This is a genomic window from Pseudomonas sp. GW821-FHT09D08 (genome assembly GCF_059416305.1).
The window spans coordinates 1-115,343 of sequence record NZ_JBWKOX010000001.1 but is presented as its reverse complement, the minus strand read 5'-3'; the positions used below and the strand labels follow the sequence as shown (position 1 = coordinate 115,343).

General features: G+C 59.3%; 77 protein-coding genes and 6 pseudogenes (1 of these 83 running past the window's edge). 47 read left to right on the top strand and 36 right to left on the bottom strand.

Annotation, left to right across the window (positions count from 1 at the left end; genetic code table 11):
* The 3 genes from AC07OP_RS00415 to AC07OP_RS00405 form a co-directional block, all read right to left on the bottom strand.
* A protein-coding gene (locus AC07OP_RS00415) for an iron ABC transporter substrate-binding protein (protein ID WP_495101460.1) crosses the window boundary here: on the bottom strand, window positions 1-688 show its 5' portion. Its footprint begins 329 nt before the window's first position; only the first 688 of its 1,017 coding nucleotides appear in the window; its start codon is at window positions 686-688; the stop codon falls past the left edge of the window.
* 208 nt (window positions 689-896) lie between these two features.
* On the bottom strand, window positions 897-2,522 hold the full coding sequence (locus tag AC07OP_RS00410) for a methyl-accepting chemotaxis protein (RefSeq protein ID WP_027606652.1): 1,626 nt from the start codon (window positions 2,520-2,522) through the stop codon (window positions 897-899).
* A 327-nt stretch (window positions 2,523-2,849) separates the two neighbouring features.
* Window positions 2,850-3,890 carry a zinc-dependent alcohol dehydrogenase family protein gene (locus AC07OP_RS00405; RefSeq protein WP_495101459.1) on the bottom strand — a complete coding sequence of 347 codons (1,041 nt, stop codon included), beginning with the start codon at window positions 3,888-3,890 and terminating at the stop codon, window positions 2,850-2,852.
* 143 nt (window positions 3,891-4,033) lie between these two features.
* Here AC07OP_RS00405 and AC07OP_RS00400 point away from each other — a divergent pair, with 143 nt between their 5' ends.
* The 4 genes from AC07OP_RS00400 (at window position 4,034) to AC07OP_RS00385 (ending at window position 6,787) form a co-directional block, all read left to right on the top strand.
* The gene (locus AC07OP_RS00400; protein ID WP_065941773.1) at window positions 4,034-4,516 is read left to right on the top strand and encodes an Lrp/AsnC family transcriptional regulator; all 483 of its coding nucleotides are present in this window, start codon (window positions 4,034-4,036) and stop codon (window positions 4,514-4,516) included.
* A 139-nt stretch (window positions 4,517-4,655) separates the two neighbouring features.
* Window positions 4,656-5,195 (top strand): kinase inhibitor, encoded by a 540-nt coding sequence (locus AC07OP_RS00395; protein WP_141157676.1) that lies wholly within the window; start codon window positions 4,656-4,658, stop codon window positions 5,193-5,195.
* A 5-nt stretch (window positions 5,196-5,200) separates the two neighbouring features.
* Window positions 5,201-6,019 (top strand): helix-turn-helix transcriptional regulator, encoded by an 819-nt coding sequence (locus tag AC07OP_RS00390; protein WP_495101458.1) that lies wholly within the window; start codon window positions 5,201-5,203, stop codon window positions 6,017-6,019.
* 135 nt (window positions 6,020-6,154) lie between these two features.
* Entirely contained in the window at window positions 6,155-6,787 is a 633-nt protein-coding gene (locus AC07OP_RS00385; protein ID WP_495101457.1) for a hypothetical protein, read from the top strand.
* A gap of 152 nt (window positions 6,788-6,939) precedes the next feature.
* Here the strand turns inward: AC07OP_RS00385 and AC07OP_RS00380 are convergent, their stop codons facing one another.
* Window positions 6,940-7,878 carry a LysR family transcriptional regulator gene (locus tag AC07OP_RS00380; protein ID WP_495101456.1) on the bottom strand — a complete coding sequence of 313 codons (939 nt, stop codon included), beginning with the start codon at window positions 7,876-7,878 and terminating at the stop codon, window positions 6,940-6,942.
* 216 nt (window positions 7,879-8,094) lie between these two features.
* On the opposite strand from AC07OP_RS00380, the gene AC07OP_RS00375 reads away from it, so the two are divergent.
* The 3 genes from AC07OP_RS00375 to AC07OP_RS00365 are packed head-to-tail and all read left to right on the top strand — an operon-like array spanning window position 8,095 to window position 9,295.
* Window positions 8,095-8,940 carry an SDR family NAD(P)-dependent oxidoreductase gene (locus AC07OP_RS00375; RefSeq protein ID WP_495101455.1) on the top strand — a complete coding sequence of 282 codons (846 nt, stop codon included), beginning with the start codon at window positions 8,095-8,097 and terminating at the stop codon, window positions 8,938-8,940.
* 2 nt (window positions 8,941-8,942) lie between these two features.
* Complete coding sequence (locus AC07OP_RS00370) at window positions 8,943-9,134, top strand: SMP-30/gluconolactonase/LRE family protein (RefSeq protein WP_227451458.1); 192 nt, start codon at window positions 8,943-8,945, stop codon at window positions 9,132-9,134.
* Window positions 9,113-9,295, top strand: a complete 183-nt coding sequence (locus tag AC07OP_RS00365; protein WP_495109901.1) for a hypothetical protein — start codon at window positions 9,113-9,115, stop codon at window positions 9,293-9,295. Before AC07OP_RS00370 ends, AC07OP_RS00365 begins: the two co-directional genes overlap by 22 nt.
* A gap of 91 nt (window positions 9,296-9,386) precedes the next feature.
* Here the strand turns inward: AC07OP_RS00365 and AC07OP_RS00360 are convergent, their stop codons facing one another.
* Window positions 9,387-10,172: a helix-turn-helix transcriptional regulator gene (locus AC07OP_RS00360; protein ID WP_065941434.1), complete on the bottom strand. Its 786-nt coding sequence runs from the start codon at window positions 10,170-10,172 to the stop codon at window positions 9,387-9,389.
* 200 nt (window positions 10,173-10,372) lie between these two features.
* On the opposite strand from AC07OP_RS00360, the gene AC07OP_RS00355 reads away from it, so the two are divergent.
* The 8 genes from AC07OP_RS00355 (at window position 10,373) to AC07OP_RS00320 (ending at window position 21,038) form a co-directional block, all read left to right on the top strand.
* Window positions 10,373-11,737, top strand: a complete 1,365-nt coding sequence (locus AC07OP_RS00355) for an APC family permease (RefSeq protein WP_115487372.1) — start codon at window positions 10,373-10,375, stop codon at window positions 11,735-11,737.
* Window positions 11,738-11,746: 9 nt separating this feature from the next.
* Window positions 11,747-12,850 (top strand): DmpA family aminopeptidase, encoded by a 1,104-nt coding sequence (locus AC07OP_RS00350; RefSeq protein WP_495101453.1) that lies wholly within the window; start codon window positions 11,747-11,749, stop codon window positions 12,848-12,850.
* Window positions 12,851-13,216: 366 nt separating this feature from the next.
* Window positions 13,217-14,650, top strand: a complete 1,434-nt coding sequence (locus tag AC07OP_RS00345) for a serralysin family metalloprotease (RefSeq protein WP_115487370.1) — start codon at window positions 13,217-13,219, stop codon at window positions 14,648-14,650.
* A 49-nt stretch (window positions 14,651-14,699) separates the two neighbouring features.
* On the top strand, window positions 14,700-15,068 hold the full coding sequence (locus tag AC07OP_RS00340; RefSeq protein ID WP_027605779.1) for an AprI/Inh family metalloprotease inhibitor: 369 nt from the start codon (window positions 14,700-14,702) through the stop codon (window positions 15,066-15,068).
* 103 nt (window positions 15,069-15,171) lie between these two features.
* Window positions 15,172-16,923: a type I secretion system permease/ATPase gene (locus AC07OP_RS00335; protein WP_495101452.1), complete on the top strand. Its 1,752-nt coding sequence runs from the start codon at window positions 15,172-15,174 to the stop codon at window positions 16,921-16,923.
* The gene (locus AC07OP_RS00330) at window positions 16,920-18,233 is read left to right on the top strand and encodes an HlyD family type I secretion periplasmic adaptor subunit (protein ID WP_495101451.1); all 1,314 of its coding nucleotides are present in this window, start codon (window positions 16,920-16,922) and stop codon (window positions 18,231-18,233) included. Before AC07OP_RS00335 ends, AC07OP_RS00330 begins: the two co-directional genes overlap by 4 nt.
* 2 nt (window positions 18,234-18,235) lie before the next feature.
* Complete coding sequence (locus tag AC07OP_RS00325; protein ID WP_495101450.1) at window positions 18,236-19,573, top strand: TolC family outer membrane protein; 1,338 nt, start codon at window positions 18,236-18,238, stop codon at window positions 19,571-19,573.
* A gap of 40 nt (window positions 19,574-19,613) precedes the next feature.
* Window positions 19,614-21,038: a polyurethane esterase gene (locus AC07OP_RS00320; protein ID WP_495101449.1), complete on the top strand. Its 1,425-nt coding sequence runs from the start codon at window positions 19,614-19,616 to the stop codon at window positions 21,036-21,038.
* Between the two features lie 57 nt (window positions 21,039-21,095).
* Here the strand turns inward: AC07OP_RS00320 and AC07OP_RS00315 are convergent, their stop codons facing one another.
* Complete coding sequence (locus tag AC07OP_RS00315; RefSeq protein ID WP_065941443.1) at window positions 21,096-21,320, bottom strand: YgdI/YgdR family lipoprotein; 225 nt, start codon at window positions 21,318-21,320, stop codon at window positions 21,096-21,098.
* A 186-nt stretch (window positions 21,321-21,506) separates the two neighbouring features.
* On the opposite strand from AC07OP_RS00315, the gene AC07OP_RS00310 reads away from it, so the two are divergent.
* From AC07OP_RS00310 to AC07OP_RS00300, 3 genes are all read left to right on the top strand, one after another.
* A complete protein-coding gene (locus AC07OP_RS00310; protein ID WP_495101448.1) occupies window positions 21,507-23,156 on the top strand; it encodes a VRR-NUC domain-containing protein in 1,650 nt (549 codons plus the stop codon).
* A complete protein-coding gene (locus AC07OP_RS00305; RefSeq protein WP_495101447.1) occupies window positions 23,153-25,405 on the top strand; it encodes an ATP-dependent DNA helicase in 2,253 nt (750 codons plus the stop codon). Before AC07OP_RS00310 ends, AC07OP_RS00305 begins: the two co-directional genes overlap by 4 nt.
* 81 nt (window positions 25,406-25,486) lie before the next feature.
* Window positions 25,487-26,428: an alpha/beta fold hydrolase gene (locus AC07OP_RS00300; protein WP_495101446.1), complete on the top strand. Its 942-nt coding sequence runs from the start codon at window positions 25,487-25,489 to the stop codon at window positions 26,426-26,428.
* Between the two features lie 4 nt (window positions 26,429-26,432).
* On the opposite strand, the gene AC07OP_RS00295 is transcribed toward AC07OP_RS00300, so the two are convergent.
* The 3 genes from AC07OP_RS00295 to AC07OP_RS00285 form a co-directional block, all read right to left on the bottom strand.
* A complete protein-coding gene (locus AC07OP_RS00295) occupies window positions 26,433-27,383 on the bottom strand; it encodes an alpha-E domain-containing protein (RefSeq protein WP_065941447.1) in 951 nt (316 codons plus the stop codon).
* Window positions 27,384-27,385: 2 nt separating this feature from the next.
* A complete protein-coding gene (locus AC07OP_RS00290) occupies window positions 27,386-28,795 on the bottom strand; it encodes a circularly permuted type 2 ATP-grasp protein (RefSeq protein WP_065941448.1) in 1,410 nt (469 codons plus the stop codon).
* 367 nt (window positions 28,796-29,162) lie between these two features.
* A complete protein-coding gene (locus tag AC07OP_RS00285; protein WP_495101445.1) occupies window positions 29,163-33,761 on the bottom strand; it encodes a hypothetical protein in 4,599 nt (1,532 codons plus the stop codon).
* Window positions 33,762-33,981: 220 nt separating this feature from the next.
* On the opposite strand from AC07OP_RS00285, the gene AC07OP_RS00280 reads away from it, so the two are divergent.
* From AC07OP_RS00280 to AC07OP_RS00260, 5 genes are all read left to right on the top strand, one after another.
* The gene (locus AC07OP_RS00280) at window positions 33,982-34,527 is read left to right on the top strand and encodes a hypothetical protein (protein WP_027605795.1); all 546 of its coding nucleotides are present in this window, start codon (window positions 33,982-33,984) and stop codon (window positions 34,525-34,527) included.
* 113 nt (window positions 34,528-34,640) lie between these two features.
* Entirely contained in the window at window positions 34,641-35,324 is a 684-nt protein-coding gene (locus tag AC07OP_RS00275) for a dermonecrotic toxin domain-containing protein (protein WP_495101444.1), read from the top strand.
* 27 nt (window positions 35,325-35,351) lie between these two features.
* A complete protein-coding gene (locus tag AC07OP_RS00270; RefSeq protein ID WP_495101443.1) occupies window positions 35,352-36,701 on the top strand; it encodes a hypothetical protein in 1,350 nt (449 codons plus the stop codon).
* Window positions 36,702-36,849: 148 nt separating this feature from the next.
* Window positions 36,850-37,062 (top strand): hypothetical protein, encoded by a 213-nt coding sequence (locus tag AC07OP_RS00265; RefSeq protein ID WP_115487360.1) that lies wholly within the window; start codon window positions 36,850-36,852, stop codon window positions 37,060-37,062.
* An 11-nt stretch (window positions 37,063-37,073) separates the two neighbouring features.
* Window positions 37,074-37,208: a hypothetical protein gene (locus tag AC07OP_RS00260; protein ID WP_264674955.1), complete on the top strand. Its 135-nt coding sequence runs from the start codon at window positions 37,074-37,076 to the stop codon at window positions 37,206-37,208.
* On the opposite strand, the gene AC07OP_RS00255 is transcribed toward AC07OP_RS00260, so the two are convergent.
* From AC07OP_RS00255 to AC07OP_RS00235, 5 genes are all read right to left on the bottom strand, one after another.
* Window positions 37,199-38,551, bottom strand: a complete 1,353-nt coding sequence (locus AC07OP_RS00255) for a cation:proton antiporter (RefSeq protein ID WP_495101442.1) — start codon at window positions 38,549-38,551, stop codon at window positions 37,199-37,201. The genes AC07OP_RS00260 and AC07OP_RS00255 overlap by 10 nt on opposite strands.
* An 84-nt stretch (window positions 38,552-38,635) precedes the next feature.
* Window positions 38,636-39,880: an EAL domain-containing response regulator gene (locus AC07OP_RS00250; protein WP_495101441.1), complete on the bottom strand. Its 1,245-nt coding sequence runs from the start codon at window positions 39,878-39,880 to the stop codon at window positions 38,636-38,638.
* Window positions 39,881-39,889: 9 nt separating this feature from the next.
* Entirely contained in the window at window positions 39,890-40,276 is a 387-nt protein-coding gene (locus AC07OP_RS00245; protein ID WP_065941451.1) for a response regulator, read from the bottom strand.
* Window positions 40,261-41,610, bottom strand: a complete 1,350-nt coding sequence (locus AC07OP_RS00240) for a sensor histidine kinase (RefSeq protein WP_495101551.1) — start codon at window positions 41,608-41,610, stop codon at window positions 40,261-40,263. Before AC07OP_RS00240 ends, AC07OP_RS00245 begins: the two co-directional genes overlap by 16 nt.
* Window positions 41,611-41,813: 203 nt before the next feature.
* On the bottom strand, window positions 41,814-42,377 hold the full coding sequence (locus AC07OP_RS00235; RefSeq protein ID WP_495101440.1) for a GNAT family N-acetyltransferase: 564 nt from the start codon (window positions 42,375-42,377) through the stop codon (window positions 41,814-41,816).
* A 218-nt stretch (window positions 42,378-42,595) separates the two neighbouring features.
* On the opposite strand from AC07OP_RS00235, the gene AC07OP_RS00230 reads away from it, so the two are divergent.
* The 6 genes and pseudogenes from AC07OP_RS00230 (at window position 42,596) to xylB (ending at window position 49,840) form a co-directional block, all read left to right on the top strand.
* Complete coding sequence (locus tag AC07OP_RS00230; protein WP_495101439.1) at window positions 42,596-43,669, top strand: NAD(P)-dependent alcohol dehydrogenase; 1,074 nt, start codon at window positions 42,596-42,598, stop codon at window positions 43,667-43,669.
* Window positions 43,670-43,879: 210 nt separating this feature from the next.
* A pseudogene (locus tag AC07OP_RS00225) lies at window positions 43,880-45,412 on the top strand (sugar ABC transporter ATP-binding protein).
* Window positions 45,405-46,382, top strand: a complete 978-nt coding sequence (locus AC07OP_RS00220; RefSeq protein ID WP_027605811.1) for an ABC transporter permease subunit — start codon at window positions 45,405-45,407, stop codon at window positions 46,380-46,382. Before AC07OP_RS00225 ends, AC07OP_RS00220 begins: the two are co-directional and overlap by 8 nt.
* A 34-nt stretch (window positions 46,383-46,416) precedes the next feature.
* A complete protein-coding gene (locus AC07OP_RS00215; protein WP_115487353.1) occupies window positions 46,417-47,349 on the top strand; it encodes an ABC transporter substrate-binding protein in 933 nt (310 codons plus the stop codon).
* A 21-nt stretch (window positions 47,350-47,370) separates the two neighbouring features.
* Window positions 47,371-48,363, top strand: coding sequence for a LacI family DNA-binding transcriptional regulator (locus AC07OP_RS00210; RefSeq protein ID WP_495101437.1), 993 nt, complete (start codon window positions 47,371-47,373; stop codon window positions 48,361-48,363).
* 16 nt (window positions 48,364-48,379) lie between these two features.
* The gene (gene xylB, locus AC07OP_RS00205) at window positions 48,380-49,840 is read left to right on the top strand and encodes a xylulokinase (protein WP_495101436.1); all 1,461 of its coding nucleotides are present in this window, start codon (window positions 48,380-48,382) and stop codon (window positions 49,838-49,840) included.
* Window positions 49,841-50,179: 339 nt separating this feature from the next.
* Here the strand turns inward: xylB and AC07OP_RS00200 are convergent, their stop codons facing one another.
* A complete protein-coding gene (locus AC07OP_RS00200) occupies window positions 50,180-50,623 on the bottom strand; it encodes an Lrp/AsnC family transcriptional regulator (RefSeq protein WP_027605815.1) in 444 nt (147 codons plus the stop codon).
* Between the two features lie 109 nt (window positions 50,624-50,732).
* Here AC07OP_RS00200 and AC07OP_RS00195 point away from each other — a divergent pair, with 109 nt between their 5' ends.
* Window positions 50,733-51,635 carry a DMT family transporter gene (locus AC07OP_RS00195; RefSeq protein WP_495101435.1) on the top strand — a complete coding sequence of 301 codons (903 nt, stop codon included), beginning with the start codon at window positions 50,733-50,735 and terminating at the stop codon, window positions 51,633-51,635.
* Here AC07OP_RS00195 and AC07OP_RS00190 read toward each other — a convergent pair.
* From AC07OP_RS00190 to fabF, 3 genes are all read right to left on the bottom strand, one after another.
* Window positions 51,613-53,592, bottom strand: a complete 1,980-nt coding sequence (locus AC07OP_RS00190) for a peptidase U32 family protein (RefSeq protein WP_027605817.1) — start codon at window positions 53,590-53,592, stop codon at window positions 51,613-51,615. The genes AC07OP_RS00195 and AC07OP_RS00190 overlap by 23 nt on opposite strands.
* Before the next feature lie 70 nt (window positions 53,593-53,662).
* Complete coding sequence (locus AC07OP_RS00185; RefSeq protein ID WP_065941458.1) at window positions 53,663-54,043, bottom strand: RidA family protein; 381 nt, start codon at window positions 54,041-54,043, stop codon at window positions 53,663-53,665.
* A 72-nt stretch (window positions 54,044-54,115) separates the two neighbouring features.
* On the bottom strand, window positions 54,116-55,384 hold the full coding sequence (gene fabF / locus AC07OP_RS00180; protein ID WP_495101434.1) for a beta-ketoacyl-ACP synthase II: 1,269 nt from the start codon (window positions 55,382-55,384) through the stop codon (window positions 54,116-54,118).
* A 107-nt stretch (window positions 55,385-55,491) separates the two neighbouring features.
* Here fabF and AC07OP_RS00175 point away from each other — a divergent pair, with 107 nt between their 5' ends.
* The 3 genes and pseudogenes from AC07OP_RS00175 (at window position 55,492) to AC07OP_RS00165 (ending at window position 57,460) form a co-directional block, all read left to right on the top strand.
* Window positions 55,492-55,980 (top strand): winged helix-turn-helix transcriptional regulator, encoded by a 489-nt coding sequence (locus AC07OP_RS00175; RefSeq protein ID WP_065927563.1) that lies wholly within the window; start codon window positions 55,492-55,494, stop codon window positions 55,978-55,980.
* Between the two features lie 124 nt (window positions 55,981-56,104).
* Window positions 56,105-56,872: pseudogene (locus tag AC07OP_RS00170) on the top strand (PAS domain-containing protein); the annotation flags it as partial.
* Window positions 56,873-56,875: 3 nt separating this feature from the next.
* Window positions 56,876-57,460, top strand: coding sequence for a methyl-accepting chemotaxis protein (locus AC07OP_RS00165; protein ID WP_495101550.1), 585 nt, complete (start codon window positions 56,876-56,878; stop codon window positions 57,458-57,460).
* Window positions 57,461-57,498: 38 nt separating this feature from the next.
* On the opposite strand, the gene AC07OP_RS00160 is transcribed toward AC07OP_RS00165, so the two are convergent.
* The 5 genes from AC07OP_RS00160 to AC07OP_RS00140 form a co-directional block, all read right to left on the bottom strand.
* Window positions 57,499-58,623, bottom strand: coding sequence for a hypothetical protein (locus tag AC07OP_RS00160; protein WP_495101433.1), 1,125 nt, complete (start codon window positions 58,621-58,623; stop codon window positions 57,499-57,501).
* Complete coding sequence (locus AC07OP_RS00155) at window positions 58,616-60,472, bottom strand: AAA family ATPase (protein ID WP_495101432.1); 1,857 nt, start codon at window positions 60,470-60,472, stop codon at window positions 58,616-58,618. The genes AC07OP_RS00160 and AC07OP_RS00155 overlap by 8 nt, the downstream gene beginning before the upstream one ends.
* Window positions 60,473-62,101 carry a restriction endonuclease subunit S gene (locus AC07OP_RS00150; protein WP_495101431.1) on the bottom strand — a complete coding sequence of 543 codons (1,629 nt, stop codon included), beginning with the start codon at window positions 62,099-62,101 and terminating at the stop codon, window positions 60,473-60,475.
* Window positions 62,098-63,840, bottom strand: a complete 1,743-nt coding sequence (locus AC07OP_RS00145) for an HsdM family class I SAM-dependent methyltransferase (RefSeq protein WP_495101430.1) — start codon at window positions 63,838-63,840, stop codon at window positions 62,098-62,100. The genes AC07OP_RS00150 and AC07OP_RS00145 overlap by 4 nt, the downstream gene beginning before the upstream one ends.
* A 170-nt stretch (window positions 63,841-64,010) precedes the next feature.
* The gene (locus AC07OP_RS00140) at window positions 64,011-64,880 is read right to left on the bottom strand and encodes an isocitrate lyase/PEP mutase family protein (RefSeq protein WP_495101429.1); all 870 of its coding nucleotides are present in this window, start codon (window positions 64,878-64,880) and stop codon (window positions 64,011-64,013) included.
* Window positions 64,881-65,181: 301 nt separating this feature from the next.
* On the opposite strand from AC07OP_RS00140, the gene AC07OP_RS00135 reads away from it, so the two are divergent.
* Both AC07OP_RS00135 and AC07OP_RS00130 read left to right on the top strand, forming a co-directional pair.
* The gene (locus tag AC07OP_RS00135; protein WP_253490110.1) at window positions 65,182-66,138 is read left to right on the top strand and encodes an ABC transporter substrate-binding protein; all 957 of its coding nucleotides are present in this window, start codon (window positions 65,182-65,184) and stop codon (window positions 66,136-66,138) included.
* A gap of 23 nt (window positions 66,139-66,161) precedes the next feature.
* Window positions 66,162-67,532, top strand: coding sequence for an LLM class flavin-dependent oxidoreductase (locus tag AC07OP_RS00130; protein WP_495101428.1), 1,371 nt, complete (start codon window positions 66,162-66,164; stop codon window positions 67,530-67,532).
* On the opposite strand, the gene AC07OP_RS00125 is transcribed toward AC07OP_RS00130, so the two are convergent.
* From AC07OP_RS00125 to AC07OP_RS00100, 6 genes and pseudogenes are all read right to left on the bottom strand, one after another.
* A complete protein-coding gene (locus tag AC07OP_RS00125; protein WP_371914529.1) occupies window positions 67,522-68,277 on the bottom strand; it encodes a methyl-accepting chemotaxis protein in 756 nt (251 codons plus the stop codon). The genes AC07OP_RS00130 and AC07OP_RS00125 overlap by 11 nt on opposite strands.
* Before the next feature lie 102 nt (window positions 68,278-68,379).
* Window positions 68,380-69,168: pseudogene (locus AC07OP_RS00120) on the bottom strand (cache domain-containing protein); the annotation flags it as partial.
* A gap of 83 nt (window positions 69,169-69,251) precedes the next feature.
* On the bottom strand, window positions 69,252-70,496 hold the full coding sequence (locus AC07OP_RS00115; protein WP_495101549.1) for an OprD family porin: 1,245 nt from the start codon (window positions 70,494-70,496) through the stop codon (window positions 69,252-69,254).
* A gap of 100 nt (window positions 70,497-70,596) precedes the next feature.
* On the bottom strand, window positions 70,597-71,901 hold the full coding sequence (locus tag AC07OP_RS00110; RefSeq protein WP_027605832.1) for a CitMHS family transporter: 1,305 nt from the start codon (window positions 71,899-71,901) through the stop codon (window positions 70,597-70,599).
* Between the two features lie 136 nt (window positions 71,902-72,037).
* Window positions 72,038-73,351: a dicarboxylate/amino acid:cation symporter gene (locus tag AC07OP_RS00105; RefSeq protein ID WP_495101427.1), complete on the bottom strand. Its 1,314-nt coding sequence runs from the start codon at window positions 73,349-73,351 to the stop codon at window positions 72,038-72,040.
* A 44-nt stretch (window positions 73,352-73,395) separates the two neighbouring features.
* The gene (locus tag AC07OP_RS00100; RefSeq protein WP_065941473.1) at window positions 73,396-74,478 is read right to left on the bottom strand and encodes a 4-oxalomesaconate tautomerase; all 1,083 of its coding nucleotides are present in this window, start codon (window positions 74,476-74,478) and stop codon (window positions 73,396-73,398) included.
* A 165-nt stretch (window positions 74,479-74,643) separates the two neighbouring features.
* Here AC07OP_RS00100 and AC07OP_RS00095 point away from each other — a divergent pair, with 165 nt between their 5' ends.
* A complete protein-coding gene (locus AC07OP_RS00095; RefSeq protein ID WP_027605835.1) occupies window positions 74,644-75,534 on the top strand; it encodes a LysR family transcriptional regulator in 891 nt (296 codons plus the stop codon).
* Between the two features lie 21 nt (window positions 75,535-75,555).
* On the opposite strand, the gene AC07OP_RS00090 is transcribed toward AC07OP_RS00095, so the two are convergent.
* Entirely contained in the window at window positions 75,556-76,461 is a 906-nt protein-coding gene (locus tag AC07OP_RS00090; RefSeq protein ID WP_115487339.1) for a LysR family transcriptional regulator, read from the bottom strand.
* A 97-nt stretch (window positions 76,462-76,558) separates the two neighbouring features.
* Between AC07OP_RS00090 and AC07OP_RS00085 the strand changes: the two genes are divergently transcribed.
* The 4 genes from AC07OP_RS00085 to AC07OP_RS00070 all read left to right on the top strand — a co-directional run bounded on the left by AC07OP_RS00085 (window position 76,559) and on the right by AC07OP_RS00070 (window position 81,236).
* Entirely contained in the window at window positions 76,559-77,347 is a 789-nt protein-coding gene (locus AC07OP_RS00085) for an SDR family NAD(P)-dependent oxidoreductase (protein WP_495101426.1), read from the top strand.
* Between the two features lie 211 nt (window positions 77,348-77,558).
* The gene (locus AC07OP_RS00080; protein ID WP_495101425.1) at window positions 77,559-78,959 is read left to right on the top strand and encodes an aspartate aminotransferase family protein; all 1,401 of its coding nucleotides are present in this window, start codon (window positions 77,559-77,561) and stop codon (window positions 78,957-78,959) included.
* A 56-nt stretch (window positions 78,960-79,015) separates the two neighbouring features.
* A complete protein-coding gene (locus AC07OP_RS00075; RefSeq protein ID WP_495101424.1) occupies window positions 79,016-80,383 on the top strand; it encodes a glutamine synthetase family protein in 1,368 nt (455 codons plus the stop codon).
* A gap of 175 nt (window positions 80,384-80,558) precedes the next feature.
* Entirely contained in the window at window positions 80,559-81,236 is a 678-nt protein-coding gene (locus tag AC07OP_RS00070) for a dTMP kinase (protein WP_495101423.1), read from the top strand.
* Here the strand turns inward: AC07OP_RS00070 and AC07OP_RS00065 are convergent.
* A complete protein-coding gene (locus AC07OP_RS00065) occupies window positions 81,189-82,970 on the bottom strand; it encodes a sensor domain-containing phosphodiesterase (RefSeq protein WP_027605841.1) in 1,782 nt (593 codons plus the stop codon). The two genes, AC07OP_RS00070 and AC07OP_RS00065, sit on opposite strands and share 48 nt — an antisense overlap.
* A 94-nt stretch (window positions 82,971-83,064) precedes the next feature.
* Between AC07OP_RS00065 and AC07OP_RS00060 the strand changes: the two are divergent.
* A pseudogene (locus AC07OP_RS00060) lies at window positions 83,065-83,250 on the top strand (hypothetical protein); the annotation flags it as partial.
* Here AC07OP_RS00060 and AC07OP_RS00055 read toward each other — a convergent pair.
* Window positions 83,250-83,795 (bottom strand): annotated as a pseudogene (locus tag AC07OP_RS00055) (nucleotide-binding protein); the annotation flags it as partial. The pseudogenes AC07OP_RS00060 and AC07OP_RS00055 sit on opposite strands and share 1 nt — an antisense overlap.
* Before the next feature lie 706 nt (window positions 83,796-84,501).
* On the opposite strand from AC07OP_RS00055, the gene AC07OP_RS00050 reads away from it, so the two are divergent.
* From AC07OP_RS00050 to AC07OP_RS00035, 4 genes and pseudogenes are all read left to right on the top strand, one after another.
* Window positions 84,502-103,317, top strand: a complete 18,816-nt coding sequence (locus AC07OP_RS00050; RefSeq protein ID WP_495101422.1) for a leukotoxin LktA family filamentous adhesin — start codon at window positions 84,502-84,504, stop codon at window positions 103,315-103,317.
* A gap of 2 nt (window positions 103,318-103,319) precedes the next feature.
* Window positions 103,320-104,975: a ShlB/FhaC/HecB family hemolysin secretion/activation protein gene (locus AC07OP_RS00045; RefSeq protein ID WP_495101421.1), complete on the top strand. Its 1,656-nt coding sequence runs from the start codon at window positions 103,320-103,322 to the stop codon at window positions 104,973-104,975.
* Window positions 104,976-104,997: 22 nt separating this feature from the next.
* Window positions 104,998-105,723: a SapC family protein gene (locus AC07OP_RS00040; protein WP_495101420.1), complete on the top strand. Its 726-nt coding sequence runs from the start codon at window positions 104,998-105,000 to the stop codon at window positions 105,721-105,723.
* A gap of 1,062 nt (window positions 105,724-106,785) precedes the next feature.
* A pseudogene (locus tag AC07OP_RS00035) lies at window positions 106,786-106,986 on the top strand (NUDIX domain-containing protein); the annotation flags it as partial.
* A 148-nt stretch (window positions 106,987-107,134) separates the two neighbouring features.
* On the opposite strand, the gene AC07OP_RS00030 reads toward AC07OP_RS00035, so the two are convergent.
* From AC07OP_RS00030 to AC07OP_RS00015, 4 genes are read right to left on the bottom strand one after another with little or no spacing between them, the layout of a single operon-like run.
* Window positions 107,135-107,566 carry a Mov34/MPN/PAD-1 family protein gene (locus tag AC07OP_RS00030; protein ID WP_495101419.1) on the bottom strand — a complete coding sequence of 144 codons (432 nt, stop codon included), beginning with the start codon at window positions 107,564-107,566 and terminating at the stop codon, window positions 107,135-107,137.
* A 26-nt stretch (window positions 107,567-107,592) separates the two neighbouring features.
* Window positions 107,593-109,311, bottom strand: coding sequence for a ThiF family adenylyltransferase (locus AC07OP_RS00025; RefSeq protein WP_495101418.1), 1,719 nt, complete (start codon window positions 109,309-109,311; stop codon window positions 107,593-107,595).
* A 1-nt stretch (window position 109,312) separates the two neighbouring features.
* The gene (locus AC07OP_RS00020; protein ID WP_495101417.1) at window positions 109,313-110,503 is read right to left on the bottom strand and encodes a CBASS cGAMP synthase; all 1,191 of its coding nucleotides are present in this window, start codon (window positions 110,501-110,503) and stop codon (window positions 109,313-109,315) included.
* Complete coding sequence (locus AC07OP_RS00015) at window positions 110,497-111,507, bottom strand: CBASS cGAMP-activated phospholipase (protein ID WP_495101416.1); 1,011 nt, start codon at window positions 111,505-111,507, stop codon at window positions 110,497-110,499. The genes AC07OP_RS00020 and AC07OP_RS00015 overlap by 7 nt, the downstream gene beginning before the upstream one ends.
* 250 nt (window positions 111,508-111,757) lie before the next feature.
* Here AC07OP_RS00015 and AC07OP_RS00010 point away from each other — a divergent pair, with 250 nt between their 5' ends.
* On the top strand, window positions 111,758-112,459 hold the full coding sequence (locus tag AC07OP_RS00010) for a response regulator transcription factor (protein WP_495101415.1): 702 nt from the start codon (window positions 111,758-111,760) through the stop codon (window positions 112,457-112,459).
* Window positions 112,447-114,561, top strand: coding sequence for a sensor histidine kinase (locus AC07OP_RS00005; RefSeq protein ID WP_495101414.1), 2,115 nt, complete (start codon window positions 112,447-112,449; stop codon window positions 114,559-114,561). The genes AC07OP_RS00010 and AC07OP_RS00005 overlap by 13 nt, the downstream gene beginning before the upstream one ends.
* Window positions 114,562-115,343: the final 782 nt, after the last annotated feature.

Here is a 115,343-nt window from a genome sequence, read left to right as displayed (position 1 = left end):
GATCGACGAAGCTGTAGTAGTGGTAGATCACGCCACTGTCGACCTGGCCGGCATTGACGGCCTTGAGTACCGCACTGTTGCCGCGGTAAATGCTCGCGTTGGCTTTCATTGCCTTGAGCCAGTCGAGGGTGGCGGCCTCGCCCTTGAGTTCGAGCACGGCAGCGACGATCGCCTGGAAGTCGGCCCCGGCCGGGGAGGCGGCCCAGCGGCCTTTCCAGTGGGGAGAGGCAAGGTCCATCAGGGATTTGGGCAGGTCGGCTTCCTTGAGCGCGCCCGGGTTATACACAAACACCGTCGAGCGCGCAGCGATACCCACCCATTTGCCGTGGGCCGGACGATAGGCTGCACCGACCTGTTCCAGGGTGGTCGGCGCCACGGGGGCAAACAGCCCGGCGTTATCGACCAGCACCATCGCCGGTGAGTTTTCGGTGAGGAACACATCGGCCGGGGAGGCAGCACCTTCCTGCACAATCTGGTTGCCCATCTCGGTGTCATCGCCATTGCGGATGGTCACCGGAATCCCGGTTTCCTGGGTAAACCCTTCGACCCACGCCTTGGTCAGGCTCTCGTGCTGGGCGTTGTACACCACTATGCCAACGCTGTCGCTCGCGGCATAGACGTGCCCGGCGGCGAGCAGCGCGCCGACCAGCAGGGCTTTTTCAAGGAACGACGGAAAACCGATAGTCATGAGAGGGCAAGCTCCTGATGGTGAGGGTGTGCTTGAGGAATATAGCTGGAGATTCCTGACCAATAGGAATCATTTGCATGCTGAGGCGCGGCGAATGTAGAGCCGGGAATGAAAAAAAAACGTGAAAAAAAGGTGAGTTTTACCGAGCGCGCCCCACGGTGTTTGCAGGCATGTGTCATTCACCCGAAATGGCGCGCTACGGCAATTACTAAGTTCTGAAGCGAAGCACCAGGTCGTTCAGGTTTACAGCCAACCGTGACAGCTCATTACTTGCCGTCAGCGTCTGGCGAGTGCCTTCGCTGCTTTGAACGGCAAGGTCGCGGATGCTTATCAGGCTGCGATCCACATCACGCGCTACGTGAGCCTGTTCCTCGGAGGCGGTTGCGATCTGGATATTGCGATCGTTGATTTCGAGTACGGAATCTATGATCTGGCGCAGCGACTGGCCGGCTTGCTCCGCCGTATCTCGCGTGCTGTAGACCTCAGACGTGCTCATCTGCATCGATTCGACGGCGGCTGAGGAGCCTGTTTGAATCGTCGAGATCATCTGTTCAATTTCCTGGGTAGAGGTTTGGGTGCGGTGCGCCAGTGCCCTGACTTCGTCGGCGACCACTGCAAAACCGCGGCCTTGTTCTCCTGCGCGGGCTGCTTCAATTGCAGCGTTCAACGCCAGCAGATTGGTTTGCTCGGCAATCGCCCGGATAACGCCGAGTACCTTGCTGATGTCTTGCGCCTGGCCTGCTAGCGCTTTTACCTGCTCCGAGGAAACTTCGACTAACCCCGTCAGGCCGCGCATGGCCGTGAGCGTTTCAGTGACCCTTTTATTGCCAAGATCGGCTGCCAGGCTGGACTGCATTGCGGCTTCCGAGGTGGAGTTGGCATTGCGGGCAACCTCTTCGACAGCAGCGCTCATCTCGGTGACGGCCGTGGCAGCCTGCTCTATCTCGCTGTTCTGCTGTTGCAAGGTGCGATCAGCACTTTCCGTGATCGAAATCATTTCGACGGCAGCGCTGCTGAGTTGAGCTGAGGCGCCTGATATTTCCAGTATCGTGCTCCGGAGGTTCTTCTGCATGATATTGAGCGCATGCATCAAGCGGGATGCTTCATCCGAACCGGTGACTTCCAGGTCATGGGTAAGGTCGCCGGCCGCGATATCTTCCGCCAGTTTCAGGGACGAACTGATGGGGTTCACAATACTGTTGGTGAACAACGTGGCCAGCAGGGTAGTGAGCGCAAAAGCCACCACCAGCACAGCTATCAGTACCCTGACGCTATGGGTATAAACCTCTGCTGCATCCTGCCCCGACAAAACCGCCTGGCGTGCATTTTGCTCACGTAGAAGTGTGAGCTGCTCTTGATAGGCACTGGCCCGCTGTGCCTGCTCGGTGTTGGCGAACGTGATCGCTTGTTCATGGTCAGGCTGATCGAGGGCGAGTACTTTTTTCAGGCCCTCAATGTAGGCATCCATTGTTTGGCTGGCCTTCTCAAACTGCAGTTGATCCTGTTCGCCGGAGATCAGGTTGTCACGATAAAACGCGCTCTTCGCTTCAAGCGTTCGCATGGCCTCTTCGACCTTTGACAGCGACGCATCATGCACGTCTTTGGAGGTACTCGAGAGCATGCGGATACTCTCAAGGCGCGCATGCAGAAGGGCGATCTGAATATCGTCAATCACCTGGATGCTCGGCAGGGAGTTTTGCTCGATGTTCTGCTCCGCCGTGCGCAAATGACCGATTTGTAAATAGGAGAAGCCTGCCAAACTGATCAGCAAGAGGGTGATCAGACCGAAGCAGACGAACGCTCTGCGCGCGATATTCAAGGATCTTAGTTTCATATAGGCCTCCGAAGGCCGAGGTGTCAGGGGAGGGGGCAGCCCCTGCGTCAGTTTTTGTTGATCACGAACAAGGGCTGCCTTTGCAGGCGGCACATTGGCGCTGACTGTCATCCTGGCGGCGATGCGTACAGTGAGGAATTCAAAAAAATGAATCGAGGTGATAGTTGCGATAAATTATTGCGCGCTAATCATTAGTCTATTAAATATTTCCGTGGGCGCCTGATCCTTTGTCAAAGCGGCCGGACATTCGTGCGAAGGAAACAAGGGCCTGCATGAGGTTAATCAGGCAAACCCTTGATAGGTGGATGTTCAGGGTGGCGCCATGCGTCAAAACTCGGTTATGACGGTTACCCCTGCCGTCTCGAAGCGGTCCATGTTCGTCAGCGCGTCGATGGACTGTTCCAGGCTGATGGTTTTGCCCACGAGTTTTTCAGGCGCCAGCTTGCCTGAGGTGATCATCTCGATCATGGCGCCATAGCGATGCGCCTGCATGCCGTGGCTACCGTATATCTCTAGTTCATGGGCGATAACCTTGCCCATGGGGATGGCCGGCGTGGCGTGATCAGCGAGCATCAGCCCGACCTGGACGTGCTTGCCGCGACGGCGCAGGTTGTTGATGGAGTTGAAACAGGTGGTTGGGTGGCCCAAGGCGTCCAGCGAGACGTGGGCACCGCCCTGGGTGATTTCCAGCACGGCTTCGGTGACGTCCGCGACGCACTGGGCATTGATGGTGGCGACAGCGCCGAGGGCGCGCGCCAGATCGAGTTTTTCCTGGGAAATATCGATGGCGATCACGTTCGCGCCAATGGCCTGGGCGATCATCACCGCAGACAGGCCTACACCTCCGCAGCCGTGAACCGCGACCCACTGACCGGCGCTGACGTTGCCTTGGTCGACGACTGCACGGAACGAGGTGGCGAAGCGACAACCCAGGCTTGCGGCGGTTGCGAAGTCCATGCTCTCGGGCAGCGCGACCAGGTTCAGATCGGCCTGGTGGATGCCGACGTACTCGGCAAAAGAGCCCCAATGAGTGAAGCCCGGCTGGAATTGCGTGTGGCACACCTGCTGATTGCCGCTGTTGCACTGCGCACAGGCACCACAGCCACCCACGAACGGCACGGTCACCCGGTCGCCGACCTTCCACCGCGTGATGTCGTTGCCCACCTCGGCCACGATGCCGGCCAGCTCATGACCCGGTACATGGGGCAGTTCAATGTCGGGGTCATGACCTTTCCAGCCATGCCAGTCGCTGCGGCACACCCCGGTGCCAAGCACCTGGATCACCACGCCATGGCGTTCCGGGGATGGGTCTGCCACGTTCATCAGGCGCGGCGGCTTGGAAAAGGCTTCGTAGACGACTGCTTTCATTCAAATTACCTCGGCTTGGAGGGGCGATTCAGGCATTGCCATTATGAATGAGCGCCTTGAAATTACCCTTCAAGTTGCCATTGACCGAACGCAAGAACTGAAATTAGCCTTCATTTTTAAGTATGAATTTGAGGGGTTATTTCATGATTGAACAACTCGATAAAGCGGACATTGCAATATCGGAGCGTTTGCAGCGGGACGGCAAGCTGTCGAATGTGAAGCTGGCCGAGCAGCTGTCCCTCAGCGAAGCGTCCTGTTGGCGAAAGCAAAGACGGCTGGAAGAATGCGGGGTTATCGAGGGATACCAGGCCATTCTCAATCGAAAGAAACTCGGGCTGGGCCTGAAGGCGTTTGTCCAGATCTCCTGCACGGATCACAGCGAAGAAGCCACGGCAACGTTTGAAAAGATTATCCAGGCGGCCCCGCAGGTATTGAGTTGCCATAACACAACGGGGGAGGCGGACTTTCTCCTTGAGGTGGTTGCACGGGACCTGGACAGCTATAGCCGCTTTGTCGAAACAGTGCTGAGGAAGCTCCCGGGGGTTTCCAGTATTCGCTCGAACCTTTCCCTGCGCGAAATGAAGACCACCCATCGACTGCCCGTCAGCGAGCTCTTGAGCATCTGAAGGCGGTCGGGCACGTGGAGAACCATCGATCATCCGGACAATCGAGCATTTCGGCACTGTTATCGAGCATTTCGGCACAGTCTCCCGGTTTTGTTCAACCTAGACTCGAGCTTCACTTTCAGACTCAGCTGGAGCCGCGATGAACATCAGATCAATCCTGCCTGCACTCTCCATGGCCGTCACACTCAGTGGCTACGCTGCGGATTTCTCACTGACCAGCCGGGATATTGCTGACAACCGCCCGCTGACCCGTCGCGAAGTGTTCCAGGGCTTCGGTTGCGACGGTGGCAACACCTCTCCTGAGCTTTCGTGGACAAACGCCCCGGCAGGGACCAAAAGCTACGCGATCACCGTTTACGATCCCGATGCCCCCACCGGCAGCGGTTGGTGGCATTGGACGGTGGTCAACCTGCCAGCCTCCACCCATAGTTTGCCACGCGGCGTGGGGGCGAACCTGCCTGCGGGTGCAGTACAAGGGCGAACCGATTATGGCCAGCCGGGGTTCGGTGGCGCTTGCCCTCCTGTCGGCGATAAACCCCATCGCTATCAATTCACCGTGTGGGCCTTGAAAGTCGATAAGCTACCGCTCGACAACCAGGCCAGCGGAGCCTTGGTCGGTTATATGCTCAACGCCAACGTCCTGGCCAAAGCGACCATTACTTCCACTTACGGACGTTAAGAACCATGCGCCCTTGTGACGGCATACAGCACCGGGAAAATATTATCGATGCCTGTGTCATACGGGCGCGACATACCCTTACCTTGCCCAGGGTGCCGGTGTTCGTGACCACCTTGTGTCGAGTGCGGCAGGGGGAAAAACTGTTGCAATGGGATGACCGGGAAATGCGCGCAGGGCCTCGGCATCTGATTCTGATGCCGGCCGGGCGCGAGCTGGGTATCTCAAACTTCCCCGGCCCTCAGGGTCACTACATCGCCGATGCGGTGACCTTTCCCGTCTCGACATTGCGTCACTTCAGCAGCCGATATAGCCAGCAGATCAAGAGTGGTCGCGGGGCACTGAAGAGCGATCTGTGCGTTCCCCTGGACAGGCACACCACCCAGGCATGGGAGCAGTTGCTGGTCGCCATCCATGCAAACGCCCCGCAGGCGCTCTGCACACATTATGGGGAAGCGGTGCTGCTGAGCCTATGCCTTGGCGGCCAGGTCGGACCTTTGCTGATGGGGCGCAACGATCCCTTGTGCGAGCGGGTGCAGCACCTGGTAATGGCCAACCCGGAGCGAGACTGGACGGTTGCGAGCATCGCACAGCACATGAACCTGGGGGAGTCGACCTTGCGTCGCCAACTGGCGAACGAGGGGAATAGTTTCAGGAACATTCTGGAGGGCGTTCGACTGTCGACAGCATTGCAACGGCTGCAGACAACGTCTCGCCCGATCGGCGAAATTGCCGGCGCCTGCGGCTACGCCTCGGCCTCACGTTTTGCCGTGCGTTTTCGCTCACACTATGGCCTGTCACCCCGTGAATTGCGGGCCGCGATTTGAACCGTTGCGGGAGGGCGTCCCCCCCCGTCTGCCGGCCGGCAGTGTGAGCCAGATGTTGACGTCTATCGGTGGGTAGCGGACCAGACTGTCTGGTGATAGTGCTACTGTCTACGCAGTCCCCCCGGAGCCTGCTGGATGCCCCATCAAACTTCAGTTCACCCCATCGCAACGCCTCCCGCCGCGCCAGGCCCTGAAAAACCGCGCGCTCACCCACCTATGTGGCATGGCAATCCGGACTTACCCACCTTCGGCAGCACTGGGGCGGCCATATTGGGTTTCTGTTTTGTGCTGCTTATGTTCCTGCCGGTCATAGGGGTGACGGTGCTGATCCTTTTCGGTCTCGAAGCGATGCAAGGCGCATCGTCCAGCGATGGGGCGAGTCCCACCACGTCGCCTCTCATCCTGGCTATGCTTGGTGTTGTTGTGCTCATGGGGCTGGTTTTCGCGTGGATGTTCTCTGCGTCCAGAGTGCTGGCCTTCACCTTTGACGAAAACCGACAACTGCTGACTCTCACCGTCACCCGTCGCGGCCGTAAACCCGCCGAAGTGCAGGTGCCCTTCAGCGATATCATTTGTATCAGCCCTTACCTGCTCGCCAGTTATGACCGCCATGGCCATTTCAGCGTCGTGTGTCAGGGGCCGAGAGGCAAGGAATTCGAATATCGATTGGCTGAGGGGACTTCTCTGGAAGACATGGAATTTCATGCTGCATGGCTGCGCGTAATAATAGGCGAACGGATGCATGAACCAATGAATCTGGACAAATGAAGCACGTTCGTTCAGGCAACGGCTTAGGCGTTTCAGTGCATGGCTTCGGGGCTTGGGTGGATTTTCTGTAGCGGTTGCCGGGCCCTCAAGCGCAATAACCTGGAAACTGCCTCGTCCCTTGCCGCGTGGCTCAAGGATTACCAGTTGGCGCTCTAACTGACCTGGGCGGCCAGCATTCCCTCGACCCGGGGAGCGGCGTTGAAGTCGAGCATGGACATGAAGCTGTCCATCAACGGTGATTCGTTGTGGGTGTTCCAGCTCATGTACAGGCCGATGGCCGGGTTGGGGGAGGCGGTCACGGGGCAGATCCGGCGGAACAGGACCTTGTCGCGCATGATTGAGTTGGCAATCGACTCAGGCACCAGGGCAACGCCGAAACTGCAGGCCACCAAGCCGATCAAGGTATGGATCTGCGCGGCCTCCTGCACGACCTTGGGGTAAAAACCGGCGGCGTCACACAAGGCGATCAGCTGGCTGTGATAGCCGGTGCCCAGGGCTTCGGGGGTGAATACGAAGTCTTCCCCGGCGAAATCCCTCAAGTCGATCGGACCTTCCTTCGCCTTCGGGTGATGGGCGGGCAGCGCCATCACGATCTCTTCGTCCAGCAACAGGCGGGACTCGACGTTTTCCGCCGAGATCGGCAACTTGCGCATGAAGGCAATATCCGCCTCTCCCGACAGAATGGCCTTGGCCTGGCTGGAAGAGGGCATCTCCTTGATGATCAACTGGACTTTGGGGTAGGTCTCGCGGAACTGGCGCAGGGTACCGAGCAGTGACTCGTAGTAGGCGATCGACACCGCAGTCACCGTAAGTTTGCCGGCAATGCCCTCGGAGACCTGGCGTGCATGTTCGATGCCCAGCTCCAACGCCTTCAACGTGCTGTACGCGGCGCTCTGGAATGCACCGCCGGCCGGGGTCAGCTTGACCCCGCGTTTATTGCGCGTGAACAGACTGAACCCCAGTTTGTCTTCCAGCCGATTGATGGCTTGGCTCAACGGAGGCTGGGCCATGTGCAGGCGAATGGCAGCCTTATGGAAATGCAGCTCTTCAGCCACGGCGATGAATTGGCGCAGCAGGCGGGTTTCGATCATTTCTTCTGTTCCTTCATTTGAACTGATCTGTGGACTGGGTGCGGCAAGGGTACCGGTAAACAGGCACTCGACTAAGGAATAAACATTGGCCTGAAGGGACCATTCGGGTTGAACATCAACTTGATATGAACCAGGTATCAACTTGCGCCGCCGTTAGTATTAAACAGCGTGAATATACATTGTTAAGGTGAGGTGGCACTCAAGAGGAAACAGCCAATGAACTTTACAGGAAAGACGGCCGTTGTAACGGGCGCTGGCCGAGGGCTCGGTTTTAGTTATGCGCAGGCGCTAGCCACGTTGGGCGCCAATGTCGTGATCAGTGATATCGGCGCAGACAAGCTGGGCGCCGGGGGCGATGGCTCCATCGCCATGGAGGCTGCGCAAACCCTCAGGGACAAAGGTTTCAACGTGGTGGGGCATCATGGCGACTTGTCCAGCGAACAGGGTTGCGAGCAATTGGTGGCAACGGCCATCGAGGCGTTTGGCCAACTCGATATCTTGATTCACAACGCCGGTTGGGTCGGTTATCAAGCGATTGAAGAGGCCGATGCAACCTTCATCGGCCGCGCGGTGGATATCAATATCTATACCCCCGTGTGGTTATGCAAACATGCCTGGAAACACCTCAAGCAGTCTGCTGCCGCACGGGTCGTGCTGACGTCATCCGACCGCGCGATGTACCAGCAATATGCCCAACCGGGCCTGGTGGCGTATGCCGCCGGCAAGATGGCACAACTGGGCATCATGAATGCGCTGAGCATGGAAGGCTCGGAAGCCGGCATCCTCGTCAATGCGGTATCCCCGGTGGCCAAGACTCGCATGTGGGGCGTGACGGGCGAACCGGAGAACCTCAAGCCTGAATGGGTGACGCCTGGCGTGGTGTTCCTGGCGTCGCAGCAGTGCCAGGACTCCGGTTATGTCCTGCGTGCAAGCAATGGCCAGTTTACGGCGACGCGGTTTGTCGAAAACCCAGGTGTCGACTACCCCGTCGATCTGGCCCGAGTAAAGGCCACCAGTGCCGAACAAGTTGCCCGGCTTTGGGACCAAATCAAGGAGTGTTGAATATGCCTGCTCAGGAAGAGCTCCAACTGTTTTCAGCGTGCCAGGCCGACCTGGGTGAAAGCCCGGTCTGGGATGAAACCCATCAGTGCCTGCTGTTTGTCGACATCAGTGGCGGCCAGATCAATGCCCTGGACCAACAGGGTCACCTGACGCGGCTGTATGAGTCGCCTGCGTGCATTGGCGCCTGGCATTGACTGAAAAGGACAACCTGATTTTCACCCAGAATGCTGGCGTTGCCATCCTCGACCGCACCAGCCTGCGGGTCATCCAGAACTCGAAGCTGGCCATTACGCTGTCGTCCTATCGCTTCAATGACGGTGCATGCGACCTCAGGGCCGCTTCATCACCGGCTTGATGCATGAAGGTCACAGCCGCAATACGGGCAAGCTCTATCGCTACGACGCCGGCCTGAACGCCTCGGTGATACTGGACGGCGTCAGCCTGTGTCAGGGGTTTTCCAGGTCATGCCCCAACGACTGGATAAACAACGAAAACAGTTCCGGCTGTGACGAGATGTCCAGCTTCGCGTACAGATGCCGGCGGTGCACTTTCACTGTGTCCGGCGAGATATGCAGGCGTTCGGCCATGGCCTTGGACGAGAACCCGCGCAGTACCAGGCGGGCGATTTCCAGTTCGCGGTCCGAAAGTACACCGCAGCCGAATTGGCTCAGCGCATCCCGGATCTGGCTGTCCATGGCCGGCACACGCCGGGTGCTTTGTTGCCAGTGCTGCTGCATCAACGGCAGCACCCAGGCCGACAGGGTGGTCATCAGCCCGGTTTCCTCAACGCTGAATCGCCGCTGCATGCCCAGTGACAGCGACAGCGTCCCCGCGCCCGGCAATTGCAGGATCAACTGCACCTCGTCTTCCAGCACATTGTCGTGAAAGTAACTGAGAAAATACTCGCTCTGGCGAAAATGGTCCGGCGCCACTTCCTCAAGGCGATACACACCGCTGGCATAACCCTCGCGACAGGCCTGGAAGAACGGATCGAGCAAATACAGGCCATTGAGGTACACCAGCATCGACGCCGGCTTGCTGCTCGGCTGGGCGTCGTATTCTTCCAGGGCCTGGGGCGGGCCCTCCACGGGGTAGAAGATCGCCAGCGCGTTATCGAAGGGCACGCACTGGTGCAGCAACAGCACCAGCTGTTTCCAGAAACGCTCGGTGCCGATGTGCGCAACGGTGCGGCCAAGGCCGGCGTGCATGCCGACTTCACGAAACAGGCTCATGTAGCAGGCTCCCGCCAACAAAAGATCGCCCCAAGGGTTCGGCTTTTGCCGGGTGCCGTCAAGGGGAGTACGCCAATAGGGGAATTGGCTGGCACTAGCCCAACCGTTAACGTCGGCAGCATCCAGCGGGAAACATATCCCGCCACGTTCAGACCTTTCGTTTCTGCCTCACACCAAGAACAACGACAGAGGATAACGATATGAGCACTTCCCCCACGCCCGATGGCGTGCTGAAACCCACCCTGAGCGTCTTCGATGTGGTGGCCATCACCGTTTCAGCGGTGACCCCCGCCAGTTCCGTCTTCGTGATCGCGCCTTTTGCCATCCAGCAGGCCGGCAGCGGCGTGTTCCTGGCGTTCGTGATGGCAGGGCTGCTGGCGCTGATGTTCGCGTTTTGCTACGCCGAACTGGGCCGCGCCCATAACAGCGCCGGTGGCGAGTATGTGTATGCCAAGCGCGTGTTCGGTGGCATGGCCGGCTACGCGACGTTCCTGACCGTGCTGGTGATGCTGTTGTTTATTCCGCCGGTATTGGCCACCGGTGCCGCAACCTATCTCAACAATGCCCTGGGTACCACCTTCGACGCGCAAACCGTGGCCCTGGTGATCGTGGTGTGCAGCTACGCCCTGGGCATCCTCAATATCAAGCTCAACGCCTGGATCACCGGGACCTGCCTGCTGCTGGAAGTCGCGGCGTTGCTGGTGATCGTGTGCATCGGCTTCGGTAACCCGGTGCAGCCCGCCAGCGTGCTGTTTCAACCCCAGATCGTCGAAAACGGTGTATTGCACCTGGCGCCCTGGACCCTGGTGATTGGCGCGGTAGGCATTGGCCTGTTTTCCTACAACGGTTACGGCCCTGCCGTATTGCTGGCCGAAGACATGAAATGCGGGGGCAAGGGCGTGCACAAGGCGGTGCTGTGGTCCCTGGGCCTGGTGGTGGTGATCGAGTTGGTGCCGATCACGGCGCTGTTGATCGGCGCGCCGTCACTGAGTGCGATGATCAGCAGCCCGGACCCCATCGGCTACTTGCTCACCAGCCATGGCAACGAAACCCTGTCGCGCCTGGTCAGCGCGGGCATCTTCCTGTCGGTGTTCAACGCCATCGTCGCCATCGTTATCCAGATCGGCCGCGTGGTGTTCAGCAGCGGGCGCGATGCATTGTGGACGCCTACCATCAACAAGCTGTTCACCCGCATTCATCCGCGCTGGGATTCGCCCTGGCTGGCCACGCTGTTCCTGGCGATCCCGTCGGCGTTGCTGAGCTTCAGCTCCAACCTGGCCGACCTCACCTCGTTCAGCGTATTGCTGATCATATTGGTGTACCTGGTGGTGGCGTTGAGCGCGCTGATGAGCCGCGTGCTGCTGCGCGACCGCGAGCATCCCTATCGCATGCCGCTGTGGCCGTTGCCGGCGCTGCTGGCTGTGCTGGGCGCGGGTTACTTGCTGGTGACCTTGATCTACGCGGCGTCAGTACGCGACATCATGATCATCATCGGCTTGCTGGCCCTGTCGGTGATTCTGTATTGCATCAGCGGCCGGTCGAGTCCGGCCTTTCAGAAATTGTAAGGAGTGGTTATGCGTGCACGTCAATTGGGCATCACGTTGGGGCTGGGCACACCCGGTGAGTTCAATGCCATCACCGATGTTCCCGGGGTTCGGGTCGGTCACAGTACGCTCAAGACCCGTGTCGACGGTAAACAGGTGCGTACCGGTGTCAGCGTGGTCCAGCCCCGCGCCGGGGAGGCGCGGTTGCAGCCGTGCTTTGCCGGGTATCACGTGCTGAATGGCAATGGCGACGCCACCGGCCTGGAATGGATCAGCGAGGCGGGCCTGTTGACCACGCCGCTGGCCATCACCAACACCCACAGCATCGGCATCGTGCGCGACACGTTGATTGCCCTGGAGCGCGAGCGCCTGGCGGATCCGGCGGTGTACTGGTGCATGCCGGTGGTGATGGAAACCTACGACGGCCTGCTCAACGACATCTGGGGCCAGCACGTCACCCCCGAGCATGTGCGCCAGGCGCTGGAGAGCGCCGAACGCGGCCCCGTGCAAGAAGGCGCCGTGGGCGGTGGGACGGGGATGATCTGCCATGAATTCAAGGGCGGTATCGGCAGCGCTTCGCGGCGCTTGCCGGCAGAGCAGGGCGGCTGGACCGTCGGCGTGCTGGTGCAGGCCAACCATGGCAAGCGCCAGGAGCTGCGGGTCGACGGTTATCCGGTGGGCCGCTGCTTGATGGACATCCCGTCCCCCTTCGCCGAACGAGGCACGCCGGGCATGGGCTCGATCGTGGTGATCATCGCCACGGATGCGCCCCTGCTGCCGCACCAATGCCAGCGCCTGGCACAACGCGCGTCTATCGGCATCGCGCGCACCGGCGGCGGCACCGAGGACTCCAGCGGCGACCTGTTCCTGGCCTTCGCCACCGGCAACCAGGATCTGCCGCCAGCAGACTACGCGCGCAAGGGCCTGCCGTTGAGCAGCACCTTACAGATGGTGAATAACGATCATATTTCCCCGCTGTTCAGCGCTGCGGCGGAAGCGGTAGAAGAAGCGATCATCAACGCGATCCTGGCGGGCGAAGACATGGTGACCGACGACGGCGTACAGGTGCCGGGTTTGAAAAGCGAGACCTTGTTACAGGCATTGCACGACACGGGTTGGCGCGTGTCCCGGTAATAGGGGACAACGCCGATATATAAATATAAATAGTGGCTGTTTAATGTTGCCAATGACACCGTGACAATATTATGGATCCAATTATCAAGTGTGCCGCTCAACTTGAGCGGCATTAACGCTATTTAATATTTAAATAAGTGCCCGGTGTGTTTTGTCAGACAAAAGCAACGCCACCCAATAAATACGGAGCCAAACTTGTTGGCGCTATTGTGGGTGCGTTTTTCAGGCTGGAAAAGATGTAGACGAAAGATTTCAAGTTGTGTCAGTTTCGTGACGCCTTCAAAAGAGGCGAGTGATAGGACGATCTCGCCCGCGAGATTCCTATCGATCAAAGACTGATGAACTTGCAAACAAGGAAGTACGTTTATGTCAAAAGTTAAAGACAAGGCTATCGTGTCGGCGGCGCAAGCCAGCACCGCTTACTCGCAAATCGATAGCTTCAGCCATCTGTATGACCGTGGTGGCAACCTCACGGTCAATGGCAAACCCTCCTATTCCGTTGACCAGGCAGCCACCCAGCTGCTGCGCGACGGCGCCGCGTACCGGGACTTTGACGGCAACGGCAAGATCGACCTGACCTACACCTTCCTGACCTCGGCGTCCTCGAGCACCATGAACAAACATGGCATCTCGGGCTTCAGCCAGTTCAACGCCCAGCAGAAAGCACAGGCCGCCCTGGCCATGCAATCCTGGTCGGACGTGGCCAACGTCACCTTCACCGAGAAAGCCAGCGGCGGTGACGGCCACATGACATTCGGCAACTACAGCAGCGGCCAGGACGGCGCGGCAGCCTTCGCCTACCTGCCCGGCACCGGTGCAGGCTACGACGGCACCTCGTGGTACCTGACCAACAACAGCTACACGCCGAACAAGACCCCGGACCTGAACAACTACGGCCGGCAGACCCTGACCCACGAAATCGGGCACACCCTGGGCCTGGCTCACCCTGGCGACTACAACGCCGGCGAAGGCGCCCCGACCTACAACGACGCGACCTATGGACAGGACACGCGTGGTTACAGCCTCATGAGTTACTGGAGCGAGAGCAACACCAACCAGAACTTCAGTAAAGGCGGGGTCGAAGCCTACGCCTCCGGCCCGCTGATCGACGACATCGCCGCGATCCAGAAGCTCTACGGTGCCAACTACAACACCCGTGCCGGCGACACCACCTACGGGTTCAACTCCAACACCGGGCGTGATTTCCTCAGCGCCACGTCCAACGCCGACAAGCTGGTGTTCTCGGTCTGGGACGGTGGCGGCAATGACACTCTGGACTTCTCCGGCTTCACCCAGAACCAGAAGATCAACCTCAATGAGGCCTCGTTCTCCGACGTTGGCGGCCTGGTGGGCAACGTCTCCATCGCCAAGGGCGTGACCGTCGAGAACGCCTTCGGCGGTGCGGGCAACGACCTGATCATCGGCAACAACGCGGCCAACGTGATCAAGGGTGGGGCCGGCAACGACCTCATCTACGGGGGCGGCGGCGCGGACCAACTGTGGGGTGGCGCAGGCAACGACACGTTTGTGTTCGGCGCCAGTTCCGACTCCAAGCCAGGGGCGGCGGACAAGATCTTTGACTTCACCTCGGGCTCCGACAAGATCGACCTCAGCGGCATCACCAAAGGGGCCGGCCTGACCTTCGTCAATGCCTTCACCGGGCATGCCGGCGATGCGGTATTGACCTACGCGGCAGGTACCAACCTGGGCACCCTGGCGGTCGACTTCTCCGGGCACGGCGTGGCGGATTTCCTCGTCACCACCGTCGGCCAGGCAGCGGTCAGCGACATCGTGGCATGATGCACGGGCGCGGCGCGCAAGCGCCGCGCCTCCAGGCTGGAGTGTACAGATGCAGCGTTTTTACAATGTGATCGCCTGCGTGTTGCAGGTGATGTTCGTGTCGGCAGGAGCCCACGCAATGGCGAGCAGTCTTGTTTTACCCACCAGCGCCCAACTGGCCGGGCATTGGCAGTTGCACCAGCAGGATCAGGTGTGTGCACTGGACCTGCTCGAGCAGGCCAATGCCCTGGGCGGCGATGTGGCCTGTGTGGCGCAGTGGCTGGGGGACAAGCCCCTGACCTGGTCGCCCACACCCGACGGTATCTGGCTGTTCAATGCCGAAGGCAGCGGGATCACCCATCTGAATCGTCAGAAGGACGGTGAGTACCAGGCTCGGACGAAGTCCGGCACCGTGGTTGAATTAAAACGAGTGCCTTAGTTGTTGTTATAAGCCTATAACTCGATTTCATTAGTTGAGCGACCTCTATCGCGGAGGGCGGCAAACTTATGCGCGTAATTTGATTCAAGGAAGATCAGAACCTATGGCCAGGCCCCATGCGGTGGCGCCTTTATTCAAGGCGCTGGGTGAATACAAGAGCATCTTGATCAGCGTCGGTTGTTTTACCGCTTTGATTAACCTGTTGATGCTGGTGCCGTCGATCTACATGCTGCAAGTGTATGACCGTGTGCTCTCCTCGCAGAATGAAACCACCCTGGTGATGTTGACCCTGATGGTGGTGGGCTTCTTTGCCTTTATTGGCCTGCTCGAGGTCATCCGCAGTTTTATCGTGATCCGCATCGGCAGCCAGTTGGAGCGGCGTTTCAACTTGCGCGTATACAAGGCCGCGTTCGAACGCAACCTGCAACGCGGCCAGGGGCATGCCGGGCAATCCTTGGGGGATTTGACCCATATCCGCCAATTCATCACCGGCCCGGCGCTGTTCGCGTTCTTCGATGCGCCGTGGTTTCCCATCTACCTGTTTGTGATTTTCCTCTTCAATGTGTGGCTCGGGGTGTTGGCCACCGCCGGCGCAGTGCTGTTGATCGGCCTTGCGTGCCTCAACGAATACCTGACCAAGAAACCCTTGGGCGAGGCCAGTGGCTTCTCCCAGCAGTCGACGCAGCTGGCCACCAGCCATTTGCACAACGCCGAAACCATCCAGGCCATGGGCATGCTCGGGGCGTTGCGCCACCGCTGGTTTGCTGTGCATTCGCAGTTCCTGGGTTTGCAGAACAGAGCCAGTGATACCGGGTCGGTGATCACCTCGTTGAGCAAATCCCTGCGCCTGTGCCTGCAATCCCTGGTGCTGGGCCTGGGCGCGCTGTTGGTGATCAAGGGCGACATGACCGCCGGGATGATGATCGCGGGCTCGATCCTGATGGGCCGTGTACTCAGCCCCATCGACCAGTTGATTGCGGTCTGGAAGCAATGGAGTTCGGCCAAGCTGGCCTATCAGCGGCTGGACGAACTGCTGCGCGAGTTTCCGCCGGAAGTGGAGCAGATGAAATTGCCCGCACCCAAGGGCCATGTCAGCTTCGAACAGGTCAGCGCGGGGCCGCCCGGGCGGCGCATGCCCACCCTGCATCAGGTCAGCTTCAGCCTTGGCGCCGGCGAAGTGCTCGGCGTGCTTGGCGCCTCCGGCTCCGGCAAATCCACCCTGGCCCGCGTGCTGGTGGGCGTGTGGCCGACCCTGGCCGGCACCGTGCGCCTGGACGGTGCGGATATTCACCGCTGGGACCGCGACGACCTCGGCCCGCACATCGGCTACCTGCCCCAGGACATCGAACTGTTCAGCGGCAGCATCGCCGACAACATCGCACGTTTTCGCGAGGCCGACCCCGAGCGGGTAGTGAAGGCTGCGCAGCAAGCCGGCGTGCATGACTTGATCCTGCGCCTGCCCCACGGTTATGACACGGTCCTCGGCGATAACGGCGGTGGTCTGTCCGGCGGCCAGAAACAACGCGTAGCCCTGGCACGTGCGCTGTACGGTGGGCCGCGCTTGATCGTCCTGGATGAGCCCAATTCCAACCTCGACACCGTCGGCGAAGCCGCGCTGGCCAGCGCCATTGTGCAGATGAAGGCCCAGGGCAGCAGTGTGGTGCTGGTGACCCATCGTTCTTCGGCCTTGGCCCAGGCCGATAAATTGCTGGTGCTCAACGAAGGGCGTTTGCAGGCATTCGGGCCAAGCCAGGACGTGCTGCGGGCGTTGTCGGGCCAGCATGAGGCACCGAAGGATAAACCCGGTGTGAGTTTCAGCCGTCAGTATCAAGCCGGAAGGAATCCAGGCGCATGAGCAGTATCACTGTTGAATCACGTTTCAAAGAGCGCGACGCCCGGTTCTTTGCGCGCATGGGCTGGCTGCTGACCCTGGTCGGTGCCGGTGGCTTTTTCCTCTGGGCCAGCCTGGCGCCCCTGGACCAGGGCATCCCGGTGCAGGGCACGGTGGTGGTGTCGGGCAAACGCAAGGCGGTGCAAACCTTCAGCCCCGGCGTGGTCAGTCGGATCCTGGTCAAGGAGGGTGAACTGGTGAAGCAAGGCCAGCCGCTGTTCCGTCTCGACCAGACCCAGCACCAGGCCGACGTGCAGTCCCTGCAAGCCCAGTACCGCATGGCCTGGGCCAGCGTCGCGCGGTGGCAGAGCGAGCGCGACAATCAATCCGCTATCACCTTTCCCGCCGAGCTGAGCAGCAACCCCGACCCGGCACTGGCGTTGGTCCTGGAAGGCCAGCGCCAATTGTTCAGCAGCCGTCGCGAAGCCTTTGCCCGTGAACAGGCGGGCATCCGCGCGAATATCGACGGCGCCACCGCGCAGCTCAACGGCATGCGCCGCGCCCGCAGCGACCTGACCGCCCAGGCCCAGTCCCTGCGCGACCAACTGAGCAACCTGCAACCCCTGGCCGACAACGGCTATATCCCGCGCAACCGGCTGATGGAGTACCAACGCCAGCTGTCCCAGGTGCAACAGGACCTGGCGCAGAACACCGGAGAGAGCGGCAGGGTGGAGCAGGGCATCCTTGAATCGCGCCTGAAATTGCAGCAGCACAGCGAGGAATACCAGAAGGATGTGCGCAGCCAGTTGGCCGACGCGCAATTGCGCAGCCTGACCCTGGAGCAGCAACTCACCTCGGCCGGCTTCGATCTGCAACACAGCGAGATCAACGCACCGGCCGACGGCATTGCGGTCAACCTCAGCGTGCACACCGAAGGCGCCGTGGTGCGTGCCGGTGAAACCCTGTTGGAAATCGTACCCCAGGGCACGCGCCTGGAAGTGGAAGGGCATTTGCCGGTGCACCTGGTGGACAAGGTCGGCACGCACCTGCCGGTGGATATCCTGTTCACCGCCTTCAACCAGAGCCGCACCCCGCGTGTGCCGGGGGAGGTCAGCCTGATTTCCGCCGACCAGATGCTCGACGAAAAAACCGGCGCGCCGTATTACGTGCTGCGCACCACCGTCAGCGAGGCGGCGCTGGAGACCCTCCACGGCCTGGTGATCAAGCCGGGCATGCCCGCCGAGATGTTCGTGCGCACCGGCGAGCGCTCGTTGCTCAATTACCTGTTCAAGCCGCTGCTCGACCGCGCCGGCTCCGCGTTGACCGAGGAATGAGCATGAAAGCTGTGTTCATCGCCTTGCTGTTCACCTGCGTCCATGCCCAGGCCGCCATGGGCCCGTTCGATGTGTACGAGCAGGCCTTGCGTAACGATCCGGTGTTTCTCGGTGCGGTCAAGGAGCGCGACGCCGGCCTGGAAAACCGCACCATCGGCCGCGCCGGCTTGCTGCCCAAGCTGTCGTACAACTACAACAAGGGCCGCAACAACTCCCAGGCCACCTTGCCCGACGGGCGCGGCGGCAATTACCACGACGACCGCAACTACAACAGCTACGGCTCGACCTTCAGCCTGCAACAGCCGCTGTTCGACTATGAGGCCTACGCCAACTACCGCAAGGGCGTGGCCCAGGCGCTGTTCGCCGATGAAAGCTTTCGCGACAAGAGCCAGGCGCTGCTGGTGCGGGTGCTGAGCTATTACACCCAGGCGCTGTTTGCCCAGGACCAGATCGACATCGCACGGGCCAAGAAGAAAGCCTTCGAGCAGCAGTTCCAGCAGAACCGGCACCTGTTCCAGCAGGGCGAGGGCACCCGCACCGATATCCTCGAAGCCGAGTCGCGCTATGAGCTGGCCACCGCCGAAGAGATCCAGGCGCTGGACGAACAGGATGCCTCGCTTAGAGAACTGGGCGCGCTGATCGGTGTGCAAAGCGTCAACATCGACGACCTCGCCCCGTTGAACGAAGGCTTCGCCGCGTTCACCTTGACCCCAGCGAACTACGACACCTGGCATGAACTGGCGATCAGCAACAACCCCACGCTGGCGTCCCAGCGCCATGCCCTGGAAGTCGCCCGTTATGAAGTGGAGCGTAACCGCGCCGGGCACCTGCCCAAGGTCACTGCGTATGCCAGTTCGCGCCAGCAGGAGTCCGACAGCGGCAACACCTACAACCAGCGCTACGACACCAACACCATCGGCGTCGAAGTGAGCCTGCCGTTGTATGCCGGTGGCGGCATCTCTGCGTCCACCCGCCAGGCCAGCCGCGCCATGGAACAGGCCGAGTATGAGCTGGAAGGCAAGACCCGCGAGACCCTGATCGAACTGCGTCGGCAGTTCAGTGCCTGTCTGTCCGGCGTGAGCAAACTGCGCGCCTATCAAAAAGCCCTGGCCTCCGCAGAAGCGCTGGTGGTGTCGACCAAGCAGAGCATCCTCGGTGGCGAGCGGGTCAACCTCGATGCGCTGAATGCCGAACAACAGCTCTACAGCACGCGGCGCGACCTGGCCCAGGCGCGTTACGACTACCTGATGGCCTGGACCAAATTGCACTACTACGCCGGCAACCTGCGCGACACCGACCTGGCCAAGGTGGATGAGGCGTTCGGGCCGGCACCGCATTAATTGACTTTCTCGACAATTCCAACAACAGAGAGGCAAGACCATGGGCGTGTTTGACTATAAAAACCTCGGGGCCGAGGGCTCCAAAGCGTTGTTCTCCGATGCCATGGCGATCACGCTGTATACCTACCACAACCTGGATAACGGCTTTGCCGTGGGCTACCAGCACAACGGCCTGGGGCTCGGTTTGCCCGCCACGCTGGTGGGCGCACTGCTGGGCAGCACGGATTCCCAGGGCGTGATTCCCGGCATTCCCTGGAACCCGGATTCGGAAAAAGCCGCCCTGGACGCCGTACAGGCTGCAGGCTGGACCCCCATCAGCGCCAGCACCCTGGGCTATACCGGCAAGGTCGACGCCCGCGGTACGTTCTTCGGCGAAAAGGCTGGCTACACCACGGCCCAGGTCGAGGTGCTGGGCAAGTACGACGACGCCGGCAAGTTGCTGGAAATCGGTATCGGTTTTCGCGGTACGTCGGGCCCTCGGGAAACGCTGGTCAGCGACTCCATTGGCGATCTGGTCAGCGATCTGCTCGCGGCCTTGGGGCCCAAGGATTACGCCAAGAACTACGCCGGCGAAGCCTTTGGCGGCCTGCTCAAGAACGTCGCCGACTACGCCAGTGCCCACGGCCTCAGCGGCCACGACGTGGTGGTCAGCGGCCACAGCCTGGGCGGCCTGGCGGTCAACAGCATGGCCGACTTGAGCAGCAGCAAATGGGCAGGTTTCTACCAGGACGCCAACTACCTGGCCTACGCCTCGCCGACCCAGAGCGCTGGCGACAAGGTGCTTAATATCGGCTACGAAAACGACCCGGTATTCCGGGCGCTGGACGGCTCATCCTTCAATTGGTCATCGTTGGGCGTGCATGACAAACCCCATGAATCGACCACCGACAATATCGTCAGCTTCAACGACCACTACGCTTCGACGCTGTGGAATGTGCTGCCTTTTTCCATCACCAACCTGCCGACCTGGATCTCCCATTTGCCTACGGGGTATGGCGATGGGATGACGCGCATCCTCGAGTCCGGGTTCTATGAGCAGATGAGCCGCGACTCGACGATTATCGTCGCCAACCTGTCCGACCCGGCACGCGCCACCACCTGGGTGCAGGACCTCAACCGCAATGCCGAACCGCACAAGGGCGATACCTACATCATTGGCAGCGACGGCAATGACCTGATCCAGGGCGGCAAGGGCGCGGACTTCATCGAGGGTGGCAAGGGCAATGACACGATCCGCGACAGCAGCGGGCATAACACCTTTTTGTTCAGCGGGCCGTTTGGCCAGGACCGGATTATCGGCTATCAAGCAACGGACAAGCTGGTGTTCAGGGACGTTGAGGGGAGTGCGGATTACCGTGATCACGCCAAGGTCGTGGGCGGGGATACGGTGATCAGTTTTGGCGCGGACTCGGTGACGTTGGTGGGGGTGGTTGGCTTGTCGGGGGAGGGGATTGTGATCGGTTAAAACGGTGGGAGGGGGCCAAGCCCTCTCCCACATTTGATCAGTGCGGGCCGCTGGAAATCAGTCCTCCTTGCGCACCGTCGCCACATCGTCGGCTTTGACACGGATGTGTTTGCCGGCAATGTCGGTGAACTCGTAGAAACCATCGGCCGTCTTGGTTTTTGGAGAGTCTTTGGTCAAATACTGCGTGCCATTTTGCAGCGTCACTACGGTTTGCGTCGCGCAACCGGCCAATACCAGAAAAGTGAGTGCAACCAGTGGCAGCCCCAAATTCTTCATGTTCATAACCCTTACCGTTAACCCTGAAAAGTCCCGCGCCAAGGCTGCGGGCCATAAATTTTACGCCATCGACTCCCCCATCTGATCACTTTTATACAAAAAGTTGCGTGCGCCATTTATCTATTACCGATTGCAACACAGTATGGGGAACGGCACTCTGTATGCATAACCAGTATTTGACCTGCGCCCGCCATGCCCAATCCCCTCGACGATCCGCTCTATTACCTGCATAATTTCCGCCAGGTCCTGCATTGGCTGGGGCAACGCTATGCCGATCTGCTCGACCCTGACGAACAGCATTTCATTCAGCAATTCGACAGGTTGCCGCAAGCGTCCCAGGCGCTGTTGGTGCGCATGGTGATGCGCAAGGGCGTGCATTTTCGCGCGGGCAAGCTGCACTACGCGGAGATTGGTTGCCCCCATGCCGCTGCCGCGCCTTTGCGGGAATTGGGATGGGTGGACGACAACCATCTTCTGGCATTTGAAGCATTATTCGCCTTGCTGCAAAAAGGCGAGATCCTCAGCACCTTTGCACCCTGGATCGACCAGCCCAAGGGCAGGAAGGCCGACTGGCTGCACGGGTTGGCGGCGCAGTTCACCGACACGCGCCGTTTCGCCGACTGGTGCCCGGACCTGGCCGACACGCTGTACAGCCTCACCGTGATGGAGTTATGCGACCGCCTGCGGCTGATGTTCTTCGGCAACCTGCACCAGGATTGGTCCGAGTTCGTCCTCGCCGACCTGGGCATCTACACCTATGAAAAAGTGGAGTTCTGCGCCGAATCGCGGGGGTTGCGCAGCCGCGCCGACGTGCACGGTTTTCTGTTCCTGCACCAATGCCAGCAGGCGTTTGAACGCGGTGAGGCGCTGGCGCAGGTGCTGGCTGAAGTGGCCACGCTGAACACCGACAACCCCTGGCTGGAAAAGCGCCGGGCCAAGCTGTTGTTCCAGCTCGGCCAGTATTGCGAGCGCAGTGCCGAGTTGGACCTGGCGCAGCAGATCTACCGCACCTGCGCCTACCCCGGCGCCCGCGCGCGGCTGATTCGCGTGCTGGAGCGCCAGGAGGATTACGTCCAGGCCATGGCCCTGGCAAGCGTCGCGCAACAGGCACCGGAAAGTGCCGCCGAACAGCAGCACCTGTTGCGCGTGATGCCCCGCCTGCGCCGCAAGCTGGGCGAACCCCGGCTGCCGACGCTCAAATCCCGTGAAGTCACGCGCCTGGACCTGGAACTTGCGCTGCCGGAGCCGTTGATGTCGGTGGAGTCCTGTGTCCAGGCCCACCTGAGCGCACCTGATGCACCGGTGCACTACGTCGAGAACGGCCTGATCAATTCGCTGTTCGGCCTGCTGTGCTGGGAGGCGATCTTCGCGCCGCTGCCGGGGGCGTTCTTCCACCCGTTCCAGCGCGGGCCGGCGGACCTGCACAGCGAAGACTTCCACGCGCGCCGCGTCCCCCTGTTTGACGCGTGTTTTGCGCAACTGCAGGACGGGCGCTACACGACCACCATCCGCCAACGCTACCTCGATAAGTGGGGGATCCAGTCGCCCTTTGTGTTCTGGAACCTGCTCAGTGAAGACCTGCTGGAACAAGCCTTGGCCTGCCTGCCGGCCGAACACCTGCGCTACTGGTTCGAACGCTTGCTGCTGGATATCCGCGCCAACCGTGCCGGCATGCCGGACCTGATCCAGTTCTGGCCGGCGCAGAAGACCTATCGCATGATCGAGGTCAAGGGCCCTGGCGACCGCTTGCAAGACAACCAGTTGCGTTGGCTGGAGTTCTGCGGCGAATACCAGATGCCCGTTACCGTCTGCTACGTACGCTGGGCGGAGCAACCCGCTTGAGCTACAGCGTAGCCGTGCGGGCGCTGTGCGAGTTCACCGCCAAGGTGGGCGACCTGGACCTGCGCTTTACCCCGTCGCCCAGCGCCCAGGAAGGTATAGCGGGCCATCGCACCGTTGCTTCGCGACGCAGCGCGCACTACCAGAACGAAGTGGCCCTCGAAGGCGACTACCAGCAGCTCAAGGTGCGGGGTAGGGCAGACGGCTATGACCCGGACGCCAATCGCCTGGAGGAGGTGAAGACCTATCGCGGCGACCTGGCTGCCCAACCCGCCAACCACCGGCAACTGCATTGGGCCCAGGCCAAGGTGTACGGCTGGTTGATGTGCCAGAAGCTTGGCCTCACGGATATCGACGTGGCGCTGGTGTATTTCGATATCGTCGGCGAAGGCGAAACCCTGCTCAATCAACGTTTCCAGGCGGACGAGCTGCAAGCGTTCTTCAATCAGCAATGTGCGCTGTTTCTCGGCTGGGCCCGCCAGGAAATGCAGCACCGCGAAGCGCGCAACGCTGCGGCGCAGACCTTGCGTTTCCCCCATGCCGATTTTCGCCCCGGCCAACGCACTCTGGCCGAGTCGGTGTACAAGGCTGTCAGCACCGGCCGTTGCCTGATGGCCCAGGCGCCAACGGGCATCGGCAAGACCATCGGCACGATCTTCCCGCTGCTCAAGGCCCTGGCGCCCCAGCAACTGGACAAGGTGTTTTTCCTCACCGCCAAGACCCCCGGTCGCAAACTCGCCCTCGATGCCGCCACGGTGCTGCATGCCAGCAGCGACCTGCCCCTGCGCGTTCTCGAACTGGTGGCGCGGGACAAGGCCTGCGAACACCTGGACAAAGCCTGCCACGGCGACTCCTGCTCGTTGGCCAAAGGCTTCTACGACCGCCTGCCCGCCGCACGCATCGCCGCGTCCAAGGTGCGCCTGCTCGACCAGCGCAACCTGCGCGATGTCGCCCTCGCTCACGGGGTATGCCCTTATTACCTGAGCCAGGAAATGGCACGCTGGGCCGACCTGGTGGTTGCCGACTACAACTACTATTTCGACTTCGGCGCCATGTTGTTCGGCCTGGCCCAACTCAACCAATGGCGCGCTGCCGTGCTGGTGGACGAAGCCCACAACCTGGTCGAGCGCGCCCGTTCGATGTACAGCGCGAGCCTCGACCAGTACAGCCTGAAGATCCTGCGCGACACCGCGCCCGAGCCGCTGAAGAAACCCCTGCAGCGCCTCAACCGCGAATGGAACGCCCTGCACAAGGACCAGCTCGCGCCGTACCAGGCCTACAGCTTGCGCCCGGACAAACTGCTCCAGGCCCTGAACCTGTGCACCAGCGCCCTGGGCGATTACTTCAACGACCACCCCGAAGCCCTCAGCGGTGACCTACAAGCCTTCTACTTCGAAGCGCTGCAATTTACCAAAGTCGCCGAGCTGTTCAACGAGCACTTCATCTTCGACATCAGCAAGCGCCAGCTCGGCGGCAAACGCAGCAGCTCGACCCTGTGCCTGCGCAACGTGGTACCCGCCGAATTCATCCGGCCGCGCTTGACGGCGGCCCGCAGCAGCGTGTTGTTTTCCGCCACCTTGAGCCCTCGCCACTATTACGCCGACCTGCTGGGGTTGCCAGCGGACACCGCCTGGGTCGACGTGGAATCGCCGTTCAAGGCCGAACAACTGCACGTGCGCATCGTCGGCGACATCTCCACCCGCTTCGTGCATCGCCAAGCCTCGCTGGCGCCGATTGTCGAGCTGATCGCCCGTCAGTTTGCCCGGCAACCGGGCAACTACCTGGCGTTTTTCTCAAGCTTTGATTACCTGCAACAGGTGGCACAACTGCTCGCCGAAACACACCCGCAGATCCCGCTGTGGCAACAGTCGCGGGGCATGGCCGAGGCCGAACGCCAGGGCTTTCTCGATCAATTCACCGAGCACAGCCAAGGCGTCGGCTTTGCCGTGCTGGGCGGCGCGTTCGGTGAAGGCATCGACTTGCCGGGCACACGCCTGATCGGCGCATTTATCGCCACCCTGGGATTGCCGCAACTCAACCCGGTCAACGAGCAGATAAAACTGCGCATGGCGGCGATTTTTGGCGCAGGGTACGACTACACCTACCTGTACCCCGGCATCCAAAAGGTCGTGCAGGCGGCGGGGAGGGTGATCCGCAGCCAGCACGACCGGGGCGTGGTGATGTTGATGGATGATCGGTTCGGGGAGGCGCGGGTCCGCCAGCTGTTGCCGGGATGGTGGACGGTTTATTGAGCTATTCCTGCCATCAATAATGCTGGTTCTTGCACGACGGATCCCCCAGGCTAGGCAAAACCTCCAGGAAAGGCCCCGCCCATGAGCCAACTGCCCGCGCAAAAGATCCCTGTAAACGGTATTGAGCTATGGGTGCATGTCGCGGGGCCGGAACAGGGCCGCCCCATCTGGCTGCTCCATGGATTTCCCGAGTGCTGGCACTCCTGGCGTGAACAGATTCCGGCGTTGGCCGCCGCAGGCTATCGGGTGTTTGCCCCACAAATGCGCGGTTACGGGCCAACGAGTTCGCCCGCCGAGATCGCCGACTATGACCTGTTGACCCTGTGTGGCGATATTCAGCAGGCCATGGATCACTTCGGTCATGATCAGGTCACCATGGTCGGCCATGACTGGGGCGCCGTGGTGGCCTGGCACCTGGCGTTGCTCGAGCCGGAGCGCGTCACTCGGTTGGTCACGATGTCCGTGCCTTTTGCCGGGCGTGCTCGGCGGCCGGTGATCGACATCATGCGCGAGCTGTATGCTGACCGCTTCAATTACATCCTGTATTTCCAGGAACCGGGTGTAGCTGAGCAGGAACTGGATGCCGATATCGAACGCACCTTGCGCCTGTTCATGCAGGACCAGGATGTGTTTCTACAGCAGAAACCGGCCACCGCCACGTTGCTTGAGGGCACTTCAACGCCCGGTGCATTGCCGCGCTGGTGTACACCGGCAGACCTCGACGTGTACGTGCAAACCTTCGCTGGACAGGGCTTTCGCGGCCCGTTGAACTGGTACCGTAATTTCGAGCGCAACTGGCAGCGCACCGAGTTCCTCGCCGGCCGCCAGGTGTTGCAACCGACCTTGTTCCTGATTGGCGACCGCGATCCGGTGGGCGTATTCGAGGCCCATACGCTCAAACGCATGCCCGAATACGTGCCGCAGTTGGAGCTGCACGTGTTGGCCAACTGCGGGCACTGGATCCAGAACGAGCAGGGCGCGCGGGTTAACACGTTGCTGCTCGATTTCCTGGGCCGGCACTGAACCGTCAGACCACTTCCAGGTAGGAACTGTGGATCGCACGCGCCAACTCGCGCACGGTGTCGATGAACTCCGTGAGACGGCTATGCAGGCCGTCTTCGAGAATCTCATCAATCCCGGTATACCTCAGCCGCGCCTCGAACTCCGCCGCCAGGCGCTGTGCGGTGCGCCCGTAACTGCCGGGCAGGTCCGCGAGGATATGACTCAACTCTTCGATACAGGCATGCAACGAACGCGGCACGTCACTGCGTAATAACAGCAACTCCGACACCGACCGCGCATTCAGCGCATTCGGATACAGCTCCGTATACGCCTCGAACGACGACAACGCGCGGAGCAGGGCGCTCCACTGGTAATACCCGCGTGCCGACAGGTCGCTGACTTCTTCCGACTCTTCGCCGAACATCTCGTAGCGCGCGTCCAGCAGGCGCAGGGTATTGTCCGCGCGTTCGACAAAGGTGCCCAGGCGAATGAACCGATAGGCGTCGTTGCGCATGATGGTGCCCGAGGTGGCGCCGCGGAACAGGTGCGAACGCTGCTTGACCCAGTCACAGAAGTGGCTGATGCCATGGCGTGCCAGGCCGCCGGCGGCGATGCTGCGCATTTCCAGCCAGGTGGCGTTGAGGTTTTCCCACATGTCGGCAGTGATGCGTCCGCGCACCGCATGGGCATTGCCCCGCGCGGCGCGCAGGCAGTTGTAGATGCTGGCCGGGTTTTCTTCGTCGAGGGCGAAGAAGTGCAGCATGCGCTCGGCATCCAGGGTTTGGTGGCGCTCCAGGTAACTGTCCAGGGTGCCGCTGCTGAGCAACGACATCGCCAGTTCGTCCAGGCCATCGCTACGCCCGGCCTGGGGCATCAGCGACAGGGAATAACTGACTTCGAGCATACGCGCCAGGTTCTCGGCGCGCTCCAGGTAGCGGGACATCCAATACAGATCTGCGGCGGTTCTACTCAACATACTCAGCCCTCCACCACCCAGGTGTCCTTGGTTCCGCCGCCCTGCGACGAGTTGACGATCAACGAGCCTTCCTTCAGCGCCACGCGGGTGAGGCCTCCCGGCACCAGGCGGGTTTCCTTGCCCGAGAGCACAAAGGGCCGCAGGTCGATATGCCGGGGTGCGATGCCGTTTTCGACAAAGGTCGGGCAGGTGGACAGGCTCAGGGTCGGTTGGGCGATATACGCATGGGGGCGGGCCTTGATGCGTTGGCGGAAGTCTTCGATCTCGGCGGCGCTGGAAGCGGGGCCTACCAGCATGCCGTAGCCGCCGGAGCCCTGGGTTTCCTTGACCACCAGGTCGGCCAGGTTGGCCAGTACGTGGGACAGTTCATCCGGCTTGCGGCACTGGAAGGTCGGCACGTTTTGCAGGATCGGCTCTTCATCCAGGTAAAACTTGATCATCGCCGGCACATAGGGATAGATCGATTTGTCGTCCGCCACGCCGGTGCCGATGGCATTGGCCAGCACCACATTACCGGCGCAATAGGCCGCGACCAGCCCTGGCACGCCGAGCATGGATTCAGGGTTGAACGCCTGCGGGTCGAGGAACGCGTCGTCGATACGCCGGTAGATCACGTCCACCGCCTTGGGCCCGTCGGTGGTGCGCATGAACACCTTGAGGTCGTGCACGAACAGGTCGGCGCCTTCCACCAGCTCCACGCCCATTTCCCGCGCCAGGAACGCATGTTCGAAGAACGCGCTGTTGAAGCGCCCGGGTGTCAGCACCACCACATTCGGGTTGTCCAGGCGGCTGGCGCTTTTCAGGGTCTTGAGCAGCAGGTTGGGGTAGTGGTCCACCGGCGCGATACGCTGCTTGGCGAACACCTCGGGGAACAGGCGCATCATCATCTTGCGGTCTTCGAGCATGTAGCTCACGCCGCTGGGGGTGCGTAGGTTGTCTTCGAGCACGTAGTAGGTGCCGTCGCCATCACGTACCAGGTCCACCCCCGAGATGTGGGAATAAATATCGCGGTGCAGATCCAGGCCGACCATGGCCTTCTGGTAACCCTCGTTGCCCAGCACCTGGTCGGCCGGAATGATCCCGGCCTTGATGATGCGCTGGTCGTGGTAGATGTCGGCAAGGAACATGTTCAGTGCATTGACGCGCTGGATACAGCCGCGTTCGATCACGCTCCATTCGCTGGCGGGGATGCTGCGGGGGATGATGTCGAAGGGGATCAGGCGCTCGGTGTCCTGCTCGTCGCCATAAAGGGTGAAGGTGATTCCCGCGCGATGGAAGAGCAGATCGGCTTCGCGACGGCGCTGGGCCAGCAGTTCCGGCGGCGTGTTGGCCAGCCAGCGGGAGAAGTCCTGATAGTGCGCACGGCAAACGCCGTTTGCGTCATTCATTTCATCGAAGAAAGATCGAGCCATTCCAGTACCTTGTCAGTGCCGAGGGTAGCCTTGGGTGGCACTGCCGCTTTAAAAAACGCATTTTTTTATGAGCCCGTGGCTGAGGGTGCCACCGGGCCTGGTCCTTACTTTCTTATGGGGTCGGCTCTGGGTCGGGGGGTAACGAATGCTCCTGGGTTGACGGCGGGCAGTGGGGTATCAATGAGGTAAAGCAATGCTTGTGCCGAAACCGTAATGGGCGGCAGTTACGCCTCTGCCAGCGGGCTTCTGGCCCGGGAAGAGCACAACTGTGGCGCGTGGTGTTACCGGTCGGCGCACCAGGACGGTGCACCGACTCAGAGCAGGCAGGTAAGCGCGATGCTTGCCTTCGGGCAGGCTTTTCAGGCGCTTAGCGTTTCAGGTCGTAATCATCGTCCGATGGATAGTCCGGGGTAGGTTCGGCCGATTGGGAGTGGCGCTTCTGGATTTGCTGTTGCAGTTCTGCCAGCTTGTCCAGCTCGCTTTGCGTCGGAGCTCGTGATGTACGAGTCTTTCCAGGTTGTTTCACCCCCTCGGCAGAGAAGTAGACCGGTTGATAGCTGGGGTCAGGCTTGAAGACCGTTGCGCCGCTATCCTCCACAACACCTATCTCTACATGTTTTCTTTGCACCGGTCTTGGTTTGCCCACGAAGGTATCCAGGTGATCTCTCAGTTCCCGGCGGTTCTTAAAGTTCTTGATCGAGAGGGATTCAACATTCGGATGAATGTACATGGTGCCTTGATAAGCCTTGACGGACTTTTTGGTGAGCTTTGCAAAGCTTGCGGCAAACGAGCGTTCATCGCCGTCAGCAGAGTGGCACATGGTCAGGCGGATTTCATCGTACTGGTCAAACTTCACGCCGCAGTTCTTGAGGTGCTCGAAGGCTTCGTGCGCCGTGAGTTCTTTTCCATTGATCATCATCAGCGCGGAATCGTGTCCATCCTTGCGGGCACCGTGTACATCCAGGGTTAATCGCTTGTTATTGTTATGTTTATCGACGGTCATGAAGATTCCTTCGTCGAGCTTTTTAATCTCCTCGATATTTCCGCCCATTGCGATACTTTTTGGATCAAAGGCAGCAAGGGGCTTGCCATAGGGTTTCATATTGATCGGGTCATAGCGAAACCATTGGCCATTGTGGAAGACCGCCGAGGTTTCAATCACTTCACCCAAGGATTTGTATGTTCCGGTGGCGGCCGCTGGAAAGCGCGCGCTGGCCTTGACCAGGTCATAGTCGCTGGCAATGCCCAAGAGTCGCTTGCCATTTTTATAGGCGGCCTTAGGGGCGCTGGTGGCAAACTCCAGTGGGTTGGTCATCTCCCATAACACACGGCCCACAACTTTTGTCGCAGTACGCAACTTTGTAAATGCAGAAGCGCTTTTGCTCAATGCACTGGTGGCTGGGGTACCTGCGACTATTGTAATCAGGCTGAATGCGTCGAACAGCAGGTCTTTGAGTCCTTCACCTATATTACCCTGAGCAAAATTCATGATGGCAGAGCGAAAAGGGATGAGGTTGAGGGCGACTTCATATGCAATCTTGTCCCAGTGGATCTCCGTCTCGAAGGTTGTTGCCCCTCTGCCGATACTTTTCAAGAGATTGAGGTAAGACTCCTGGAGAACCATGCTGGAAATGAATGATGTCCTGTTGCTGAAGTAACTTTGTGGCACCGCCTCGGATGCCTGCCGTTCATCCATGATGCCCGCTGGCGCGTCGTCAGGTGGTGTGATGGGCTGATAATCAAAGGTTTCAGGTTCATAAATATCCTGCTTGCCTTGCTTCATCTTTTCCAGTTCAGGTCGCAGACTGATGGCTCGTGTGGAAGCGTTATATTCATAAACCTTAGTGGTGGGACCGAGCTCGGTTTTGATCAGTACGACCTCAGGGTTGGGATGCCGGGTGTCGGCGGCCGTGCGGTCGGGATTGTTATAGACTTTTGTCTGGCTGAACAGGCTCAACTTTCCAAACTCAAGTTGGCGTCTATCTTCCAGCGGCAGATTTGAGATCAGGTACTTGGTCAATACAGGCAGGTTTTCCTCGAGCCGTTTTTTGTGCTCGGCGAAAGGCGGATAGAACACGCTATCGATATAGGGCAGTTTGTTTGCCCGTCGCTGTAGTTTCAGGATGTCGACTTTTGGATTCGAAGACTGCCAATAATTGGGTTTGGTGCGCGATGAGGCTTTGCTCTGATCCACGGGCACCGTCGAAACAACACCGGAGTGGTGGACCAACCGGTTTTGCATATACAGGTCCAGGACCGAATAAGGCCCCTTGTAGTCGGCATGATAGGACGACAGGGTGATGCATTTTTCTTCGAATGGAATCTCCGGACCGTAGAATTCTATCAGTTCGGCCAGCGCCAGTTCCTTGCGACTGGGGGGCGGTTCCCGAAGTGCGGTGGAGGCAGCTTTCAATTCCGTAAGGTGTTTTTTGAACGCCTGAGTGACGGTATTCATTTGCTGGTCGGTGTACTTATCTCCAGGGTTGTATGCAATGACCCCTTGCGCGACGCCCCAATCCTTGAGGGCATCCTGGCGTGCCTCCTGCTCAATCAGTTTGTCCGCAGCCGTGAGCGGTGCAATGTCGTTGTAAGCCATCACGTCTACATAATTCATGTGCGACGTGGCGCCAGGCGCTCGGGCCTCGATTCGAGCCACGGCGATCACCAGGTTGGCCCATGCATGGGAACCATAGGTCACGATGGCGGGAATATTGTTGACCAGGAAGGCAGGCGCCTTGCGTGCCAGCAGGGCGTGAGCGGCGAGGGAAACGGGTTCTTTTTTTTCGAAAGATAAATGGATATCCAATTTATCCAGGATTTTCGACGGATGCAGTCCCCAGTGGGCGGCTTGTGCCAGGTCATAGCCGGCCACAGTCGTTCTGGCAGGAATGTTGGCACCATTGGATATAACCGTATGCCCCAGCATCTGCCGAGTGCCAGCATAGGTGGTGGTTGGCCGGTGCAAATCCATCGCGAGCGCCGTGAGAATCCAATCTCTCACGCTGGCCGTGCTCGACACGCCGGAAAATTTACCTTGCAGTGCCAAGCCGAAGGCTTGAGCTCTAGGGCTTTTGAGGAGGGCGTTGAACCCTTCTTCGACCCTGCCTCGAGGCAAATTCCCCACACCGATGCTTTGTTGATAGGTCCCTACCCTGACGCCCGCACTGAGATAGCCCAACACGCCCGTTGCCGGGTCATAACCTTCTACGCCCGGCAGGCCGAGGTTTTTCGTTTTCAACGCTGTTTCAAGGTCTGCATGGTCTTTGCCGCTTAACGGCTCCCCATTGGAGAGCAAGCCGCTGAAGCTGCCACTGACTGGCACAGTGAGGGGGTTGAGGTGGAGAAAGCGCAAAAACTCGACCAGCTCTTCATTGCTCTGAGGTTGGAGCCAGCCTCGGTGCGCAATGTAGTCGTGCAGGCTCAACGTGACCGGGGCCCTGCCTGGCATGCTCGAACTGAGCGTCAGGGTCGTGGTTTTCAATGCCTCCGAGAGTGAGTCTTTCAGTTGCCGTTCGACCTGCGCCGGATCCAGATGGTCGTCGTGGCTGACAGGCAATTCGGTGCGGGCCGAGAGACTCTGCGAAAGTTGATCTTGTTTTCCCATCACCGACGCCAGTTGGGTACTCGCGGTGTGGTTCTCGATTATCTCACTCAGGTCCTCACGTGCCGTTTGAAGGCGCTGCTCGGCTCGGGGGGCGGGATGACGCACGAAGTCATCGTCGCCAATGTCCACGAAGGACTTGTCCTTATTCAGGGCCGCGGCCTGCTCTTCAAGCGCGGCCTTTGTAGTCGCCACCGGTTGACCGTAGAAGTTGCCGATCACCGACAAGGGCGACCGGCTGGCACTGGTCGGCGAAACCAGGCTTGGACTTCCCGCGGCGAGCACGTGGGCGGCATTCATGATGAGTGACCAGCCTGCTGGCAAAGGCTCTGCATCATCGGCGCTGCCGAACGTTTTAGCCGTGCCCTTCACCGTACAGGTAATGGTCCCTGGCACGTTGCCCTGCGGCGGGTTGATGGTGATGTCGCGGGTCCGATCAATGCCTTGTGCGCTGGCCCAACTGTTGAATGGCGCACTGTTGAGCAGCGTATGCAGATGGGCATTCCACTGTCCAAATGTCGAACCTGGCGGAATGCTCTCAATGATTTGAGCCTGTGGGCTCTTGAACGGCCGGCTGGCCGCGCCCTTGAGCAGTGCTTTGGCATAAAGGATGGCCAGTGCGCTATCCCCTTCATCGCGGCTCTGGGGCATCTGCGCACTGGGGGGCGCGCGGTGGGTGAGCGCCTCCAGCTTCAGCTTCTGGCTGTCGAGGCCTGCGTTCCCGCGAGCATCACCCCGTCCCAGGCCGCCGTTGTTTTCCAGATCGAGGGCGCGCTGTTCCAGTAGCGCCTTGGTCGGGTGTGATGTCCAGTCGTGGCCGTGAAACAGACCCACTTCACGTACGCTGACCTGATTGATATCGGGATGGATGACAATTGCCTGATTGCCGGGCACCAGTACCTTGGTAACCCCCAACAGCAAGTTCCATTCCTCCGGGATGGTTTTTCTCGCGACCAGCCCATACAGCGTGGTTTCGCTACCGTCTGCTTTACGCTGGGCGAGCCGGCCGTTCGAGGGCCAAAAACTGAAGCCTTGTGAGGGATCAATGCCGTTCTCGGACAGCCAGGACCTCAAGGCCGGCAACTGCAAGACTTCATACAGGTGCGCGCGCCATTGACCGAAAAGTGCCGTCGGCGGGATATTGGACATCACCTCGGCTGCCGAGGGCGTAGTGGGCAGCTCGCTGGCATAGCGGCGCAGTGTACTTGCATAGGCCATGGCCAACTCCCGGTCGGCGGTGGCCTGGGGCGTCAGGTGGGCGGTTTCAGTCGCGTCACTGCGTATCGGTAAAGCGTTTGATCCGGTTACGGGGTTGGGTAATGCAGTGGGTTCAGAGGCGCGATTCCGGCTTACGGATGAAGTCATGGCACATACTCAATGAAAGAAGGCCTGTAGGTAGTGGTAAATACAAAGCTACCCATTCCGACGTTTTCATTGACAGACGTTTCCGAGCGCCAGCGCAGTAAGGCCGCCGCCCAGCAGATGCGCGGTGCAGCCAGCGCGCTACAAAGTGTGTAAGAACAAACTTGAACTTCACACCCACGGGGATCTTCTAAAAAGCCTCAGCCCAGCAGGGAGCACGGATGTGCCCAGAATCATTTCACCCGACACCCCGGAAGCGAACCTGGCCGACCATAGCGAGCACAACGCCAAGATCTTCGGCTCGCCCAAGGACCGTCTGGACTTCTACCGTCGCGAAATCCAATACGAAACCACCATCCTTGCCAACCGCACCGATGCTTACCTGACGGCGCAGTCGTTCCTGGTGATTGCCTTTGTCTCCGGCATGGGCAACCTCAACCCCGAGTGGGGCAAGTTGTTCACCCTGGTGGTGCCGGTGTTCCTGACGCTGCTCGGCATACTCAGTTCCTTGAATGCCTGGCCGGGGATCCGCGCCGCGTACGAAATCATCGATCACTGGCACTATAAACAGAGCGAACTGCTGCGCAGCGAGCCGGTGATGGGCATGGCCTACGATGAGTCGCCGCTGTTTTCCGAAATGGAGTCGTCCCATAAGGGCTACCGCAAGTCGCTGCTGTTCTCCATGCGTGCGCCGTGGCTGTTCATGGTGTTCTGGGTGTTGCTGGGGGCGTATGCGTTTTACATTCAGGTGGATAATCCGGGCTCCTAGGCATTTGGAACTGATGATAGTTACTGTTGAAACAATAAGTAATAGTTGCTGTAGGAACAATTTCCTATAACAAAATCACATAAGATCGATCACCTCGCCGGAAGGATCCTGCGTTGCTGAGTCATTACTCCGACAATCCCATCGATCTTGGTAAACTAATGTCTATAGCTCCCTCTGCCTGGTCTGCTCCCCGTAATGAATTCAAGTTCAAGACGCAATCGTCAGGTGCCCCAACGGCTTCTGGCACTGCAGAGCCGTCACATACCACTTATACGCTCAAAAATTCCCAGGAAAAGTTGAGTGAAGCTCTGGTGAAGGATTTGAATAGTGGCCGTGTGACACCGGACACGAATAATATCGTTGAAGCATTGTTATCACCGGGCAAAAAAAACTTGCCTAATGTCCAAGTCAAGACTTTTGCCGTGGATGGTATACAAGCCAGCGATATCATTTTCATGCAGCGTGTGCCTACTCGTACAGACAGCGTCAATATCGTGCTTTTCATTCCTCAAAACGACGGTACTTCATTTCAGGCATTCAACACCATGGAGGAGATGAATAACTGGCTAAAAACAGTGGCCAGTGACACCACTCAGTTGGCTTCCTTCAGTCAGCACTTTGCAGAGGGTGGCACCGGGGCAAAAAATCATGTCATCGACACCATGACCCGGTTTAAGAATAACGATATCAATGCCATCGTTGGTCCCTATGCCAATGAGGGCGAAGATGTATTCAATCGACTGGATAAACAAAACTCTGAACCTCCGGCTAAAGTCAACGGGTTGACCAGCCTTTAAAAAGAGCGCGTCAGCCCTGAAGGGCGTGTGTTTTATTCCGGCGTGAAGCCTGACGGAGAAAAAGTACTTTATACATATGACGCTTATGGGAACTTCATCGGAGAAGATAAAAAAGAGAATTTTTATTTTATCAAAGGGGGCTTGAATACCTACAAGCCGCTGGTGCCGATGACGGCCGGAGAATTCGCCGCAAAGGTTGAGAGCGAGGCGGCCAATAACGTAGGCGCCAATGATATTCGCGGGCTGTACGAAGAACTTCTGACACACCTTGAACATCCTTTCAACGGTATTGGCGACGCATTGCAGGTGTTTGGTGTCGATAAAAATACCGCAGACAGCATAGAGCGCTACATGGATAATCCATTCAGCGCACTGTTGCTCGATTTGAATAAAGATAATCAGATTGGCAAGGTCTTCGGTCTCGAAAAAGAAGAAATGGATTCGATATTAAGTGGCGTTGGGAACGTAGCCCAAGGTTTTGTTCCTTTTTATGGGCAGGCAAGAATGCTGGGGGCATTGCTTGCTAAGGCGATAAGAAATGAACCGCTTAGTGATCAAGAGAAGAGGGACATGGCGGATGCGCTTGCATTGAAACCTGACAGCCCCGCCAGAAAAAACATACCTGCCTCAGAGATGCTTGGCAAACCTAAAAGTTCGGTGCGGACCAAGATACCGGGCGCGACAGAAAAGTTGCCTGAGGAGACCTCGCATAGCCCTGTGAACGGCAAACAACCTGTGAGCGAAATGTCTGTTCAGAACGGCCAACTGATTAAGTTGGGGGGCACCATGGAGAATCTCAAGGAAGCGGGTGATGGCCTCTTTACGTTTGCCGATCTCAATAAAAAAGACACCAAGGTGCGTTTGAATATATTGGCGCACGGCGAAGAGCCAAATACCTGGACATTGAGCACTGACACCAAGACACCCACGAGAATTTTTTACGACGGCAAGCCGCACACGCCACAAGAGTTATTGGATACGCTGAAAGCCAAAGGGGTCGATCCCAGCGAATATGACAATGTGCGGTTATTGATGTGCTACTCCGGCAATGGCAAAGAGAACTCCTTTGCCGCCGAATTCAGCAAGCTGATCGGCAAGCCGGTAAAGGGCTACGAGGGCACCCTGTCGGCCTATGTCACACCGGAGCTCATCAACGAACTCAAGCTCAAATCGACACAATACATTGCACGAACCCTGGGAGGGGAAGAGCAGCTGCTTCCGGTAGAGCGCAAGGCTGTTGATGGTCTCGCTAATTTCTACGTGGAAAACAAATTCGCCAGCCACGCGTTCAAAGTCGCGAAGAAAAATCCGCATTACAACCCTGTCAAAGCCTGGACATTCACCTATCGGCCAGTCACGTTTTCACCTGCGGGCTGAAACGCTTATAACGCAAGCAGGCGCTCTGAGGTTTCCATAGGCACCGGCCGACTGAGCAGGTGCCTATGGCGCTAAGCAATTGGAACTTCATCGCGCCATACGGGGCCTTAACTTTACCCAGGCTGCGTTTTTTCAACAGAGGTGACCCATGTGCCCAGGCAATGATCCCCAAGTCAGCAACCGTAACGACCCGGCAATCGACGGCGGCGAACCGGCCCCAGGCACGGCGGCCGATGCACCGAAAGACCCGAAACCCGCCGCCGACCCCAAAGCCAGGGAAAACGACTACAGTCCAGACTTCAAGCCTGAGCGCGAGCCCAAGCCTGAAACCGATGCCGATATCGACACCCAAGGCGGTTAGAGGAGACGGTCATGTCCAAAGAACTGGAAGATGAACTCAACGATCCGGGCAATGAAGACCCGGGTTCCCTGATGGATGATGCAGAAGTACCGCTCAACGATCTGGATGACGCGGCGGACGTGGGCAATACCGAGCGTCAGGACTGAGCTTTCGCCTGGGCACGTCGTTCATACCACGCGAGCATCGGCTGGGTACTCAAGCCATGAACGACGATGCTCAAGGCGATCACTGACAACGTCAGGTTCACCGCCACCGCGCTGCTGGTGCCGACAAGGCCATGGTTGAGCGCGTAGAACAGGTAGTAGATGCTGCCGATTCCGCGAATCCCGAACCAGCCCATCAGGCCGCGCTGCTGGCGATCGACCAGGCGACCCCAGGGCATTGCAAACACACTGACCGGTCGAATCACGCAGAACAGCAACGCCGCCAACGGCAATGCCCGCCAATCCCAATGACTGGCCAGCACGATGCCGAGCACCGTGACCAGGAATACTTCCATCGAGCGCTCCACCAGGCTGCCGAACGAGAGCATGTCGCCCATCATTACGCCGGCGGCGATCTGGGTCTCGGCCAGCTCGCTCACATCCCCTTGCAGGGCGTGCTCCGGTTCCACCTCAAGATGACCCACCACCGGCAGCGCCAAATGCTCCGACGGCGTGTGCGAGTGGCCGGTTGACCTGAACTCTGCCTGACGCAGCCCGAGCCCGGCGGCGAACACTGACAGAAAGCCGTAACCCCCCACCGCTTCGGCCACCACATAGGCCAGGGCGATCAGGGCGAGGGTCAGGTAGTCATTCGGAGAGAGCGTACTATCACTGTTGTTGACGCGTAGCCACAGGGTCGTGCGGCCAATGCCCCGGCCCATCCAGTAACCGATCAACAGCCCGGCCGGCACCGCCCATAACAGGTTCTTCAACGCCCAACCGCCTAGCCAGTCACCGTTAAAGCCGCCGTGCTGCATGAAGACCAAGGCCAAAATCACAAAGGGAAAGGCCGTGCCATCGTTCAACCCGGCCTCTCCGGACAAACCGAAGCGCAGCGCATCGTAATCCTGTGCATTATTGACCTGTACCAGGCCCGCCAGCACCGGATCGGTCGGCGCGAGAATGGCACCCACCAGCAGCGACACTCCCCACGACAGTTCAAACACATAATGCAGCGCCAGGCAGCTGCCGAGGATGGTCAACAGCATGACCGGCCCGGCCATGCCGAACGCGATGCGCCAGGTGCGATGGCCCAGGGGCAGGCGCAGTTTGAGCCCGCTGACGAACAGTGAAAACAGCACCGCGACTTCGGTGAGGTGCTCCATCCAGCGCGCAGATTGCTTGATATCCAGGTGCAGCAGGTCCACGCCGAGGGGGCCGATGCCCACGCCCAGCAACAGGCACACCGCCGAGGTGGTTACCGGCATCCAGCGCAGGTAAGAGGAGGTGAGGGCAAGGGTCAGCAGCACGGCACCGAGGACGGCCATCCATAGAATAAAAGTCATCGGGAGGGTATCCAGGGCCGTGGTCTATTCACGTTCGAGGCGTGTCGCCGACTGCAGGTTCAATGTGATTGTGTCGCCTTGAATTCATTGGCGATTGATCAACAGGCGCTCCAGGTCTTCAGTAGGCAGCGGCCGGCTGAACAGGTAGCCCTGGATCTGATCGCAGCCGGCCTCCTTGAGGAACGCCAATTGCGCCTGGGTTTCCACACCTTCGGCGACCACCCGCAGGTTCAGGCTATGGGCCAACTCGATAATGGTGCGGGTGATCGCGGCATCCTGGGGGTTGCTGGTGACTTCGCGAATAAACGCAATGTCGATCTTCAGCGTGTCGATGGGGAAGCGTCGCAGGTAGGCCAGGCTCGAATAGCCGGTACCGAAGTCGTCAATGGAGATCTTCACGCCCATGGCGTGCAGGCGTTGCAGGCTGGCGATGGTGTGCTGGGTATTCTCCATCAGCGAGCCTTCGGTCAGTTCCACTTCCAGCCAATGGGGTTCGACGCCGGTCTCAGTGAGAATGCGCGCGATATCGGCAATCAGGTCGCCCTCGATCAACTGATGACCGGAGACGTTCACCGACACCTCAACGGCGCCGATCGCGCTGCGCTGCCACGTCGCAATCTGCTGGCACACGCTGCGGATCACCCAACGGCCCACCTCCATGATCAAGCCCAGGCTTTCCAGAACAGGCACGAACACCGCTGGCGATACCGCGCCGTAACCCGGGCGCTCCCAACGCAGAAGTGCCTCCAGGGCGCAGATCTGCCCGTCGGCCAAAGCGACTTTCGGCTGGTAGTGCAAGGTGAATTCCTCGCGCTCCACGGCCTGGCGCAGGGCGGTTTCCAGGTCCTGGCGGGCCAGGTCGTGCACATTCATGCGCGCGCTGTCACCGGCATGGTGTTGCAGTTGCTGCTCAAGCAACTGGCTATGGCGCTTGAGTTGATCGCCGTGGCTCTTGAGCCGCAGCAGGTTGCGCACCCGCAGCCACAGTTCGACTCGCTCCACCGGCTTGCTGATGAACTCCTCGGCACCGGTTTCCAGGCCACTGACCCGTGCACTCGACTCGCTGAGAGCCGACAGCATGATGATCGGAATGCTCGCCGTCGCCGCGTCGCCCTTGAGCTGGCTGGCCACTTCGTAGCCGTCCATGCCCGGCATCATGATGTCCAGCAGGATCAGGTCAGGTGGCTGTTTGGCCACCAGTTGCAAGGCTTCCTCGCCGCTGGCCGCCGTCAGGGTCTGGTAGCCCTCATGTTGCAACAGGGTTTCCAGCAGCTTGCGAACCTGGGGTTCGTCATCAACGATCAACAGCGTTGCGGGTTGGCTGGCCATGGAGAGGACTCATCTGAGGGGGGAGAGGGTGGTGTGTTGCAACAGCGTGTCGATCACCTGGTACAGCTCTTTGTAGCGCAACGGCTTGCTGATGTAGGCATCGCAACCGGCCAACCGGGTCTTTTCACGGTCTTCCTTCATGGCCATGGCGGTGAGGGCAATCACCGGGATATGGGCGGTGTGCGGGTCCTGCTTGAGCAGCGCGGTAGCGGCCAGGCCGTCCATGCCCGGCAGCTGGATGTCCATCAGGATCAGCGCCGGTTGGGCTTCACGGGCCAGGGTCAGCCCGCTCTCGGCGTCGGCGGCCCACACCACCGTGTGCCCGACGTTGACCAGCAGCAGTCGGGCCAGGCGCATATTGGCCTCGTTGTCTTCGACGATCAGGATATGGGCCATCCAGCCTCCGTGCCGCGGTGGAGTGGCAGCCACACCACAAACCGGGCGCCCTGGCCTTCACGGCTGGCCACCGCAACGCTGCCACCGTGCAGGTCGACCAGCTGCTTGACCATCGCCAAGCCCAGGCCGGTGCCTTCGAATTTGCGCGCCAGGCTGCTGTCGATCTGGCTGAAGGCCTTGAACAGCTTGCCCATGTCGTCCTCGGCAATACCGATACCGGTGTCGCTGACGCTCAATTCGAGGAACTGCTGGTGGGCGCTGGGTTGCAGGACAAACCCGTGCATCGGCCAATCGCCGGGCACTCGCCCGACCTGTGCGCGGGCCACCTGGCGCACCGCCAGGGTCACGGAACTGCCGTGGGCGCTGAACTTCACCGCATTGGCCAGCAGGTTGTAGATGATCTGCTTGGTCTTGCGCAGGTCCAGGGCCAGTGTGCCGAAGTCGCCCTGGCTTTCGAGCTTCAACTGGATGCGTTGCAGGGCGGCTTTTTCGCGCACGATCAACAGGCTGTTGGACAGCAGGCCCGCCAGCTCTACGGCTTCCAGCTCCAGGTCCATCATCCCGGCTTCGACCTTGGACAGGTCGAGAATGTCGTTGATCAGCGACAACAGGTGCTGGCCGCTGGTGAAGATGTCGCCGATGTATTCGCGTTGGGTCTCACTCATGTCGCCCACCAGCCCGTCCTTCAACGCCTCGGAAAAACCGATCACCGCATTCAATGGTGTGCGCAATTCGTGGGACATGGTGGCGAGGAACTCGGACTTCATATGGCTGGCATGTTCCAGCTCCAGGTTCTTTTCCTCCAGCGCGCGCTCAAAGCCCTTGCGTTCGGCTTCTTCGTGTTTGCGTGCGGTGTTGTCGGTGCCGATCAGCAGGTAACCGATGATGGTGTCATGCCGGTTGCGCAGCGCCGTCACCGAGACCATGGCCGACAGGCGGCTGCCGTCCTTGCGGATATAGGTCAGCTCGTAAATATCTTCGATGCCACGGGAGGCCTTGAACACCAGCGCTTCGAAGCCCGGCGTGATCGGGGCGTCCAGCTCCAGGCTGAGGGCGGCGGCGCGGGTGATCAGTTCGTCGGGGTCGGAGATATCGGCGGGGGTAATGCGGTTGAGGACATCGTCGGCGGCATAGCCGAGCATGCGTTCGGCGCCGACATTGAAGATCTGGATCACGCCCTTTTCATCGGTGGCGATGCTGGAGAAGTAGGCGCTGTTGAAGATTGCGTCTTGCAGGGCACCGGTTTTCAGCAGGGTTTTCTGGCGTTTGAATTCGACGATTTTTTCAGCCCGTGATTGGGCTTCAAGCGGTGGTCCAGTGACGGGTTTGTCCATGGCGGTGTTTTCCAGGCAGATCGGCCCGGCCATGTCGATGACAGGGCCGCAGAGCATGCTCACAGAAAATCGCGTGGACGCGATGAGGAGGAGATGAGGTCCCCGGACAATAGCAGATACCGCCCGCACTACGGTATGGATACACTCAAACGAGTGTACGCCGACAAAGGGCGGCGGGCCGCCCTGTTACCGTGCGGCGCGGCTTAGAGCATCACGCTGCTGATGACCTGGGTGCTGTCATCCGGGTCGATGACGCTGTGGAATCCCAAGGCCTGGTTCAACTCGCGCAACGGCGCATTGGTTGCCGCGTCGACCGTATACATGCGTTTGAAGCCATTGGCGCGTGCCGCCGTCATCAGGTGCAGCATCAAAAGGCGCCCCAGGCCCAGGTGTTGCCAGGCATCGGCCACGGTGACCGCGCATTCGCATTCATCCGTCCTGGCCTCTGCATAGCGGGCCACGCCGATTTCGATCAACTGGCCGTTGTCGTGCACCAGGGCGATAAAGGCCAGGCGTCGCTGGTTATCGACATCCATCAATTGGTCCATCAGGGTCTTGCCGGGCTCGTTGATTTCCCCAAGGAAGCGCGCGTGCCGCGATTCACGGGACAGGCCCTTGATGAACGTGTATTCCCGTTCACGGTCGTCGGCGCCGAGGGGGCGCACCAGCACATGACGGCCATCGTCGAGCTGATCGATCCAGTGGGGTCTCGGTTGCGCTGCGTAGGCGAGGGCGGCCTGCTGGTTGCGTGCTTCGAGGGTAGGCATGGTGGGCTCCTGGCGGTCAGCATCGGGCAACAGTGCCTTGTTCGATCATGCCCCTGGGAGCAGGGGCGCCATTGATCTGCATCAAGACGCCTGGCCGCCGGGCAGGGCAGGCGACGTTCGGTCATGTGCATCGGCAAAGGGTTGACCATGATCAACGTTCGGCGCGCCGTCGCGGCGCAGTCTGGTCCCACCCCACATGCCCAGCAGGAGGTCACACCATGGCAACCATGAGAGCCGCTGTCTTCGTTGAGAAAAACCGCATCGTCCTCGAGGATAAACCGATCCCCGAAGTCGGCCCGCTGGACGCCCTGGTGCGGATCACCACCACGACCATCTGCGGCACCGACGTGCATATCCTGCGCGGTGAGTACCCGGTGGCCAAAGGGTTGACGGTGGGCCATGAGCCGGTGGGCGTCATCGAGCGGCTGGGCTCCCAGGTGCGCGGTTTCGTCGAAGGGCAACGGGTGATCGCCGGCGCAATCACGCCCAGCGGGCAGAGCTATGCCTGCCTGTGCGGCTGCGGCGCCCAGGACGGCCCCGACACCCGCCATGGTTTCCGTGCCGCCGGCGGCTGGAAATTCGGCAACACCCTCGACGGCTGCCAGGCCGAATACGTCCTGGTGCCCGATGCGCTGGCCAACCTGTGCCCGATCCCCGATGGCCTGAGCGACGAGCAGGTGCTGATGTGCCCGGACATCATGTCCACCGGCTTTTCCGGTGCCGAGCGTGGTGAGGTCAACATTGGCGACACCGTGGCGGTGTTTGCCCTCGGGCCGATCGGCTTGTGCGCGGTGGCGGGGGCACGGCTCAAAGGTGCGTCGATGATCATTGGGGTCGACGGCGTCAGCGAACGCATGGGCGTCGCCCGTGGCCTGGGCGCGACCCATATCGTCGACTTCAAGCAAGGCAACGTGGTCGAGCAAATCATGGACCTGACCAACGGGCGTGGCGTGGATGTGGCCATCGAGGCGTTGGGCACCCAAGGCACCTTCGAATCGGCCTTGCGCGTGCTGCGTCCCGGTGGCCGCTTGTCCAGCCTTGGGGTGTACTCCAGCGACCTGCGCATCCCCTATGACGCGTTTGGCGCAGGCCTGGGGGATTACAGCATCGTCTCGACCCTGTGCCCCGGCGGCAAGGAACGCATGCGTCGCTTGATGGCGGTGGTCGCCAGCGGCGGGGTGGACCTGTCTCCGCTGGTGACCCACCGCTTCAAGCTCGACGACATCGAGGCGGCCTATGAACTGTTCGCCCATCAGCGCGATGGGGTGATGAAAGTCGCGATTACGCCTTGAAAGCCTGCGCGCAGAACACCCTGAGCGTCTGCTGCCAAAACGTTAAAAATGCGAAAATTGCACTTTATGCGCTTGATGAAACGTTTCTTCTAGCGACAAACGGCCTACGCAAGCGCTTGCGTAAGTAAATGTATCTGATTAGAGTCGGTGGCAATCGGCTCTGATCAAAGGGGGCTGAACGACAAAAATAATAAAACCAGGAGCTCATTGATGAGCCTTGAACCCTTGCTCGAGATGCAGGGCATCAGCAAAACCTTCAACGGTTTGCGCGTGCTCAAGAATGTCGGCCTGAAGGTCTACCCCGGCGAAATCCACGCCTTGATGGGGGAGAACGGCGCCGGCAAATCGACCCTGATGAAAATCCTCTCCGGCGCTTACCAGGCCGATCCCGGCGGTGAAATCCGCATGGCCGGCCAGGCCGTCGCCACCTTTACCCCCGCCACCGCCAAAGCCCTCGGCATCGCCGTGATCTACCAGGAATTGAGCCTGTGCCCGAACCTGAGCGTGGCCGAGAACATCTACCTGGGCCGCGAACTGCGCCGTGGCTGGACCATCGACCGCCAGGGCATGCAAGCCGGTTGCGTCGAAGTGCTGCAACGCCTGGGCGCCGAATTCACCCCGGCCACTAAGGTCAGCAGCCTGTCGATTGCCGAGCGTCAGCTGGTGGAAATCGCCCGGGCCTTGCACGCCCACGCCAGGATCCTGGTGATGGACGAACCGACCACGCCATTGTCGTCCCGCTAGACCGACCGCCTGTTTGCGCTGATCAAGCAACTGCGCAGCCAGGGCCTGGCGATCATCTACATCAGTCATCGCATGGCCGAGATCTATGAACTATCGGACCGTGTCTCGGTGCTGCGCGACGGCCAATACATCGGCGAACTGAGACGCGACGCGCTGTCGGCCGAAGTCCTCGTGAAGATGATGGTGGGCCGCGATTTGTCTGGCTTCTACAAAAAGGAACACGCCGCCTACGACCCCGGTGCGGTGGTGATGCGTGTGCGTGATATGGCCGATGGCAAGCGCGTGCGTAATTGCAGTTTCGACCTGCATGCCGGTGAAGTGCTGGGGATCGCCGGGCTGGTGGGGGCAGGGCGCACCGAGTTGGCGCGGCTGATCTTCGCCGCCGACCCGCGCACCAGCGGCACCCTGGAAGTGGTGGGCAGGACCGTGACCCAACTGCGCAACCCGGCGGATGCGATTCGTGCCGGCGTGGTGTACCTCACCGAAGACCGCAAGGCCCAGGGCCTGTTCCTGGACATGAGCGTGGCCGACAACATCAACGTCTGCGCCTGTGTGCCGGATGCCCGTGCCGGCGGCGTGCTCGACCGTGGCCATGGCTGGCAACGCGCCAATGATGCAATCAAGTCACTGTCGATTCGCGTGGCGTCGGGCAAGGTCAATGTCGGCACGTTGTCCGGCGGCAACCAGCAGAAGGTCCTGCTGGCACGGCTGCTGGAGGTCAAGCCCCACGTGCTGATCCTCGACGAACCCACACGCGGCGTGGACATCGGCTCCAAATCCGAGATCTACCGCATCATCAATCAATTGGCGCAGGCCGGCGTGGGCATCGTGGTGATCTCCAGCGAGCTGCCGGAAATCATCGGCACCTGCGACCGGGTGCTGATCATGCGCGAAGGCCAGTTGGTGGCCGAAGTCGGCGGGGCTTCCGGCCACGTCATCTCCCAGGAACGTATTATTGACCTCGCCACCGGTGGCGATCAGGTGGTTGCCCATGGCTGATTCGATGATTGCAACAACAGGCAAGGCCGAACGTGCCCGCGAACTGATGCGCACGGTCGGTATGTTGCCGGTGCTGATTTTGCTGCTGGTGGGCTTCGCCCTGGCCAGCGAGAACTTCCTGACCATGCAGAACCTGTCGATCATCACCCAGCAGGCCTCGGTCAACGTGGTGCTGGCGGCGGGCATGACCTTTGTGATTCTCACGGCGGGGATCGACCTGTCGGTGGGGGCGATCCTGGCGGCGTCGGCCGTGGTGGCGTTGCAGGCGTCGATGTCGCCGCAGTTCGGCATGTTCGGGATTGCGGCCGGTATCGGCTTTGGCCTGTTGCTGGGCCTGGTCAACGGTGGGTTGATTGCCTTCATGCGCCTGCCGCCGTTTATCGTCACCCTCGGTGCACTCACCGCCATGCGCGGCCTGGCGCGTCTGCTGGCGGATGACAAGACCGTGTTCAACCCCGACCTGCCGTTTGCCTTTATCGGCAACGACTCGATCCTCGGCGTGCCCTGGCTGGTGGTGATCGCCGTGGCGGTGGTGGCGCTGTCGTGGTTCATCCTGCGGCGCACGGTGATGGGCGTGCAGATCTATTCGGTGGGCGGCAACCCCGAAGCGGCGCGACTCTCCGGGATCAAGGTGTGGAAGGTGCTGCTGTTCGTCTACGCCATGTCCGGCGCCTTGGCCGGTCTGGGGGCGGTGATGAGCGCCTCGCGCCTGTTCGCCGCCAACGGCCTGCAACTGGGGCAATCCTACGAGCTGGATGCGATTGCCGCGGTGATCCTCGGCGGCACCAGTTTTACCGGTGGCGTCGGCACCATCGGCGGCACGCTGATCGGCGCGCTGATTATCGCGGTACTCACCAACGGCCTGGTGCTGCTGGGGGTGTCGGACATCTGGCAGTACATCATCAAGGGCATCGTGATCATCGGCGCGGTCGCGCTGGATCGCTACCGCCAGTCCGGTGCACGGACCTGATTTCACTCATACAACAATCACAAGAGAGACCCGCATGAACCTTAAACGCATGTTTCCCGTCATTGCCTTGGCTGCCCTGATGTCCCAAGCCGCAGAGGCCCGCGAACTCAAGGCCCTGGGCATCAGCATGGGATCGCTCGGCAACCCGTATTTCGTGACCCTGGCCGATGGCGCCACGGCCCGGGCCAAGGAGCTGAACCCCAACGTCAAGGTCACCTCGGTGTCCGCCGACTATGACCTGAGCAAGCAATTTTCGCAGATCGACAACTTTATCTCGTCCAAGGTCGACCTGATCCTGATCAACGCCGTCGACCCTTCGGCCATGGCCTCGGCGATCAAGAAAGCCCGGGATGCCGGCATCGTGGTGGTGGCGGTGGATGTGGACGCCAAGGGCGTGAATGCCACCGTGCAGACCGACAACGTCGAAGCCGGCAAACTGGCCTGCCAATACCTGGTGGACAAGCTTTCCGGCAAGGGCAACGTGATTATCCAGAACGGCCCGCAAGTCACCGCCGTGACCGACCGCGTCAAAGGCTGTAAAGCCGCATTGGCCGGCGCGCCGGAGATCAAGGTGCTGTCCGACGACCAGGACGGCAAAGGCTCCCGCGAAGGCGGCCTGAACGTGATGCAGGGCTACCTCACGCGCTTCCCGAAAATCGACGGCCTGTTTGCGATCAACGACCCCCAGGCCATCGGCAGCGACCTGGCGGCCAAGCAGCTCAAGCGCAGCGGCATCATCATCACCTCGGTGGACGGCGCGCCGGATATCGAGAACGCGCTTAAGACCGATACCCAGATCCAGGCGTCAGCCAGCCAGGACCCGTGGGCCATGGCGCAGACGGCGGTGAATGTCGGCAATGACCTGCTCAACGACAAGGCCCCGGCCGAAGCGGTGACCCTGCTCACGCCAAAACTGATCACCCGCGACAACGTCGGTACGTACAGCGGCTGGTCGAGTAAACACTGATAGCGTGAGAGGGACAGCGTCGTGGTGACCATGGATGACGTGGCAAGCAGGGCGGGGGTGTCGACGTCGACCGTGTCACACGTGTTGAACGGCACCCGCAAGGTCAGCCCGGCCACGGTGCTGGCGGTGCAGCGGGCGATCCAGGCGCTGGGGTATATCCCCAACACCCTGGCGCGCTCGCTGGCGCGGTCGAGTACCAACACGATCGGCGTGGCGATCTCGGCGCTGTCCAACCATTACTTCAGCGAGACGGTGCACGCGATTGAAACCGAGTGCGCCAAGCACGGCTACATGATGCTGTTTGTCGACACCCACGACGACCCGGAGCAGGAGCTGCGGGTGGTTACGGCGCTGCATCACCGGCGGGTCGACGGTATTGTGCTGGCGCCGTCGAACGGTTCGATGGCCCTGGAATACCTGCGCGCCAACGCGATTCCGGCGGTGCTGGTGGACCGCATGATGAGCGAGCAGTTTGACCAGGTCGGGGTGGAGAATGCCCAGGCCACCCAGGCCCTGATTGAGCACCTGATCGGGCACGGGCACCGCCGCATCGGCTTTATCGCCGGGCGCACGGGTTTCAGTACTACGGATGAGCGGGTAGCGGGTTACCGCGCGGCGTTGCACGCGGCGGGGCTGGCCTTCGATCCACAGCTGCTGGTCAACGGCGGCTCCAATACCGAGCCGGCGCGCCAGGCCACAGTGCAGTTGCTGGGCCTGGCTTCGCCACCCACGGCGATCATGGCCGGCAATAACCTGATGACCCTCGGCGCGATGCACGCCCTGCGTGACGCGCAGCTTGAAGTGCCGAGACAAATGGCCCTGGTGGGTTTTGATGATTTTGACTGGGCGGATTTTTTCGTGCCGCGCCTGAGCCTGATCGCACAGCCGGTCAAGGCCCTTGGCGCCCGCGCGGTCGACCTGTTGCTGCAACGTATGGCGTCGCCTGATGCACCGCCCCAGAGCGTGCGCCTGGCGCCGACCCTGCAGTTACGTAACTCCTGTGGCTGTCCTTGATGGGAATAACACACGCATGAACAGTCCTGTTTCCCTGGGCATTGACCTGGGCACGTCGGAACTCAAAGCCATCCTCATGGACGCCACTGGCGCGGTGCTGGCCCATGCCGGCGTGCGCTTGAGCGTGTCGCGCCGGCACAGCGGCTGGTCTGAACAGGCCCCGGAAGACTGGTGGCAAGCCTGCTTGCAGGCGTTGGCGCACCTGCGCGGACACGAGGCGTTTACCCGCGTGGCCTGTATCGGCCTGTCGGGGCAGATGCACGGCGCGGTGTTGCTGGGGGCGGACAACCGCGTGTTGTACCCGGCGATCCTGTGGGACGACTCCCGTGCTGTGGCCGAAGCCGAACGCCTTGGAGCGGAGTTTGCCGACGTCACCGGCAGCCTGCCCATGGCCGGGCTGACCGCGCCGAAACTGCTGTGGCTGCAACGGCATGAGCCCGAGGTGTTCCAGGCGATTGACTGCGTGCTGTCGCCCAAGGATTACCTGCGCTTGCGCTTGAGTGGCGAGCGCATCAGCGAGATGTCCGACGCGGCGGGTACGTTGTGGCTGGATGTGGCGCGGCGGCAATGGTTTACCCCAATGGTTCGCGCTACAGGCCTTACGCCTGAGCAATTGCCCAGGCTGGTGGAGGGTGGTGCCGCGAGCGCGTTGTTGACGGCCACGGGACTGGGCCTGTCAGCTGAGGTGGTGATTGCCGGCGGTGGCGGTGACAACCCTGTGGCGGCGGTCGGCATCGGCGCGGTCAACGCCGGTGATGGCTTTATCACCCTTGGCACCAGCGCGGCCATTGTTGCGATCACCGATCACGCTGCAGGCAACCCGGCCAGTGCAGTGCACAGCTTCTGCCACGCGCTGCCCAACCGCTGGTACACCATGGGCGCCATGCTCGCCGGCGCCAGTTGCCTGCGCTGGGTCACACGGCTGACGGGTATGGCCGATGAGCAAGCGTTGCTGGAGCAGGTGCAGGTGCAATTGCCGATTGAGCAGCACGTGCCTTTGGAGACGCCGTTGTTCCTGCCGTACCTGGCCGGCGAACGCACACCCCACAACGATCCTTTGCTGCGCGGCGGCTTCATGAACCTGGGCCACGACTGCACACCGGCGATGCTCGGTTACGCGGTGATGGAAGGGGTGGGTTTCGGTTTGCTTGATGCGTTGCGCGCGGTGCAATCGACCGGCGCCGACGTTACCGCTTTGGCCCTGGTGGGCGGTGGTGCGCGCAGTGAGTACTGGGCGCAGCTGCTGGCGAATATCCTGCAGCGGGAAATCTTCACCTTGCAGGGCAGTGAATTGAGCGCGTGTATTGGCGCGGCAAAGCTCGGGTTTGTGGCGATGGGGCAGGGGGCTGAGTTACTCGCGGCGGGGATGCCGGTTAAAGCCCGGTACACACCTGACCTGATGCAGCAGCCGGTGTTGGCGGCGCGTTATCGCAAGTTTCAAAGTTTGCTGCCCGCTGCAAAGGCCCTTCACGACTAGGCTCCTGTTGTGGGTGGGGCTGTTGTGGTGAGCAGACCTGTTGTGGTGAACGGGCCTGTTGTGGTGAGTGAGCTTGTTGTGGTGAGCAGGCCTTGTTGTGGTGAGCGGGCTTGCCCCGCGCTGGGCTGCGAAGCAGCCCCAATAAAGGCACCGCGTTTATCCAGGCATAGTGAGTAGTCAGGTTTAGGGGCCGCTTCGCGCCCCAGCGCGGGGCAAGCCCGCTCACCACAACAGCCCCGCTCACCACAACAAGCTCACTTACCACAACAGGCCTGCTTGCCACAGGAAGCCTGCTCACCACACCCGGCCCACTCTCCACAAGAATCGGTGTGTTGCGGTTCAGTCGTTGGTCAGCGGCGGCAAACGTCGCTTTACCGGGGTTTTCTTGACGATGGCGGTGTTGGTTTCGGCGTAGGCATTGATTCGATCCAGCAGGCTGTCGAGATGGTCCATGGTGCGCACATGCAGGCGTGCGATGAAGCAGTCTTCGCCGGTGACCTTGTCGCATTCGGTGAATTCGGGTATCGCCTGGATCTGCCGCTCCACCTCCTGCAATTTGCCGGGCAGGGGGCGGATGCGCACGATGGCTTGCAGCAGGTAGCCGAAGTGCCTGGGGTCGATGTCGACGGTGTAGTGGGTCAGCACGCCGCGTTCTTCCAGGCGGCGCAGGCGTTCGCCCACACTGGGCGAGGACAGCCCGGTGATGCCCGCCAGGGCCTTGAGGGACAGCCGCGAGTCATCCATCAAGGCGGCGATCAGTTGCTGGTCGATGGTGTCAATCATGGTGTTCGCCTAATAAGAAAAGGTAATTCCGGGATTCTGCCTTTTTTAGTCACTGGAACCGCTCACCAGCAGATTGCCATAATTGAGCCTCACTTGAGGAGCATCAATCATGGATTCATCCATCCGTCGCGGTTCGTGGGAAATGATCGCCGCCATGCTGATCTCGGGCACCATCGGCTGGTTTGTGCTGGTGTCCGGTGTATCGGTGATCGAAGTGGTGTTCTGGCGCTGCGTGATCGGCGGGCTGAGCCTGTTGCTGGTGTGCGCGCTACTGGGTTATCTGCGCCTGGACCTGCTCAGTTGGACCACGTTCGGCCTGGCGATGCTCAGTGGCGTGGCGATTGTCGGCAACTGGTTGCTGCTGTTCGAATCCTATTCCCGCGCCTCGATCGCCATCAGCACGGCGGTGTACAACGTGCAGCCGTTCATGTTGGTGATGCTGGCGGCGCTGTTCCTGGGAGAAAAGATCACCGTGCAGAAACTGGCGTGGTTGAGCGTGGCGTTCCTGGGAATGCTGGCGATCGTCACGGCCCATGGCGATCAGCCAACCGGCGACGATTACCTTGCAGGCATCGCCCTGGCGCTGGGCGCGGCATTGCTGTACGCGATTGCCGCACTGATCATCAAGCGTTTGAAGGACGTACCGCCGCATTTGATGGCGTTGATCCAAGTGACGACGGGCGCACTGCTATTGGCGCCGCTGGTGCCTTGGCATAGCTTGCCGGTCACCACCAACGCCTGGGCGGCATTGGTCACACTCGGCGTGGTGCACACCGGTTTGATGTATGTGTTGCTGTATGGCGCGATCCAGAAACTGCCCACCGCCATCACTGGCGCTCTGTCGTTTATCTACCCGATTGCGGCGATCTTCGTCGATTGGATTGCCTTCGGGCATCGCCTGGGTTGGCTGCAATGGCTGGGAGTGGCGGCGATTCTGCTGGCGGCGGCGGGGTTGCAGCGGGGCTGGTGGTGGCCCCGCTCCCATAGGGTCAGTGCGTGCCCTGAAAGATGATATTTTCCGGGTTGAAATGCTCCACCACACTGCCCGGTTGTGGCAACCCAAGGATATGCCCCTTGATCTTGCCCACCACGTGCATTTCGCAGGGTTTGCAGTCGAACTTCAACGTCAGCACTTCATCGCCGTGAATCAACTGCATCGGCGCGACCTTGGTCTTCACCCCTGTCACCCCCTTGGCCTGTTTAGGGCACAGGTTGAAGGAGAAACGCAGGCAGTGCTTGGTGATCATCACCGGCACTTCGCCTTTCTCTTCATGGGCTTCAAAGGCTGCGTCGATCAGCTTCACCCCGTGACGGTGGTAGAAGTCGCGGGCTTTCTGGTTGTAGACGTTGGCCAGGAACGACAGGTGCGCTTCCGGGTACACCGGCGGCGGCGTGGTTTCGGCCTTGCGCCCGCCACGGGGGTGGGCGGCAACACGGGCGGCGGTCAACGCTTCGATCACTTCGCGGCGCAATGCCTTGAGCTGCGAGTTGGGAATGAAGAACGCCTGCGGTGCATCCAGTTCGATGCGGGTGGCGTGATACTCGGTGGTACCGAGTTGGCCAAGCAGGTCGCGCAGGGTGTCCAGCGCCTGTTCCGGTTTGTTGGCCACGCCGAACGGGCCGGGCAGGGTGACGCTGGCGTGGATGCCTTCTTCGCTGGTGGCGGTGATTTCCAACTGTTCTTCGCGCAGACGTGCGACCCATGACAGGCCGATACGGCGTTCGGCCGAAGTCTTGAGCAACGCCTGCTGCCAGTTGTGGTCGAGGTTGCGGTTCAGCGGGTGGTTCGGGCGCAACTGATGCAGGCCGGCCGGCATTTCATTCGGCTCGACGCGATAGCGGTAGCGCTTCTCACCGTCTTCCTCGAACTCGCCCTTGGGCTCGGCGATGTTGGCGCGGAAGCCCACCACTTCGCGCTTCACCAGCACATTGAGGCCGTCGCCGTTGGACAGCGGCTCATGGGTGATCACTTGCAGGTCACGCTTGCCGGCTTTTTCCACCACACCCACCGGCAAACCGGTGAAGGTCGGGGTGTCGAAGGCGCCGATGTCGATCTTGCGGTCGCTGACAAAGTAGTCGGTGCTGCCACGGTGGAAGGTTTTTTCCGGGTCGGGCAGGAAGAAGTGCGCGGTACGGCCGCTGGACGCGCGGGCCAGGTCCGGACGGTCTTCGAGGATTTCGTCGAGGCGCTGGCGGTAATAGGCGGTGATGTTCTTCACATAACCCATGTCCTTGTAGCGGCCTTCGATCTTGAACGAACGCACGCCGGCTTCCACCAGCGCGCGCAGGTTGGCGCTCTGGTTGTTGTCTTTCATCGACAGCAGGTGCTTTTCAAAGGCCACGACGCGGCCCTGGTCGTCTTTCAAGGTGTACGGCAAGCGGCAGGCCTGGGAGCAGTCGCCACGGTTGGCGCTGCGGCCATTTTGCGCGTGGGAGATATTGCACTGCCCGGAGAACGCCACGCACAGGGCACCGTGGATAAAGAACTCGATGGCGGCATCGGTCTCGTCGGCGATGGCGCGGATTTCCTGCAGGTTCAGCTCGCGGGCCAACACCAACTGCGAAAAACCGGCCTGGTCGAGGAACTTGGCGCGGCCCAGGGTACGGATGTCGGTCTGGGTGCTGGCGTGCAGCTCGATGGGCGGGATATCCAGCTCCATCACCCCAAGGTCCTGCACGATCAGCGCGTCGACACCGGCGTCGTAAAGCTGATGGATCAGCTTGCGCGCGGCTTCGAGTTCGTTGTCATGCAAGATGGTGTTGATAGTCGTGAAGACGCGGGCGTGGTAACGACGGGCGAATTCCACCAGTTGAGCGATATCGCTCACTTCGTTGCACGCGTTATGGCGCGCGCCGAAGCTCGGGCCGCCAATGTAGATGGCGTCGGCGCCATGCAGGATGGCCTCGCGCGCGATGGCGACATCGCGGGCAGGGCTGAGCAATTCCAGGTGATGCTTGGGCAAGGACATAGTTTTTTTAGTCAGGCTTGTCACGGTTGAGGCGCGCATTGTAGCTGTGAAATGCCCGACCGGCATTACTTCAGGCTTGAGCGGCCATCGCGGTGACTTCCACGCGCATGCCGTCTACCGCCAGCGCAGCCACGCCAACCGCCGCGCGCACGGGCCAGGGCTTGGCAAAAAAGCGTTTGTAGACCTCATTGAACGCGGCGCGGTCGGCCATATCGGTCAGATAAATGGTCAGGTGCATGACCCGGTCCATGGAGCTGCCGGCCTTTTCCAGGGCCACTTTCAGCGCTTGCAGGGTGCATTCGCTTTGCAGGGTGATATCGCCCAGTTCCAGGCTGCCGTCGGCGCGGGTCGGGATCTGGGTGGAGACCAGGATGCCGTTGAAACCGATAACGTCGGAGGAAATCGAGTCGGCATCCGGATCGGGGGTGTAGGACAGGTCGTGGTTGGCCATGGGCGCCTCTTGTTGGCAATAACGGAAAGGCGCCATGGTCCCCGAAAACAATCCCAGGGGCAAACCGCTGGCTTATACCCAGCGGCGGAACAACACGCTGGCATTCACGCCACCAAACCCGAAGCCGTTGGACAGCGCGTATTCAATCGCCATCGGCCGCGCATCACCGCGCACCATGTCCAGGCCCTCGGCCAGGTCATCCGGGTGTTCCAGGTTGAGGGTCACCGGTGCGACCTGATCGCGCAGGGCAAGTACGGTGAAGACCGCCTCGATCCCGCCTGCTGCCCCGAGCAAGTGGCCGGTGGCGGACTTGGTCGAGCTGATCGCCAGGGGGCCACCGGCACCGAATACGGTCCTGATGGCTGCCAGTTCGCCTTTGTCGCCCACCGGGGTCGAGGTGGCGTGGGCATTCAGGTACTGCACCGCAGACGCCTCGATCCCCGCCTGACGCAACGCCTGCGTCATCGCCCGGCGCGCACCGTCGCCGTCTTCCGGGCCGGCGGTCATATGGTAGGCATCGGCACTGGTGCCATAGCCCACCAATTCGGCAATAGGCCGGGCACCGCGTGCCAGGGCGTGTTCCAGCTCCTCGATGACCAGGATGCCGGCGCCTTCGCCCATCACAAAGCCGTCACGCGCTTGATCGAACGGGCGCGAGGCGCGCTCGGGGGCGTCGTTGAAGGCGCTGGACAAGGCCCGCGCCGCCGCGAAGCCGCCCAGGCTGACCCGGTGGATCGCCGCTTCGGCGCCCCCGCACACTGCCACATCCACTTCGCCCGCACGGATTATCCGCGCGGCGTCGCCAATGGCCTGCACCCCCGCCGCGCAGGCCGTGACCGGCGCTCCCAGCGGGCCTTTCAAGCCATAGTTGATCGACACATGCCCGGCGGCCATGTTGCTCAGGAACGATGGGATGGTGAACGGCGACAAACGTCGCGGCCCCTTGCTGTCGGTGGTACGTACCGCCTCGGCGATGGCCGGAAAACCGCCGACGCCCGAGGCAATAATGGTGGCGGTGCGTTCCTGCTGCTGCGCGGTGTTCGGGGCCCAGCCGGCCTGCTTCAGGGCTTCGTCGGCCGCCGCCAGGGCGAACAGGATAAAACGGTCCATCTTGCGCTGCTCTTTTGCCGCCAGCAGGCGATCAGGATCGAACCCGGCTTCAGGGTCCTGCAGCACGCTCTGCACTTGGCCGCCGATGCTGATGGCCAGGTCGCCGATCAGTTCTTCAGGCAGGCGACGAATGCCCGACTGCCCGTTCAACAGGCGTTTCCAGGTTGACTCCACGTCAGCGCCCAACGGTGTCAGCGCACCCATGCCTGTCACAACGATACGTTTACTCATGATCAATCGACTCCGGTTGCATTGAGGGTTCAGACTCTATGGACGTCACTATCATGATGAAAGTAACATGGCGTCACACAACTGTGCACCGGCCCCTAGGAACCTTTATGCAACGCAAGTCCCTGACCCGCGACGAATGCCCCATCGCCCGCAGCCTCGAACGGGTAGGGGAGTGGTGGAGCATCCTGATCATGCGCGACGCGTTGCAGGGGCTGCGCCGCTTCGATGAGTTCTCGCGCAGCCTGGGCATCGCGCCGAACATGCTCACGCGCCGCCTGACAGCGTTGGTGGAGGCGGGGATGCTGGAGCGCAGGGCCTACAGTGAGCGGCCGCCGCGCTATGAATATGTGCCGACCGCCAAGGGCGAGGATTTCCGCATGGTGCTGATGTCGCTGGTGGCGTGGGGCAACCGGCATTACGCCGAAGAAGGCACCAGTGTCGAGTTGGTCGAGCGGGACACGGGGCGGCCGGTGCAGCCGATGTTGGCGAGTGCAGAGGGACACATCGTGCCGTTGGAGGACTGTGTGTTGCAGGCCGGCCCGGCGGCCAGTACCGGTATGCGGGAGCGCTTGGCTTCGCTTGCCGCAAAGCCTTGAATCCTGCGGGCTCAAGCAATAATTTGACGTCAGAAAATAATCCTGCTGCGCCCCTTAAAGTCGCGTATTTCCCAGCCGATAGCGAGTCAAGACACAGGTTTTTCCGCACGGCTGAGGGCTCGTCATGTTCAATACAACACTCAAAACCGAACTGGCGGCCAGGACGGCCGAAGTCACCGAGTACAAAGGACTGATCAGCGCCCTGGAACGCTCCATGGCGGTCGTCGAATTCGACCTCAACGGCAAGGTCCTGCGTGCCAACGATAACTTCCTGAAAACCCTGGGCTACAGTCGCGACCAATTGGCGAGCAAATCCCACCGGGACTTTTGCTTGCCGGCGCTGACCAACAGCCTGGCCTACAGCCAGTTCTGGGGTGAGCTCAAGGCCGGTAAGTTCGTGTCGGGCACCTTCAAACGCGTGGATGCCCACGGCAAGACCATCTGGTTGGAAGCCAGCTACAACCCGGTACTGGATGAGCGTGGCCAAGTGCTGAAAGTGGTCAAGTACGCCCTGGACGTCACCGCCAAGGTCGAACAAGAGGCCGCCACCCGCAGCAAATTGACTGCGGTGGATCGTGCCATGGCGGTGATCGAGTTCGATTTGAACGGCCAGGTGCTGGATGCCAACGCGAACTTCCTGAACGTCATGGGCTATTCGCTGGCGGATATTAAGGGCAAGCACCACCGTCAGTTTTGCGAACCGGCCTTGGTCAACAGCCATGAGTACGCGGACTTCTGGCGCCGTTTGAACAACGGTGAATTCTTCACCGGGCAGTTCAAGCGCCTGGGCAAACAGGGCCGGGTGGTCTGGCTCGAGGCCAGTTACAACCCGGTCTATGACGGCGATGGCACACTGATCAAAATCGTCAAGTTTGCCAGCGACATTACCGAGCGCGTGGAAAAGTTCGAGGAAGACTCGCGTGGCGCCTCTCGCGCCTACCATATTTCGTCCGAGACCGAGCGGTTTGCCGAGCACGGTACCCAGGTCATCCAGGAGACCGCCAGTGAAATGCGTCGGATCGCCGACAACATCGGCGCGTCCGCACGGCTGGTCGGCCAACTGGGTGATCGTTCCGAGCAAATCACCGCCATCGTCAACACCATTCGCGGTATCGCCGACCAGACCAACCTGCTGGCGCTCAACGCGGCGATCGAGGCCGCCCGCGCGGGGGATCAGGGCCGTGGTTTTGCGGTGGTGGCCGACGAGGTCAGGCAACTCGCCGGGCGTACCAGCCGCTCCACGGCGGAGATCTCTGAAATGATCGGCATGATCCTTTCGGAAACCCGCGACGCGGTGGCCAGCATGAGCGCCACCCAGGAAGGCGCGCAGCGTGGCGTGAACCTGGCGGACCAGGCGGGTTCGGTGATTTTGCAGATCCGCACCAGCACCAGTGATGCGGTGCAGGCCGTGAGTATGTTTGCGTCGAAACTGGATGAGTCGGAGGTTATTCCCAAGACGGCTGTCGGCTGGGTGGGATAATTCCCGCGTACCGACAGGCTTACCTGCACGGGCAGGGCTCAGACCAGGCCCAGTGCTACTTTCTCCTCGAAGTCAGCTTTTAGCTCGGTCTGCCACGCCAGCAGTCGAGCTGGATCGCAGATCACCTCAAACAATGCCTGATGCACGGCATGATTGGGTTCTGCCGCGCAAAGACGCTTGGCCATATCCAACACTTCCCGATCAAGTTCCTGGGTTGTCAGGGCGGCCTTTTTATCCACCTGCCAGCGCTCCAGCCAGCGCTGGACCCGACGGTATTCGGCGCGCACTTCTTTGCTCCAGCGTTCGCTCAGATTGAACACGCCATTCAGGTTGACAACCCTTGGTGCATCAATCGGGTCGATGCTTTCCAGTTCAACCTTAAGGTCGACCGGCAGCAGCTTCAGCGCAAACTTTCCCGCCGGTGGCCGTTTGTAGGGATGGAACCACTCTTGAAACGAGCCATCTGTGTGGACCTTGTCCGTTCCTTTATTCGGGGCTTCGTTGCAGTCGTCGCACATGGGGATGAGGTTGTCTTTGCACACTGACAACATCGGGAATTGCGCTTTGGCTACCCAGTGATCCACATGCGCCTTGCCCAGTTCATCCCCACACACTACGCACGCCTCGCGAGCATCGGGATGGTCGTCGACTTTGTGAATCTGCTGAAAGTCCTGCTTGAAGAACTCGTAGGTAACCTGGCTGGGCTTGTCGTCAGTGACATTGCCCGCGACACCATAGGGCAATCCCTTGCGCAACCCTGGCGAGTAGAACGCTTCCATCAGTATTTGCAGCGCGTCCCAGTCGGCATCGGTCTGGAATGGTTTTTTGATCGGGAGCACAGGGGTGTTGGGCGCCAATGAAAAATAGCCCGACACATCGCTGGTTTTCATCACCCACTGTTTCAGGTTGTTTTTGTCGCTGACGCTGAGATCGGCCAATCGAATGGCGTGCGTCAACAGCGGTGTTTTACCCACCTTTCGCCCCAGAAAGTGCCAGAGCCATTTACCCTCGATCCGCGTGCCCAGTGCCTTGATGAGTTCTGCTTCAGTGAGTCGGCCGCTGTGGACCGTGGGTTCACACAACCACAAGGCAAAGGTGTGCATCATTTTCTGGCAGGCTGCCAACGCCGGTGCCCACTTGCTGTATTGAATCGGCTTAAGCACCCGATTTGCCCTCGTAATGTTGCTTGAGCAACTCAAGGACACCGTTGCGCATCGCACCGTCTTTCAAGCTTGGCAGCAGTTGCTTCAATGCCCTGACCTCGTCATCTTCCTTCCAGCGGTTTAACAGCACCCGCAGTTCCGAACGGTGGAAACCCGTGCCCAGGTGCGCAATCAAGGTTTCGACGCGGGCAATGTCCTCAGCCAGCGGCACTTCGATACCTTTCACCTCGTCCAGGAATTTCTCGATGCGAGCCTTCGCCCGTGAACCGATGCTGTCCTTGGCCTTGAACACCGACATCAACAGCGCCCCAGGCTCGGTGCCGAAGGTGCGTGTTTTCAATGTGCCGGCGCGGGAGTGGCCGACGCTGTCCTTGGCGATGAAAATGACTTCCTCGTCAAACACGTCGGACAACACAATTGACGAATGGCTGGCCACCAGCACGGCGCTGTTGTCCCTGCCCATGGCGTGCTCGATGATGCTGACAATTTCGCGCTTCCAGCTGTCATTGAAATGGGTCTCGGGTTCGTCCAACAGCAACAGCGCATCCGGCTCGCCGGCCAGCAGATAAAACAGCGCCCAGCGCCGCAGGACCATCTGTTCGCCGTCCGACATTTCGCTGTAGGCCATGATGCCTTGGTCGTGGAGGGCGTCTTCGCGACTGGTTTTGCCATCGCGACGAATGCACATCTCAAGATCGCCAACCAAGCCCAGGGCCATCCAGCGGATCAACTCATGGAAGCGACTGAATGGACTTTGGCTGGCTTCCCCAAGCATCAGCGCCAGTACGTCGCCCTGATGTTGAATGCCCTGGTTGTGAAAGCGTGCGTCGAAACAGGACGTTCGCGTAGCAGGCACATCTCCTTCGATATCGAAATAAACCCTGCGCAAGGAGCGATTCGGATGGGGGATTGCAATCACATCACCGGCCATCAGCAGCAGGTCATGGATTTTTTTCTGGAACGCGGGCGGCGCGTCCTTCACTTTATCCAAGTCAATCAGCAGGCCCACACTGACCAATTGATGCCAGCCTGCTGTTTGCAGCAGCGCGGCCAACCGAGGCTCTCCCTGGCCGTTGCGGGTAACCAGGCTATCGTGCAGCGCCACCGCCAGCAGGGCTGCATCAGGACGATTGTCGCTCAGCAGGAATGGCCGACTGAGCAGGTCACTGGCATCCCGGTTGGTATACTCCAAGGGGCTGGTTGGCGGGCTCGGCAACTCGGTGAGCCGAACGCTGCTCTCGTCGTAATGAGTCCAGCCGGCCGGGCGCTCCATGCCCTGGCCGTAGAGCTCCTGATCGTTGATATCGGGGAGCGCATCGGCGCTGAGCGGTGGCTGCCAGATGGCTTGCCAGGGCCTCCACGACCCGGATGTGTAGGCCAGGACCTTGGGCAGCAGATCTTTTACGCCCTGGGGGAAGCTGCCCCTGGGTACCCGCGTGACGAATCCAAGTGACTCATGCTCACCCTTGCGCAACGCGGCAAGGCACTGGGTGAACGTGGCTTCGGCGCAATGCTTGGGAAAAGGATTCTCCGTGCGTTGCCAGATGGCCGCTTCGCTTTTTTTGCCAGGGTTGTCGAAGACGATTTCGGAAAACTGTTCATCCGCGCCCAACTCATAGATCAGCGTAAAGGGAAAACCCGGGAGCTGCCCGTCCGCCATTGCCAGGAAGATTGCGGAAATCGCCCTGAGCAGATGGCTCTTGCCACTTCCGTTAAGCCCGGCGATGAAATGGATCCCGCAGCGGTTGGTTTCATCACCCAGCACCGGCCAAGGGGCCTTGTTCGAGAAACTGATCTTTACGTGGGACAGTGGAGGGTAACGGTCGATACTCAGATAACGCAGGCGCATTTATAACCCCAACTCGGCTTCGAGAATGCTCGCTCTCAATGCTTTGGCATCCCGTGATGCCAGGCCGTCTTTTACGTGCCCGTCCGCGCTCTGCCGATAGGCGCGGAACGCTGCCAGATAGGGCGCTGCATCGCCCTGGCCACGGGGCGGAAGGCTGATGTGCTGGATCAAGCCCAGCGCGCAGAGTTGTTCCAAGGTCCGGCGGATCTGGCTTGGACTGACGTATTCATGCAGAGGGTTCAAGGCGTGCGAGGTGCAGAAGGCGTCGAAGCTTTCAGGGTCGTCGACAATCAGCGCCTGGCGGCGTCCACGCAGGCCGCGCCATACCAGGCGTTGGAGCAAGGAGAGTTGTTCAGTCGCCGTGGTGCGGTAGGCACGCCTGAATGCGCTGGATAAGACCGGTGAAACCTCACTGGCGTCGATTTCATCGTCGGGTACCGATAGCGCCACATACGGCGGTGAAGGCGCGCGCCAACGTGCGGACAACTTGCCGTCGAAGGCGTCCCTAGCGATTGCATGATAGAGAACACGGGACTTTTTCTTGGCCTGCGCAAGCGCGGTCACAGGCACCGCGTCAAGTATTCCAAGAATGCGGCGCTGCTCGGCCCGAGTTGGCAGTGCAACCTTCATGCGCCCCAGATACTTTTCATCGAGAGGCCGTTCGGTCGTTACGGTCAGGTCGAACCAGGCCGATCGGAACAACGACGCGAGGTAGTCAGCGCAAACCTCATCCTTTGGACGCAAGACAGTCAATGTGCGCGAGGCGAATTTCGGCATATCCCCCTTGGGCACAACGCCCACTTGGCCATAGGTAACCCGGTCGGGATGTGCTCCGAGCAACAGGTCACCAGTGCGAACTTCACGGCCGGGATTGGGCATGTCGTGTAAACGCACCAAGGTTGGCCGTAGGTGGGACATCAAAAGATCCCGGTGGGCAAAGAACGCCACCTCGGTATCCGCTGCGTACCCAGCCTTGGCCCCGTCATCGTGAGGGTTGATCCAAACGATGTCAGCCAACGTCAGCAGTGCCCAGTCTGGCCCTGTTGTCCCGGCAGGCGGCAACATGAGCCGCGTTGCCAGTTCGCGCTTGAGGTGGTGGGCTCTGTTTACGGCTTCGCGATAGGGACGGACACTCGCTTGCTCAAGCGAGTCGACGATATACCGCTGCTCGTCGATTGAGGGCAGCGCAATGTGCAGGTTGCGAAAAAAGCCATGGGACAAGGTGGGCTGGCTGCGCGTTGAGGTGTTACTGCGTGCGGCGAGTTGCCGGAGCCAAGGTTGTTGGAAGAAATGCCAGAGATAGTGGGCAGAGAGTTGGGGGCCTGGGCGTAGAACGCTCATCTGGGGGCCGAATCCCACCCCCTGTGGCAAGTCGCCGACCACCGCCGAAATCCAACGCCCTGACGTGACGCCGGCAAACAACACATCGCCCTGGCAAAACATGGCGGTGCCTTCAGGGACGTCGGCCAACAAGCGCTGGTTGGTGTTCAGGATTTCGCCGGTTTCATCGTCAATTCCCGCGTAGTCGACGTAGTCGACCGACAATTCATCGGCGGGCAGGCTGTGCCTCGGGTTGAGCTTGCACACCTGCAGCAACGGCATTTCCCGCCAACGGGAAACGGCACTCATTGGCCTGCCTCCAGCAGCCCACGTAAGTCGCCTAACCGGTCGAGAATGCTTTGTTCTATCGCGCAAAGCTCATCAAGCAGCTCCAGCGTGCTGGCGCCCTCAGGAACCCTCGGCGCTTCAGGCCAGCGGTAATCATTGAGATCCAGGCTCCATTGGTTGGCCTCGATACAGTGGGGGGCCAGGAAACCCTCCTGCAGGACGCCGTCGACATAGAGTTGCCGCGCCATCTCTGCCGCGTATTCCGGACGCACGCGTCGGGCCTCGTCGTGGGAACCCTTGATTTGACCGGTAAGGTCCTGCCATTCGGGGTTGGGCACCCACTCGCGAACAGGCACTCGCCATTGCTTGGTAACGCTGGCCCGGCTTGGGAAGAACTGCATGAACTGACGACCCGGAGCACTGCCATCCAGGTCGTTTGTAGACAGCGCGATGACTTCGTTCACAAAGTAGTCGCGAGTGGCCTGTTTTGTCCCATCCAGAGGCTGATAATACACACCGCTTTCCAACCGCTTATTTCGCCGCCGAAAGTGCACCATGGCGTCGTACAGGTCGTTCTTGTCGTCCCCGACTTCGTAAAACCACACGCTGCCGGTCTTGGGGGCGGTGTGGGTGTCCAGCGCTGAGGCATGCTCCGAACTCTGGACTTTCTTGAAGATCAGCAAGGCGACGGGGGTAGAGACTTGTGGCAGTGTTCCGGGCGGCAGCAGAATCACCCCCTCGACGGCATGCCGCACGAGCAACTCGTGGCGCAATCGGCGCTGTGCTCGCGTGGTTCCGTAGAGCACGCCCTGGGGCACGATCAAGGCGGCACGGCCTTTGATTTTAAGCAAGTCAAGGGAGCGCCAAATGAACAGCAGCTCCAACCGGCGGGTGAGTTTATCTTTTTCACTGAATGCGCTAGGCGGCAGGTAACCCGCACTGGCCGGCAGGGCATCATCACCTACGTTGCCCAGTGGCAGGTCACACAGGACATAATCGTAATGAGCGCTTTGCAGCAACCTTTTGACGGCCTGACCGTCGAGCAGTCGGGAAACACTGTTACCGGTGTGCAACTGCGTGGGATTGAGCTTGTGCAAGAGCATGCTCATCCAGCCGATGCGCGCCATTGACTTGTCTACGTCGATGCCCACAGGGATCCTGCGCGAAGCTTTGCTGCCGCTATTCATCATGTAGTGCTCGGCGTCGAGCAATAACCGCGCCGTGCCCACAGCGGGATCGATCAAGCGAGCACCGGGTGTGGGGTCCAACAACGACACGATAAATCGCGACAGTCGCGGCGGCGTGGTATTCAGCGAATTTCCACCCACGGCGGCGAGCTTGAGCAGATCATCGAACGCCTTGCCGGCCGACGGGGCTGTAAGCGTTCTTTTTTCAACGAAGTTGAACAGCCCGTCCACGGCCTTCAACAGCATGAGCAAGGCTTCGGGTTTGGAGGATTCCAACTGGAAATAGGCGTCGCTGAACAGCCCATTCAAGTCCAGGCGCACCTTGTCGGTCACATCGTGGATCGCTTCATAGTCCCGCAGGCGCCGAAAGACATTGCCCGCGAGGAGGGGAGCGGGGTCGGCGCTCTCCAGCAGCGCGGTCCAGGACCGATCAAACCGTAGGTGCTCCAGATACTTGATCAGAATCAGGCAGGCAATTTGCTCGACAGCGACCTGAGGCGAAGACGCGAGACCGGAGGCCACGAGGATATTCCACAGCGCGACGGCTTGATTAGGGGCGTGTTCAGTCGACATCGGAGTCCTTTTCGATAGGTGTGGCGGTCAAGCCGGCAAGCATAGAGGCAAATGGCCAGAATTGGCAGCCAAGGCGGGAGAATTGAAGGCAGGACCAGGCTAAGGGCAAGCCCAAGCCTGGGCAGGTGGATGGGTCAGTCAACCCAGGCAAGGAGGGTGGTGGTTCGGGATTACTCTTTCACATCCATGAACTCTTCAGCCCACGCCACATAGCTCTCTGGCAACGTGTAGGTATGGGTCAGTTCGGTAGCGCTGAGGTTCGAGGTGCTGTGGGTCAACTGACGCTGGGCACGCAGGCTGTCGTAGGTGGCCTTGATCGCCGCAAAATACGCACCATGACCGGCAACTACCACGCGCACGCCTAGGCTGGCCAGGCGTTGGGCGTCATGGAGCTTGGGGTTGCCGTAGGTCACCAGCATCAGCGGCACGGTGAGGTTTTCCGCGATCTTCTCCAGGTGCTCGAAGTCGCTGACACCCACCATGCAGATGCCGTCGGCGCCGGCTTTCTGATAAGCCAGGGTGCGCTCGATCACCGCTTCGGTGGACAACACGCCGGCGTTGGTCCGGGCGATGATCGACAGTTCAGGATCGACACGGGCTTCCAGGGCGGCGCGGACCTTGCCGATGCCTTCCTGGATGGAAATCAGGTCGGTGGATTTACGCCCGAATTGTGCAGGCAGCAGCGTGTCTTCAATCGTCAATGCCGCAACGCCGGCGCGCTCAAGCTCTTCGACGGTGCGCATCACGTTGAGTGCATTGCCGTAACCGTGGTCGGCATCGGCAATAAAAGGCAATTGGGCGACGCGGCCGATACGGGTAGCCTGCTCGACGAACTCACTCAGCGTGATCAAGGCAAAATCGGGTGCTGCCAATACCTGCAACGACGCAACTGACCCTCCCAGGATACCCACCTCAAACCCCAGGTCTGCCGCGATACGGGCGGACATGGGGTCGAATACGGAAGCGGTTTCAACGCAGCTCGGCTTGGCCAGCAGTTCGCGGAAGTTGCGGCGCAGCGTCGAGTGAGATTTTTTGGGCATGTTCTTTCCTGGCTCTGGTCATCGTCATGTGACGATCTATGTCTATTCGTGGTCGCGCGAGATTACCATGCAGGCGGGGCGGGGATTATGACGTTTGAGCATGGGGTATGCTGGAAACAGATGGTGCACGCCGGCCTTAAAATGCTTATTACGCATTATTATAGAATTACGTTATGCATTATAAGAAGTTTACAGCAGGCAGTCCGGTCCTTATGGTGTGGGCAGATTATTCCTGTGAACACTACCGAGACCGTACGCGCGGATCGACTTGAACGGCCTGACAAGGCATCTGGAGACGAACGTGCGTTACCTGACGAGACTGGCGGCCGGGTTGGCGGCCGTATTGCTGTGCCTGACCGCGAATGCGCAAACGCTGGTGGTGGGCGACCAAAGCTACAACGCCCAGGCCGCGATGGAAGCGGCGGGGGTGCTTGAAAACCTGCCCTATACCCTTGAATGGAAGCAGTTCACCGCCGGGTCGCCGGTTGCCGAAGCACTCAACGTCGGCAGCCTGGACATTGGCTTGCTGGGTGATGCGCCCGTGCTGTTCCTGGGCGCATTAGGCGCGCCTATCAAGGTGATTGCGGTCAGTCGGCAAAATCTCGACGGCGTGGCCATTCTGGTGAAAAACGATTCGCCGATCAGGAGCCTTGCAGACCTTGCAGGCAAGCGTGCGGCCATCTGGAAAGGCTCCTGGAGCCAGCAACTGTTGTTGACTGCGCTGGATAAAGCCGGCGTGCCATCGGATTCACTGGAGTTGCGCTACCTCAGTGCGCTGGATGCCTCCCATGCCTTGGAAGGCGGCTCGGTGGACGTTATCGCCACCTGGGAACCTTACGTTACGCAGCAGGAACGCCAAGGCGCGCGGGTGCTCGCGACGGCTGACGGGTTGATCCCGGCCCAGAGCTTCATTGCAGCCAACGCCCGTGCCGTCGAAGCCAAGCGTGTGCAGATCAGCGATTTTCTCCAGCGCCTGAAAAAGGCGCGTGACTGGGCTCGCCAAACCCCGGCCAACACCGACGCCTATGCCGATGCGTGGGCCAGGCGTACACGTGCGGACGCCGGTATCGCGCGGGCCTGGTTTGCCCGTGCGCGCACGACCGTCGAGCCCGTGACGGCGCAGTCGCCAGTAGAGGCGCAAAAGACCGTGGACTTTTTTGCCGGCCAAGGGTTGGTCAAGTCGTACCCGGCAGCCAATCTGTTCGATCAGTCATTCGCGGCGTCCCTGCAGCCGGCCGTCGCTGAGAACCAGCCGTGAAGGCGCCAAGGAAGACTCTGAACATGACCAACAGACAGCTCAAACTGGGTGCCTTGACGATGGGCAGTGGCGGGCCGGGTCGCCATAACCTGTGGCTCGATCCTCAATTACCGGCCGACGCCAGCGTCAACATCGATTGGTACATCGATATTGCGCGTCAGGCCGAGGCGGCGTTGTTCGACTTGATGTTTATCGTCGACAGCCAGTTCATCACACCGGGGTCGCCCTCCCATTACCTGAATCGGCTGGAACCGCTGACGCTGCTCTCGGCGCTGGCCGTGAGCACACGCCATATAGGCTTGGTCGGTACGCTGACCACCTCTTACAACTCGCCCTACAACGTTGCGCGGCGCCTGGCCTCACTGGACCTGATCAGCAAAGGTCGTGCGGGATGGAACGTGGTGACCAGCGGCGATGCCGGTACCGCCGGCAATTACAGCCGGGACGAACACTACGATTACGACACGCGCTACGGCCGAGCGGCTGAACACGTTCAGGTTGTGCAGGGCTTGTGGAACTCCTACGAGGAAGATGCCTTCGTGCGCGACCGGGCGACCGGGCAGTTTCTTGACCCGAGCAAACTGCATCGCCTGAATCACCAGGGCGAGCACTTTTCGGTGGTCGGCCCGCTGAATATCCAACGCTCACCCCAAGGCCAGCCGGTGATATTCCAGGCCGGTGATTCGCCCCAGGGGCGCGAGCTGGGTGCCGCCACGGCCGATGTGATCTTTACCCATGCCGCCAGTATCGAACAGGGCCAGGCGTTCTATCGGGATGTAAAGGGCAGGGCAGCACAACGGGGGCGCGACCCAGAGCAGATACTGGTCATGCCTGGCGCTGAAATTTACGTCGGCGACACGGATGAGCACGCCCGTGAAATCGAGCAGCACTACCATCAGGTCGACCACAGCTTTGAACTCGCGCTGAAGGAATTCGGACGTAACTTCGGCTGGCATGATTTCAGCCAGTACGACCTCGATGCGCCGTTTCCCCAGGAAAGCCTCGAGTCTGCGCGCAGCAGCTTTTTTACTGCGGCCAAGCGGATTGCCGATCAGGCCCGCGAGAAAGGTTTCACGCTGCGCCAAGCCGTAGAGTTTGGTCGACAACTGCGTCCCGGCGCATTCGTCGGCACAGCTGACACGGTCGCGCAGAAAATGGCCGACTGGTTCGAGGCCCGCGCCGTGGATGGCTTCAACATTTACATCGGGCACCCCGAGCAATTCAAGCGTTTTACCCAAGACGTCATACCGTTATTACAGGCCCGTGGCGTGTATCGCAAAGCGTATGAAGGGACGACCCTGCGCGAAAGCCTGGGGTTGCCGATTCCGCGCTTTGAGCGCCGCGGACAATGCCTCAACGCACTGGGCACCGAAAACACGCTGGTTAAATCTTGAATTGCCTCAACAGGCCTTCCAGGCGATGACCGATGGCGTACAGCTCATCGACCGTGTGTACGCCGCTTTGGGTCTGGTCTGCGACGTTTTCAATCGCGCGGGCTATCTGGTGGACGCTGCGATTGATGGCTTCGGCAACCGACGTCTGCTCTTGCGCGGCGCTGGCGATGTGCGCGTTCATGGTGTTGATGGTAACGATCAACTCGACCGCCTTGCCCAGCGACTGCCCGGCTTGTTCCGCGTGCAGGCTGGCGCCATGACCTGCTGCGCCGGAGTGGCTCATCGCAGTGACGACCTTGGTGGTGGCCTGGTCAAGGCGCTCGATCATCGCTTGAATTTCTTGGGTGCTGAGTTGCGTCCGGCTTGCCAGCGCGCGTACTTCGTCGGCAACCACGGCAAATCCACGACCGGCATCCCCGGCCCGGGCGGCTTCGATCGCGGCATTGAGTGCGAGAAGGTTGGTTTGCTCGGCGATCGAGCGGATCACATCCAGCACCGTGACAATGCCTGCTACATCGCCTTGCAGGCTTTTCAGCGAGGCGCCTCCCGCGGACAGGTCCTCGGTCAGGCTGCCCAATCGGGTGATGCTTTCATTGACGACCTGCCTGGCGTGCTGGGCCTGCACATCGGTTTCGCCCGCTGCCTCTGAAGCGCTCTGGGCACTGTTGGCGACCTCTTGCGCCGCAGATGACATCTGATTGATCGCTGCAGCGACTTGATCGGTTTCCTGGCGTTGCCGTTCCATGACCTGATCGATGCATTGGCTCTGTTCGGCCACCTGGGTCACGGATGTATTCAGTTCTCTGGCCATGCCGACGATCTGGCCGACCAGCCCATGAATCTTATCGGCGAAGGCATTGAACGATACGGCCACCTGGCCGAACTCGTCGCGGCTGATGGGTAAGCGCCGCGTCAGATCGCCTTCGCCCGCGGCGATTTCATCGAGGTGCTCGCGAATCCGCGACAGGGGACGCAGGCTGCTTTTAACCATTAACACTGCGAGCACGCCGGTGATCCCGAGCGCAATCAAGGCAATGACGGTTATCCCGTAGACCAGGCTGCGCACACGCTGATGGATTTCCCCTCGTACTTGGGCAACCTGGCTTTCGATTCGGTCGAGATTGATCGCGGTGACCACGACCATGTCCCAGGCCGGCAGGTAAAAGCTGTAAGCCAGCTTGGGAACGACTTTATCCGTATTGATCAGGGCCCCCGAATAGTTGACGAAGTGGGTGTCGCTCTTCGCGGCGGCAACCATTTCCCGGTTCAGATAAAGCCCGTTCCTGTCTTTGCGCTCACTCATGTTGGTACCGACGCCTTCGCTGCTGTCACCACGAAACAGGCGCACGACCTGACTGTCGTAGCCGATAAAATAGCCGTCGTCCCCATACTTCATCCGGGACAGCCGCGCGATCGCCAGCGCACGCGTAGCTGTGTCCCCCGTCTCGGCCTGCGCATACAGCTCCGCTACCGAGGTTCGGGCAAGGTTGGCGTAGTCTTTCAAGCGTTCCCGGCTTTCATCCAGCAGGCGTTCCCGGGTCGCCGTGACTTCCTGCTCGGCGCTCGACAGCAAGGTGGTGCTCGTTGTCAGCGCCAGCACCGTGGACAACAGCACCACTGGGGCCAGCACCAGCATCAGTACTTTGTTTTTAAACAGCATGCGTGGGGTTCCTCACCTGAATCTGCAGGAAAGCGGCCGCAAGGGCCGCGATCGTCGACTTACCAAAGGGCGATGTCATAGGTGAGGTAGAGGCGATTGCTGTCGCGGCCGCGGGAGAACTCAGAACGGTAGACATAGTTGCGCATGCGCACGCCCAGCCCCTTGAACGTGCCGGCTTGCACAACGTAAGCCAGCTCGGTATCACGCTCCCATTCCTTGACTGTGGTGGTGGACTTGCCGTCATTGCCGCTCAGGTAGCGCGTTGAGAAGGTCAGGCCGGGCACGCCGACGGCGACGAAGTTGTAGCCATAGTTGAGCATCCAGGTCTTCTCGTCCTCCTCAATGAATTTGCCGATGCCGGCATTACTGAACGAGTAGACGGTCGCGCCGCTGATGTAGGGTAATCCGGCATCACCGCGAAGGGCCTGGTAGCCGCCACCGAGGGTATGGCCTGCAATCACGTAGGACAACTGGCCGCTGAACATGTCATTGTCGATTTTGCCTGCATAGGCCGAGCCGCTATCAACGCTGTTGAAGTAGCGCAGGTCGCTGGTCAGCACGCCACCGGCCAGCGGCAGGTCGTGCTGGATACCGGCGAAGTTCTGTCGGTAGAAGTGCTCGAGTTCCCCGTAGAAATAACTCAAGCGCAGGTTTTTGCCCCATTTGTACTCAGCCCCGGCGTAGTTGAAATCTCCGGACTTTTCCCCGCTGTAGCCATCAGGCACGATCGGCACGCTGTTGGTGGAGTCGCGCAGTTTGAAACGGTCCAGATGCCCGCCGGTCACGGTCAGGTTCTCGATGTCGCTGCTGCTGACCTGGGTGCCCTGGTAGGTCTGGGGCAACAAGCGCGCATCGTTGTAAATCAGCACCGGCGTCTTGGGCAGCAAGGTGCCGTACTTGACCGTGGTTTTGGCGAACCTGGCTTTTGCCGTAGCGCCGGCGCTGGCAAACTCGCCGGCCGCCCGCCCGTCATCATGCACCGGCATGAGCCCGGTGCCGCTGCGCCCGCGCCCTGAATCGAGCTTTACCCCATAGAGCCCCAAGGCGTCCACGCCGAAGCCGAGGGTGCCCGCGGTAAATCCGGACTGATAGTCCAGCAGAAATCCCTGGGCCCACTCGGTGCGTTCGCTCTTTGCCGTTCTGGCGGCCCGCGCACTCAAGCCGTGCTCGTCGCGAAAGTTCTCGTTGAAATACACATTGCGCAGTTGCAGCTTGAGCTTGCTGTCATCAATAAAACCTTCGGCGTTGGCCGCCGCGACGGGTACCAGGCCTAACGCGCAAAACAAAGCTCGACGGGTATACATAGGGTTCATGGCAAATGACTCGTTGTTGTTATTTGGGGTACAGGTCGGCACGCGCCTCGTGAGTGAGGCGCGCTGGAAGGCAGCAGGGGTTATGGGTGGATCAGGTAAACAGGCTGATGGCACCGGTCAACAAGGCCAGGGCGGTGACGACCAGGGAGGTCAGCACGGCCCATTTGACGGTGGCCTTCTGGAAGTCGCCGATATCGCGATCGACCATGCCCACCAGCAGCAGGGTCGAGGCCACCAGCGGACTCATGAGGTGAACGGGCTGGCCCAGGATCGAGGCGCGGGCGATTTCGACCGGGTCGATGCCATAAGCGGCGGCGGCATTGGCCAGGATCGGCACCACGCCAAAATAGTAGGCGTCATTGGACAGTACAAAGGTCAGCGGCATGCTGGTGATCGCAACCACCAATGGAAACAGGTGGCCCCAGGATGGCGGGATCCAGTCGACAAGGGTCTGTGCCAGGGCATCCACCATCTTTGTACCGGAAAAGATCCCGGCAAAGATCCCGGCGGCAAATACCAGCAACACCACGGTCATGGCATTGCCCGAGTGCGCCAGGATGCGTTCTTTCTGAATGTCCAATTGCGGGTAGTTGATCATCAGCGCGAGCACGAAGCCGATCAGGAACAGGATCGCGGAATGCATCAGCCCCATCACCAGCGCCGCCATCACCGCGATCACCAGCACCAGATTGACATAGGCCAGCTTCGGACGTTTGTGGGGCGTGTCCTCGAGAATCGCATCGATGTAGCAATCGCCGCCGCCGCTTTGCAGCTGCACGTTGCCGATACGCTTGCGCTCTGCGCGACCCAGTATAAAGGCCGTGAAGATCACCCACAGGGCACCGCCGATCATGGTCGGCAGCAACGGCACGAAGTACTCGCCGGCATCCAGGCCCAACGCGGCAATAGCCCGTGTCGCAGGGCCGCCCCAGGGCGTCATGCCACTCATGATGCTCAGCGACAGCATGGAGATGGTTGCCAGGATCATCGGGTTCATGCCGATGCGTTTATACAGCGGCAGCATTGCGGCGCAGGTGATCATGTAAGTCGTTGTGCCGTCGCCGTCGAGCGCTACCAGCAACGACAGCAGGGCCGTGCCTACGGCGATCTTCATCGGGTCGCCATTGACCCTCTTCAGGATTTTGCGGATCAGCGGGTCGAACAGGCCTGCGTCGATCATCAGGCCGAAGAACAGGATCGCAAACAGCAGCAACGCAGCAGACGGGGCGACCATTTTCAGGCCGTCGAGCATCATCTTGCCAGTGGTGCCTCCAAAGCCGCCGATCACCGCGAAGACGATGGGAACCACGGTGAGCGCGACGATGGGCGACAAGCGCTTCGTCATGATGAGATAGGTGAATACGACCACCATGGCCAAGCCAAGGAAAGCGAGCATAGGACGATTCTCTTGTTGTTATCGTAAAAATGGCTGACGCCGAGGCGCACGAGCCCTGACCCGCCGGGCGGCACAACGCGCCTGGCGGGGAGGGGGGTTCAGTCAAGTCAGGGGGGGAAGCGTTATCCGGTTGTCTCTAGACGCGTTTGGCGTCCTTCAGGTCGTCCCAGGCTTTTCCCGGTGCGGCAGAAGATTTTGCGTCGAGCATCCGGTTCAGCGTGTCGCGTTGGCAGGCATTTTCAGACATCGAAATCACCACCGTCGCTACGGCGTTACTGGCCAGGCTGGTCAGGGCGCGAGCTTCAGACATGAAGCGGTCAACGCCGATCAGCAATGCCAGGCCGGCCAATGGGATGTCGTGAATGACCGTCAGGGTCGAGGCCAGTGCCACGAACCCGCTGCCGGTAACCCCGGCGGCGCCTTTGGAGGACAGCAGCATGATCGCCAGCATGGTGATGATCTGCGTCAGGCTCAGATCAATGTTGCAGGCCTGGGCAATGAAAATCGCCGCCAACGACAGGTAGATGGCCGTGCCGTCCAGGTTGAACGAGTAGCCGGTGGGCAGTACCAGGCCGACGACGCCTTTTTTGCAACCCAGTGCCTCGAGTTTCTCCAGCATGCGCGGCATCACCGGTTCCGTGGAGGAGGTGCCGAGTACCACCAGGAACTCTTCCCGAAAGTAGCGCAGCAGCTTCCACAGGCTGAAGCCGTTGGCGCGGCAAATGCTGCCCAGTACCACGAACACGAAAAAGCCGCAGGCGATGTACAAGGTCATGATCAACTTCGCCAGCGAACCCAGCGAGGTGATGCCGTACTGGCCGACAGTGAACGCCAAGGCCCCGAAAGCGCCGACCGGTGCAAAACGCATCAGGTAGGAAAAGATCTTGAAGACCATTTGCGAGGCGGATTCGAGCACGTCGAGTACCGGTTTGCCACGTTCGCCCAGCGACGACAAGGCAAAGCCGGACAACACCGCGATAAACAGCACCGGCAACACTTCACCTTTACTGAAGGCGCCGATAAACGTCTGGGGAATGATGTGCATGAAAAACTCCACCACCCCAAGCTTTGCGGCCGACTCCGTGTACTGGGCCAATCCTTTGGTGCTCAGCTGGCTGGGATCGATGTTCATGCCGACGCCCGGCTGGAACACGTACACCGCGACCAGGCCAATCACCAGGCTGATCACCGTGAGGACAAAGAACAGCAGCATGGTTTTGCCCAGCAGGCGCCCGAGGGAGCGCTTGTCGCTCATCCCGGCGATGCCGGTGACGATGGTGCAGAACACCACGGGCGCAATCATCATCTTGATCAGTTTGATGAACGCGTCACCCAGGGGCTTGAGTGCAATGGCCTGCTGGGCCCAGAAATGCCCGACCACGATGCCGAGCGCCACGGCGAAGAGGATCTGGAAGTAGAGCGATTTAACAACTTTCATGGCATCACCCATTTTTAGAATTGTGCGGATGCAAAACTGCCAACGACTATCGGAATTTATCCGGCAAGGCGCTGCGAGTCAGTGGCGTAGACGTAACCGGAGAAAAGCCTGCGGGCGGTGCGTACGACTGAGGCCTGAATTGTCTCACCGTTCACGCCGGTGTAGGACAATACGACATCAATCCCGCCGCTCGGGTGTTCGATCCGCACCGCTTCAAGGCGCGGCGTACTGATCCCGCCGAGCATCTGCGCAACGATGCTGCCTTCGATCACGCACGCAGTGGCCAAACCAATCGAGCCGGTAATGGCGAGCGCGCGGTGGCAGTTGTGCGGCATGAAGTAACGAACCTGGATCGTGCCCCCAGCTTTCGCGGGCGAAACCAGTACCGGCTTGGGAATCACTTTGTCGCTGACATCGCCCAGGCCCATGGCCAGGCCGGCCTGAAGCCGCAGCGTCTCGAGGCGCCGCAGGAATTCCTTATCGGCGTCCAGTTCCGCCGGGCTCTCATCGCCACGCTTGCCCAGTTGGCTGGCTTCGACAAGCACCATGGGCATCGCCATGTCGATACAGGTCACCGCAATGCCATCGATCACGTCCTGCGTGTTACCGGTGGGAAAGAGCTTGCCTGTCTTGCTGCCGGCTGCGTCGAGGAACGTCAGTTGCACCGGTGCGGCCGTACCGGGCACGCCATCAATGGCGGTATCGCCCTCGTAACTGACTTTGCCATCCGGCGTGTACACGTCGGAGTGAATAAAGGTGCCGGTGTTTACGTTGCGAATACGCACACGGGTGCGCTCCGGGGTGCCTTTGACCAGACCCTGCTCGACGGCGAACGGGCCCACCGCGCACAGCATGTTGCCGCAGTTGGGGGCGCTGTCGACCCTGCGTTGTGAAACCATCACTTGAACGAACAGGTAATCAACGTCCGCATCCGGGTGCAGCGAAGGGCTGACAATCGCAACCTTGCTGGTTTGCGGGCTGCCACCGCCGATGCCGTCTATCTCTAGTTCATGACCGGAGCCCATCAGGTTGAGTAGCAGTTCGTCGCGGGCCTCAACGGCGGCGGGCAAATCCCAGTCAAGAAAAACCGGACCTTTCGAGGTGCCGCCGCGCATCAGCACACAGGGAATTCTTTGCATGATACTGACTCTTGTTGATCAATCGGTGTAATTGATGTTCTTGGAGCAAGAGTCTCAAGCTTTAAAAAATGTTTCAAATGCAAAGATTGAAGAGATTATTGCGTTTTACGAATGATAAATTTACGCTGAGTTTCCTTTTGACGCCTTGTGCGGGTGAGATAAGACATGGAATATGAGCTGAATGACATTCGATCCTTCGTGAAAATCGCTGAACTCGGCAGTTTTCACGAAGCAGCCGATGCCTTGCACCTGTCTCAACCGGCACTCAGTCGCCGAATTAAAAAACTGGAAGAGGGGTTGGGCACCTCGTTACTTGATCGCACCACGCGTAAGGTCAGCCTCACGAGCGTCGGTCGTGACTTTCTTCCAAAGGCACGTCGGTTGCTCGATGACTTCGATGAGTCGATTCTCAATATCCGTGAACTGGCCGAACGCCAGATTGGCCGGGTAACCCTGGCGTGTATCCCTACTGCGGCTTTCTATTTCCTGCCGTCAGTCATTCGCCTGTATAACGAGCGCTACCCAAAAATCCGCATCCGCCTGCTGGACTTGAGTGCCAATGAGGGGCTTGAAGCGGTGCTGCGGGGAGAGGCCGACTTCGGGATCAACATGATGAGTGGGCAGCATCCGGACATTGAGTTCGTGCCCCTGGTCAGCGAGCCCTTTGTATTGGCGTGCCGGCGTGATCATGAGTTGGCTGGACGCAGTTCGGTCACCTGGTCCGAATTGAGCGATTACCGCCTGATCGGGGTAGGGCGCCTGAGCGGCAACCGCATGCTGCTCGATCACGCGCTGTCTGGCCTGAGTTGGCGGCCGCAATGGTTCTACGAAGTCCAGCACCTCTCGACTTCGCTGGGCCTGGTGGAGGCCGGCCTGGGGGTTTCGGCAATGCCGAGCCTGGCCATGCCGGCTGAAGATCATCCAACCTTGGTCAGCGTCCCGTTGATCGAGCCGGTTGTGAACCGCTCCTTGGGCCTGGTTTACCGCCGGGGAGCATCGCTTTCGCCGGCGGCGGAAAAATTCGTTTCGATACTGCTTGAGCAATGGCCGCAATGAGCCATACGGCTGGTTTGTTTCTCAAACACGCCGCGGCTCGTCCTCGACAATCTTGCGCATCAGGCTCAGGTAGCGACTCGCTGCGAGCCCCAGGGGACGGTTCTTTACCCAGATGATATCGACCCATAGCCGCATCTGACTCGGCATGTTGTCAAACACCACCTCCGTCAATGCGCCCGAACTGATCAGAGGTTGTACCAACGGCTGTGGAAGATAAGCCCAGCCCAATCCTTGCTGGACCAGATCCAGCGTTGCCAGGTAATTGTCGCTGTGCCAAATCCGCCGTGACAGCACAACACGTGGATCAGAGTCTGTAGGCCCTCCAGTAGCCACGATGATCTGCCGAACGTTGACCAGTTGCTCTTCACTCAAGGGGCTTTTCTTGCCGGCGGCCGCAGGATGATCCGGAGCGGCAACGGCTACCAACAGTTGGCTCCCCGCTTCAAGAAACGTCTCCCGCTCGTCAAGCCCTGGTCGTTCAAATCCAAGGGCCAACTGCACACGCCCTTCATGGAGCATGCGCATCGCCTCCGGATGGGACGCGGAGCGAATCTCGATTTCAAGCGTGGGAAACTCCCTGGCGATAATGGACAGCGGACGATTCCACACGCCTGTTTGCAACTCCGGCGCCATCGCAAGGACCAAGCGCTCCTCCAACCCCTGGTGAAGCTGGAGCGCATGGGCGTCCAGCAGGTTTAACTGGCTGGCGACCTGTCGAGCCTGGGGCTCAAGTGCTTTGGCGGCTGGCGTAGGAATGGCTTTGCGGGTTGATCGGTCAAAAAGCAATAAATCCAGTTCGGCTTCAAGCTGCGACACCGCCATGTTGATGGCCGAGGGTACCCGCCCCAATTTGCGTGCGGCGGCAGAAAAGGAGCCGCTGTCGACAACCGCAAGGAAAACTTTCAGTGACTCACTGGTGAACGCCATGGTGGTTGTCAGATTTTCTGATGATGATCGTCTTTGTTTATCAGGTTTATTAGCCTAATTTCCACTTCTATTCCAAATGAAGTCCGTGGGGCACACCATGTTAAACACTGATTTGAGGGGGCATGTGGCACTTGTCAGTGGTGCCGGCAGTGAAGCGGGTATTGGCATGGCGATCGCTCGCAGGCTAGGTGCAGCGGGTGCGAGATTGATCATCACCGCCAGCAGCCGCCGCATTGAGGAACGCGTTAAAGAGCTGCTCGCAGAAGGGTTTGAAGTTGAGGGCAGGGCAGTTGACCTCACTGATGAACGTCAGGTGCGGGAATTCGGCCTCTGGGCGGTGTCGGTCTGGGGGCGGGTCGATATTCTGGTGAATAATGCCGGCATGGCCATGCAAGGCAGCCCTGAGGTTTTCTCGGAGTTGGCGAGTATGGAACTGCATGAATGGAACCTTTCACTGGCCAGAAACCTAACCACCGCTTTCCTTCTGACGCGGGCTGTTTTGCCCGGTATGAGGGCGCGAAGTTACGGGCGCATTGTCAATATCAGTTCCACCACGGGCACCCGCGGGAGCAACCCGGGCGAAGCCGCTTATAGCGCTGCCAAAGCCGCGATGGTGGGCATGAACATGGGACTGGCACTTGAAGTCGCCAAGCACGGGATTACCGTCAACAGCGTGGCGCCCGGATGGATCACCACGGGCTCAACCACGCCGGTTGAAGCAGAGGCGGGGCGCTTTACCCCGATCGGGCGGGCAGGCAGTCCCCACGAAGTGGCGGCGGCGGTTGCATTTCTGGCGTCTCCAGAATCCAGTTACATCACCGGGGAAGTTATCGTGGTCGATGGCGGTAATTGCCTGGTCGAGAATAAAGCCCCTCAACCCGGTTAATGACGCTTGAATGAACATCTGCGCGATATATCAAGGCTATATGTCAGCTGACAATGTAAATAGTTAAAGCCAACACCCACGTTATAAGTTCGCGGAGCGATATTCACCCAATATTCGGGAGCTGATGTTGCACCTGGAGAATGAGGGCGTGTGGCTTATCTATACGGCAACGAAGTTTAACTAATGTGATACTTAACAAAGGGTTCTAATCATGTCGAACAGTGGAGTTGGTGAATCAGCGATTGCTGCCTTTGCCGCAGCCGAGCGTGCCCGTTTTATAGAAAACAACCCAACGTCGATGGCGCTGGCCAAGCGTGCCAAGGCGGCGCTGTTCAACGGTGTGCCTATGCACTGGATGAGCGATTGGTCGATGCCTTCGCCGCTTTTTGTCCAGCGTGCCAAAGGTGCCCGCTTCACCGATGTCGACGGTCATGACTACATAGACTTCTGCCTCGGCGACACCGGCACGATGTTTGGCCACTCACCTGATCCTATCGCCCGCGCCATAGCCGAGCAGGCGAACAATGGCTTGACCACGATGCTGCCTGGCGAAGACGCGGTGGTCTGCGCTGAGTTGCTGGCCCAGCGGTTTGAGCTGCCTTATTGGCAAGTTACCGCCAACGCTACCGACGCCAATCGTTATGTGCTGCGCTGGGCGCGCGCTATCACCCAGCGCAATGTTCTACTGGTGTTCGACGGCTGTTATCACGGCACCGTGGATGACGTGATGGTCCGGTACCGAGAGGGCAAGACCGTGCACCGTTCGGGCCTGGTGGGGCAAGCCTACGACTTGACCCAATACAGTCGATCCATTCCCTTCAACGATGTCGCTGCACTGGAGGCTGCTTTAGCTCAGGGCGACGTGTGCGCGCTGATGTGCGAGCCGGCGATGACCAATATCGGCATGGTCCTGCCCGATCCGGGGTTCATGCAACAGTGCCGCGAGCTGACGCGAAAATACGGCAGCCTGTTGGTCATTGATGAGACCCACACTATTTCTACCGGCATCGGTGGATGCACGCGCCAATGGGATTTGAAACCCGACTTTTTCGTAGTGGGGAAACCCATCGCCGGTGGCGTGCCTTGCGCAGTCTTTGGCATGACCGAGCACGTTGCGTTGGCCATGCACGATGCGCAGAAAAGCATCAGCGAAGCGAGCGGCGGGCATGGCCACAGTGGCATGGGCACCACCTTGTCCGCCAACGCACTGGCGATGCGTTGCATGCGCGTCAGCCTCGAAGAGGTCATGACCGAGTCTGCGTACCAGCGCATGCTGCCCCTGGCCTCAAGACTGGCCCAGGGTTTTCGAGCGTTGTTCAAGCGGCACCAACTGAACTGGTCGGTAACCGAGTTGGGGGCTCGTTGTGAGTTTCAATTCTGTGCCACACCGCCAAGAACAGGTGCGCAAGCCGAGGCGGCTTTTCATGACAGCCTTCAAATGGCGCTGCACCTCTATCTGATCAATCGCGGGATCCTGATCACGCCTTTTCACAACATGACCCTGTGTTGTCCGCAAACAAGCGAAGGGGATGTCGACAGGCTGATCGGTGAACTGGATAACGCGCTGACCACGCTGCTTGCCCTACCTGGAGCGCGGGTTATCTGTTCATAAGTTCCATTGTTCTTGAATACTGTCCAGTCGCTTGAATAAGCGCCGAGAGGTTCGATATGCAATTTGCTGATAAAAAAGAGGCCGAAGACTATCTGGCCGCCCACCCTGAAGTGCTGAGCATCGAGTTGTTCCTTCTCGACGCGAACGGTGTTCCGCGAGGCAAACTGCTGCATCGCGACGAACTACTGGCGATCTACGCAAACGGTCGGCCGCTGCCAAGCTCCATTCTCGCCTTGACCGTGCAGGGTGAAGACGTCGAAGACACAGGCCTGGTCTGGGATGTCGCCGATGCCGATTGTTGGACATACCCCTTGGCAGGAAGCCTGACTCTGCAACCCTGGCGCACCAACCCCACCGGTCAGGTGCAGGTGAGCATGCACCCGACCCAAGGTATTCCTGCCGCACCGGCCGACCCGCGACACGTACTGGTGCATGTCATTGACCGACTCAAAGCCGATGGTTTCCATCCGGTAATGGCCGTGGAACTGGAGTTTTACTTGCTGGACCAGCAACGCGATGCCAACGGTCGGCCGCAGCCAGCGCTGCAGACCAACGGCGTCCGTCCCCAGGCACCGCAGGTTTATGGCCTCTACGAATTGGAGCAGCTGCAACCCTTTCTTGATGACCTCTACGCTGCGTGCGCGCTACAAGGGCTGCCCGTACGCACAGCCATCTCCGAGTACGCTCCAGGCCAAGTGGAGTTGACCCTGGAACATCGTTTCGACGCACTCCAGGCTATTGATGAAGGCGTACGTTACAAACGCCTGGTAAAAGGTGTCGCCAACAAACATGGGCTACAAGCCTGCTTCATGGCCAAGCCGTTCAGTGACCAGGCCGGGAGTGGCATGCATTTGCACGTCAGCCTGGCCGACGAGGAGGGTAACAACCTGTATGCGAGCGAAGACCCACAGGGTACGCTCCTGTTGCGTCACTCGATTGGCGGGATGATGGCGACCTTGTTTGACTCGCTGGCGATATTTTGCCCCCATGCCAATTCATATCGCCGGTTCCAGGCCGGCAGTTACGCGCCACTGGCCAAAAGTTGGGGCGTCAACAATCGTACGGTGTCGTTCCGCGTGCCCGGCGGGTCAGCAATCAGTCGGCACATCGAACACCGCATTTGCGGGGCGGACGCCAACCCGTACCTTGCCGCTGCCGCATTACTCGCGGGGATTCACTACGGCATCACCCATCAAAGCGATCCCGGCCCGGCGATCGTGGGAAATGGCTATGAGCAGGCGACCGATTTTCTACCCACCGACTGGCTGACCGCGTTGCAGGCCTTGCAGGATTCAACCTGGGCACGCGAGGCGCTGGGCGCCGAATTCCTGAAGGTGTATCTGGCGATCAAATGGCGCGAGTTCCGTCAATTCAACGCTGAAGTCGGGGAGCAGGACTGGCGCTGGTACCTCACTCACGCATGACTGATGGGCGATAACCGATGCTCACCAGCGGTTGTCAGCGTGGATTTGGGACCCGTGAGCCAAAACAAGGGTAGAGTGCATCACTTTCTGTTCATAGGGCCTTCGCGCAGTCGCACCGAGCGGTTCCAGCGTCCGGACAGGGCAAAAAAACGGTATCTCAATTGTTAAGTGAAGAATGAATCGTCCGCTGTTTATTTCTCTGGATGGGCCCAAGGGCACCGGCAAAACCACGCTGTTGGAGGCCGTTACGAAAGCACTGAGGGCAGGCAACAAAAAGGTGATCCGGCTTTGCGAGAGAAAAAGCGATCCCTACCGGGAGGGAACAATGGCGCTTGTTAACCAGCTCGTCAGAAGTCCCTCCCGGGAGCTGGAGCTGCGGGTGTGTGAACGCTTTGCTGACAGCCGTGCCTGGATTTCCCGGCAGGTGCTGGCTAAACAGCCACCAGGCAGCATCATCCTGATCGATCGCTGGTACCCGTCGGATGCCGCGTTTCGCCGGATAATTCCGTTTGCAGAGATCCTGCAGTTGAACATTGATCGAAACGTGCGAGTGCCAGACCTGCATGTCGGGATTGTCACCGCCCCTGAGATTTCATGGGCGAGGGCAGCGGCACGACGGCGTGGGCTGAGCAGCACGGTGATCCATAAGCTGGAAGAACATAGCGCGTGTACCCAGGCATTCGAGCGAGCGATGGCAGATTACGGTTGGGTTGTATGCCGTAATGAAGGCACGATCGAGGACGCAACAATGCAGGTGGTGTCCGCGATCTATAGAGTCCTTGCTTGCGCGTCCCCGGCAGTCATTCTACCGGCCCCGACCTCCATCGACTCCTTGTGCTATCCAGGCTTCTAATGCCTCGGCGCTCATAGGCTTGGCTATCAAATAACCCTGTGCCTCGGAACATCCCCACTGAATTAACAGGTCCAGGATTTCTTGATTTTCTACGCCTTCTGCAACCACCCGGTAGCCGAGCCCCTTAGCCAGTCCGATCAGGGTTTTAACCAGTTGCTTGTCATTTTGATTGCTGCCCAGCCCGCTGATCAGAGATTGGTCAAGCTTGACGGTATTGGCCGGGAGCTCCTTCAAATAAGCCCAGTTGCTGTAGCCGGTGCCAAAGTCATCAACAGCAACCTCTACGCCAAACTTACGGACACGCTCCAGTTGCCGGATGACTTCTTCAGGGTTGGTCATGAGCATGCTTTCGGTAAACTCAAGTTCAAAGCCAGCGGGGTCCAGGCCGTGCTGTTGAATCTCATGGATCATTGCGTCGACGAATTCGGCGCTTTCAAGATCGCTGACGGTAATGTTCATCGCTATCCGCAGGCGCACACCTTGCGCTTTCCAAATAACCGCTTGCTGGATGATTGCGTTGAGCACCCACAATCCAACAGAAGGTATGAGTGCGGTTTTTTCAGCCAAGGGTATGAATTCAGCAGGGCTGATGGGCCCCAGTAAAGGATGTGTCCAACGTAATAGTGCTTCTACTGAATGACACCGTCCTGAGGGCAGTTTGATTTTTGGCTGGTACACCAGGCTGAACTGTTTGTCGGCGCTGACCGCCTCCGGCAACGAACTCAACAACATGAACGCGCGTTGTTGAGCCGCATCAAAATGGGGCTCATAGCGCGACCATCCCAGCCTGCGGTCACGCGCCTCATCCGCAGCGCTGACCACCAGCCGAAGCCAGTCTTGCTGGAGCCCTGAGCTATGAATAGGCAGGACGCCAATCCCGACTTGCATGAGTATGGGGATGGCGTGGCATTCGACAGGCTTTTTGAAGTCCTTGAGGATGTTTTCACAAATGTGCTCGGCCGTTTGATCCTCCTCAAGGAGGAAACCAAACCGCGTCGGGCTAATTTTATAAAGTAGACACTGTGGCGGTAATAGTTTTTGTAGGCGCGCTTTGATTGCCAGGACCAAGTCTGTGGCAAAACTGTAACCCAGCGCCTTCACGATATCGTTGAGGAACTTTGGCGAGATGATGTCAACCGCATACGCTTGGCACGCGCTGTGGGTCTTGAGCGCTTGGCGTATATCCTCCTCAAACCGGAGTCGATTAAATAACCCTGTGGGTTGGTCGACGAAGTTTCGAGAGCGCATGCTGTGGATGTGCATCATCACCAGTTCAGCAAAACCGCTGAGCATCGCGCTATCACGCTCACTCATAGCGGCGCGTGAGACTGTATCAATGATGCACAGGCTTCCCAGCGTAAAACCCTCTTCGGTAATCAGTGGGGTGCCTGTGTAATAACGAATATACGGAGGCCCCGTTACCAGGGAATTGTCTTTAAAACGGGGATCAAGCGTCGCGTCCAATACCTCCAGCGGGGCGTTATCCAGCGTCGAGTAAGCGCAGAAAGATACTTCTCGTGGTGTCTGCGTCTCTTCAAGCCCTACGCGCGCCTTGAACCATTGCTGATGCTCATCGACGATCGAAATCAGCGCTATGGGTGCGTTGAAGTAAGCAGAAACCATCTCGACGATTTTATCGAAGACAGTATCGTACTCGCTGTCAGCTGGACAAAATTTCGCGACCTCTTTAAGCCGTTCAATTTCATTCGGCGGAATAGGAGCGCCTGCGCCCATGACAATCCTCGGAGTGGCTGTGTTTATGTGCACGGTATCAGACAGTGCCATCATTATGATGTTGTTTTTTCTATTCCTCTGATAGCTCAACGGTATGCAGGCAGACGGCCTCTCCTGTGTTGCCGGGAGAGGCGCGTGTTTGGCCTCAGCGCACCCACCTCACAACCTGGGCTCCAGCCATGGCGATACGCGTATTACCCGGCTTTCGGTGGGTGAGGGCGCGCAGTACGTTCCCATTGTGAGCAATTCCCACCGCATCTGGCGCGAGCTTGAGCAATTGATACCCAAGTGGCTGGACAGCGCGCTCTGAGAATCCAGATCAACCGCGATGGTTCGCCCACCAGGGTGCCGAGGTGTTTTTGCCAAGCCAGCGGCGATGGTGCTTTTCCCCACCCAACCGTTAGCCGAAACGATAGCAATGATCGTCGCCTTGGAACGCTTGCTAGTCGCTTCTGCCAGACCCTCTGGACGAAGTTGGTTAAGTTCACGCAACAGGTCGCTCAATCGTTGACGGTCACCCGTGGCAGAAGGCGCAGGTGGTTCGTTCAGGGGAGGGGATTTGGGCATAGGTAGCGAGAGGACAGCGTTCTTCACAGGTGGCGTGCCCATCAATAATGAAGAAGGCTGTGGCTCGTCCTGCATAAACACAGGGGGCGTTGAGGCAGGTGTTGTGGGATGCAGCGCCACCGACGGCTCTGGGTCAGCCACCACCGGCGTAACCGGGTCGTCTTTGAAATATTTATAAGTGGGTTGTATTTCCTGGTAACTCTGCGCATTGGCGCCAAAACGTGTAAATAGTTTCGTAATGTCGTCTACATATTTCATGGGTTGTACCAGGAATGAAATAACTCCGAAACTCAGCACGTCCATGATGTGTCGTTTTGCGTTAGCGAGGTGAGCGCAATCTAGAGCGCCTGTTTCTGAGTGTCAATTATTGTTAAAAAAGTCAGCTAAGACTGTTAGTTTTCGCCTGCATGCCAAAAAGGCGCTCTGTGTTTAGCGAAAAGTATAAGCGTTATAGTTCGTCCAATAATGATTGGCCAATCAAGGTTACTATGATGAATTTTTCGGTGGGGCGGCAAGTTGGCGCAGTGAGTGCTGATCGCCTTAATGATTTAATACAGGGTAACGCTGAAAGTTCATCCCAGTGGTTATTACGCTGGGTTGAAGCTGATGAATAAACACGGCAAGGCTTGGGGCAGCAGTACCCAGTTGGAGCAGATTGCTGTCGTGATTTCGTCCGGAATCCGATCCAGATGCTGCCCGGCAAACTGGCACAGCATCGTGATTTTTAGGGCGACTGGTTTAATTTTTTTCACGCCAGAAAACAAGTAATTGAATTAATAAGAAGCGATCGTGCCTTCGCCAATATCACGCCGCCTTGACGGTCTGATCCTTGTGCTTAATATTTTTTGACGCCAGAAAATAATTATCTGAATTATTAAGAAACAATTGCTGGCGTTATGCCCAACCGTTTATCTTCGCGACCTTGACTGCAGGCCCAACCTGAAGTTCCCGTAGAGGCTTATTTATGTCGAAGATGAAACGTGGCCGCTCCCTGAGCGTGTCAATGAACGGAAATGGCCAACGTTTCACTTTGAACCGCATCACTGCCGCCGTATTGATCTCTTTGGGGGCTGCACCTGTCTGGGCGGATAACAGCGCCAACAACATCACGCTGCACAATGCCGGGCTCAGAACGGCTAATAACGCAATCAACGGCCTTAAGACCGACACCGACACCAGCGTGACCGTGGTCAACAGCAACACGGTCACGATCACCACCGCCACGCAGAGGGGCGCTACCGCGTTCAACTCCTTCGGTGACTTCACTGTGGCGGCCGGCAATACCGTCAACATGGTGGTGCCTGATGGCGCCAGCGCGCTGGTCAATCTGGTGCATGACACGGCTACGGTCATCAACGGCAACCTGAATGGTCTTCAAGGCGGATCAATCGGCGGTCACATCATCTTCGCCGACCCTAACGGCATCGTAGTTGGTGCCAGCGGTGTGGTGAACGTGGGCAGCCTCACGGTGACCACGCCGAGCGCAGTGCAAATGCAGCAACTGGTTAGTACCGCCGTTAATGGCTCCAGCGCCGACGGCAACAAGGCCGCAACGGACCTCAAGGCCGGTACGCTCAACGGCGGCAGCGGCACGCTGAGCATCGGCGGCAAGATCAACGCCAGCGGTTCGATCAACCTGTTCGCAGCAGCGGCTACCGTTCAGGCTGGCGCCAAGCTGAACAGCGGCGTGGACTATGCCGATCAGGTGTTCCGCAGCACCGTAAACGTCTCCGATGCCCAAGGCACTGGTGTCGTACGTCAGGACGGTTCAGTCCAGATCGTTGCCAGCAGCACCGTCGCCATCAGTGGTGAGCTGAGCGCGCTGATGGCCGACAACAGTGGCGGCAGCGTGTCGGTCAAGGCCGGGCAGTCGGTGACGCTGGACGGCGGGACGACGACCACCCAGGGCGGCACCATCACCGCCAGCGGCAAGGCTAACAAGGCAGGGGGCAAGGTCACGATCGAAGCGCCGACGATCACGATGGCTGACTACTCGACGATCAACACCAGCACCACCGGAACGGGAAACGCCGGGGATATCATGCTCACGGCAAACAGTGACAGCAGTGTCACCGGCACCGATGCGACAACGGTCGATCTCCTGGCCAAGCAACTGGAAGATCAAGCCCAACCCCTGCTGTCGTCCAGCGGTAGCAAAGCCGCGGTGGTGATCGGCCAGCACGCAAAGCTCGATGCCGGACAAGCGAGCGACGCGACCAAGCGAGGCTCAGTCAGCATCAGCGCGCTCGGTTTCGACAAACAGATCAGCGGTTATGCCAATGCCAGCGGCACCATCAACGTTGACGGGCAGATCAACGCCAAAGACATTCTGTTGCATGCCAACAGCGAGGCGATGATTTCCTACACGTTGCTGGGCAGCCTATTCAGTTCGGCCGCCCTGTCCGATGATTTCAGCAGGTTGAAAGCGGCCAACGGTTGGACGCAAGAAGAAACCTGGGCCAACATCGTCACCACATTGGGCGATGCCAGCAGCTCCAACGCACGTAACGGCAACCTCGGTGCATTGGGCCTCGATCCGACGGACTGGAGCGAGTTGGCAGCGTTGATCCCCAACATCACCGTGGCAATCGCCAATGCCAGCGCGTCTGTTTCTATTGGTTCGACCGCGAAGCTCAATGCTTCGGGGGCGATCGACATCGCAGCCAAGGGGACGCGCACGGTTGATACCAGTACAGGCAGTCTTCCGGGCCTGAGCGGCAACTTACCTTTCAATTTGGGTATTTCATATGGCCGCATCAGCGGCGAAACGTCGGTTAACGTCGCCGACGGCGCAAGCCTTACCAGCGGCGGCAATCTGGCCATTCAGGCGCTGAGCGCGGACACACTGAAGCTGGTGACCAGTTCGACCAACAGTAACGACGGCAACGGTACCCAGAACACGACCGCCGGCTTCGCTTTTGGCATGGCGCACAGCGATGTCACGACCCTCGCTAATGTGGCACATGGCGTGTTGCTGAACGTGGCGCAAGACACGTCGGTCACAGCAGTTACGGAACAGACGCTAAGCAACGACGTCACCTTTAAGTCTCTGGGCCAGGGGGCGATTGGTGGTCCTGCGATTGCGCTGACCTTGTTTGACAGCACCACCCGCGCCGTTTTCGATGCTGATCTTGCGGGTGGCCGCAATTTATCGGTGACGGCCGTCAACCTGGTAGATCAGCAAAAAAACAGTGCCACCGTGCAGTCCGGGAATTCTGACAAGACCTTCAAGTCGGCCAAGCTGATCAATACCACCGCGCCCATCAGTGGGTTGATCAGTGCCAAACTGAAGGCGCTGTTCAATCTGGATCCTGCGACCGCAGAAACCAAGCCGACCGAGAGCACCTTCAGATTCGGCTCTGCGGTGGCGGTAGGTATTGCCAATCACACGGCTGAAGCCATAGTCGGAAGTCATGGCAGTGCGCCGAAGCTGGCGTTGACCGGCGACCTGACGGTGCAGGCCTTGCAGCGCGAAATTGATCTGCACAACAGCGCTCAAAGCAGTGTGATGTCAAAGGCCGATCTGGGCGATAGCACCGAAACAGCGCTGTCCGTCGCTGCCGCGTACAACCAATTGACATTGAACACCCATGCCCTGATGGGCGATGGCGTGGTGGCATCAGCCGCACGCCTGGGCGTAGGGGCGGTCAATCAGCAACTGTTGAACCTGGGCGGCGTGGACCGCTGGAGCTCACTGAGCGACATTTTTGCGATGCTCGTTGCCAAGGGCAAAGACGCGTCCAATCTGCCTTCAGAGTTGTCGACCAACTTTGCCAATGGCGTTGCCAGTGGCACGGAGAAGGTCACTGTGGGTTCGGTGACCGTCATGCTCAATAACCTGGATGCGACGGCCTGGGTGGGCGACAACGTCAAACTCACCGCCACGGGAACTGATGCGTCAGCGTGGAGCAACAACCCGCTGGCAGGGCTTGCAACCTTGCTCGGTGCTGACGGCAGCGAAACTGCAAGCAGTAAAGCCGCCCATGCGCTGGCGTTCAATTGGGACAGCCCGCTGGCGATTCAAGCGCACACAGACGTGCAGCAGTTACAGATCAGCGGCAACCTGTGGCCAAGCCTATCGGCCACTGCAACCGGCGATGACGGCACCTCAGCAGGCGGGGCGGTCAACGTTCAGGTCACGGGCAACAAGACTGTTGCCGGTATAGGCGCCAGTGGCACCGTTACGGCCAAGGCCGTCAACGTCAGCGCGCAGCAGGAGGAATTGATCATTGCAATCAGTCCTTCCGGCGGAAAAGGGGCCAGTGCGGCCGGTAATGGTGCAGTGGTTGTCAGCGTTAACAATGCCAAGGTAAACGCTTCCATCAACAACAGTACGACGGTCACAGCCGACAATGTGACGGTCAGCGCAGCGCATCAGGTGGGCATGTGGAGTGCGGCGGGCGCCATTGCGCTGTCGCAAAACAACGGTGTGGGTGCCAGTGTTGCAGTCAACGTGCTCAACGCCGATGTTCAAGCACTGGTAGGCGCCAACCAGTTGTGGCGCCCGAGTGCAATGGGTGTTGGCAGCACCGACAGTTCCCGCGCCACTTGGTCGGTGGACAAGCTGCTGATTGACTCACGCAGTGATGGTCAGGCTGGCGCTTTTGCACTGGCGGGTGCGAGAGCCAAGACGGAGGAAGAGAAAACCGACCAGGCCAACGCGGAAAAGACCAACGGCGGTGCTTCCAACACGTCTACCGAGATGGCGACTACCTTGAGTGACGCGGTGAGTCAGACGCTGACCAATGGCCTCAATGAGCTGACCGCCAGCCTGAAACAAGCGCAAGCCAAGGCCAGCAGCATCAAAGACCCGGTCATAAGCGTGCCGAGCACGTTGTCGGGTTATGTCGACAAACTGAAGAAGCTGATCGGCGGCACGCCGCCGGAACAAGGCTCTCAAGAAGGCTCCACATTTGCCTTGGCCGGTTCGGCAGCGCTTAACGTCTCCCGGCAGACAACACGCTCCAGCCTGGGCGACATCGTTCTCGACCCGCGCGATCCTGGCAGCGTCGGCAGCAATGTCACTGTTCAGGCATTGAACCAGACCAATCAACTGGCAGGGGCCGGTGGCGGGGCACTGACCTCTGCCGGTGGGAAGAAGAGCGAAAGTAGCACGGCGATGGCCGGTGCGTTTGCCTTTGATTACCTGGGGAATACCACGGAGGCACTGCTCCAGAACGCGACCCTGCGCAATAACCACGCACTGGCTGTCCACGCGATCACTGCTGGCGATCAGCTCTCCATGGGCCTTGGCATGTCGGCGGCGACTGGCGGCGTTGAGAACACCAGCGGTGCGCTGGCAGCGTCTGCCGCCGCAGTGACTAATGCCACCCGCGCGGCTGTGACTGACAGCACCGTCAGCCAGAAAAACAGCGGTAGCATCGATGTGGCGGCCTATGATCGTTCGCGCCTGTTGATCGGCGGTGGCGCGTTTGCCGGCAGCAATGGCAAAGGCTCAAGCGTTGGCGTGTCAGCGACGGTCGGTGTGCTGGCTAACAAGATTCAGGCCCAATGGTTGGGCAGTACTGCAGAGGGCTTCGCCAGCTTCGACCTCGCAGCGGTAAGCGCTACGCGGGTATTGGCCGGTGCGTTGACCGTAGCCGCGTCCACCGGTGGCCAGAGTTCGGCGGGGGCAGGCGCGTTGTTCGCGCTGGTGCTGAACAATGTGATTGAGGCCAAGGTTGATGCCGACTCACTGGGCGTGTCGTCGTCACTGACGGGGGGCTCCGTCGACGTATCGGCACGCAGTGCTTCGAACGACGCCGTGCTTGATGCCCTTATTGATAGCGCGGGTAATGCGACCTTGGCACGTGCCGGGCTTGATCTGGATGGCAACGACACCGCAGCGAAAATCGACGGTTCGGTGGCGAGCAGTGACAACCTTACGGCGGATGCCGGTGATACAACTGTCACTAAACACAGGTTGTACGACGGCGGGACCGCTGGCGAGTCGATCATCGGCATTGCCGGTGGGGTGGCAGGTACTGCTGGCGAAAAGGCGGCCGGTGGTGCTTTCGGTGTGATTTACACCGGCAGTGATTACACCGCGACGCTCGCCAATACCGACGCCGAGCTGACGGGTGATCTCAAGATCACTGCGCAGAATGACACCAAAGTTGTGGCGGCCGCTGTCGGCGCAGCTGGCAGCTCCGGCACGGCCGTGTCCGGCTCATCGACTGCGGTGATTGGTCGTGGCAACGTCACAGCAAGTCTGGACATGAACAGCCATACGCTGCACGCCGACAACCTGACGGTAAGCGCGAGCAAAACCGCCGGCACCTATTCATTGGCCGGGAATATCGCCGCCAGCAGCGGGGGAAATGCGGTAGGCGCTGCAGTCAGCCTGACGGATATGCAGCAGGGCGCCAGTGCCACCGTCAGTCATGGCGCGTACCGCCTGAGCGGCGACGCTACGGTGACGGCCGCCGGTCAAAGTAAAATAGTGACCGCTGCCATTGCCGTTGCCGCCGCCAGCGACGGTAATGCTGTGGGGGGTGCCATCACCTACAACCGTATATCTGATACGACCAAAGCGTTGTTGAATGACGTTGATTTGGTCGCTGCTGACCTGTTGGTCAATGCAGCTCAATCGGGCCTTGGCTCCCGCATCGATGCTCTGGCTGTCAATGTCGCCCTGGCCAGTGGCGGCACGGGCTTGGGTGGTGCACTGGCAGTCAACCTGATCGACGCCACACGCAGCGCTAAATTGACTGACAGCCAGGTGGCGCTCAGCGGCAACGCGAACCTTAGTTCGTCGCTGGACGGCGAGATCTGGGGCATCGGCGTCAATGGCGTGGCCGGCACTAACAGCGGCGGCGGCTCGGTGGTCGTCAACACTATTTCCGGTGGCGACACGGTCGGTGTTGATGGCAGCACCTTGAGCACCAAGGGGATCAATAAGGCATTCAGCGCGGACGCCAGCGGCGGTCAGGGTCTGAAGATCAACTCACTGGCTGGCGCCATTACCGGTGGCAGCGAAGTCGCCGTGGGCGGCGCGACTTCGCTTAACTGTATTGCGGCCAACCGCGCTGCCAGCCTGACCGATACGGACATCAGTGGCTTTGCCAGCAATAGCCTCAAGAGCGGCGTTGATCAGCGCATCAACGCGATTGCCGTTGCGGGCAGTGGCGGCAGCAATGCGGGCGCGGGCTCATCCACCACCAACATTCTTTCCGGCACCGAAGCAGCCAGCATCAGCGGTGGTAGCGTCTCGGGCGGCAGCCTGAGCGTGACCAGCGACATCGGTGACCGTACGCTCTGGAGCCTGGCGGGGGCGATTGCCGGCGCCGGTGAAGTGGCGGTCGGCATTGCCAACGCCAACAACATCATCACCGCCACTCGTGAAGCTGCGATCAGCCACACTACGCTGACCCTGGGCCAGGCGCTGGACGTCAAGAGCGGTGGCTCGGCGACCATTCGCACCGCAGCCGTGGGCGCGGGCGTTGCAGGCAACGTGGCGCTGGGCGGTTCGGTCGCGGTTAACGTCATTTCCGGTACTGAAAACGCCACGCTTGATGACGTCACCCTTACCGGCGCCACCTCGGTCACGGTCGACGTGAGCCGCGGTGAAGCCAACATCCAGACCCTGGCCGGTAACGTGCAGGGCGCAGGCACCGGCGCGGGCGCTATGGCGATTGCGGTCAGCACCGTCAATCAGCAGCGCAACGCCTTGATCAACAACAGCAGCTTGTCACTGGGCAGCACCAACAGCGGCATTCAGGTCAATGCCCTGACCAGCGGCACGATCAAAACCCTGGCCCTGAGCGGCGCGGGCGCAGGCACCGCCGCGGCGGTGCTCTCAAGCACCACCAACAACATTGACGCGGTGACCCATGCCAGTGTCAGTGGCAGCAGCGGTTTGGCCGACAGCCTCAGCGTGACGGCCAAAGACACCTCGGCCATCGACTCTCTGGCAGGCGGCGCCGTGGCGGCAGGCAGCATCGCCGTGGGTGTGGCGGTGGCGGTCAACCGCATTGCCAACGACATCGAAGCACGCCTGAGCGGCAACCTGGTCTCAACCGGCTGGGCACTGAATGACCTTAACGTCACTGCCACCTCGGACGCGAAAGTCCAGACGGCGTCGGTGTCTGCTGGCTTCTCCGGCACCGCAGCGGTCAACGCAGGTGTGACCACCAACCTGTTGAACACCTCGGCCAAGGCCCTGATCGACGGTGGTGCTAAGGTTGTCGCGCACAACAACATCGGCGTCATCGCCCTTGATCGTGATGTGATTCGCGCCTACGCGGCTGTCGTGTCCGGCAGTGGCAACGCCGCAGTGTCGGGCCTGGTTGCGGTGAATCTGATTGGCAGCAGCACAGAAGCTGGCATCTCTGGCGGCACAACCTCCGTGACGGCGTTAGGCAACGGCAATGGGCTGGCTGTCGATAACGGTACGCTGTCCAACGCACCGGACACCAGCGCCTGGGCCTTGGCCCAGCAGTTCAGCCCGGCAGCAGGCCTGGTCGCCAACACTGAAACTGTTCACGGCCTGGCCGTACGTGCCACCTCGTTGCAGCAAGTGGGGCAGGTGAGCCTCAGTGCGGGTGTGGCCTTGACGCCGTTGGCCAGCGCCGCAGTCACCGGTTTGAGCAACACCAGCATTATCGCTGGCGACACGCTTGCCTACATCGACGACGCCAGCATCAACGGCAGCAACAGCGGTGCGAATGCCGCGCAGCAAGTCAGCATCGGCGGGGCCAGCCACAGCTTCAGCTATGGTTCGGCCAGCAGTGGGGCCTTGTCGCTGGGCGTCGCGGCGGTGGCGGCTTCGGTAGATACAGGCGTTGTCAGCCGTAACGTCACGGCGCGCATCAATCACGCCGCCGTCACCAGCCTGGGCGCCACCGACGTCAGCGCAAACTCCACTCAATCGGCCAGCGACTTAGTTGCGACCGTCAGCGGCGGCATCGTCGGGGTCGCAGGCGGCGCGGCGGTACTTGAACTCAAAGGCAGCACGCAGGCGTTAGTCAGTAACGGCAGCTCGCTGAACGTTGGGGCCTTGAAGGTAGCGGCCAGCGCAATCAATGCCCTGTCGCCAAACGCCGGTACCCTCTCCGGTGGGGGGGTGGCCGTCGGTGCGGGCATCAACGCCGGCTATGACACCAGCACCGTGCGTGCCTGGCTGGGTGAAGTCGATTCGGCGAGCCTGGTGCGGACCGCGGTCAACAGCAGTGGCGCGGTGAACGTGACGGCCGACAGCAAGACGACACTGCGGGCCAATGCCGTGGGCGCCAGCCTGGGCGGCGTAGCGGTGGCCGGTGCGAGCAACATTCTGATCGTAGAAAACACCACCGAAGCCGGTGGCCGCTACGTTGATTTCGGCACCAGCGCCCAGCGCACCGGCAGTGTGAACATCAAGGCCACCGACAGCCTGGATGCACAGCTCAATGTGGGTTCCCTGGCCGGTGGAGGAGTGGCCGTAGGCGGTAGCGCCAACGTGCTGGTCACCAATAACGCGACCCGTGCCGAGCTGCTCGACAGCACCGCATGGCTCACTGGCCTGTTAAACATCAGCGCCCTGCGCAAGGTCGATGCCGACCTGCACGCGGTGACAGGCGGCATCAGCTCCGTCTCCTCGATCGGCGGCGCACTGAGCCTGTTGTTGCTGGGCTCCGGCACCGTCGAGCAAGACGGCCATGACGCCATGAGCGAGCTGGACAAGGGCAACAACGGCACCTTGTCGCTGGCCGACAACGTCGGCAGCCGCAAAAACGCCGACACCGCTTACACGACGACCACGCTCGATGCCAACGGCAACGTCACGCTGGTTGACAGCACTGCCGCTGGGACGACCCTCGACAACCAGACACAAACCCGCTCGGTCAAAGACCGCTTTGTCGCGTCAAGCAGCGTCACGCAATACAAGCAGGAAACCGTCGCGCGTCTGAGCAATGCAACGGTCAACACGGCGGGTGACGTTACGGTCAGCGCAAGTGACCTGCTGGCCACCACCAACCTGGCGGGTTCGGCGCAGGTGTCGGGCGCGACCAGCTACGGTACGGCCGCCGCGTTCACTTTCTCCAACGCCCATGTGGCGGTGGACGTATTGGGCGGTAGCCTTACGGCCGCCTCGTTGGACGCCACCGGCAACAGCGGCGCGCTGATGGCCGGTCAGTCGGCCGTGGGCATCACCGCCTACAACGGCGCAGCAGGCATGGGGCTAGGCCTGGGCGCAGCGTTGGCCATTGGTGTGATGAACAACAGCGTCGCCAGCCACCTGAGCGGTGTGATTAACCTGACCGGTAGCCTCAAGGATGCCCTCTCGGACAGCCTTGAGGTCTCGGCCGCTGCCATCGGCGCCAGCGTCGGTGCAGTGGGTGCCGGTATCGTTGTTGCGGTTGCCGAGCGTAACAGCGACGTCAATTTAAAGGTCGATGACAATGCCAGCCTCAGCGCGCAAACCGTCTCCCTGAGCAGCATCGACCTGGGCAGCAGCAGCGCGAGTGGTAACGGTGCGGCAGGCGGCTTGTTGGGCGCAGGCAACGCCGTGGTCGTCACTGCCAGCGACAGCAGCACCGTCACCAGCACCAGTGGCAACTTCGTGACCTTCAATGCAGGCAGCGGCGGCGTGACCTTGTCCGCCAGTGCCTTGCCGAATGTATCGGCCAGCGCCATTGGTGCAGCGTTGGGTGGCGCTGTCGGCGTCGGTGCTTCAGTGGCGACGGCCAGTGGCGATACCCTCGTCACTGCCGCCTTGGGCGATGACAACTCACTGCTTGGCAATAACGGCCTGACCCTCGCGGCTGACCTGAAGATGCTGGCCGGTAAAGACCCAGGCACTGCGAACATTGTTGCCAAGGCCATTGCGGGCAGCGGTGGTCTGTACTTCAGCGCCAACGGCACGGTCGCTACCGCCAGCAATAATGGCTCGGTCAGCGCCACCACCGGCAACCGGCTGCGACTGCCTGGCGGTCGCATCGACATCAGCGCCGACAGCGCCACCCACCAATACGCCGATGCCTTGGGCATCGCGGTCAGTGGTGGTTTGTCGGTGGGCGTCGCCGTGGCCGGTGCCACCGCGACCACCCAGACCGTCGCCAGCCTGGGCAGCAATACCCAGGCCAGCAGCGGCGTAACGATGGGCGACGTGGTCTTGAGCGCGACGGGGAACGACCTCAACCAGGCCAAGAGCGTGGCCGGCAGCGGCGGCCTCGTAGCCGGTAACGCTTCGCAGGTCATCACCCGTGCCACCGGCACCGCCAGCGTTAGCGTGGGCAACAACAGCAACCTGCTCATGGACAACCTGTCCCTGAACGCCAGCTACACCGGGCGCTTTGGCGCCCATGCAGATTCGGTCAACGCCGCCTTGCTCGGCGCCAGCGGTGCCGGTGTGCAGAACAACCTGACGGGCAACAGCACAGTCAACGTCGGTGATGGCGCCATTCTGGTGACCCGTCAAGACATGCTGATTTCGGCCAGTAACCATTTTTACACTCAGCGCTTTGATGACACGGCGGTCTCCGGTGCTGGCGGCGGTGTGATCAGCGGACAGGCCGTTGTCAACGAGACAAACATCACGGGCAACGCGCTGGTTAATATCGGCGCGGCCCATTTGGTGGCCGGTCTGGCGCCGACCGGGAACATCTCCGGCAAGCTGATGGTGCGTGCCTATTCTGAACAGGGCACCAGCGAGGATGCCATCCTCAGCACGGGCGGCGGCATCGCTGGCGGCGGGGCGCAGAACGATCACACCTCCACGCTGAACAACACCATCAATGTGGCCAGCGGCGCAATCCTGTGTTCTTATGGCGAGCTGGGTCTGGGTACCTACTCGCTGGCTTCTGCTGCGGTGGAGGCGTTGGTCAGCACCTGGGGCGCGGCAGGGGTGGGCGTGGCCAATGCCAACGTCAACTTGACCAGCAATCAAAACGTTAATGTCCGTGGCACTGCGGTGCTTGAAGCGTTGGGCAACATTGCGATCGACGCCGGTCAAGACCCGGAAGGGCTGTGGGAAACGCGGATGACCACCAGCGCCAATGCCCAAAGCGTGGTGCGTGGCCTGATTGCCATTCCATCCGCCCGCGCCGTGTCGCGCAGCTACAACAACGCCGGTGTGACCGTGGATGCGGCTGCTCAGGTGCTGGCAGCGCGCAGCATCACTGTGGGTGGCTTCAAGGGCTTTACATTCGCCGAAGCGGACGGTGTTGGCCGTGGCTATGAGCTGGGCTTCATCCCGGTGACCAACAAGGACAGCACGTCCGACCCTCGTTCAACCAGCACCGCAACACTGAACGGTACCTTGCTTGCGGGGCGCTACCACGAGCTGGTCATAGACATCGATGCCAACGGTAACCTGGTCCAGAGCTCGGGCCTGCCCGTGTCATGGATGCTCGACACGGGTTTCATTCCGACTGCCTACCTGGACGGTATCAGCGGCATCGACGCCACCACCAAGCAGATTCTGCGCAACACGTTGGCCAGTACCGTCACCGGGGCGATTCGCCTGGGTTCGATGATGGCGGCCGGTGGCAACGTCACCGTGCAGGCCGACTCGCTGTCGGGTAGCGGGTCGCTGACCGCTAACGGTGGGCCGAAAATACAGGTCACCAATGCCAGCAGCCGCTACCTGCTGGTAGGCAGCGCGCTGATCCCGAGCGACACCGGGGGCAACGTGTACTTCACAGGCGGCGCGGGTGCCGCTCAGTTCGGCGCCAGCCAGGTGCATGAGGTCAATAAAGGCCGACGCGCTCAGATCCTGATTCAGAACACCTGGGGCGGCAGTTCAGGCAACGTCAGTTATGGCCCGGCCATCTTCCTCACGGGCGATCTGTACAACCTGAGCGGGCTGATCCACATCACCAATGCCAAAGGCTCGCTGGGGCAGTTCGCCTCCACCTACGGTCAGCAAGTGCTGGTAGAAATACCCGAAGGCTCGATGTCGGTTTACCAGCCAAACGCCTACTGGGCCGTGGGCAGTAACCCGATCTCAGAATGGTCGGCGTTTGCGGACATCACCTCGTCGCCAGCCCTGGCCATTGAGATGATTGCCAACGCTAAGTATACGCCCGGCGAGTTGGCTAACAATAACGGTGGGTTGCTCTACAAGAGCGGCAACAACAGTACCGTGCTGTTTGGCGGCTGTTTGCCGGCTTCCCTCGGTTCTGGAAGCAACTGTGGCGGTGGCGTTGCCAATAGCTACACCGGCAGTTCCGTGGGTTTCCACGATATCGCCAGCTTTCCGCTAGTGCCCATTCTGACCCTGCAGAAGGTCGCTTACGATTACGCCAAGGCCGACCTTTCCGGCAGCAAGGCGAGCGGGCAGATCGTGGGCGGTCAAGTGGGTATCCAGGCCAAATACGTCGACATCAACGCCACCATCTCCAGCGGCCAGGCGACCACTCGGACCTTGAGCATTAACGCAGGTCTGGACAGTTGGTTAAGCAACCACTACTGCGCGAGTCACACCTGCACCAGTCTGGTGGACATCCCGACGAACTACATGGCCAGCACTGGCGGCACACTGATTCATGCCAAATACGACTTCGTCAATCAGCGCATCATCGTCGATGATGTCAATGCTTCGGGTGGCGGCTTTGTCTACATCAAGGGCGATGTGATCAGCACCAATCAGTTGGGCAATATCCAGGTCAACAATGGCTACGGCCAGGTGGCCATCAATAACCAGTCGAATGCGCAGTTGCAGGTGGGTAACATCGACACCGGTTCCGGTTCAATCGGTATCGTGCAAATCGTCGACACCCTCAAAGATCTAGGGGGCGGTCAATACGCGACCACCTGGTACGTGGATACTCAGGGCGTGGGCCTTTCGACTTTCGATAACCGCAATGGGGCGACCACCCTGGACGGCGCCTACCTGGTCAACAGCAGCGCAGGCAACACCGTCCAATACAATCCGCTGACCGGCATTCGTTACCAGTGGTCGCAGTCGGCATCGCTGTACCGCAACGTGGTTGATAACGACAGCACGTTTTCGGTCAGCAATTGGGCCTGGTCCAACCCAGCTGATATCTGGACAGTAGATGCCGGGCGGGTGGTGGCTGGAAATGGCAACACGTCGGTGTACCAGCGGGATGTCAGCGGCACTATGGACGCCAACTACGGGGTTGGCGTTGCTTATCATGGGTGCGATGGCGGTGTCGGTTCCGAATGCCACTATGGCTTCAGCGCCACCGGTCAGGAGAAAAGCGGCGAGTGGTATGGCCTCTGGCAGTACAACTTCCCGACGTCGGCGCTTATTACCATCACTCAGTCGGTCAAGGCCGACAATCCGTTCAATATCTCGTTCGTCGGCAATGCCAAGGGCTCGATCACGGCGACCTCCAACAACAACCTGATCGTGGCTGGCAAGCTCAGCAACCCGGTGGGCACCACCACGCTGAGCACCAGTGGCAACTTGACGTCGCTGACAGACAGCGGCGTCTATACGCACGATTTGGTATTGACCGCAGCAGGCGGCATCGGCGCCACAGGCTCAGCGTTCAGCGCGAGCGTGGCCGATGGCGGCACGCTGACGGCAACCTCGGGCAGTAGCGGGACCTACTTGAATCTGGGTTCCGGCGCGCTGATCAACTCGATCAACGCGGGCAAAGGGACCGGCGACGTGGTGTTCAATGCCGTGGGCGATCTGTTGGCCTCCTCAGATGCGGCCAATCGCGGCGCCGACGTAGTGGGCCGTAACATCACCCTGAACAGCAGCACCGGGAGCCTGGGTTCGGCCGCGAACTTCCTGCGCCTGAATGCCGTGGAAGTCACCACCAGCGGTGGCGCCAGCGCTTTCGGCGTGGTCAACGCCAGCGCTAACCGCAATGTCTATCTTGAAGAAACCAAGGGCGACATGTGGGTCGGGCAGATCGCCGCTGCCACCGGCGATGTGTCGGTCAAAGTCGACCAGGGCTCGCTTTACGACGTGGGCCGCCGCAGCAGCCAGAACGGTGATGAAAGCGCTCAGCAAGCAATCTGGCAGAAGCTGGCGCTGACGTCGGGGTATGGCGCCGAAGGCAACATCACGGCGACCTCGGTCAAACCATTCCAAGACCAGATCACCGCCAACTATCGCGAGTATTGGAGCTTGGTTGAGGCAGGCTCGATCACCAACGGTACGCTGACCCTGAGCACGGCTGGTCTTGAACTGTACCGCCCGTTGGCCGCCCTCAAACTCGGTCAACTGAGCGCCTCGGATGCCGATGTGCGCCAGTACGTCAGTACGCGCTACAACGATCTATCCAGTGGTTTCGACACACAGATCGGTAGTAACTGGCGCACACAGGCGGCGTTCCAGTCTTACGATCAGCAGTTCAGCTACGTGGCTAGCTCCGCGCAGATCAGGACGTTGTCCCAAGATGCTGTGTGGACGCAGGGCGAGCTGTTGTACGCCATCGACAAAGCAGCCTTGGGTGCTGCGTCCGGCAGTTCAGTAGGCTCGTCGCAACCCAATATCAGTGGCCGCAACGTCAATCTTCAAGTGGCGGGCAGCCTTGGCCAATTGGCGGGTGCGCTGACCATTGACTTCAGCGCGCTGCGCAACGGCACCCTGACGAGCACTGAAGCAGCCGCACTGGCTGTGGCCACAGCGCCGGGCGATGTGATCGTCAACCGCAACAGCAACAACGATATTGTCAGCCTGACCGTTAACCGCACGCTGGCCTTTTACGTCAACGCCAACGGCCAGTTCGACCTCAATGCAGGCGGAGCAGCTTACCTGCAATCGCAGCCTGACCTGCGCATCGGTAACGTCACGGTAGGCAGTGACGCGCGTCTTGCTGCCAACGGTTCCATCGTGGCGGCGAGCGCTCAAGGCGGTGTCTTCAATATCGGTAACAACCTGACCCTGCAGTCGACCAGCGGCAGTCTGGGCACGGCTGGCACCACGCCTGCCACGTTGAATCTGAACGTCGGTGGCGCGTTGCTGGCCGCCAGCGCCGGTCAGGACGTGGCGATCAACTGGCTGAGCGGCAACTTCAACGCGAACCAGATCTACGCCTTGGGCGCTGTTTACCTCAATGCGAGCAACGGCAGCCTCCTGCAACAGGGCAGCGGCGTCACGGTCACGGCCCGCGACATAACGCTACAGGCCCGCGGCGCCATTGGCAGTGCGGGTCAAGCCATGCAGGTGGAACTGCAATCGTCGACCGCAGGCATGCTCAATGCAGCGGCGGGGACCAATGTCTGGATCGCTACCGACAAGGCGTTGACCGTCGGCACGGTGCAGGCGGGTAAGAACCTGAGCCTGAGTTCTACCTCAACCGCCGGTATGGGGGCTGACACGCTGCGCGCGCTGAATGGCGACGTCAGTGTCGACAGCCGTGGTACGACACGCCTGAACACCACCCAGGCCTCAGGCCAAGTGTTGGTCAACAGTTCGGGCGACGTGCAGGTCGGTCAATGGCTGCAGGCCGGTGGCCTGGCGTACCTCAACGCACAGGGCGAGCTGAGCCTGGACAAGGGGGCCCAGGTAAAGGGTGCCAACCTGCAACTGCATGACGACAGCCTGACCCTGGGCGATGCTGCCAGCCTGAGCGGTGCCAACGTGGCACTGACCACGCGCGGCGCAGCTAATTTCGGCGCTCACAGTCACATCGACGCCACAGGGCAACTGAGCCTGAGCAACAGCAACGGTGGCGCCAGTGGCAACCTCACGCTCGCCAGCGGCGCGATCCTCAACGGTGTCTCGATAGTGCTCAACAGTGCTGTGGTGAAACTCGCCACAGCAGCCGCGTTTAACAGCAGCGGCTCATTGGACCTGACTGCCAGCAGCTTGGCCATGGCGGCCGACAGCTACATGCAGGCTGCAAGCACACTGAGCCTGAAGACCTCCGGCGACATGACACTGGGCCGCCTGACAAACGACGGTTCTGCTGCTCAAGTATTTGTCCTCGATGCCGGTGGCCAGATCACCGCCAATGGCGATGGCAACGCTAATCTGATCGCCACCGGCAGCGGCACCTCGACGGTGCATGCCGCCCTGGGCATTGGCAGCGCTGCGCAGGCGCTGTGGGTGAACCTGCCAGTACTGACGTCGACCATCACTGACCAAGGCAATGTATACCTGCGTGTCCAGCAGCACACACGTGGCAGCACACTCGATGCGCGTCACGGCCTGGTGGAAATCACCGCCAATGGTGGCGGTATCGACTACGACAACGTGCATGCCCAAGGCGACTTCACTCAGCACGGCGGCGATCTGACCGCCGCAAGCCTGGTGGTCAACAACGGCAACCTGTTGCTCGACCACGTGGATAACGCCAGCATCACTGCCGGTGATATCAACGGTCTGGCACACGTAACGGCATCGTCGCTGAGTCTGGGCAAGGTAGCCGTCGCAGGCACCGCCGATCTGGTTGTCAGTGGCGACATGCGCGTCAGTGACAGTTTCAGCGCCCTGAACACTACGCTCGACCTGGGGTCGGGCTCGGCCATCAATGCCTTGACCGTGACCGGTGATCTCGATCTGGCCGTCACCAACGCGCTGAGCCTGGGGCGTGCGACCGTGACGGGCAAAGCGGTCCTCGCTCATCGTGGCGTGGCGCAAACTTCACTGCATTACGGTGATTTGGTGATCGGCGACACCTTGGACGTCACCGGTGCCGGCAACTGGAGTGGCAACAGCGCGGACGTCGCACAGACGGCGACTTTCAATGTAGGGACCGCGCAACTGGGCAACCTGCTCAGCCGCCAGGGCCGACTGTCGCTGCAGGCCCACGGCCTGTTTGCGGCTGACCGCCTGACCAGTTCCGCTCAGGACATTGACCTGCTGTCCGGCTCGGCGAACCTGGGAGCGGTCAATGCCGCAACGACCATCAACGCCCTGACCAATGGCGACCTGGTCATCCACCAAGGCATCGCTCAAGGCAACATCACGCTGCACACCGTCACCGGTACTCTGGGCGATATCCGCTTTGGCGATCACTACGCAGACCCGCAGTCCGGTTACACCCTGAGCAATACATACATTCAGTCGGGTAATGACGTCGACATGCTGACTGACGGCAACGTCTATGGCGGCAACGCGGTGGCTGCACGCCAGATGCACATCATCGGCCGCAACCTGGACATCGGCCACGTTCAGAGCCAGCTCGAAGACGTGTTCCTGCAGGCCACAGGGCCGTATGCCCAGGGAGAAGGCAACATCACCGGGCTGGTGGTCGAAGCGGCGCGGGACCTTGGTATCGTTGCTTCCGGCAACCTGAGCATGCCGACGATCAAATACGGCGGCAGCTACTCGCTCAAGGCCGGCCGCGACCTGAATGTTGGCGTAGGCGGCGACTTCAACGCCACGGGTGACGCGGTTGCGGGTCGTGACATGACCTTCACCATCGGCGGCAATATTGACCTGCGCAGCCTGACCGCCGGGCGCAACATCCTGGTGACCTCGGGCAAGTCGATCAACATCGACGATGGCGTTACGGCAGGTGGCAATATACGCATGGTTGCCAATGGCGGTGATCTGACCATTGGTACCCGCGTTGTTTCCACCGCCGTGCCTTATGAGAACCAGGCCCTCAAGGGCAATGTGGTGTTGCAGGCTTCTGGCAACGTCACCACACCGTTGGTCAAGGCTGCCGTCGGCTCTATCACGGTCAGCGGGCAAAACCTACGGATTAACGACCTAGACGCGGCTGGCAGCACCGCGATGACCGCCCGTGGCCTGATTCGGGTCAACGGCACCAGCCGCAGCGGCGGTGCGCAGACATGGTCGGCGGCTGATGCGATTAACTTCGGCCAGCTATTGGCCGGTGGAAATGCGCAACTGACGGCGGGGGGGGACATAACTGGCAGCAACACGTCGGCGGCTAAACTCAAGGCCCAAGGCCAGAGCCTGCGCCTGAACGACATCACGTCGGTGGGCGCGACCGACCTGTTGGCTCTTGGCCTGATTCAGGTCAGTGGCACCAGTCGCAGCGGTGGTACCCAGCAATGGAGCGCCGAACAAACCATCGGCTTCGGTCATCTGTTGGCGCAGGGTCAGGCATTGCTCGACAGCATGCTGAGTACCCGCGGCACCGAGCTACAAGCGGATGCGGGGGCCGTCGTCAACGCTGGCTGGCGTAACGGTCATGCCTCTGAGGCGAGCATCGTCATTGACCAGGCGCGTGCGCCAACGATGAGCCTGTGGTCTGGCAACCTGATCAGTGTGGCAGATGCCTCGATAGGGCAGTCGGTTGACTTGCACGGTCAGGACATTGCGTTCTACGGCCAGCACACCGGTAGCGGTCAGCTGAACCTGTGGGTCGGCGGCAGCGGTGAGAACGCGGCGCGGCGCTTCGATTCACGGCTGGCGGCCAACGACATCGTTGCACCGCACTACTACGCGGTCAGCAGCAAGCTGGTCACCAGTGCCAGCCGCGTCGACCTGCAAGACGCCGCTCATGTCGATTTCCTCGACCTGCAAACGGTCAGCGCTCATGTGGTCGCCGACGACCTGACGCCTGCATACCGTAGCGAAGCCGATGTTCAGTTGTATGAAATCGACAAAGCCTTTGCCCTCCAGCAAGAGGCCGTGACCAGCACCACCAATGCTTACATTGTGCATCGCAACAACACCCATCTGGTGCTAGTGCCCAACTTCAGCGAAGCGCATGCACCGGTCGTGACCGGGGTCATGGTGCAAGGCGTGACGGCGTCCAGTTACGGTGAGCAAAACGCCAGCGGCAGGGCGTTCAGCGCAATCATCACGCAGTTACTGCAATCGGCGTTCGTGCTGCCCAAACCCAGCCAGTGGACGCCCTCGCAGTGGAGCAAAGCGCCGACCGAATCTCGCATCAATCTGAATGTGGACAACGTGCCACATAGCAACAACGGAGTACGGCAGTGGGATCTTTAAGTATGTGGCGGCGCCCTCAGGGCCTCTCGCTCGGCAGTCTGCTGACGATCTCGCTGATGGGCGCGATGCAGGTTCAGGCGGCAACGCCTGTCATCACACCGAGCGTGCCAGGGCGTATTGAGCCGAACCTGATTCGTGAACAGATCGAGCGTGACCAGCAACAGAAAGCCGCCGAAGAGCGTGCCAATCGTGTTCAAGTGCCTTCGCTGCGCGGTGACTCGCCTGCCGATCAGGTGCTGGCAGATCAGGGCCAACGCTTCACCCTGATGGGGATTAACTTCAACAGCTCGGTCTACATCGACCGCGCGACGCTGGAAGGCTTTGCCAAGGGCTATGTCGGTCACCCGATTGGTTTCGATGACCTGAACAACCTGCTGCGCCAGATCAACGCCCTGTATGAAAAGCAGGGGCAGCTCACCGCACGCGCGATCATCCCGCCGCAGTCGCTGGACAACAACGTGCTCAAGGTGGTGCTGGTCGAGGCCAAGGTCGACGCGGTGAAATGGCAAGGCGAGCCGACCCGGGTTGAACCTGAGTTCTACCAGGCGCGCTTGCCGCTCAGCGTGGGACAGACCCTGGACAGCCCGGCCTTGATAAACGCTATTCAGCGTTTCAACGCCACCACGCCTGGGCCGCAGGTCACGGCGAGCTTGGCGCCGGGGCAAGCGTTTGGCACTACTCAGGTCGACTTGCAGGCCTTCGAGCCCGACCCGATCCAGTGGACAGCGTTCCTCAACAACTACGGCACCGAAGGCACTGGGCGTGAGCAGTACGGCGGCACGCTGACCTGGTTCTCGCCCACCGGCGTTGCGGATGCCTTGTCAGCTATCGCGGTGGGCACATCCGGTTCCCAATACGCCAGCCTGCGCTACAGCCGACCGGTCAACACCTACAACGGTGTGGTCTACGTGGAGGCGGGCGCCAACACGCTGAAAATCAAGAAAGGTCCTTTTGCTGCGCTGGATATTGAAGGCGACTCGCAAACCTACGGCATCGGCTACGACCACCCCATATGGATCAACGAGCACTTGAACTTGGTGGGCGGCGTCGCATACGACCACCAGACATCAAGCACCACGATTCAGGGGCTTGACCTGAGCGACACCAAAGTCGATGAGCTCACCCTCAAAGGCCAAGTCGAATACCGCGCCGCACCGTGGTACGGCCGCTATGAACAGCGCCTGCGCCAAGCCAACAGCGACAACAGCCTGAGCGGGGAGAGCGGCAGCTTTCAGTTGCTCAATGGTGATGCTTACCTGAGTCGTGACTTCGGCCCAAGCTTTACCGCCGTGGGTCGCCTGGGCTGGCAGTACTCGACCAGTCCGAGTGAATTGCCCTCTACCTTGCTGTACCAGTTCGGCGGTATCAGCAGCGTGCGCGGCTACGACCCCGGCGTGATTGCATCCCCTCAAGGGGTGACGATGAACCTTGAGTGGGACTGGAACTACAGTGAGCGCTGGCAACCGTTTGTGTTCTTCGACTACGGTCGCGCCATGCAACTTGGTACCGGCGACGTCGACCTGCAAAGCGTGGGCGCTGGCCTCAATTTCAAATACGGTAAGCACCTGAGCATCAGCTTGGTGGCTGCCAATACGCTTAAAGACGTGGTTGCCGACCAAGACAGCAGCCAGGTCCTTATGCAAATAATTCTTCGTTGAAACCGCACCGAGACTTTATTCAATGACCACCATGCTGCTGTACAAAGACATCAAAGCCCTCAACCGTGACGAGCACAAGGCTCTTAAACTCAAGCCTGCAAGCCACTGCGAATTCGCCTCGCAAACTCACTTGGTGCCACTGGCCGGTCTGGAGTTCTTCCAGGCTGCACGCCACTACCCGATCGTGTTCATCGGTGAGGGCGAGGCGGCCATGCCGATTGCTTTGCTGGGCCTGAACGAAGGTCACAACGGGTACTTGGATGCGGATTTCAAATGGCACGCCAATACCTACATCCCGGCGTTCATCCGTCGTTACCCGTTCGTGCTGGCACAGACCGACGCCGATAACTTCACGGTATGCCTGGACGCGGCTTACGAAGGCTGGAACGAAGAGGAGGGCCGTGAACTGTTCGCTCAAGACGGGAAGAACAGCGAGTTCCTCAACGAGATGATCCAGTTCCTGCAGAACTTCACCGCAGAAATGGACCGCACCCGCAACTTCGTCAAACTCCTGACCGAGCTGGAACTGCTAATCCCGCGCACCCTGCAACTGACCCACGACAGCGGCGAGACCTTCGTCTTGAGCGACTTCCTGGCCGTCGACGAGGAGGGCTTCGCCAAACTCACCGACGAACAAATCCTGAACCTGCACAAAGCCGGCGTTCTGGGCTGGGTTTACGCGCACCTTATGTCGTTGGGCAACGCCAACCAGATCTTCGACGACTACCTGAAACGCAAAAATGCCTGATTTATGGGCTTGCTCACAAAGGTATTGGCCGGCGCACTGCGAGGTCCATTTTACGGCCGCTTCCCGAGCAAGCTCGGTCCCACGGGTTCTGGGTTGCACCTCACGTTTGAGCCGATCGCAGATCTGGTGGGAGTGAGCTTGCTCATGAAGGCATTATCGAGGGTGTGGCGCATTTGATGTTTCCCGCGGTTACCGTAGGGACGGGCGCCATCGTCATTAACGACGCAGGGGATACAACGCAGCGCTGGGGTACCTGGAAGTAATTTTCGAAATTTATGACTAATCAAAAAAATCAAGTGGATCAATACATTGTGGCTTGATAAGAGAGTTTCCTTTAGAAAAATTTTTAAGTTTCAAGTGCAGCCTAGGCTGGTTGCAGAAAAGAACAGGAAGTAAATATCCATATAGGGGGCGCAGAAAATCCTTTCAAGGCCGATCATTGCTCCAAGCCGCAATTTCTTAATGTTGAGCATAATGCTAGCTACAACCCTGAGAGAAAAATTCCCGCTTTAGATGCAAGGGGAGCAACTGGTTGACCGTGTTATACGGGTATTCATGTACAACAAGATGACTTGGCTGGACGGATACTAGTCATCACGTGAAACGACTACTTCTTTTGAGTGACCCTACGGTCGTTCGCAAAAGTTCAGTCTCTGTTTCGCTAAAATAACACTATGGGTTTGTTCCGCTCAGTAGTGGGTCTTTTCTGCGGGCTCAGTTGGCTGCCCGGAATGAGCTACTTGATCGTCATAACCGCCACGAGCTCTGTGACACCCTTCGATAAAACAACTGATTTTTTCTAGCTATAGAGTCTGTCGCAAGTTAGGCCATCAAAGCTCAGCCAGATTTTGATAACTGGCTGCTGAATACCGTTCGCAAAGGAGCTTGGGTTCGCCGAGGCATGTGGTGGTCGAGCCATTAAGATGCCGATTGGCGCCTTCAAATGAATCAGCCGGTGATTCTTGATCGGCGACGTGATTTGGATCAGGCAGAGCGTAAGCAGTGGATGCTTCTGAAGACCTATGCGATGTGCGGGAGTGAGGGGGCTAATGGGCGACACTTGGCGGACAACTCAGATGCAATGAATCTTTCGAGGCGGCGGCAGTGCGCGAGCTCCAGGAAGAGACCGATGTTGATCGGTCAATCCGTCAGCCCATACGCCGCACGCAGAGAGTACATATGGTAAATGCCCGATGCCTTTGCTCTCGGTGTAGAACTACCGCATGCTGGCACCGAGAACTGCTCCTCTGCACAATGGAGTGATCAGGAACGAAGTGTAGTGTGTGAAGTGAGGTAGTGGTCGGAAACGAACTGGCGAGGTGTGACGAGGATATTTACCCGCCGGATCTGACGAGTCTGTTCGCATAAGAACTGCTCATCGGCGGCGGGTGAGCCCAGCGAATCACCTCTATCAGTCGATTTTGTTCAGCGGCACAGTCTTCTGATCGAAGTGATAGGCTGCAAAAATTCTTGAACGCTCCCCTACAATCAAGAAGAGTAGAGGTTTATTCAGGGTCGAGCCGAGCTTTGCCCATTCCTTGTAATCAATTCCAGAGGGCGACGGATTCAATTGTGGATGAGTGTGCCAGTCGCCGAGGTAATCAACGCGACCCTGGCTTTCTTTCCACGCCTTCGTCACGGCAAGCTGATGACCAGGATCCAAGCGTTCAAAGCTGATACGTGAGCTTTTGTCCAAAGGCATAGGCACTGTCGCGTACAGGACATGAAGGTGCTGGCCTGATCTGTACCCCATCAGCGTGCCCCCGGCTTCGTGTTCCTTTTTGCCGTCCTGGCGGAAAGTACAAATGACGTCGAGCACACTGCTCTCGACGAGGATGTACAACCCTGGCAGTTCCGGGATCGTCAGAATTATTTCGTTCCGCATGCAGGGCAGCCACTCAGCGGAGTAATGTCTTGGTTCTTTATTTTGTAGGTGTCTGCGTTTTCCACTGCCCGGGTTCGAAACCTTGGACTTGGGCTGCCGTTCTTTTTCCAGTCAATCAACATATCCGTTACAAGGGCTGCAGCGGACAGCGATGCGGAGACAGCGTACGGCGTAAAGTGTTGGCAGGCGCGAAAGCCCTTCTCCACTTCGTTCTTGAGTACTTGGAATCGTTCTGCCATTTCGCTTCCGGGCTCGTACCGCCGCAAGCAGCGGAAGCAGCCATGTTTCAACGAGTCTGTCCACAAGGCTTGAACACATTCGCCATTACCTTTGATCCATGCATGCAAGATAGGAGGGAATGCCCCTTCATTGCTGATGCGCAGCGCATTCAACATTTCTGAGAGAGGCTCCTCGCCGGTCGCATTGATGAGGAGATCAAAGCTGGAGTAATCAAGCCTCGGTGTTATTGCTATGGGCCGCGACTCGATATTGCTATAGGGAAACTGCAGTTCAAGTTCATCCTTGAGCGCCTGAGACTTGCGCTTGAGCAAGGCGTTGAACCCAAGAGCGTGGCGACCTATATTTTCCGGCTGCAGTAATTGATTGTCGATCAGCGTGAACAGGCCGCCGTCCGCTCCTGCGCCTAGTCGAGTCATCGCTTGAGCGACATAACCACCAATCGATCCGCAGCCAAGGAGAGCGATTTTCAGCCCGGCCAATCCTTTTTTCAGCGAGCTGGCCAGGTTTCGCGTGTGCACAAAGTCCGAACTGAGATCTGTAGTGTAAAGGCGTACTATTTTGTCGGAACCACCGAATCCATGAAGGTATTGAAGGTAAGCCTTCCCGGCCAATCTGCGGCTGCCTGCAGTCCCTTTGGTGGTTGCTTTGGTGATGTAGCGCCGGTTCACGGTAAAACCGAAACCGATCCAGCCCGCCGGTGAATCTATCAGGATGTAAATACGGCTGGAATCCAGGATCGATTTGTCAGATTCGATCCTTTTCTGAATTGCAGCGTAGAGAGAGCTGTCCCACGTTTTCATCCAGGTTAACGTCTCTTTCACCGTCCAAGGCAGTGCTGAAGACGCAACCGGCGCGGCGGTTGTTCTGAATAGCCAGCAGCATCGTGCCTCCAGCGGTTGTGCGGTGGCACCCCAAGAAAGCGCCATCCGATCCACCACAGCTTTATTGGTGGTAATAATGTCGCCAAATGGCGCTCTGGGTGACAGCTTGTATACCTGCGCCTCATTAGCGTCTGATGACAGCTCAGATAGGCCAATTGGGAGCACAGTCCCTGCACTCGACCCAGTCCAATACGACTGGAATTCTATTTGAATATCAGCTTCGCTTTGGGCAGGGTTGCTAATGAGTTGGTCGATCAGGCTGGTAGCTTGCTGCAAGCAAAATGCGACTGCTCCAGCCGGGTTGTATCGATCGAGCACCACGGAGCCTTCGGCCAAGTAGCAGAAATCACCTCCTACGATTCCATGCGCCATCCGAACAGGTAAAAAGGAGGGTTTTTCCGTAATGCGGATTTTCGGGTAGACAAGAAAATCCCAGTCGGCAACGGCTAGTTCTACTGGAACTGGCCCGGCGATGGACTTTAACGTTCCAAGAAATCGACGAGTCCCATTCTTGGTTGGACGGGCTTTGAAACCCAGTCCATGTATGTAGCGAAGCACATCGCCAAGGCCTTCAAATTCCATATCAACCTGCTGAAGTGTTCGGAACACGAGGGGCAGGCACTACGGCAGGTGCGGTTGAGCGCACAATTTCCGTGGCGCTTTCAACATCGATCAGGTCTGTATTCGATGGGATTCGCCCACCCAGCTGACCCGAGGTGATCTGCAAGGCCAGATGCTTTTGGTATTCCTGGCATCCCTTAGCCCTTTTGAGCGCGGCTGCCAGATCTTGGGCTTTGCTGGAGGCGTACTTACGTTTTTCCTGGTCCAAGCGATTGAAGTCCTCTACGCCGTCATCAATACCGGGCTCGCGTATCTCGGTACTCAGTGCAGTGGATAGCGCGTTGGCCGCATGCTCGAAAGCGGTATCGTCGCGACCCCGTTTACCCTCGAAGCTCTGAGCAATCGCGATCATCAAGGAAATGGAGGTTGGGCCGCCGGACTTCCAGTGAAAGTCCCGCCAGGCTTTTGCGTAACGGCACATGCGAAGGTACTGATTGCCCAGATCGCCAAAACGCGCGACTTGGTCTTTGATCCATTTCGCAACATCTTCAGGATCGGAAGCTCTCCAAAGGCCAGAGCGTGAAGCGAGCATGATGGTGTTAAGGTCTTCCCATGTTTGTGCCTTGGCCAGCGCCAACTCCGTGAAGGATTCATTCACGCTGTCATAAACGGCAGTACGACTCTCATTGCTAAGTACCACCGTGCGTTCGACAACTTTGTTGAACTCTTCAATCGGCGCTGCGTACAGCGGGATGTCAATGTGGGCCCACGAAGCGACATCTATCCGGATGCAGGTGTCCTTGGCATCGGCGCCTGTAATCAGCTTCCATCCTTCCTGAACACAAAGCACCTGAAGGAGTGTTTCAACGAGGTCGAAGTACTTTTTGGCCATCGCGGCCGGCGGGCCGTTTTCCTGCCAAACATCGACGGGCAGGTAGACGCCATAATCGAGGTCGGTTTCCTGCTTGTCAGGGTGTGCGGGTTGGATGCAGGTTTTATATGACCAAGAACCTTGCGTCCTGAACCGAGGCTCCACACGCTTTTCCATTCCCAAAACAGCGACGGTCGCATTAGCAATCGCGGGCTTCAAGTATTCCCGAATTGTCGTCCGGCACTGCGTTAGAAAATCACGCTGCTCGTTGGTGGGCGCAATTTTGTCGCTGAAGACGATGTCTTCAGCTGAAGAAAAGAAGAGCTTGGTAAGGTTCAGCATGTTTCAGGCTCCTGACGGGTCGCGTTGTTGCCGTAGTAAAAATTTATGGGGCTAGCTATGTGCGCAACGAACTCCATGAAGTCGGTCTTTCCTAGGCATGCTTTAGCCTTCTCCAGGCCGGAGCCGATGAGTACTTCCTGGGCGTGGATGTCTGCTTTGTCCAAGGCGACCGCCTTGGAGCGATCGTCTGTCAGGTCTTCGTCAACATGCATGTAGCGTGAGCCAAGCTTGTGCTGCAGCATGAAGTCGCAGAGCGACTCTTGAACGGAAATCGACAACCCAAACAGTCGTTGCGCTGCTTTCAGGGGATTGCCTCCACCCCAGTCCATGGCACCGCCTTCACGGTTGTTTTTTGGGTTCACAGTGAATTTGGATGACATCGTTCCGATAGACAGGAGATGAATGTCGGAGCTGGCCATGTCGAAAAACGTCTCTGCTTCATGAAGCGCGAGTAGGCCGGGGGCGTTGGCAAACAGTCCGCCATCGACGTACTGGTTGTGTTGAAACTGGTGACGCGGAAAGTAGGTTGGGGCAGCGCTAGTGGCGAGGGCTATGTCCACCATCGGGTGCTGATGGTCACGCCGGAAGCTTTCATGGTGGGGTGTTTTGAACAGCACTGGCTTGCCAGTTGAATAATTGATAGACGGGATGACGACCGGGTGAAGGCAATCACCCAACAGTTTGGTGCCCAGCATCTCAGGCTCTGAGATTTGTTTTTTGAGCGCGTCACTGCTGAACGTGGACTTGAAGATGGGCATGCTCGTGCGGGGATTGAAAATCGCCTCTCCATGCTTTTTAAAGAGGTCTACGATTGCTTGGGCAGGAATCTCCGATGCAATCGCGAGCGCCAGGATGCCACCTATAGACGTGCCGGCAATGAGGTCGAAATGGCGAGCGATTGGGCCACCGATCTCGCGCTCGACTTCTGCCAAGATGGTGGCGGTGTACAGCCCTCTGTATCCCCCGCCTGATAGTGCCAAAATCTGAAAGCGATTTGCTGACATGAATACGATCCTCCGGCACTACAGGATGAGTGCGATTGATGAGTAAGTTAACGGCAGAGGCGTGAGTAAAAAAGGCGGGTTGAGGATGGCTTTGTTATGTTACGCTTTCGTCAGTACACTAACGTCTAGATTAAATTTTGATCGTGAACATCTCTTTCGCTTCGTGAGCATTTACTCACGTGCGCCATGTTGACTTCTGTGAGATTATCGATAGCAATCGAATTGCTTTGATTTGTCCGAGGTTTGTTACATGTATAAAATAGCAATTATTGAAGACTCAAAGGCCGTGAATAATGCTCTTGCAGAATTCTGTCGTCAACTCGACCAGTCAGCAGAAGTTGACCAGTTCTTTGATAGGGCGTCGGCCGAAACGGGTATCAAACAGAATAATTATTCTTTGATCGTGGTGGATATTGAACTACCGCCCGAAAAAAATGCTGGAATAGGACTTATAAACGTAAATTCCCAGTATCACAAAAGCCCCGTCATCGTTGTCTCCGGTTTGGATTCTTCAGTTTATCGTTCGATCATGTATCAGCTCGATATTTGGGATTTTCTTGAGAAACCCATTGCACCTGATGGTCAAATGTTTTTAGCCGCCGCGATGCGAGTGCTGAGGGATACACGAAATACGCAAGGAGAGCAGAGCGCGCAGGATCAGCAAGCACAGTCCGAAGAAAACTTGTTCGTAGACCATGAGACGGGAAAGGCGAGTTTTAAAGGAAAGCCGCTGAATATTCCTCATACAGCTAAAATAATACTGCAAAAAGTGTATAAGAATAAAGGTGCGCTTGTCACGTACGAAGAGCTGTTTGATTTGGTGAAGAGCGGTAAGAATAACGATGCCATCCGCCAGCATGTGAAAACCATTCGCGATGCGTTGAAGGAGGTCGGTGAGTTAGAGGGACACGTGGAAGTCATCAGGATGAAGGGGGTTCGGTGGCAGGATTAGATCTCAAAAAGCTTAAAAATAATATCAGCAAGGCATCGATAAGAGTCTATATTGTCGGCGTGCTGGTGGTGGTATTTTCCGTTGTTATAGTCGGCACAGTTGTTGCTCTTCGTTTAAGTTTTGGGTCTGTTGCGGAGCAATATGAATCAAGTGTAAGGCGTAATTTGCAACGTGTTGCCTATGAGTTTGATTCGCTTGATGGAAGAATTAATCTTAGTAATTTTGAAGCGCCAAAGCCAAATAACACCGGAATCCCTTTTTACAGACTTCCTTTGGAATATCTCAATGTCATGCCTGGGCATGTCGAGGATGTAAAACCTCTACTGGGATGCAGCTTTGCCGGTATCAATGCGCCTCAGAATAGAGTCTGCAGTGGAATGTTGGACAATAAAGCGCTCGGTTCAATTGCCTACGTGAGGGGAGGGTTCGATAAATTCGGCGATTTGGTTTCTCCTCGTTATATTGATGATCCAAGGACGGGAGATTACTTCCTGGTCACGGTGTACGCGCGCGGTGCCGCTAGCCAATTCATCGTCACCTTCGACTCCATTAAAAGGGTCGGCGACTCCAGGGCTCCGTACCTGTCTCCAGCGTGGAGCTTAACTGGATTCAAAATAGGCTCGTCAACAGGCCGGGCTTATTCGAGGGAGTCACAGATCAAAGGGCGTGCCTTGAAGGTTAGCAGTCAAGGTGCAATCGATAGGTTTGAATTCATATTTCAACTGCCAGTTTATGCCTTCGCAGACGACGCCTTCAAGGCAAATCAGCCGCAAGGGGAAGCTTCTGTTTGGCCGCCGGAGGATCTCTCTGAAGCCCGTATAGACGTTAAATTAATCGGTAAGGATGCTGCTGGTGAACTTAGTATTATTATGGATACGGCGCTGTCCGAGCCGAATACCGTTTTTTCATTTGAGAAGATGAGTAACTATTTGACACCAGGTGAGGTTTTAGTGTTTTCCCCTGCTCACTCAAGCGCGCAGATTAGCGTGACTCATATATCAAGCGGGAACTCAGGCTCGGCAAGAACGTTTCCATTCAGTGCGGTTGATCGGTTAACTGATTTTTTCATTAAGATTATTGTTCCTGCGACAAGAATTGACGAACTAGCCAGACTTCCTGATGGAAGCACTGTTGCTATTCGTGGCGATGCTTCAAGCGTGCTGAGCGGATGGCGCGTCGCTGCACAGTCCATCATAATGCTTTCCTCTCTTCTGATTGTCTTGTTGTTCATATCCTATGTGATTCTGCGTATTTTCGTGCTGACACCACTTTACAGAGTGCGACGCAATACGTTGCATATGAAAGAGCGATTCAGCGTTCTTCATGAATACAAGCTTCCATTCTCGATAAAAGAAAGTCAGAGCGAGGTGGGTGTTCTTTGGCGAAATATCTCAGAGCTTCATCAGGCGCTCATGGCATATGGTAGGAGTGCCCTTGAGCGTTCTAAAAGAGAGCACCTCTTTCTACGTGCGATTGGTCATGAAATTAGGTCTCCCTTGCAGGATTTGATGCTTCGTCATAATGACGATACTGATCCCAGTACACGCTACGTACGGAGAATTTCTTTCGCAGTTAAGTACTTATATGGAGCCTCATTGGGGCAGGAGACCTCTGATAATTTTATCTTTAAAAGTCCACAAGAAGCAATGAACTCATTGTCCGGAGATATTACTAAGGAAAACATAACGGAGTATTTGATGAACGCTGCTGAGTCGACGATGGCGGGTATCAAATATGTTGGAGGCGATTCTGCTCTTTATGTGATGGTTGATGCTGACATGCTTGAGTCGGTGCTGACGGCGATCATTAATAACGCCAAGGATTTTCGAACGCTTGATACCGACATTATCGTCGACGGCTACTTAGACCAGGGTGACGCCGTTATCACCATAAAAAATAAAGGTCCCCATATCGCGAATGACCCTATAGAAGAAATCTTTGAATATGGTGTCTCTGTGCGGGACGGCGCAGGTGAGGGCGACCATCTTGGACAGGGGCTGTATATGGCGAAGACGTTTGTTTCACGTTTGAGCGGTAGCCTCACTGCCCGCAATTTGGGTGATGGTGTATGCTTCGAAATCAGACTTCCATGCGTAGGTTAGGCAGTCAAATTCATATGATTGCCGATCAATGCCATAGGCGGCCCGTTTGGGCTGGCCGGACAAACGTTGCGGTTCGGACTGGTCAGCGAGCAGTGCCGATATCACCTCAATACCTTTGTTACTTTTCAGGCTTGTGGGTGGGTAGCGTCGGATGCTTTGGCTTGGTCTCGGGGTTCACGTGATGCCTTCTGTCATCCTTTCCGTCGTCACGTTTCGGTTTCGGGCCAGGCTTGATATGAGTTGTCATACTGTCTCGTTATCCAAATGATTGATTTCAATGGGGGGCAGGTTGTAACCGACATCAGTGGTATTTATCTCGTCATCATGGCTTCTAGGCGTGCCATGAATACGTTAGATCCAATTTCCAAGACCGCCAGTGGAAAGGTGTGGAAAATTGCAAAGCAGCCTTGAGGCGCGGTAATTGACCTCAGAGGCACTTGCCTTTCGAAATCACCAAGCCGATCTCACCAGGCAAGATGTGCGAGTTGCGAGGCGCTCATCGACAGTCAGTTGATACTCACAAAAATTTGGATGCCAAGATGCGAATCGGCGGCTGCGACAAAGTATCGTTTACATGAACTACAGCTGTTTGCCCTGCGCTTGGAGTGCTCGTTCGAGCCCGGCGTGATGACGATGGCATACCACGCGCTCGAAGCGCTACACGACGACTTGGTGGGTATTCCTGCAGGTCGGCATCGATCTTCTGTAAGCGCTCCATGAACCCCACATTCAAAGTCACCATCTGATCCCCGATGCTGTGCTCCCGATTCCTTTCCGGAGCC

Bases quoted from the DNA above. Each gene is read 5' to 3' on its own strand.
- AC07OP_RS00410 (WP_027606652.1), bottom strand. From the start codon at position 2,522: ATGAAACTAAGATCCTTGAATATCGCGCGCAGAGCGTTCGTCTGCTTC.
- AC07OP_RS00405 (WP_495101459.1), bottom strand. From the start codon at position 3,890: ATGAAAGCAGTCGTCTACGAAGCCTTTTCCAAGCCGCCGCGCCTGATG.
- AC07OP_RS00400 (WP_065941773.1), top strand. From the start codon at position 4,034: ATGATTGAACAACTCGATAAAGCGGACATTGCAATATCGGAGCGTTTG.
- AC07OP_RS00395 (WP_141157676.1), top strand. From the start codon at position 4,656: ATGAACATCAGATCAATCCTGCCTGCACTCTCCATGGCCGTCACACTC.
- AC07OP_RS00390 (WP_495101458.1), top strand. From the start codon at position 5,201: ATGCGCCCTTGTGACGGCATACAGCACCGGGAAAATATTATCGATGCC.
- AC07OP_RS00385 (WP_495101457.1), top strand. From the start codon at position 6,155: ATGCCCCATCAAACTTCAGTTCACCCCATCGCAACGCCTCCCGCCGCG.
- AC07OP_RS00380 (WP_495101456.1), bottom strand. From the start codon at position 7,878: ATGATCGAAACCCGCCTGCTGCGCCAATTCATCGCCGTGGCTGAAGAG.
- AC07OP_RS00375 (WP_495101455.1), top strand. From the start codon at position 8,095: ATGAACTTTACAGGAAAGACGGCCGTTGTAACGGGCGCTGGCCGAGGG.
- AC07OP_RS00370 (WP_227451458.1), top strand. From the start codon at position 8,943: ATGCCTGCTCAGGAAGAGCTCCAACTGTTTTCAGCGTGCCAGGCCGAC.
- AC07OP_RS00360 (WP_065941434.1), bottom strand. From the start codon at position 10,172: ATGAGCCTGTTTCGTGAAGTCGGCATGCACGCCGGCCTTGGCCGCACC.
- AC07OP_RS00355 (WP_115487372.1), top strand. From the start codon at position 10,373: ATGAGCACTTCCCCCACGCCCGATGGCGTGCTGAAACCCACCCTGAGC.
- AC07OP_RS00350 (WP_495101453.1), top strand. From the start codon at position 11,747: ATGCGTGCACGTCAATTGGGCATCACGTTGGGGCTGGGCACACCCGGT.
- AC07OP_RS00345 (WP_115487370.1), top strand. From the start codon at position 13,217: ATGTCAAAAGTTAAAGACAAGGCTATCGTGTCGGCGGCGCAAGCCAGC.
- AC07OP_RS00340 (WP_027605779.1), top strand. From the start codon at position 14,700: ATGCAGCGTTTTTACAATGTGATCGCCTGCGTGTTGCAGGTGATGTTC.
- AC07OP_RS00335 (WP_495101452.1), top strand. From the start codon at position 15,172: ATGGCCAGGCCCCATGCGGTGGCGCCTTTATTCAAGGCGCTGGGTGAA.
- AC07OP_RS00330 (WP_495101451.1), top strand. From the start codon at position 16,920: ATGAGCAGTATCACTGTTGAATCACGTTTCAAAGAGCGCGACGCCCGG.
- AC07OP_RS00325 (WP_495101450.1), top strand. From the start codon at position 18,236: ATGAAAGCTGTGTTCATCGCCTTGCTGTTCACCTGCGTCCATGCCCAG.
- AC07OP_RS00320 (WP_495101449.1), top strand. From the start codon at position 19,614: ATGGGCGTGTTTGACTATAAAAACCTCGGGGCCGAGGGCTCCAAAGCG.
- AC07OP_RS00315 (WP_065941443.1), bottom strand. From the start codon at position 21,320: ATGAACATGAAGAATTTGGGGCTGCCACTGGTTGCACTCACTTTTCTG.
- AC07OP_RS00310 (WP_495101448.1), top strand. From the start codon at position 21,507: ATGCCCAATCCCCTCGACGATCCGCTCTATTACCTGCATAATTTCCGC.
- AC07OP_RS00300 (WP_495101446.1), top strand. From the start codon at position 25,487: ATGAGCCAACTGCCCGCGCAAAAGATCCCTGTAAACGGTATTGAGCTA.
- AC07OP_RS00295 (WP_065941447.1), bottom strand. From the start codon at position 27,383: ATGTTGAGTAGAACCGCCGCAGATCTGTATTGGATGTCCCGCTACCTG.
- AC07OP_RS00290 (WP_065941448.1), bottom strand. From the start codon at position 28,795: ATGGCTCGATCTTTCTTCGATGAAATGAATGACGCAAACGGCGTTTGC.
- AC07OP_RS00285 (WP_495101445.1), bottom strand. From the start codon at position 33,761: ATGACTTCATCCGTAAGCCGGAATCGCGCCTCTGAACCCACTGCATTA.
- AC07OP_RS00265 (WP_115487360.1), top strand. From the start codon at position 36,850: ATGTGCCCAGGCAATGATCCCCAAGTCAGCAACCGTAACGACCCGGCA.
- AC07OP_RS00260 (WP_264674955.1), top strand. From the start codon at position 37,074: ATGTCCAAAGAACTGGAAGATGAACTCAACGATCCGGGCAATGAAGAC.
- AC07OP_RS00255 (WP_495101442.1), bottom strand. From the start codon at position 38,551: ATGACTTTTATTCTATGGATGGCCGTCCTCGGTGCCGTGCTGCTGACC.
- AC07OP_RS00250 (WP_495101441.1), bottom strand. From the start codon at position 39,880: ATGGCCAGCCAACCCGCAACGCTGTTGATCGTTGATGACGAACCCCAG.
- AC07OP_RS00245 (WP_065941451.1), bottom strand. From the start codon at position 40,276: ATGGCCCATATCCTGATCGTCGAAGACAACGAGGCCAATATGCGCCTG.
- AC07OP_RS00240 (WP_495101551.1), bottom strand. From the start codon at position 41,610: ATGGACAAACCCGTCACTGGACCACCGCTTGAAGCCCAATCACGGGCT.
- AC07OP_RS00235 (WP_495101440.1), bottom strand. From the start codon at position 42,377: ATGCCTACCCTCGAAGCACGCAACCAGCAGGCCGCCCTCGCCTACGCA.
- AC07OP_RS00230 (WP_495101439.1), top strand. From the start codon at position 42,596: ATGGCAACCATGAGAGCCGCTGTCTTCGTTGAGAAAAACCGCATCGTC.
- AC07OP_RS00220 (WP_027605811.1), top strand. From the start codon at position 45,405: ATGGCTGATTCGATGATTGCAACAACAGGCAAGGCCGAACGTGCCCGC.
- AC07OP_RS00215 (WP_115487353.1), top strand. From the start codon at position 46,417: ATGAACCTTAAACGCATGTTTCCCGTCATTGCCTTGGCTGCCCTGATG.
- xylB (WP_495101436.1), top strand. From the start codon at position 48,380: ATGAACAGTCCTGTTTCCCTGGGCATTGACCTGGGCACGTCGGAACTC.
- AC07OP_RS00200 (WP_027605815.1), bottom strand. From the start codon at position 50,623: ATGATTGACACCATCGACCAGCAACTGATCGCCGCCTTGATGGATGAC.
- AC07OP_RS00195 (WP_495101435.1), top strand. From the start codon at position 50,733: ATGGATTCATCCATCCGTCGCGGTTCGTGGGAAATGATCGCCGCCATG.
- AC07OP_RS00190 (WP_027605817.1), bottom strand. From the start codon at position 53,592: ATGTCCTTGCCCAAGCATCACCTGGAATTGCTCAGCCCTGCCCGCGAT.
- AC07OP_RS00185 (WP_065941458.1), bottom strand. From the start codon at position 54,043: ATGGCCAACCACGACCTGTCCTACACCCCCGATCCGGATGCCGACTCG.
- fabF (WP_495101434.1), bottom strand. From the start codon at position 55,384: ATGAGTAAACGTATCGTTGTGACAGGCATGGGTGCGCTGACACCGTTG.
- AC07OP_RS00175 (WP_065927563.1), top strand. From the start codon at position 55,492: ATGCAACGCAAGTCCCTGACCCGCGACGAATGCCCCATCGCCCGCAGC.
- AC07OP_RS00155 (WP_495101432.1), bottom strand. From the start codon at position 60,472: ATGCGCCTGCGTTATCTGAGTATCGACCGTTACCCTCCACTGTCCCAC.
- AC07OP_RS00150 (WP_495101431.1), bottom strand. From the start codon at position 62,101: ATGAGTGCCGTTTCCCGTTGGCGGGAAATGCCGTTGCTGCAGGTGTGC.
- AC07OP_RS00145 (WP_495101430.1), bottom strand. From the start codon at position 63,840: ATGTCGACTGAACACGCCCCTAATCAAGCCGTCGCGCTGTGGAATATC.
- AC07OP_RS00140 (WP_495101429.1), bottom strand. From the start codon at position 64,880: ATGCCCAAAAAATCTCACTCGACGCTGCGCCGCAACTTCCGCGAACTG.
- AC07OP_RS00130 (WP_495101428.1), top strand. From the start codon at position 66,162: ATGACCAACAGACAGCTCAAACTGGGTGCCTTGACGATGGGCAGTGGC.
- AC07OP_RS00125 (WP_371914529.1), bottom strand. From the start codon at position 68,277: ATGGAACGGCAACGCCAGGAAACCGATCAAGTCGCTGCAGCGATCAAT.
- AC07OP_RS00115 (WP_495101549.1), bottom strand. From the start codon at position 70,496: ATGTATACCCGTCGAGCTTTGTTTTGCGCGTTAGGCCTGGTACCCGTC.
- AC07OP_RS00110 (WP_027605832.1), bottom strand. From the start codon at position 71,901: ATGCTCGCTTTCCTTGGCTTGGCCATGGTGGTCGTATTCACCTATCTC.
- AC07OP_RS00105 (WP_495101427.1), bottom strand. From the start codon at position 73,351: ATGGGTGATGCCATGAAAGTTGTTAAATCGCTCTACTTCCAGATCCTC.
- AC07OP_RS00100 (WP_065941473.1), bottom strand. From the start codon at position 74,478: ATGCAAAGAATTCCCTGTGTGCTGATGCGCGGCGGCACCTCGAAAGGT.
- AC07OP_RS00095 (WP_027605835.1), top strand. From the start codon at position 74,644: ATGGAATATGAGCTGAATGACATTCGATCCTTCGTGAAAATCGCTGAA.
- AC07OP_RS00090 (WP_115487339.1), bottom strand. From the start codon at position 76,461: ATGGCGTTCACCAGTGAGTCACTGAAAGTTTTCCTTGCGGTTGTCGAC.
- AC07OP_RS00085 (WP_495101426.1), top strand. From the start codon at position 76,559: ATGTTAAACACTGATTTGAGGGGGCATGTGGCACTTGTCAGTGGTGCC.
- AC07OP_RS00080 (WP_495101425.1), top strand. From the start codon at position 77,559: ATGTCGAACAGTGGAGTTGGTGAATCAGCGATTGCTGCCTTTGCCGCA.
- AC07OP_RS00075 (WP_495101424.1), top strand. From the start codon at position 79,016: ATGCAATTTGCTGATAAAAAAGAGGCCGAAGACTATCTGGCCGCCCAC.
- AC07OP_RS00070 (WP_495101423.1), top strand. From the start codon at position 80,559: ATGAATCGTCCGCTGTTTATTTCTCTGGATGGGCCCAAGGGCACCGGC.
- AC07OP_RS00065 (WP_027605841.1), bottom strand. From the start codon at position 82,970: ATGGGCGCAGGCGCTCCTATTCCGCCGAATGAAATTGAACGGCTTAAA.
- AC07OP_RS00050 (WP_495101422.1), top strand. From the start codon at position 84,502: ATGTCGAAGATGAAACGTGGCCGCTCCCTGAGCGTGTCAATGAACGGA.
- AC07OP_RS00045 (WP_495101421.1), top strand. From the start codon at position 103,320: ATGTGGCGGCGCCCTCAGGGCCTCTCGCTCGGCAGTCTGCTGACGATC.
- AC07OP_RS00040 (WP_495101420.1), top strand. From the start codon at position 104,998: ATGACCACCATGCTGCTGTACAAAGACATCAAAGCCCTCAACCGTGAC.
- AC07OP_RS00025 (WP_495101418.1), bottom strand. From the start codon at position 109,311: ATGGAATTTGAAGGCCTTGGCGATGTGCTTCGCTACATACATGGACTG.
- AC07OP_RS00020 (WP_495101417.1), bottom strand. From the start codon at position 110,503: ATGCTGAACCTTACCAAGCTCTTCTTTTCTTCAGCTGAAGACATCGTC.
- AC07OP_RS00015 (WP_495101416.1), bottom strand. From the start codon at position 111,507: ATGTCAGCAAATCGCTTTCAGATTTTGGCACTATCAGGCGGGGGATAC.
- AC07OP_RS00010 (WP_495101415.1), top strand. From the start codon at position 111,758: ATGTATAAAATAGCAATTATTGAAGACTCAAAGGCCGTGAATAATGCT.